Consider the following 92,906-nt stretch of genomic DNA (forward strand, 5'->3'; position numbering starts at 1 on the left):
CCGGCTTCGACATCCTGTTCTTCTGGGACGCTCGCATGATGATGCAGGGGCTGCACTTCATGCAGGACGTGCCGTTCCGCACGCTCTACCTCCACGGCCTCGTCCGCGCCGCGGACGGCGCGAAGATGTCGAAGTCGAAGGGCAACACCGTCGACCCGCTCGGCCTGATCGACCGCTACGGCGCCGACGCGCTGCGCTTCTTCATGGCGGCGATGGAAAGCCAGGGCCGCGACATCAAGATGGATGAGAAGCGGGTCGAGGGCTATCGCAACTTCGCGACGAAGTTGTGGAACGCCAGCCGCTTCGCGCAGGCGAACGGCATCGGCGGGTCCGACACGCTCGAACCGCCGCCCGCGACACTGGCCGTCAACAAATGGATCGTGGCGGAGACGGTCGCGTGCGTGCAGGCTGTCGACCTCGCGCTCGCCGACCTGCGCTTCGATGCCGCCGCGAACGCCATCTACCAGTTCGTCTGGAGCCGCTTCTGCGACTGGTATCTGGAACTCATCAAGGGCGCGATCGACGACGAGACGAAGGCGGTCGCGGGCTGGGTCCTGGACCAGATCCTCGTCCTGCTCCACCCCTTCATGCCCTTCATCACCGAGGAATTGTGGCACGCCCTCGCATCCCGCGAGCACGACCTGATCGTCGGCCGCTGGCCGCAACCCGACGCCCGCGCGCTCGATCCGGCGGCGCAGGCGGAGGTCGCGCGGCTGATCGACCTGATCGAGGCGGTCCGCACCGCGCGCGCCGAACTGAACGTGCCGCCGGGCGCGAAGATCGCGCTGCACACAGGCGCCGGCACCGTTCCCGCCACGATCGCGCCCTATGTCGAACGGCTCGCGCGCGTGACCGTCACGCCGGGCGAGGCGCAGGGCGCGCGCGCGCCGATCCTGTGGGGCGCGGAAACCTTCGCGCTGGCGCTCGACGGCGTGATCGACCTCGACGCCGAACGCACCCGCCTGTCGAAGGCGCAGGCGGCGGCGGAGAAGGAGCGCGATGCGCTGGCCGGACGCCTCAACAACGCCAGCTTCGTCGAACGCGCGAAGCCGGAAGCGGTGGAAAAGGCGCGCGCCGACCATGCGGAGAAGGCGGCGGATGCCGACCGGTTCGCCGCGGCGCTGGCACGGTTGGGGTAAGGTCGCCGAGCCGGAGCCCCGCGCTTCGTCATGCCGGGCTTGTCCCGGCATCCACGTTGCCGAGAACGGAAACCTTCCTGATCCTGCCGCACGCTGGTGGGAAACGATCCGCGCTCCCCACCAAGCCCATTTGTGCTCCCGCGAAGGCGGGAGCCCAGACTGGGTACCCGCCTTCGCGGGTACACAGGGCCGCGGTTAGGGGCTCCGCGCGACGTCCGCTTCCGAACGGAGCAAATCCGGTCGACGATTGCCCGCATCGCCAAACCCCTGTCCTACGCCCCGTCCCCTGTGGCAGAGCGAAGCCGAACCCACGAGACGGAGCCGGCGCGCATGTTGGACGAAACCACGCCGGCGCCTCAACATTCGCAACATTCGCAACATTCGCAACATTCGCGCGACACGCACGCCGGGCAGCGCGACCTGACGACCGGGCCGATCGGCGCGACGCTGATCGCCTTCGCGCTGCCGACGCTGGGGTCGAACATCCTGCAATCGCTGAACGGCTCGATCAACACGATCTGGGTCGGCCGCTTCCTGGGCGAGGATGCGCTGGCGGCGACCAGCAACGCCAATATCATCATGTTCCTGATGTTCGGCCTCGTGTTCGGCTTCGGCATGGCCGCGACGATCATGGTGGGACAGGCGTGGGGGCGGCACGACGTCGACGCGGCGAAGCGCGCGTTCGGCTCCGCGATCGGGCTGGTGCTGGTCGCCTCGGTCGTGACCGCGATCGCGGGATGGGTGTTCGCGCCAGAGATCCTGCGCGCGCTCGCTACGCCGGGGCGGGCGTATGACGAGGCGCTGGCGTATCTGCGCGTCATCTTCCTCGGCCTGCCCGCGTCGATGCTGCTGGTGCTGATGTTCATGGGGCTGCGCGGGATCGGCGATTCGCTGACGCCCTTGTGGTTCATGGGGTTGTCGGTGGTGCTCGATTCGACGCTGAACCCGGTCTTCATCCTCGGCCTCGGCCCCGCGCCCGAACTGGGCATCGCAGGGTCCGCGACCGCGACGCTCGTCGCCAACGTCGTCGCCTGCGGCGCGCTGATCCTCTACATCCGCGTCCGCGACCTGCCGCTGTCGCTGACCGGGGCGGAGGTGCGCTACATCGTCCCCTCCGCCGCGCTGGCGCGGACGATCACCGCGAAGGGGCTGCCGATCGGCGCGCAGATGCTGGTCATTTCGGGCGCGGGGCTGGCGATGGTCGGGCTGGTCAACCGCAACGGCGTCGACACCACCGCGGCGTACGGCATCACGCAGCAGATCTGGACCTATATCCAGATGCCCGCGATGGCGATCGGCGCGGCGGTCAGCGCGATGGCGGCACAGAATATCGGCGCGGGGCGTTGGGACCGCGTCGGGCGCATCACGCGCGCGGGCCTGTTCCTGAACGTCGCGATCACCGGCGCGACCGTCGCCATCGCGCTGCTGTTCGACCGCGCATTGCTGTCGCTGTTCGTGCCGGCGGACAGCGCGGTGCTGCCGATCGCGCGGCACATCAACGTCATCGCCACCTGGGGCTTCATCCTCTTCGGGGGCACGATGATCCTGTTCGGCGTCGTGCGCGCCAACGGCGCGGTGTGGGGCCCGCTGGCGATCCTGTTCCTCGCGATGTTTCCGGTGCGGCTGGGGATCGCGCTTCTGCTCCGCCCGATGCTGGGCGTCGACGCCCTGTGGTGGAGCTTTCCCGCCGGGTCGGCGGCGACGGTCGGTCTGGCCGCGCTCTATTATCGGTTCGGCGGATGGCGGAAGGGCGCGCTGCTGGCGCCCGATTCGCATTGCGAGGAGCGCAGCCATGCGGATATCGAACCGGCCGGGACGGTGAAGCCCGTGGGGTAGGGTGTTACAGCGGCGGGCGCACGGGCTCCTCGCGCGGCGCGATGACCTCGATCACCGCCGCGGCGATCTTGGCGGTGATCGGGGTGTGCGCCAGAACCTCGCCGTCGATCGAGATCGGCAGCCGCGGGATGGTGTCGACGTTGATGGAGGTGCCCGCGAAGCTGACCGTGTCGTGGTGCCGCTCGGGCCGCCCGAAGAAGCTGGCGGCCCAGTTCTTGACCAGTCCGCGCTTGTAGCGGTTCACCACCGCCTGCACGACGATCTTCCCCGAATCCACCGCCGCCTCGTCCACCAGCCAGGTGCCGCCGTGATACGGACCGTTGGAGATGCGGACCTCCACGACGCGCATCCGCTTTTCGCCCGATCCGTCGTCGACGATCAGCGTGAACGGCTCGAACGACGCGAACTGGTACGTGGCCCAGGCGAGATAGCCGACCTTGCCCAGCACCTTCTTCAGATTGTGCGGCACCGTCTCCGCGATCTGCGGGCTCAGCCCCATGGCGGCGCAATTGGCGAAATAATCCTTGTCGATCATGCCCAGGTCGATGCGCTTGGGCGCGCCGGTGCGCAGCACCTCGAACGCCCCGTCGATATCCATCGGAATGCCGAGCGTGCGGCAGAAGCTGTTGGCGGTGCCCAGCGGCAGGACGCCCAGCATCACGTCATGCCCGACCAGCAGGTCGACCAGCCCGCTGACCGTCCCGTCGCCGCCGCCCAGGATGATGAGGTCGGGCTTCTTCGCCAATGCCTGCCTCACCGTGCGATCCAGGTGCTTCGGGTCGTCGACCGCATGCGCCTCCACCTCGTACGGCAAGGTGGCGACGCGCTCGCACGCGCGCTTGAACAGCTTGCGTCCCTTGCGCGACTTGGCGTTGACGATCAGCGCGGCGGTCTTGATCCGGTCCATCCGCGCGCAACGCACGAGCGACGGTTTCGCCCCCGTAACGCTTGCGCCCCCGATGCGATTGTCGGAAAGCCCGTGGATGCACGCCGCCTTCCCCGCCCTTCGCCTGCGCCGCACGCGCGCCGCGCCGTGGAGCCGCCGGCTCCACGCCGAAACCGTCCTGACGCCCGCGGACCTGATCTGGCCGCTGTTCGTGACGTCGGGGCAGGGGGTGGAGGAGCCGATCGCGACGCTGCCGCACGTGTCGCGCTGGTCGGTCGACCTGGTCGTCGCGCGCGCGAAGGAAGCACGCGACCTCGGCATCCCGTGCCTGGCGCTGTTCCCCAACACGCCGCGGGAGAAGCGCAGCGACGACGGGATGGAGGCGCTGGATCCCGATAACCTGATGTGCCGCGCGATCCGCGCGATCAAGGACGCGGTGCCCGACATCGGCGTGCTGACCGACGTCGCGCTCGACCCCTATACCGCGCACGGCCACGACGGCCTGATCGACGCGGCGGGCTACGTCATGAACGATGCGACGGTGGACGTCCTGGTCGGGCAGGCGCTGAACCAGGCGCGCGCGGGCGCGGACGTGATCGCGCCCAGCGACATGATGGACGGCCGCGTCGGCACCATCCGCGCCGCGCTGGAGGCGGATGGGCACCATAATGTGCAGATCATGGCCTATGCCGCCAAATACGCCTCGGCCTTCTACGGCCCGTTCCGCGACGCCGTGGGGTCGCGCGGGCTGCTGAAGGGCGACAAGACGACGTACCAGATGGACCCCGCCAATGCGGAGGAGGCGCTGCGCGAGGTCGCGCTGGACCTGGCGGAGGGTGCCGACAGCGTGATGGTGAAGCCGGGCCTGCCGTATCTCGACATCGTGCGCCGGGTGAAGGACGCGTTCGCGGTGCCGGTGTTCGCGTATCAGGTGTCGGGCGAATATGCGATGGTCGAGGCGGCGGTGGCCGCGGGCGCGGCGGACCGCGACGCCATGGTGCTGGAGACGCTGCTGGCGTTCAAGCGCGCGGGCTGTTCGGGCGTGCTGACCTATCACGCGGCGCACGCGGCGCGGTTGCTGGGACGGTGATCGAGACGGCGCGACTGGTGCTGCGCCCGCCCGTCGCGGCGGATCGCCCCGCGCTGTTCGCGATGTGGGCGGACCCGGTCGCGATGGCGGATCTGGGCCCGGTGAAGACGCCCGCGGAGGGGGAGGCGGTGCTTGCGCGCCACGCGGGCTACGCCCCGCTCGGGTTCCTGGCGGTCACGCGTCGCGGCGACGGCGCCACCGTGGGGCACGTCGGGCTGAAACCCGGTGCGGCGGGCACGCCGGTCGACGGGCGGCTGGAGATCGGCTGGGCGATCGTGCGCGCATGCTGGGGGCTGGGGTACGCGCGGGAGGCGGCGGCGGCGGCGCTCGACTGGGCCTGGGCCAATCGACCCGACGATGCGGTGTACGCCATCACCGCCCGCCGCAACGCGCGCAGCCGCATGCTGATGGAACGGTTGGGGATGCGGTACCTGCCCGACCTGGATTTCCGGCACCCCGCCAACGCGGACGACGACCCGCTGGGCGACGGCGTGACGTACCGGATCGGGCGGCCGTGAGGACCATACCCACCTCGTGTCCCGGCGACGGCGGGGCTCCCGCCCTTGCGGGCGCACCAGCCCGGTGCCGCTTGCGATGATCGGGACCCGCCGCTTGATCCTGCGCCGCTGGCGCGATGCCGATGTCGCGCCGTTCCACGCCATGGGGCAGGACGTCGAGGTCATGCGCTACCTGGGCCCGCCATCGACGATCGAGCGATGCCGGGCCATCGTGGCGGAGCAGAATGCGATCGCCGACGACTACGGCCGCTGCTTCTGGGCGATCGAGCGGCGCGAGGACGGCGTGTTCCTCGGCTTTTGCGGTGTGGAGCCCGGTCCGGCGGGGACGGCGATCGCGGACCTGCCCGAGATCGGCTGGCGCCTCGCGCGCGCGGCCTGGGGGCACGGCTACGCCACCGAGGCGGCGCAGGCCGCGCTGGCGGCGGAATGGCAACGCGGCGTTAACCACGTCCACGCCATCACCGTCCCCGCCAACACGCGCAGCCGCGCGGTCATGGAGCGGCTGGGCATGGCGCACGATCCGGACGGCGACTTCGATCATCCCGCGCTGGCGCCGGGCGATCCGTTGCGCCGCCACGTCCTCTATCGCATCGCGAGGCCCGCTTGACCGTTTCCGCGCCGAAGGGCGGCCGCACCCTGTTCGCGGTCACGATCCTGACGGGGTCGTTCCTGCTGTTCCTGGTCCAGCCGATGATCGCGCGGATCGCGCTGCCCCGGCTGGGCGGGGCGCCCGCGGTGTGGAATTCCGCGATGCTGGTGTATCAGGCGCTGCTGCTCGGCGGCTACGCCTACGCCCATTTCCTGACCCGGCTGGCGCCGCGGCGGCAGGGGCGGGTGCATCTGGCGGTGCTGGCGATCGCGTGCCTGTTCCTGCCGATCGGCCTGTCCGACCGCGTCCTGCCCGCCGGGGCGGAACCCGCCTTGTGGGTGCCGTACCTGTTCGCGCTGTCGATCGGGCCGTTGTTCTTCGCCGTGTCGGCGCAGGCGCCGCTGATGCAGCGCTGGTTCGCGATCGCGCGGCCGGGGGCGGATCCCTATCCCCTGTACGCCGCGTCGAACCTGGGCAGTTTCGCGGGGCTGCTGGCCTTCCCCCTGCTGGTCGAGCCGTTGATGACGGTCACGCACCAGCGCTGGCTGTGGAGCGCCGGATATGTCGCGCTGATCGCGCTCGTCGTCGCATGCACCACGCGTCTTCCCGCCGATCATGTCGCCGCGGTGGAGACGCCGACCGATGCGGCGCCGTCGCGCGGGCGGATCGCGATGTGGATCCTCCTGGGCTTCGTCCCGTCGGGCATGATGCTGGCGACGTCGACCTTCATCAGCACGGACCTGCTGGCGATGCCGTTGATCTGGGTCCTGCCGCTCGCGCTGTACCTGCTGAGCTTCTCGGTCGCCTTCGCCGCCGATCGCGCGCTGGCGGATACGCTGACGCGTGTCGCGCCGATCACGATCCTGATGTTCGGCGGCATCATGATGGGCGGGTTCAACCCCACCCCCTGGCTCAGCGTCGTGCTGGCGCTGATCCTGCTGTTCATGCTGTCGGTGGCGCTGCACACCGCCTTGTACCGCATCCGGCCGGAGCCTGCGCGGCTGACGGGCTTCTACCTCGCCATGTCGACCGGCGGCGCCCTGGGCGGCGTGTTCGCGGGGTTGATCGCGCCGGTCGTGTTCGACTGGACGTGGGAATATCCCATCCTGATCCTCGCCGCGGGCGCGCTGGTCCCGCAGATGTTCCTGACGCAGGGGCTGCGCGACCTGTGGAGCCGTCCCGGATCGCGCATCGCGGCGCTGGCGGTCGCGGTGCTGGTGCTGCTGTCCGTCGTCGTCGTCACCGCCGCGTCGTCGGGCGGGCTGCGCGCGTCGCACTATACGGTCACGTCCTTCATCCTGATCGCGGGGATCGGCCTCGTCACGGTCGGCGCGCGCTTGCCCTACCTGCTGGTGCTGACGACCTCGCTGCTGCTGTTCGGCGGCCTGCGCTCGCTGTCGCTGACGTTCGAGGACGGGGCGCGGACCCGCAGCTATTTCGGCGTCTACACGATCCTGATCGAATCCGGACGGCGCATGCTGGTCCACGGCACGACGATCCACGGGCTGCAACTGACCGGAACGCCGGAGCGCGAACGGACGCCGACGACCTATTACACCCCCGGGTCCGGCGTCGGCCACGTCCTGCGCGACGCGCCCGCGCTGTACGGGCCGGCGGCGCGCATCGGGATCGTGGGGCTGGGGACCGGGACCCTGGCCTGCTATCGGGAGATGCGGCAGCGCTGGCGCTTCTACGAAATCGATCCCGCGATGGTCGATCTGGCGCGGAACGGGCGCTTCACCTTCCTGCGCGATTGCCAGCCCGATGCCGACGTCGTGATCGGCGACGCGCGATTGTCGCTCGAACGGCAGGGGGCCGATACGCTGGACGTGCTGGCGCTCGACGCCTTCTCGTCCGACGCGGTGCCGATGCACCTGCTGACGCGCGAGGCGTTCGCGGTGTACGGCCGCGTCCTGCAACGCCGCGGGTTGCTGGCGGTCCACATCTCGAACCGCTTCATCGACCTGGCGCCCGTCGTCGCCACCGCCGCGCGCGAGGGCGGCTGGCAGGCCATGGTCCTGAACCACACGCCCTCGATCCTGGAACGCGATACCTCGCGCTCGTCATGGATCGTGATGTCGCGCGATCCGGAGGCGTTCGCCACGGTCCAGCTGGACGGCGCCGACTGGAAACCGCTGCGCACTCCGCGCGATTTCGGCGGGTGGAGCGACGATTACGCGACGATCCTGCCGCTGCTGAAATGGTAGCCCCGCCCCTTCGGCAGCGTCAGTGCGCCGCGCCGCGCATCTTCGCCACCTGATGCACCACGGCGGCGATCGCGCTGCCGACGACCAGCCCGACCAGGCCGTTCATGGCCGCCGCCGCGATCCACGCCAATATGCCGCCCACGCCGGGCACCGCGCCGCCGATCGCCTCCGACACGTCGTGGATCACATGCGCGGGCGCGGGCCAGCCCAGCACCTCCGCACCGTGGGTGATGATGCCGCCGCCGACCCAGATCATCGCGGCGGTGCCGATCACCGCCAGCGCGCTCATCAGCACGGGCACGCCCTTCACCAGTCCGCGCCCGATCGCCTGCGCGACGCTCGACCGTCGTTCCGCCAGGTGCAGGCCGATGTCGTCCGCCTTCACGATCAGCGCCACGGTGCCGTACACGCCCGCGGTGATCGCCACCGCCACCACCAGCAGCGTCGCCGCCTGCGTCAGGATCGGCCGGTCCGCCACCTCCGCCAGCGCGATCGCCATGATCTCCGCCGACAGGATGAAATCGGTGCGGACGGCGCCCGAAACCTTCTCCTGCTCCAGCGCGACCGGATCGGTGGTGGTGACCTCCGCCTCCTTGTGCCCGTGCCCGGTCACGACCTCGATCACCTTCTCCGCGCCCTCGAAGCACAGATAGGCGCCGCCGATCATCAGCAACGGGGTGACCGCCCAGGGCGCGAACGCGCTGAGCAGCAGCGCGGCGGGAAGGAGGAAGAGGACCTTGTTCTTGATCGATCCCAGCGCGATCTTGCCGATGATCGGCAGTTCGCGCTGCGGCGACAGGCCGACGACGTAGCGCGGGGTGACCGCGGTATCGTCCACCACCACGCCCGCGGCCTTCACCCCCGCCTTCGTCGCCGCAGCCCCGACGTCGTCGAGGCTCGCCGCGGCGAGGCGGGTCAGGCCCGCGATGTCGTCAAGAAGCGCGACCAGTCCGCCTGCCATGTTGTGCGATCCCCAATATGTCCTGCCGCCCGAGCGACGTCGAAGGCCATGCCCCGAAGCATGTGTTTCGACCATGCTCGGCACGAACGGACGTCTGCGCCGTCAGTCCGCCAGCCCGATCCCGATCGACGCGCGCGCCGCCTCCGATTCGTTCGACGCCACCGGATAGGCGCAATAGTCCGCGGCGTAATAGGCGCTGGGACGATGATTGCCCGACCAACCGATGCCGCCGAACGGCAGCGACGAGGACGCGCCGTTGGTGGGTTTGTTCCAGTTGACGATGCCGGCGCGGATATTGGCCCAGAAACGGTCGTACAGGGCGGGCGTCTGGCTGACGAGCGAGGCGGACAGGCCGTAGCGGGTGTCGTTGGCATGCGCGATCGCGGCGTCGAAATCGTCGGTCCGGATCACCTGCAACAACGGCCCGAACAATTCGATGTCGGGCCGGTCGGTCAGGTCGGTGACGTCGATGATGCCCGGCGTCAGGAACGGCCGCGACGGATCGGGCCGCGCCATGTGGCGCAGCGGCCGCCCGCCCTTCATCATCAGCGCCAGAAAGCTTTCGCTGAGGCCGTCGGCGGTCTCGTTGTCGATCACCGGGCCCATGAACGGCTGCGGATCGTCGTGCGGCGCGCCGACGATCAGGCGTCCGGCCAGCTTCACGACCTCCTCCAGCAGCGGGGCGGCGATCCGTTCCTCGACGATCAGCCGCCGTGCCGCGGTGCACCGCTGCCCCGCGGTGGTGAAGGCGGACTGGATCACCAGCATCGCGGCGACGTGCAGGTCGGGGGTGTCCCACACGATGATGGGATTGTTGCCCCCCATCTCCAGCGCCAGGATCTTCTCCGGCTTCTCGGCGAAGGCGCGGTTCAGCGCGATACCCGTGCGTGCGGAGCCGGTGAACAGCAATCCGTCGATCCCGTCGTGCGCCGCCAGCGCGCGCCCTTCCGCCACGCCGCCGACGACCAGCCGCACGGCCTCCTCCGGCACGCCCGCCGCGTGATAGCAATCGACCAGGAACGCGCCCGACGCGGGCGTCTTTTCCGACGGCTTGAACACCACCGCATTGCCCGCGATCAGCGCGGGCACGATATGGCCGTTGGGCAGGTGCGCGGGAAAGTTGTAGGGGCCGAGGACCGCGAGGACGCCGTGCGGCTTGTGCCGCAACGCCATGCGGCTCTGCATCGGCGCCTCCATCCGGCGCTGGCCCGCGCGTTCGGAAAAGGCGCTGGCGGAGATGTCGACCTTCGCGATGACGGTCTCGACCTCGGTCCTGGCCTCCCACAGCGGCTTGCCGGTTTCGCGCGCGATGATGTCGGCGAAGGCATCGGTGCGCTGGCGCACCACGTTGGCGAAGCGGCGCATCGTCTCGATCCGATAGGCCTGCGCCTGCTGCGCCCACAGCGCGAAGCCGTCCCGCGCGGTCGCGACCTCCAGGTCCACGTCGCTGGTCGGTGCGCGCCACAGCTGCGCGCCGGTGGCGGGCTCGTAGGAGATCAGTTCCGACATGGCTCCTCTTAGCCTCCGCGCAGCAGAAAGCGGAAGGGGCTTAAGCGAGCGCCGCGCCCATCGCCCGGATCGCCGCGACCTTCGCATGGAGCGGCGTCCAGTCGTCGTCGCGGTCGATCGCCGCCCACAATCCCTCCACCTCCCCGATCGGCATCCCGCACGGCTCGCCCGCCCAGTGCGCATGGTCGCGCGCCTTGCGCGGGGCGTAGGGGGATAGGGCGGTGCGGACCTCCGCCCATTCCGGGCCGTAGGAGGCGGGAAGGTCCTGCGCGAAGGCGTCGTGGAAGAAGCGGTCGATCGACACCCCCGTCGTCCGCAACGCGCGCTCCACTAACTGCACCAGCGCGCGATCCGCCGCATCGTCGCGCCCCGTGCGTCCCAGCCGCCACAGGATCGCGCGCGCCACCGCGGGCTGGTAGTAGGTGGCGAAGCCGTCCAGCGCGGCGATCAATGGCTCCGCCTCCACCAGCGGGCGCAACGCCACGGCCAGTTGCATGACGTCCCAGTGGATCGCCTCGGGCTGGCGACCGAAGGCGTAGAGGCCGGCGTGATCGAAATAGGCGGCGGTGAAGCCGGGGTCCCACGCCTGCGCGAACCGCCACGGGCCGTAATCGAAGCTCTCGCCCGTGACGTTGATATTGTCGCTGTTCAGCACGCCGTGGACGAACCCCGCCGCCATGTAAGACGCCGCCAGCCGGGCGGTGCGTTCGACCACCAGGTCCAGCAGCCGCACCGGATCGTCGCTCGCCTCGCCGTACAGCCGGTCGAGGACGTAGCGGACCAAGGCGCGCAGCCCGTCCTCGTCGCGATGATAGGCCAGCCGCTGGAACGTCCCGATCCTGACGTGCGAGTGCGACAGCCGGACCAGCACCGCGGACCGCGTCGGCGACGGCTCGTCCCCCCGCTCCAGCGCCTCGCCCGTCTCCACCAGCGACAGCGTGCGCGAGGTGCGGACGCCCAGCGCCTCCAGCATCTCGGTCGCCAGTATCTCGCGCATCCCGCCCTTCAGCGTCAGGCGACCGTCGCCCGCCCGGCTCCACGGCGTCGTCCCCGACCCCTTCGTGCCCAGGTCCATCAACCGCCCTTGGCGATCGCGCATCTGCGCGAAGGTGAAGCCACGCCCGTCGCCGAGGTCCGGGTTGTAGGTGCGGAACTGATGCCCGTGATAGCGCAGCGCCAGCGGCCCCGGCAGCGTGCCGGGCAGGGGGGCGAAGCGCGCGAAATGCGCGATCCATTCGCGGTCGTCCAGCGTGTCCAGCCCCACCTCCCGCCCCGCGCGGTCGTTGCGGAAGCGCAGCCGGGTTTCGGGAAAGTCCGCCGCCGCGACGGGATCGTAGAAACCGTCCCCCAGCGAAAGAAGGTCGGTGGCGGGGCGATACGCTTGCGGGTGGACGGGCATGCGTCGATATGGGGGCGGCGACGGGCGAGGTACAAGAATGGCCGCAGAGCCGAACGAACGGCGGGCGAAGGCGTGGGACGATCTGTACTGGTGGTCGTCCGACGGCGTCCGTCTGCACGCCCGCGATCATCCCGGCACCTTGGGCGCGCTGCCCGTCCTGTGCTTCCCGGGCCTGACCCGCAACGCGCGCGATTACGCCGCGGTCGCGCAGCGGCTGTCGCCGCGCCACCGCGTCCTGTCGGTCGAATTCCGCGGCCGCGGCGACAGCGGCTATGCGAAGGACCCGATGACCTACGTCCCGCTGACCTATGCGCAGGACGTCATGAAATTGCTGGACGAGGCGGGGATCGACCGCTTCGTCGCGATCGGCACCTCGCTGGGCGGCATCGTCACGATGCTGCTCGCGGGCCTCGCGCCGGGCCGGATCGCGGGCGCGGTGCTGAACGACGTCGGGCCGGAGATCGAGCCCGCCGGGCTGGGCCGGATCCGCGGCTATGTCGGCAAGTCGAGCAGCTTCCCGACCTGGATGCACGCCGCGCACGGGATGCGGGAGGCGAACGGGGATGTGTATCCCGACTGGGGGATCGAGGACTGGCTGGCGATGGCGAAGCGGCTGTACCGTCTGAACGGCGCGGGTCGCATCGTGCTCGACTACGACCTGAAGATCGCGGAACCGTTCCGCCTGCCGGGGCAGGAGACGGGGCCGGACATGTGGGGCGCGCTGGCGCTGCTGGCGGCGGTGCCCGTGCTGGTCGTGCGCGGCGCGCGGTCCGACATCCTGTCGGGCACCACCGCGGACCGCATGGCGCAGGTGCTGCCGCACGGGGAGGTCGTGACCGTCGCGGGCGTCGGCCATGCGCCCACGCTGGACGAACCCGCGGTCCGCCCCGCGATCGATCGCCTGCTGACGCGCGCGGCGGAACCCGCAAGGTAGCGGCGCGTCTGCCTTCTTCCCGCGTACCGGCAGGAAGATATCGCATGAACGACGCATCGGACGCCCATACGAAGATCCTGTCGCTGAAGGGCCGCCGCGCGATCGTGACCGGCGGCTCGACCGGTATCGGCCGCGCGATCGCGGTGTTGCTGGCGGCCGAGGGCGCGCGCGTCTTCGTCGGCGGTACCGATCGCGCGCACCTGGACGATGCGCTGGCCCGCATCCGCGAGGTCGGGGAGGGGGACGGCGCCCTGTTCGACCTGTCGGTCGAGGACAATGTCCCGCGCTTCCTGGATGCCGCGCACGCCGCGATGGGCGGATACGACATCGCCATCGCGAATGCGGCGGAGGGCGCGCCGGGCCTGTCCGAAACCGACGAGGCAGGCCTGCGCCACACGGTGTCGCTCAATTTCACGCACTATCTTCTGGTCGCGCAGGCGGCGGCGAAGGCGCTGGGCGATGCGGGCGACATCGTCCTGATCGGGTCGATGAGCGCCTATGCGCTGGGGCCGCATTCGACCGTCTACGCCGGGATCAAGCACGGCTTGCAGGGCTTCTCGATCGCGCTGCGCCGCGAACTGGGGCCGAAGGGTATCCGCGTCGCGCTAGTCGAGCCCGGCCTGACCGGCAGCGACATGCAATTGCCCGACATCCCGCCCGAAAAGCAGCGCGCGATGATCGCGAAGGACGAGATGCTGCGCGCGGAGGATATCGCGGTGGGCGTCCATTTCCTGCTGACCCAGCCGCGCCGCGCGGTGATCCAGCGGCTGACGATCGCGCCGCGGATGCAGGACGGGGAATGACGCGATGACCACCGCCCCCGCATGGCCGCACGACTCCCTGATCCTCGATCCGCGCGACATCGACCTGTCGCGCTCGCCGCTGGCGGGAAAGGTCGACTCCGAAACCTATGTGCTGGGCGCCTTCAATCCCGGCATGACGCGGCTGCCCGACGGCAATTTGCTGCTGATGGTGCGCGTGGCGGAGGCGCTGCGTCACCCGATCCGCGACGGGACGATCGGCGCGATCCGCTGGGACGACGGGAATTACGTCCTCGACCGCTGGCCGCTGTCGCTGGTCGACACCGCCGATCCACGCAAGTTCATGATGCGCGGCGGCGGGTGGAAGGTGATGGCGCTGACCAGCCTGTCCTGGCTGCTGCCGGTCGAGCTGAACGCGGACGGCACGCGGGTGGAGGCGATCCATTACGACCGCGCCATCGCCCCTGCCGCGCCCTATCAATGCTACGGCGTGGAGGATGCGCGGATCAGCCGCATCGACGGCCGCTATTACATGACCACCTGCTCGGTCAGCCCGGAACGCCATTCGACGACATTGTACACCAGCGCCGACGCGGTCGACTGGACGCTGGAGGGCATCGTTCTCGATCACCAGAACAAGGACATGCTGCTGTTCGAGGGCAAGCCGGGCGGCAGGTTCTGGGCGCAGACTCGCCCGCTCGGCGACCTGTATTTCGCCTATCCGCCCGACAGCGAATGGCGCGCGGGGCCGTCGATCAACCTGGCGACCTCGCCCGACGCGCTGCACTGGAAACCGTACGACAGTCCCGGCATCCGCCCGCACGCCGCCACGCTGGCGACCGCGCGGATGGGCGGCGGCGCGCCACCGGTCCTGACCGATCGCGGCTGGCTGACGCTGTGGCACGGGGTCGAGCCCTCGGGCGTCGTCGGCATCTACCGCACCTATTGGACCCTGCTCGACCGCGACGACCCGAGCGTCGTCGTCGCGACGAGCGACACGCCGGTGCTGGAGCCTGCCGCATCGCTGACCGGCCCGTTGCGGGAGTTGATGTACCTGGACGACGTCGTCTTCACGACCGGCATCGCCGACGGCGGCGACCGCTGGATCGTGGCGAGCGGGGAGGCGGACCTGGCCTGCCGGATCACCCACGTCCCGAAGGAGGCGATCGGTTAGGCCGGCGCCCGGATCGGGGCGCCGGCCATCGGATCAGTTGCTGTCCGAATTGTCGTCGTCGTCGACGGCGATGTAGATGCCGCCCGCGACGATCGCGGCCGCCAGCACCAGTGCAACGATCGAACCGGGCGCGGCCAGCTCGCTTTTCTTCGCCGACGGCGTCGCCGCGCGGCTGACAGACAGCGAGGCGGCCGGGTTGGTGGACGCGGCGACCGCCGGGGCGGCCATCATCGTCAGCGACGCGGTGGCCGCGAGCAGGGAGGTGAACTTCATAGCAGGTCCTTTCGATATCTCGGCTTTCCGCGCCTTGCTCCTGCCGACGCGGTCGGTCGCGCCGCCCTTTGGGTCGGCGCACGGGCGGCACGCGCTTTTCTCGCGGACCGCCAACCGATAGGGACGCGGGAGCCATGCGTTCGGTTCCCGTCATCCTCCACCTGCACTCCACCTTCGACCTGGGCGGGAAGGAGGCGCGCGCGACGCGGCTCATGAACGCATTCGGCGACCGGGCGCGTCATGTCGTCGTCTCCTCGATGCCCGGTCGCTACGGCGCGCGCGACCGCATCGACCCCGGCATCGATTACGAGATCGCGCAGGACCCGCCGCCGCTGACCGGCAAACCCTCCGTCGCGCGGTTCGACGCGATCGCGCGCTTCATGCGTGGGTTCGACCTGGTGCTGACGTACAATTGGGGCGCGATCGACGGCGTCATGGCGCGCCGCGTCTTCCGCAACGGCGCCCCCCCGCTCGTGCATCACGAGGACGGCTTCAACGAGGACGAGGCGGGCGGCCTGAAGCGCGAACGCAACCTGTACCGCCGCTTCGCGCTCGGCGCCGCGCACGCGCTCGCCGTGCCGTCGCGAAAGCTGGAACGGATCGCGCTGGACATCTGGAAGCAGCCGCGCGTGAAGGTCCACCGCATCGCCAACGGCATCGCCACCGCGCCCTACGCGCAGGAGCCGGAGGCGGGCGCGATCCCCGGCCTAGTGCGCAAGCCGGGCGAGATCGTCATCGGCAGCGTCGCGGGGCTGCGCGCGGTGAAGGACCTGCCGCAACTGGTCCGTGCGGCGGGCGGCCTGTCCGCGCGCTTCCGCCTCGTGATCGTGGGCGAGGGGCCGGAACGCGCCGCGATCGAGGCGGCGGCGATGGCGATGGGGATCGACGATCGCGTCGTCCTGCCCGGCTTCCTCGACCGGCCGTATCGCTACATGCGCCATTTCGACCTCCTCGCGCTGTCGTCGCGGTCGGAACAATTCCCGATCAGCGTGGTGGAGGCGATGGCCGCGGGCCTGCCCGTCGTCGCCCCGCCGGTCGGCGACGTCGCCGACATGGTCGCGCCGGAAAACGCGCCCTTCGTCATGGAGCATCACGGCGAAGTCCGCCTGCGTGACGCGATGCAGGTGCTGGCGACGAACCCGGACCTGCGCATTGCGATCGGCGCGGCGAACCGGGCGAAGGCGGTGGCGGAATATGACGAGAGCGCGATGATCGCGCGCTACGCCGCGTTGTACGAAAACGCGATGGGGCGACCCGGGACGCTGATCTGATTTAATGTCGCCATCGGGCGGCATTGGTTTATACGGCCGGTGACATCCATTGGATTTGGGAAACAGCGTGTTCAAGGGCCTGAAGCCGATCGTCTATGCCGGCCGCGAAGTGTGGCCGCTGGTGGAGGGCGGCAAGGGGGTCGCGGCGACCAACCACGCCTCCGCCGGCGCCTGGGCCGCGGCGGGCGGGATCGGCACCGTCAGCGCGGTGAACGCCGACAGCTACGATCCCGACGGGAAGATCGTGCCCCAGGTCTACCGCGCGCTGACCCGGCGCGAACGGCACGAGGAACTGGTCGAATATGCGATCGAGGGCGCGGTGCAGCAGGTGCAGCGCGCGTGGGACATCGCGGGCGGCAAGGGCGCGATCAACATCAACGTCCTGTGGGAAATGGGCGGCGCGCAACGCGTGCTGGAGGGCGTGCTGGAACGCACCCGCGGCCTGGTCGCGGGTGTCACCTGCGGCGCGGGCATGCCGTACAAATTGTCCGAGATCGCGGCGTCCTACAACGTCAACTATCTGCCGATCGTCAGTTCCGGCCGCGCCTTCCGCGCGCTGTGGAAGCGCGCCTATTCGAAGGTGTCGGAACTGCTGGGCGCGGTGGTGTACGAGGATCCGTGGCTCGCGGGCGGGCACAACGGCCTGTCGAATGCGGAGGACCCGCTGAAGCCGGAGGATCCCTATCCTCGCGTGAAGGCGCTGCGCGAGACGATGCGCGACGGCGGCATCGCGGACAGCGTGCCGATCGTGATGGCGGGCGGCGTGTGGTATCTGCGCGACTGGGAAAACTGGATCGACAACCCCGAGCTTGGCCAGATCGCGTTCCAGTACGGCACCCGCCCGCTGCTGACGAAGGAAAGCCCGATCCCGGAGGCGTGGAAGGAGCGCCTGCTGACGATCGAGGAGGGCGACGTGCTGCTGCACCGCTTCTCCCCCACCGGCTTCTATTCCTCCGCGGTCCGCAACCCCTTCCTGCGCAGCCTGGAGGCGCGCAGCGAACGCCAGATCGCCTTTTCGAAGGACGAGGTGGGCGATCACGTCTTCCAGCTCGACGTGGGCGTGAAGGGCAAGAATTTCTGGGTCACGAAGGGCGACCTGCTGCGCGCGCGCGAATGGTTCGGCGCGGGCTACACCGACGCGCTGAAGACGCCCGACAATACGTTGGTGTTCGTGTCGCCGGGCGAGAAGGGCGAGATCCGCAAGGATCAGGCCGATTGCATGGGCTGCCTCAGCCAGTGCCTGTTCTCCAGCTGGGCGGATACCGAAACCAACTCCACCGGCCGCCTCGCCGATCCGCGCAGCTTCTGCATCCAGAAGACGTTGCAGGAGATCGCGCATGGCGGCGACATCGAACAGAATCTGATGTTCGCCGGCCACGCCGCCTTCAACTTCAAGCGCGATCCCTTCTATTCCAACGGCTTCCGCCCGAGCGTGAAGCAATTGGTGGATCGTATCCTGACCGGCGACTGATCGCGCAAACGACGATGGCCGCGCCTTCCGGCGCGGCCATCCTGTTCTGCTGCCCGCGATACGGTCAGTCGACGACGGTGCCGACCACCGCGCCCGCCGCGCCGCCCGCCGCCGCGCCCTTGCCGACATTGCCGCCCGTGACCGCCGACGCCGCGGCGCCCGCGCCCGCACCGATGCCCGCACCGCGCAGCGTGGAGCAGGCCGACATGCTGACGGCGGAGGCGAGGAGGACGGTGGCGAAAGCGATCTTCTTCATGGGAACGGGACTCCGTGGCTTGATGGATGCCCGGTAGAATGCGGCGCCCCGCGCACGGTTCCGGCGTGCAATGCTTCGTTACGATCGCCCGCGCGTTGGGCGCGCATGGCGCGTAAACTGAAGGTCTTCGTCACCCCCGCGGGTTTCCACGACGCCTATGTCGCGGCGCCAAGCCGCAAGGCCGCGCTCGCGGCATGGGGCAGCGACGCCGACCTGTTCGCCCGCGGCATCGCGGTGGAAGTCACCGACCCTGAACTGACGAAGGCGCCGCTGGCGCGACCGGGCGAGGTGGTGAAACGATCGCGCGGCACCGCGGCGGAGCAACTGGCGGCGGCGCCGTCACCTCGCCCACGGAAGAAGGCGGCGGTCAAGGCCGTCGCGCCGAAGAAGGCGGCACCCAGGCCGGATCGCGCCGCGCTGGACGCGGCGGAGGCAGCGCTGGAGGACATGACGCGCCGCCATCGCGCCGCGCAACGCGACCTCGCCAAGCGGCAGGCCGATCTCGATCGCGAGAAGCGTGAGGTGGGGCGGGCGCAGGACGAGGAGGCGGAGGAAGTGCGCAGCGCGGCCGAAAAGGCCCAGACGGCCTACGATGCCGCGCTGAAAGGCTGGCGAGGATAACGACGCTTTCCCGTATACTCCCGCGCAGGCGGAGACCCGAAGGGCGGATCAGGTCACAAGGGCCGGGTCAAACCACCCCATCCGCCAGCATCGCCGTCACCACCTCCAGGCACGACACGCCCAGTTTCCGCGACCGCGACGCGCTCCACGCCTCGACCGCGTCGGGATTGGGGTCATGGTCCTTGAACGGCATCTCCAGCGTGATCGACACCGCCCCGAACCGCTCGGCCAGCTGGTTCGTCGACATCGACAAATTCGCCTTCCCCGCGGCGGTCACCGGATAGCCCAGTTCGGTCTGGAAATCGGCGGTATGCGCGGCCAGCCGCCGACCGAAGTCGGCGAACCCCGCGCTCTGCGCCGGGGTCAGCGACGGAATCCCCTCGAACCCCGCGATGAAATTCGCCGCGATCGCCTCGTCGCCGTGGACGTCCAGCGCCAGGTCGACGCCGGTCTCGTCCATCCGGTCGCGCACGCACAGCACCTCCGGGCTGCGCTCCGCGGTCGGCGCATGCCATTCGCGGTTCAGGTTCACTCCCGCGGCATTGGTGCGCAGGTGCCCGCGCCGGGTGCCGTCGGGGTTCATGTTGGGCACGACATGCACGGTCGCCGCGGACAGCAGAGGTACGGCCGCCGCGCCCGTCAGCCATTCCAGCGCCCCGTCCATCCACCATTCCGCCATCGATTCGCCGGGATGCTGGCGCGCGTACAGCCACACCTGCGTCGTGCCCGTGCCGAGGCGGAAATAGTCGATCGGCTGGCCGTCGAGCGAATGGCCCAGCACGCGATGCTCCACGCCCGCCGCCGCGGCGGTGCGCGCGATCAGCCGCTGGTGCTGTTCCATGGTGTAGGGCGCGAAATAGGCGAACCACGCGACCGGCGTGTCGCCCGCCCAGTCGAACGACAGGATTCCGTCCTCGTACCGGGTGTCGGTCGTCCGCCACACGTCCAGGTCCGTCGACGCGCGGGTGCGATAGCCGGGCCAGCCGCCCGGATAGGCGGACCGTCCCGCGTTGAGGATCCGGAACGTCGCACGCCGACCGGCCAGTCCGGCGGCGCGGAAGTAGAACCATTGGAAGAAGTCGGACTCATGGTCGCGCACGATCTCCAGATCGATGCGCGCCGCGTCACCGTCTTCCGCGATTCCGACGACGCGGATGTTCCCGCCGTCGAAGGCGGCATCGATGTGGATGGTCATCGTACCTCTATCGTCCGGCCCGAATCCCCGGGAAAGCCGCTGAACAGCGCGCCGGCCAGCCGCGCGGCGATCGATGGCGTGTCCGCATCGGGGGAGGTGGTGTCGGTCAGCGATTGCGCCTGCCCCTCCCATACCGCATCCGCGCCGTGGCGCAGGCGGACCGACAATTCCGTCACCACGCCCTCGCCCGCGCCGCTGCCGCCCACGGGGAAGCTGACGCCCCCGCCCACCGACGATCCGCCGCGCCAGCCGCCGCCCCCGGTCCCGCCGCCCAGCCCGATCTGGATCGGGGAGCGGCGCGGGGGCAGCGGTTGCGGCGCGCGGGTGAAGCCGACCGTCGCGATATATTCCGCCTTCGCGCCGGGGCGTGGCGGGGTGAAGCCCAGCCGCAGCAGCTCCGCCTCGACCGCGGCGGCATAGGTCTTGTATTCGATGCTGGCGGGCGCGCCGCCGGGCAGGGGTTCGACCAGCACGCTGCCGCGTTGCGCGACCGCATCGTAATGGAAACGCGTCGCCTGCACCGGGAAACGCTGTGGCCCGGTCGCGCAGCCGGAGAGCAGCGCGGTGGCGATGAGAGCGAGCGGCGTCAGGCGCATCGGAAGACCCTTTGTCGTGTCGTTGCGGATTAGCAACGCTTCGCCCCGGCGCAAGGTCCCGCATGCGGTTGACTTCACCCGGGCCGCGCGATACCCGCCGCGCTTCCGTTTTTACGCCAGCACAAAGAACGTTTCCCATGAAGATCCGCAACAGCCTGAAGTCGCTCAAGGACCGGCATCGCGACAATCGCGTGATCCGTCGTCGCGGGCGCACGTACGTCATCAACAAGACGAACCGCCGCTTCAAGGCGCGCCAGGGCTGACCCCGGCCATGCCCGTCACGTCGGTCATCTTCGACGTCGGGCATGTCCTTTACGACTGGGACCCGCGCGTCCTGTACGAGCGCCTGTTCGACGACGAACGGGCGCTCGACGCGTTCCTGCGCGACGTGGCGACGCGCGAATGGCATTTCCAGCACGACGCCGGGCGTCCGTTCGCGGAAACGTCCGCGGAACTGAGCGCGCTTCACCCGCAGCATGCCGACATGATCGCGCTATGGGGACCGCGCTTTTCCGAGCAGATTCCGGGACCCATCCCGGGCATGGTCGACCTCGTCGCCGACCTCGACGCCGCGGGCGTGCCGCTGTTCGCGATCACCAATTTCTCGGGCGAGTTCTTCGCCCCCTTCCGCGCGCAGGAGGCGGCGGTGTTCGATCGCTTCCGCGACATCGTCGTGTCGGGTGACGAGAAGATGGTGAAGCCGGATCCGGCGATCTTCCACCTCGCGCTGCGCCGCTTCGGCGTCGCGGCGGGGGAGACGTTGTTCGTCGACGACAATGCCGCGAACGTGGCGGGCGCGGAATCGGTAGGCATCCGCGCGCATCTGTTCCGCGACGCCGCGACGCTGCGCACCGACCTGGCGACGCTGGGACTGCTCCCCTAGGCCGGATCGACATTCGGATGGCGGAGGGACACGCTTTCGCGGTGCCGCGACGATAACGCAAGGAAGTCGGGTTCGCGCGGAGACGCGGAGGACGCAGAGAGTGGCCTGTAGCGCAGGGCGGCACTCCCTTCATGGAAGCGGCGATATCGGGCCGCGGCCGGTAATCGGCGTTACGAGCAGCCCGTTGCGCGACACCTCCGCGTCCTCCGCGCCTCCGCGCGAACCAACCTCTTTCTTCACTTCGCGCCTTTGCGGCTTCGCGCGAACACCGTGCACCGGCAAATCGAATGTCGATCGACCCTAAATCCTCCCCGGAACGGGGAGGGGGACCATGCGAAGCATGGTGGAGGGGGAGCGCCACAGGCGAGGCGTCGGTAATGCTCTTCTGGCGAACCGCTCCCCGACAGCGCCGCAGAAGATCAAACCTCCGCCGGCCCGCGATATCCCTTCAGCTCGTCCCCGACGATGCGGACGACGTGCAACACGTTGGTCGATCCCGGCGTCCCGAACGGCACGCCCGCCATCACGACCACCACGTCCCCCGCCTTCGCGATATTCTGGCGCAGCGCGATCCGCTTCGCCTTCGCCACCATCTCCTCGAACGCGGCGACGTCGCGCGTATGGACGTTGTGGGTGCCCCACAGCAGGCCCAGCCGCCGCGCGGTTTCAAGCCGCGGGGTGAGGACCAGGATCGGCACCGCGGGCCGCTCGCGCGCGATGCGGCGCGCGGTGGAACCGGAACTGGTGAAGCAGATGATCGCCGCCGCCGATACGGTCGCGGCGATGTTCTTCGCCGCCTCCGCCAGCGCGTCCGCGGTGGTGGGATCGGGGCGCGTGACGGTGAAATGGATGCGGTCGCCGTGCGCGGGATCGCGCTCCACCGCGTCGCCGATCGCGTTCATCATGGCGACCGATTCGACCGGCCAGTCGCCCGCCGCGCTTTCCGCCGACAGCATGATGGCATCCGCGCCGTCGTAGATCGCGGTCGCCACGTCGCTGACCTCCGCCCGCGTGGGGGAGGGCGACTTTATCATCGATTCCAGCATCTGCGTCGCGACGACTACGGGGCGGCCCAGCCGCCGCGACGTCTCGACGATCCGCTTCTGCAACGGCGGCACCGATTGCGGCGGCAGTTCGACGCCCAGGTCGCCGCGCGCGACCATGACGCCGTCGCACGCCTCGACGATCTCCTCCAGCCGCTCGATCGCGGCGGGCTTCTCGATCTTGGCCAGCAACGCGGCCTTCCCGCCGATCAGCTTGCGCGCCTCCCACAGGTCCTCGGGCCGCTGCACGAAGCTGAGCGCGATCCAGTCGACGCCCTGATCGGTGGCGAAGGCCAGGTCGGACCGGTCCTTGTCCGTCATCGCCGCCATCGGCACGACGACGTCGGGGACGTTCAACCCCTTGTGATCGCTCAGCAGCCCGCCGACCTCGACCAGCGTCACGATGCGGTCCGAATCATGCTCGATCACGCGCAGCACCAGCTTCCCGTCATCCAGCAACAGGCGCGCGCCCGGCTCGATCGCGGCGAAGATCTCGCGGTGGGGCAGCCGCACGCGCGTCGCGTCGCCCGGCGTCTCGTCGTGGTCCAGCACGAACACGCTGCCGTTGGCCAGCATCACCGGCCCGTTCGCGAACTTGCCGACGCGCAGCTTGGGTCCCTGAAGGTCCGCGAGGATCGTGGAGGGGCGCCCCAATTCCCGTTCCAGCGCGCGGATCGCGTCGATCACCGCGATCTTCGACTGCTGGTCCCCGTGGCTCATGTTGATGCGGAAGGCGTCGGCCCCCGCCTGGAACAGCGTGCGGATCATGTCCGGCGTGCTGCTGGCCGGGCCGAGCGTGGCGAGCACCCGCACCTTGCGGGAGCGGGGTGCGATCGGGGTATCGGTCATCGGGCTTCCTGCTTTGCGCGCCCCGCCCTTAACCCCTAACGGCGGGGGATCAACCGTGGAGGCATGAATGGATCCGTTGGACGAAGTGGACGATGCGACCGCGGCGGCGGCGTTCCGGCGACTGGTGCGCCACCTGCGCCACCGCAGCGATGCGCAGAACGTCGACCTGATGGGGCTGGCGGGCTTCTGCCGCAACTGCCTGTCGGACTGGGTGGGGGAGGCCGGCGGGCTGGACCGGGACACCGCCCGGGCGGCGATCTACGGCATACCCTACGACGAATGGAAGGCGGCGCACCAGGGCGAGGCGACGCCCGAGCAACTTGCACGCATGAAGGACAGCGTGGCGAGGAACGCCCCCCCGCCGTCACCCCGGACTTGATCCGGGGTCCATCGTGCCGCACACGATCAGGCCATTGATATCGCGGCACGATGGATGCCGGATCAAGTCCGGCATGACGATAAGAAGGGGAATGGGGATGAGGACGTATCTTACGGCGCTGGCACTGGTGCTGGCGGCACCGGCGATGGCGCAAACGCCCGCGCCGAAGATCACCTACATCCACGCCGGCCAGCTCCTCGACCGCCCCGGCGAGCGTCCGCGCGGCAACAGCACGATCGTGGTGCGCGACGGCGTGGTGGCGGAGGTGCGCGACGGCTTCGTTTCCGCACCCGCGGGCGCCACGCTGGTCGACCTGAAGGACCGCTTCGTCCTTCCCGGCCTGACCGACATGCACGTCCACCTCTGGGGCATCGGCGGCGATCCGATGCGCGCGCGGCTGGGCGCGCTGACGACCGACGACGCGGACGGCATGATGCAGGCGCTGGTCAACGCGCGCACCACGCTGAACGCCGGCTTCACAACGGTCCGCGACCTGGGCGGCAACCCGCGCGGCATCCGCGCGCTGCGCGACGCGATCGAGCGCGGCGACGTGGCGGGACCCAGCATCGTCAACGCCGGCCGCATGGTGTCGATCACCGGCGGCCACGGCGACGCCTCGAACGGTCTGGCGGAGGAATGGTCCGACGCGGTCCACGCGCACCAGATCAACACCTGCGACGGCCCCGACGATTGCCGCCGCGCGGTGCGTGCGCAGATCGGCCTGGGCGCGCAGGTGGTGAAATTCGCCGCGACCGGGGGCGTCCTGTCCAACGTCGCGGGCGGCCTCGGCCGTGCCATGACGCCGGAGGAGATGCGCGCGATCATCGACACCGCGCACGGCTTCGGCCGCAAGGTCGCGGCGCACAGCCACGCGGCGGAGGGGACGAAGGCGGCGGTCGAGGCGGGCGTCGACACGATCGACCACGGCACGTTCCTGGACGACGAGGCGATCCGGATGATGAAGGCGAAGGGCACGTGGCTGGTGCCGACGATGATCGCGCCGCAGACCGCCTTGGCGCAGGCGCGCGGCGGGATGCTGCCCGCCGCCACGATCCCCAAGGCGGAGGCCGCGGCGCAGGCGGCGCTGGCCAGCCACCGCAAGGCGTTCGCCGCGGGCGTGAAGGTCGCGTTCGGCACCGACACCGGCGTGTCGAAACACGGGGATAACGCCAAGGAATTCGCGCTGATGGTCGGCGCGGGCATGACCCCGGCTCAGGCGATCCGCGCCGCCACCGTCGGCGCGGCGGAGGCGCTGGGCCGCGACGACATCGGCAGCATCGCGGCGGGCAAGCGGGCGGATATCATCGCGGTCTCAGGATCGCCGCTGGACGACGTGACGCGGCTGGAGCGTGTCGACTTCGTCATGCATCGCGGCGTGGTCGCGACGCGGTCCGTCGACTGACGCTTGAGCGCGCGCCTGCGCTGTCCTAGACGCGCCGCCGCACCCATCGGGGTCCATCTTGCCGCCGCCGGGCCGCATTCGTGCGGGCGGCGGCGGCCTTATTCATACAGGGGTACACGACATGGCGGACGAACGCGAAGAGGGCATGGGCGGTGGCCGCGTGGCAGCCGACGAACTGCGCCTGCTGATCGAGCGCGCGGAGCGGCTGGAGGAAGAGAAGAAGGGCATCGCCGACGATATCAAGGACGTAATGGGCGAGGCGAAGAGCCGCGGCTACGATCCCAAGGCGATCCGCAAGATCCTGTCGATCCGGAAGAAGAAGAAGGAGGAATATCAGGAGGAAGAAGCGATCCTGGAGACGTACATGCAGGCGTTGGGCATGATCTGAGCCCGGGCGCGGCCGGGCGCCGCGGTGGCGGACGCCCGGTTCATACTTTCGTCTGCACCCGGCGGATGCTTAACCGCTCGTTCGTAACCTGCCGGTATCGCAGGTGGCGAACGGCAGCGGGACGACAGATGCGGGCATTGCTGCAAGCCGGATTCCGGCAGCGCGAGGAACGGGTGAAGGTGCTGATACCCTCGCGCATGCGCGCCGGGGGGGCATGGACCGACGTCTGCATCCACAACGTGTCGTCGCGCGGCCTGATGGCGGGATGCGATGCGCCGCCGCCGTCGGGCGAATATGTCGAGATCCGGCGCGGCACGATCGTCATCGTCGGACGTGTCCGCTGGACCGATGGACGGTTCTTCGGCGTCCAGGCGCAGGATCGCCTGTCGGTCAGGTCGCTGATCGACGAGCCGCGGCTGACCTCCCGTCCGAAGCCCGCGAACGAGGTGCCGACCGAGGCGGAACGGCGCAGCAACCGCCGGCTGGAGGTTGAGGCGCAGATGGCGCGCCGGCTGGAACGCAGCCGTGCCTTCGCCTCAGCCTTCCAATATGCGCTCGCCGCCGCGGTGGTGCTGATCGTCGCGGGCCTCGGCGCGTCGATGGTCTACGACACCCTGTCGCGCCCTGCGCAGCAGATCACGCAGGCGATGTCGGGCGCGGCCGCGCAACCGTGACGGCTATGCCGCCTCCGCCGGCGCGGTGGTCCATCCCAGGTGCGGGATCGCGATCGACCGCCGCCCGCCCAGGTCGGTCCGCGTGACGAACAGGTCGCGGCTCTCGATATAGCCGATCAGCCGCCGCGCGCGGCCCAGCGAGCTGGTCCCGTACGTCTCCGCGATCGCGGCGTCGGAGGGGCAGGGCGCCCCCTCCCGCGCCGCCCGCGCGACCAGCAGGAACGGCCCCAGCATGTCGTCGGGCAGGGTGCCGCCCAGTGCCAGCGCCTCCTGCCACTCGCCCTCCGTCACGTCCGCGATCCCCGCGCGCGCGCAGGCTAGCCGACGGACGAAGCCGGGCAGGTCCAGCGGCGGGCGCGCTACCCCCGCCATGCGGCACCGGACCCCGAAATCCTGGAACAGGACGGGCGCCTGGCGTTGCAGGTTGTCCGCATCCGCGACGATATCGGTCAGCACCTGCTGCACGATCCCCTCGATCTCGTCCGCGTCCTTCGACGGCAGCGTCGATACCGGCACGGCGGCGGGGCGCGCGATCGCGGCCTCCAGCTCCGCGGCGGGCACCGGGCGGCGTGCCGGCGGGGAGAGCGGCAGCATGGGCGCGACCGGTTCGGGGGCGAAGATCAGGTCGGCGAGGTCCGCGGGCGGCGCGGACGGCAGCGGGACCAGCTTCGGGCTGCCCGACCGCGTCGATGTCTCCACCGCGCCGATCGCGACGGTCAGCGGCCGGCGCGAGATCGCCGGGCCCAGCGCCAGGAAGCGGCCGCGCGGCAGGTCGCGGATCACGTCCGCCTGCCGCCGCTCCATGCCCAGCAGGTCGGCGGCACGCGCCATGTCGATGTCCAGGAAGGTGCGCCCCATCAGGAAATTGGACGCTTCCGCCGCGACGTTCTTCGCCAGCTTCGCCAGCCGCTGCGTCGCGATCACGCCGGCGAGGCCGCGCTTGCGCCCGCGGCACATCAGGTTCGTCATCGCCGACAGCGACGCGCGGCGCACGTCCTCCGCCACCTCGCCCCCGGTCGTGGGCGCGAACAATTGCGCCTCGTCCACGACGACCAGGGCGGGATACCAATGTTCGCGCGGCGCATCGAACAACGCGGCCAGGAACGCGGCGGCGCAGCGCATCTGCCCCTCTGCCTCCAGCCCCTCCAGGCTCAGCACCACGCTGGCGCGATGTTCGCGCAGCCGGCCCGCGATCCGCGCGATCTCCGCCACCGCATAATCGCCCGCCTCCACCACGACATGGCCGTACGCGGGGCCGAGCGTGACGAAATCGCCTTCCGGATCGATCACGATCTGCTGCACCTTCCCCGCCGATCGTTCCAGCAGGCGGCGCAGCAGGTGCGACTTTCCCGATCCCGAATTGCCCTGGACCAGCAGGCGCGTCGCCAGCAGCTCCTCCAGGTCCATGGTGACGGGGGCGCCGGACGTGTCGCTGCCAAGGTTTACGCTGACGGTCATGGGTGACGCCCGTGTGGCCCACGCGGGGGCGGCGCGGCAAGCGATTCGCGGCCGGGCGCTGTCCTACATGGCGTCCGCGCGCTATCGGTGCACCCGTGGTCCCTCCGACGGGCGCGACCGCACCGGTCGCCCCCGGTCGATCCCGGCCGACCGTGCGACTATTGGTGACCTTTCGAGGGCGACGGCATGGACAAGACGATCGACGACTGGGCCGAACGCCTGCTGGGAAAGCCCGCCGCCGATCTGGACGAGGAGGAACGCCGCGTCCTGGCGGGGATCGAGCTGGGGCGCCCGCTGTCGCGCGACGCCGCCGACCTGTCGGACGAACGCGCCGGTTTCGGCGAGCGCCTGTCCGATCGCGTCGCCGCGGTCGGCGGCTCGTGGGGCTTCATCATCGCCTTCACGATCGTGCTGGTCGGCTGGATGCTGCTCAATTCCGACGTGCTCCAGCATTTCGGGATGGCGTTCGATCCCTATCCCTACATCTTCCTCAACCTGATGCTGTCGACCGTCGCCGCGATCCAGGCGCCCGTCATCATGATGAGCCAGAACCGGCAGTCGGCGAAGGACCGGCTGGCCGCCAGCCTCGATTACGAGACGAACCTGCGGGCGGAACTGGACATCCTGCGATTGCACCACAAGCTGGACAATGTGGTCGTCGACCGGTTGAGCGCGCTGGAGGCGAAGATCGACGCGCTGGCAGAATCCCGCACCGCGTCCTAAGGACGGTTCATCACCCGCTAGAGGCGAATATGGCAGGCCATTCCAAGTTCAAGAACATCATGCATCGCAAGGGCGCGCAGGACAAGAAGCGCTCCGGCATGTTCAGCAAGCTCAGCCGCGAGATCACCGTCGCGGCAAAGATGGGGATGCCCGATCCCGACATGAACCCGCGCCTGCGCGCCGCGGTCAACGCGGCCAAGGCGCAGTCGATGCCCAAGGACAATATCCAGCGCGCGATCGACAAGGCGACGAAGGGCGATACCGAGAATTACGAGGAGATCCGCTACGAGGGCTTCGGCCCCGGCGGCGTGTCCCTCATCATCGAGGCGCTGACCGACAACCGCAACCGCACCGCGACGAACGTGCGCACCGCGGTGGCGAAGAACGGCGGCAACCTGGGCGCCAGCGGATCGGTCAGCCACGGCTTCGACCGCCTCGGCCTCATCAGCTATCCCGCCAGCGCGGGCGACGCGGAAAAGGTGTTCGAGGCGGCGCTGGAGGCGGGCGCGGAGGACGTGACCTCGACCGAGGACGGCCACGAGGTCTGGACCGCGCAGGGCGACCTGCACGAGGTCGCGAAGGCGCTGGAACCGGTCCTGGGCGAGGCGGAGGGCGCGAAGCTCGCCTGGCGGCCGCAGACGATGGTCGAGGTGGACGAAGGCGACGCCGCGACCCTCTTCAAGCTGATCGACGCGCTCGACGACGACGACGACGTCCAGACCGTATGGGGCAATTACGAAGTGTCCGACGCGGTGATGGAAAAGCTGGGGTGATGCGCATCAAAAGCCCCTCCCCTTCAGGGGAGGGGTTGGGGTGGGGGAGTCGCGAGTCCCTATTGCAGGGGCGTGCGCATGATATGCGCCGCAATCCTACCGAGTGGGAAAAGCGTTTGTGGCGGTGCTTATCCGCATCCCAACTCGGCCACAAATTCCGCCGTCAGCACGTAATCGCGCCGTATATCTGCGACTTTTTTTGCCCGGCAAAGGGGCTGGTCGTGGAGGTCGACGGGGACACGCATGATCCTGACAGGGACGCCAAGCGCGACCGCCATTTCCAGTCACAGGGCTTCCGCGTCATCCGCTTCACGAACCTGGACGTCCGCGAGAACATGGACGCCGTCCTGGCTACGATCGCAACCGCGCTTCAAGCTCAACCCGACCGCTGGTCCGGCCCCCACCCCAACCCCTCCCCTGAAGGGGAGGGGCTAGACCAAAAAGCTCCCCTCCCCTTCAGGGGAGGGGTCGGGGGTGGGGGAGTCGAAAGCGACCCACCCCAATGATCGTCCTCGGCCTCGACCCCGGCCTCGGCACCACCGGCTGGGGCGTCATCCATGCGGAGGGAAACCGCCTCCGCCACCTCGCCAACGGACAGGTGAAGACCGCCCCCGCGGAAAGCCTCGCCCGCCGCCTGGCGCATCTCGACACCATGCTCGCCGCGATCATCGCCGATCATGCGCCCGCTGCGGCGGCGGTGGAGGAGGTGTTCGTCAATGCCAACCCGCAATCCACGCTGAAACTGGGTCAGGCGCGCGGCGTCGTCCTGCTGGCGGTCGCGCGCGCGGGAATCGAACCGGGCGAATATGCCCCGCGGCTGGTGAAGAAGGCGGTCGTGGGCACCGGCACCGCGGACAAGGCGCAAGTCCATGCCATGGTCGCGCGCCTGCTGCCGGGCATCGCGATCGCCGGACCCGACGCCGCCGACGCGCTGGCCGTCGCGATCACCCACGCGCATCATCTGGCGAGCGCGCGCCGGCTGGGCTAGGCAGGCGGGATGATCGCACGGCTGAAGGGGATAGTGGCGGAAACCGGCAGCGACCACGCGGTGGTCGAGGTCGCGGGCGTCGGTTACCTCGTCGGCGCCTCGTCGCGCACGCTCGCCGCGCTGGGCGCGGTGGGGGAGGCGTGCGTGGTGCACACCGAAATGCTGGTGGGGGAGGATTTCATCCGCCTCGTCGGCTTCGCCAATGTGGCGGAGCGCGACTGGTTCCGGCTGCTGACCGGCGTGCAGGGAGTCGGCGCCCGCGTCGCGCTGGCGATCCTGTCGGTGCTGGAACCCGTCGACCTGTCGCGCGCGGTGGGCGCGCAGGACAAGGCGATGGTCGCGCGCGCCAACGGCGTCGGCCCGAAGCTGGCCGAACGCATCGTGCGCGAGCTGAAGGACAAGGTCGGCGGCATGGCGCTCGGCCCCGCCGCCGCGGCGCAGGCGATGCCCGTCGGCGCCGCGGCAGACGCGGCGTCCGCGCTGCTGAACCTGGGCTTCCGCCCCGCGGAGGCCGCGGCCGCGGTACAGGCGGCGGAGGACGAGCTGGGCGCGGGCGCGACGCTGGACGCGCTGGTGCGGCTGGCGTTGCGGAAGGCGACGAAATGAGCGCGCGGACGGTCGCGGTCTACAGCCTGAAGGGCGGCGTCGGGAAGACCACGCTGGCGGTCAACATCGCCTGGGCCTCCGCGGCGCTGTCGTCGCGGCGGACGTTGTTGTGGGATCTGGACGCGCAGGCCGCGGCGACGTGGATCCTGGGCCACGACGTCGCGGGGCGCGAGGCGGAGGCGGCGATCCGGCGCGAGGTTGATCCGCGCAAGCTGATCCTGCCAACCGCCGTGGAGCGGCTCGACCTGCTGCCCGCCGACGCGTCGCTGCGCGGGCTGGACCTTGCCTTCCACGAACTGGACAAGAAGCGGCGGCTGGCGCGGATGGTCGAGGAACTGGCGCAGGATTACGACCGGATCGTCATCGACTGCCCGCCCGGGCTGACCGACACGTCGGACCAGGTCATGCGCGCCGCCGACCTCGTCGTCGTCCCCGTCATCCCCAGCGCGCTGTCGCGCCGCGCGCTCGACACGATCACCGCGCACGTGGCCCGGCGCAAGGGGCCGAAGGTGGTGCTCGCGCCCGTCTTCTCCATGGTCGACCGCCGCCGCGCGATCCATCGCGACGCGCTGGCGCAGCATCCCGGCTGGCCCGCGATCCCGATGGCCAGCGCGTTCGAGGCGATGACGGAACGGCGCGCCCCCCTGGGCGCCTTCGCGCCGCGCGGATCGGTTGGGGTCGAGGCGGTCGCCGCGCTATGGCAACGGCTCGAAAGCGCGCTGGCGACGGGGGAACGGGCATGACCGCGCCGAAGGCGCTCGCCTTCGACGTCTTCGGCACCGTCGTCGACTGGCGCAGCAGCATCGCGCGCGAATCCGCCGGGTTCCTGGCGCGGATCGGGCGCGACGACCTCGACCCCGCCGATTTCGCGGACGCGTGGCGGCGGCGATACCTGCCCGCGATGGCGATGGTGGGAGAGGGGCGGCGCCCGTTCGTCGTCCTCGACGTCTTGCATCGCGAGATGCTGGTCGACCTGCTCGGCGCGCGCGACGTCGATGTCGCGGCGCTCGATCCGGCGCTGATCGACGACTGGTCGCGTGCGTGGCACCGGCTCGATCCGTGGCCCGATTCGGGCGCGGGGCTGGCGCGGCTGCGGCGGCGGTTTCCGGTCGTGACGCTGTCGAACGGCAATGTCGCGCTGATGGTCGCGATGGCGCGCCGCGCGGGGCTGGAATGGGATGCGATCCTCGGCGCCGAATTCGCGCGCGCGTTCAAGCCCGCGCCCGAGGCGTATCTGCGCACGGCGGAGGCGCTGGCGGTCGCGCCCGGCGACCTGTGCCTCGTGGCGGCGCACCATGCCGATCTGGCCGCGGCGCGCGCCTGCGGGTTGCGGACCGCGTTCGTCCACCGCCCGATGGAATATGGCGGCGCCCCCGCGCCCGACGCGGACCAGGCGCAGGACTGGGACTTTCATGCCGGCTCGCTGACCGCGCTGGCGGACGTGCTCGAATGCTGAGCGCCGCACGTGACGAACGAGCGCCGCCGCCGTATATCGACGGCATGAGCGACCTGACCATCTCGATCCCGCCCGCGCTCCAGCAATGGGTGGAGGTACGCCTGTCGGATGGGGAGTATGCGGACGTCGCCGATTACGTCCGCGACCTGATGCGCCGCGATCGTGCCGCCGGGGAGGAGGTCGCGCGCATCCGTGCGCTGGTCGCCGAGGGACTGGCGTCCGGCGTCGACGAGCGCGATGCCGGTGACGTTCTCGCGGAGGTCATGGCCCGCATCCCGCGTGGCTAGGCTACGGATCAGTCGCCTGGCCGGCGGCGACCTGGACGAGATCCGCGTCGTCGGCGAGGAACGGTTCGGACCGGCGGCGACGCTTCGCCATCTGGGATCGCTCGGGCGGGCGTTCGATCTGCTGCGCGACCAGCCGCTGGCCGGACAGGCACGACCCGAATATGGCGAGGGGATCCGATCGATCACGCGGCGCCCGCATCGTATCCTCTACCGGCTGGTCCACGGTGAGGTGGAGATCGTTCGCGTGATCCATGCTGCCCGCGACGCGCGGCTCGACCTGACGGACGACGAATGACCGACACCGACCGCCTCCTCACCCCCGCCCGCCGACCCGACGACGTCGACGCCGCGCTCCGTCCGAAAAGCCTCGACGATTTCGTAGGACAGCAGGCCGCGCGCGAGAATCTGCGCGTCTTCATCCAGGCCGCGAAGGCGCGCGGCGACGCGCTCGACCATGTCCTGTTCTTCGGCCCCCCCGGCTTGGGCAAGACCACGCTGGCGCAGATCGTCGCGCGCGAGATGGGCGTCGGTTTCCGCGCCACGTCCGGCCCCGTCATCGCCAAATCGGGCGATCTCGCCGCGCTGCTCACCAATCTGGAAGACGGCGACGTCCTGTTCATCGACGAGATCCACCGGCTCCAACCCGCGGTGGAGGAGGTGCTGTACCCCGCGATGGAGGATCGCGCCCTCGACCTGATGATCGGGGAGGGGCCGTCCGCGCGCTCGGTCCGGATCGACCTGCCGCGCTTCACCTTGGTCGGTGCCACCACGCGGCAGGGCCTGCTGACGACGCCGCTGCGCGACCGGTTCGGGATCCCGGTGCGGCTGCAATTCTACACCGTGCCCGAACTGGAAAGGGTGGTGATCCGCGCGGCGGGGCTGCTCGGCCTGCACGTCGCGCCGGATGGCGCGGCGGAGATCGCGCGGCGCGCACGTGGCACGCCGCGGATCGCGGGTCGGCTGCTGCGGCGGGTGCGCGACTTCGCCAACGTCGCGGGCGTGCTGGAGGTCGACGCGACCGCCGCGGATCGCGCGCTGAACCGGCTGGAGGTCGACGCGCTGGGGCTGGACGCGATGGACCGGCGCTACCTGACGATGATCGCGGACATCTATCGCGGCGGGCCGGTGGGCGTGGAGACATTGGCCGCGGGGCTCAGCGAACCGCGCGACACGGTGGAGGAAGTGATCGAGCCGTACCTGATCCAGCTCGGACTGATCGCGCGCACCGCGCGCGGACGGTGCCTGAACGCGGGCGGGTGGAAGCACCTCGGCCTCAATCCCCCCGCGGGGTCGCAGGACGGCCTGTTCGACTGATTCACCGTCATTGCGAGCGTAGCGAAGCAATCCAGTGTTCCGCGCGACGCCCTGGATTGCTTCGCTCCGCTCGCAATGACGAGCGGTTACTTCGGATAGCGCCGGTCGAATTCGTTGTCGGACATCAACAGGTAGCGGACCGTATCGATCAGCGCCCACGGCCCCGATACCACCAGGCCGAACACCGACAGGCTGAGCAGCAGCATCACCACGCCCGATCCGTTGCGGCCGAGATAGAAGCGGTGGATGCCCAAAGTCCCGATGAAGAAGGCCAATAGCGCCGCGACGATGCGGCTCCGGTCGCCCTTGCGCGGCGCCGGCGCGACCGGAGCGGGCACCGCGGCAGCCGTCGCCGCGACGGGCAGCGGGAAGATGTTCAGCGCACGCCGGTCATCGGTCTCGAAATCGACCGTCTGGCCGACGGCGGGTTCGCCGCGCTGCGCCCAGTCGGCGGGGCCGAAGGTGTAGCGGTGCCCGTCGTCGCCCGCGACCAGCCCCGCGCCCGTCCGCGCATCCACCCCCAGCACCTGTCCCCGCATCCGCCGCGTCCCGCCGTTTCGTCTCGCGGCTATGTCACGGGCGTCGCGGCGAATTGCAATGCCGTCGTGGAGCGGACGTCCGCCGCGCACGTTGGGCGCCCGAACGAAAGGATCATCATGAGCCACGAACCGCCGGTCCCCCCGGGCAACCAGTCCCCCTATCCGATCAAGGAGCCGCCGCATCCGCCCGCGCCGCCGCCCCCGCCGCCCGTGACGGCGACCGCGCGTCGCCGCCTGCCCATCGGGCGTATCGCGGGCGCCGCCGCGGGCGCGGGCGCGCTGGCGTTCGGGATCGCGGCGCTGCTGTTTCCCCGCCGGCGCTGACGGAAAAATGGAACGTGGCACCCATGGGCCGCCTCTGGTAGCCCATGGCCATGCCGCTATCCGCCGTCGCCTCCGCCCGCGAAATCCTCGTCAACCTGCACGACGTGATGGCCGCGCGCCGTCCGGCGCAGGCGAAGCTGAACGCCGTGGTCGACATCATCGGGGAGGCGCTGGATAGCGAGGTCTGCTCGATCTACCTGCTTCGCGAAGGCGTGCTGGAATTGTTCGCGACGCGCGGGCTGGCGCTGGAGGCTGTCCACGTCACGAAGCTGGCGCTGGGCGAGGGCCTCGTCGGCACGATCGCGCAGCATGGCGAGATCCTGAATCTGGACGAGGCCGCGTCGCATCCCGATTTCGCGTACAAGCCGGAAACGGGCGAGGATCGCTATCACAGCTTCGCGGGCGTCCCGATCATCCGCCGCGAACGGTCGGTGGGCGTGCTGGCGGTCCAGCATGCGGACCCGCGCAAATATGCCGATGTCGAGATCGAGGCGTTGCAGACCGTCGCGATGGTGCTGTCCGAACTGATCGCCAATGCCGGCCTGATCGACGCGGGCGGGCCGAAGGACCGGGTCCAGTCGACCGCGTCGATCCGCATCTCGGGGCAGAAGCTGGTCGACGGCATGGCGGCGGGCTGCGCCGTGTTCCACCAGCCGCGCATCGTCATCGAACATACCGTGGCGGAGGATATCGAGGCCGAACGCCACCGCGTCTACGCCGCGTTCGACAAGATGCGCGAGCAGATCGACCGCATCGCGCGCGAGGCCGAATTCGGCGTGGGCGACGAGCATCAGGAGGTCATCGCCACCTACAAGATGTTCGCCTACGACGAGGGCTGGGCGCGCCGCATCAACGAGGCGATCGACAGCGGCCTGACCGCGGAGGCCGCGATCGAGCGCGTGCAGCAGCGGACGCGCCAGCGGATGCGGCAGATCGACGATCCGCTGCTGGCGGACCGGATGCACGACCTGGAGGATCTGGCCAACCGCCTGCTGCGCATCGTCAGCGGCCAGATGGGCACCGCGGCGCAGATGGGGCTGCGGCAGGATACGATCCTGGTCGCGCGGAACCTGGGCCCGGCCGAATTGCTCGAATACGACCGCCGCCGGTTGAAGGGCGTGATCCTGGAGGAAGGGTCGCTCACCGCGCACGTCACGATCGTGGCGCGGGCGATGGGCGTGCCCGTGCTGGGCCGCGTGCGCGACGTGCGACGCCTGATCGGGGAGGGCGACCTGCTGCTGCTGGACGTGACGGAAGGGTCGGTGCTGGTCCGCCCGTCGGCGTCGATGGAGGAGGCGTTCGACGCCAACCTGATCGCGCGGCAGAAGCGCAAGGCCGCCTATGCCGCGCTGCGCGACGTGGCGCCGGAAACGAAGGACGGCCACCGCGTGACCGTGATGGTCAACGCCGGCCTGCGCGACGACGTCGCCGCGCTCGACCTGACCGGCGCGGACGGGATCGGGCTGTTCCGCACCGAATTCCAGTTCCTGGTGTCGGCGACCCTGCCGCAGCGCGAGCGGCAGCAGCGGTTGTACAAGGAGGTGCTGGACGCCGCGGGCGATCGCCCCGTCGTCTTCCGCACCGTCGACATCGGCGGGGACAAGGCGTTGCCGTACCTCGACCACGGGGTGGAGGAGGAGAATCCCGCGATGGGCTGGCGCGCGCTGCGCCTCGCGCTCGAACGCGACGGATTGATGAAGGCGCAGGCGCGCGCGCTGCTGGAGGCCGGCGCGGGGCGGACGCTGAACGTCATGTTCCCGATGGTCAGCGAGGCGTGGGAGTTCGACGAGGCCAAGGCCCTGTTCGAGAAGCAGCGCGCCTGGCTGGCGGGGCGGGGCAAGCGATTGCCCGCGGAGGTGCGCTACGGCGCGATGCTGGAGGTGCCGAGCCTGGCGTACCAGCTCGACCTGCTGCTCCCCAACGTGCAGTTCCTGTCGGTGGGGACCAACGACCTGACGCAATTCCTGTTCGCCGCGGACCGCGCCAATCCGAAGCTGGCGGAGCGGTACGACTGGCTGTCCTGTTCGATCCTGCGCTTCCTGCACGGCGTGGTCGGCCCGGCGCGCGACGCGGGCGTGCCGATCGCGGTGTGCGGGGAGATGGGCGGCCGCCCGCTGGAGGCGATGGCGCTGATCGGGATCGGGATCGACCGCCTGTCGATCACCCCCGCCGCGGTCGGTCCGATCAAGGCGATGCTGCGGACGCTGGACCGCGCGGCGCTGACCGCGTTCATGACGGACCTGTTGCGGGCGCCGCCGCGCGACATGCGTGGGGCGCTGGCGACATGGGCGGCGGATCACGGCGTCGAACTGGCGTAGCGGCCGTGTCGCCAAGGCGGCGCGACGATGCGTCGGGCCGCGAACGGGTTCGGTTGACACGAGTGCGGCGCTTTGAAAGACCGGGCATCTACCGGGGCGCGCGGAGAATGGAATGAACGACGGTGAGCACGGCGACGGCGTTCCCGAGGACGTGCGGAATGCTCCGCGATCCGTGGGTGCGCGTCTGCGCGCCGCGCGGGAGGCGCAGGGCATGTCGATGGCCGACCTGGCGCAGCGTACCCGGGTGACGCAGCGCTTTCTGGAGGCGATCGAGGCCGACCGCCTGGATCTGCTTCCCTCCTCCACCTACGCCTCCGGTTTCGCCCGTGCGCACGCGCGCGCCGTGGGGCTGGACCAGGCGGAGATCGGGCACGACATCCGCGCGATGGTCGCCGCGGGCAGCGGCCCGGTCCGCCAGCACCGGATCGAGGAGATCGCGGACCCCGCGCGCGCGCCGTCGCGCGGCATGGTGATCGTCGCGCTGGGAGTCGCGCTGGCCGTGCTGGTGCTGGGCGGGCTGTACTTCGCGACCGGCGTGTTCCGCGGGACCGGCATGGGGGCGCCCGAAACGACGCAGGCGGTCGCCGCGGCGACGCCTGCCGCGGCCCCCGCCGCCGTGCCGAGCCCCGCCGCCGCGACGAACCAGGTCGTGCTGACCGCGACCGACGAGGTGTGGATGCGGATCTACGACGGTGCGGACCAGACCCTGTACCTGGGCACGATGAAGCCGGGCGAGCGGTTCGCGATTCCGGCGGGCGCGCAATCGCCGCAGATCAACGTCGGGCGGCCGGACAAATTGACGATCACGGTCGGCGGGCAGGCGGTGGCCGCGCTGGGCGACGGGCGCCGCGCGATCAAGGACGTCAGCCTGACGCCCGACGCGCTGCGCGCCCGCGGCCCGGCCCGGGCCGAGCCGCTGGTCGCCCCTGGTGCGACGCCGGGTGCATCGCCGTCGGCGGCGGCGTCGCCGGCGCGTTGATCGTACATCGTGGCGACAGGCGGCGCCGGTAACGAGGGACGGGCACGATCGATGATGCTCGGGGGTGGGTGACGTGATGCAGAAATGGATGCTTGCCGCTGGTGCGGCGATGGTGCTGGCCGCACCGGTCGAGGCGCAATCGGGGCTCGACGGGCGCGTGGGGAAGCTGGAAAGCGAGATGCGCGCGGTGCAGCGCAAGGTGTTTCCCGGCGGCGCGGGCGCGACCGTCTCGCCCGATATCTCGCCCGTGCCCGACGTCGCCACCCCGGCGGGTACGCCCGCGACCACGCCGATCGCGGATCTGACCGCGCGCGTCTCGTCGCTGGAACAGCAGATGGCGGGGATGACCGGGCAGATCGAACAGGCGCAATATCGCCTGCGGCAGCTGGAGGAGCAGTTCGTCGCGTACAAGACCGCGACCGATGCGCGCTTCCAGTCCGCGCCGCCCGCCGCGACCGCGGTCGAAAGCGACGTGACGGTCCCGACCGCCCCGCGCCCCGCCGGCGCCACGACGCCCGTCGCCACGACCCCGATCGCGGGCGGCGGGGTCGAACGGCCGTCGACGGGCGACGCGGCGGAGGACGACTATACCTTCGGATACCGCCTGTGGGCGGCGAAGCGCTACGCGGATGCGGCGACGCAGCTGAAGAAGGTCGTCGCCGACCATCCCAAACATCGCCGCGCCAGCTTCGCGCAGAACCTGCTGGGCCGCACCTATCTGGACGACAACAAGCCCAGCCTCGCCTCGATTGCCTTCTACGACAATTACAAGAAATATCCCGATGGGGAGCGCGCGCCCGAGAGCCTGTATTATCTCGGCAGCGCATTGCTGAAGCTCGACAAGCCTGCGGACGCCTGCAAGGTCTACGGCGAATTGATCGACGTATACGGCGACAAGATCAGCCCCGCGATGAAGACCAATGTCGCGCGCGCGCGGACCGGGGCGAAGTGTTCGTAGGGCAGGATGCGGGGACTCGAGGAGACGGGTGACCATTTCCTCGCAGTCCGATCGTTTCCGCGCCGGGACGATGGCCATCGTCTCGCGCGCCCTCGACGGCTCGAGCGCCACCGACGACACCGGCTATGCCCTCGCCGTGTCGGGCGGCCCGGACAGCATGGCGATGCTCGCGCTCGCGCACGCCGCCTTCCCCGGCCGCATCGCCGCCGCGACGTTCGATCACCGCCTGCGCGACGGATCGGCGGGCGAGGCGGCGATGGTCGCCGCCGCCTGCGCCACGCTTGGCATCCCGCACGCCACGCTGGTCCCCGACAAGCCCATCGCCGGCGCCAGCCTCCAGCGGCAGGCGCGGGAGGCGCGCTATGCCGCGCTGGTCGCCTGGGCCGCGGGTCGCCCGCTGCTGACCGCACACCACGCCGACGATCAGGCGGAGACGCTCCTGATGCGGCTCAACCGCGCCTCCGGTCTCGCCGGGCTGGCGGGCATTCGCGCCGTCCGCTGGGCGGGCGGCACGCCGATCCTGCGCCCGCTGCTCGATTGGCGGCGGGAAGAATTGCGCGTCATCGCGGAGGGAAGCGGCCTCGGCTTCGTCGACGATCCGTCGAACACGGACGTCCGCCACGACCGCACCCGCATCCGCGCGTCGCTAATTGCGACGCCCACGCTCGATCCGGCCGCGCTCGCGGCGTCGGCGGCGTTCCTCGGCGATGCGGAGGAAGCCTTGCGGTACCACGCGGACATCCTGTGGTCCGACCGCTGGCACGGCCCGGACCGCGGGATGGACGTGGCCGACCTGCCGCGCGAGATGCGCCGCCGCCTGCTGCGCCGCGCGCTGATCGAATCGCGGCGGTCCCTGGCGATCGTGCTTCCCCCTTTTTCCGAAGCGAGCAACGTCGAACCGCTGCTCGATGCGCTCGCGCGCGGCGTCGGCGCCGTTCAGGGCGGGGTAAAGGTGACCCCGCTACCGACGGGATGGACGTTCCGCGCGGCGCCACCGCGTCGATCACACTGAACGACGCGCGTTGGATTGCCATTAACCGATCCGCGCCTACATTGGCCCCGACGAAAGGACCTTCATGAGCGACAAGGATCGGCCCGGTAATTCCGGCCCAAATTCCGGCGGGGACAATAACGGCGGCGGCGGGGGCAACCCGTGGCTGAAAAGCCTGCTGATCTGGGTCGGCATCCTCTTCGCGCTGGCGCTGGTCGTCACCGTCTTCGACGGCAAGTCGACGACCGCGACGGGCAACACGATCGCCTATTCCGCCTTCCTCGACAAGGTGGACGAGGGCACGGTCAAGGACGTCAACGTCAGCCGCGACATGATTTCGGGGACGTTGTCCAGCGGCGACAAGTTCCGCACCTATCCGGTGCAGGATTCGGGCCTGATGGACCGCCTGCGCAAGGCGAACGTGGAAGTCGCCGGCAAGCCGGAGGAAAGCCCGTCGATCTGGATGGTCCTGCTCTACCAGTCGCTGCCGTTCCTGCTGTTCCTCGGCATCGCGTTCTTCGTCCTGCGCCAGATGCAGAAGGGCGGCGGTGCGGGCGGGGCGATGGGCTTCGGCAAATCGCGGGCGAAGATGCTGACGCAGAAGGAAGGCAAGGTCACCTTCGCCGACGTCGCGGGCATCGACGAGGCGCGCGAGGAGCTGGAGGAAGTCGTCGAGTTCCTGAAGGACCCGTCGAAGTTCGCGCGCCTGGGCGGCAAGATTCCGAAGGGCGCTTTGCTCGTCGGTTCGCCCGGCACCGGCAAGACCCTGCTCGCCCGCGCGATCGCGGGTGAGGCGGGCGTGCCGTTCTTCACCATTTCGGGCTCCGACTTCGTCGAGATGTTCGTCGGCGTCGGCGCCAGCCGCGTGCGCGACATGTTCGAACAGGCGAAGAAGAGCGCGCCGTGCATCGTCTTCATCGACGAAATCGACGCGGTCGGCCGCCATCGCGGCGCGGGCTTGGGCAATGGCAACGACGAGCGCGAGCAGACGCTGAACCAGTTGCTGGTCGAAATGGACGGGTTCGAGGCGAATGAGGGGATCATCATCGTCGCGGCGACCAACCGCCCCGACGTGCTCGATCCCGCATTGCTGCGTCCCGGCCGCTTCGACCGCCAGGTCGTCGTGCCGCGTCCCGACATCGACGGGCGCGTGAAGATCCTGGAAGTGCACATGAAGAAGGTGCCTTTGGCGCCCGACGTCGACGCCCGAGTCATCGCGCGCGGCACGCCGGGCTTCTCCGGCGCGGACCTCGCCAATCTGGTGAACGAGGCGGCGCTGACCGCGGCGCGCAAGGGCAAGCGTCTGGTCGCCAGCGCGGAGTTCGAGGAAGCCAAGGACAAGGTCATGATGGGCGCGGAACGCCGCTCGATGGTAATGACCGAGGACGAGAAGCGCATGACCGCCTATCACGAGGCCGGTCACGCCGTCGTCGCGATGCACGAGCCTGCGTCGGACCCGATCCATAAGGCGACGATCATTCCGCGCGGCCGTGCGCTGGGCATGGTGATGCGCCTGCCCGAGCGTGACAGCTATAGCTACCACCGCGACAAGATGTACGCGAACCTCGCGGTCGCGATGGGTGGCCGCGTGGCTGAGGAGATCATCTTCGGCTACGACAAGGTGTCGAGCGGCGCGTCGGGCGACATCCAGTACGCCACCGGCCTTGCCCGCGACATGGTCACCAAATGGGGCATGTCGGACAAGGTCGGCCCGGTCGACTATGCGCAGCCGGAGGGGGAGAGCTTCCTCGGCTATTCGTCGTCGCAGCCGACGCACATGTCGAACGAAACCGCGAAGCTGATCGATGCGGAGATCAAGGATATCGTCGAGGGCGGCCTGCGTCGCGCGAAGCATGTCCTGACCGAGCATATCGACCAGCTCCACGGCTTGGCCGGCGCGCTGCTGGAGTTCGAGACGCTGTCGGGCGACGAGATCAAGAAGCTGATCGCGGGCGAGGAGATCGACCGGCTCGAGCGGGGCCCGAAGCCCAGCACCGTGCCGGCGGCGGGAACCTCGATCCCGAAGACGAAGCGGCCCAGCGGGCCGTTCGGCAATCCCTCCCCCGCGGGGGCGTGAGGCGACAGGCCCCGGCAGCGATGCCGGGGCCTTTTCGTTTCAGCGCGGCAGTGGCGTGTCGCTGCCCTGCGCCGCCTTCGCGCGCAGGAATCCCGGCCGTGCCGACACCCGCTCCCAATAGCCGCGCACGCCGTCGCCCCAGCGCTCGTCCAGCTTCAGCGACCGCGCCAGCAGCAGCGCATAGCCGACCGATATGTCGGCCCCGGTAAACCGCCCCGCGCACAGCCACTCGCGACCGTCCGCCAGCGTGCGCTCCACGGCCTTCAGCCGCGATCCGAACCATTGCGCATAATCGTCCGCCGCCTGCGGCAGGCGCCGGTCCCTCGCTTCGAGATGCCGGTATCGCAGCACGATCGTCTGCGGAAAGGTCAGCGTCGCCTCGCCCCGGTGCAACCAGTCGAGCCACGCGCCATAATCCGCCTCGTCCACCGACACCGCCAGCGGTGTCGGCCCGTGGCGACCGGCGAGATATTCCACGATCGCCGCCGATTCGGTCATCCTCGTCGCCCCGTCGACCAGCAGCGGGATCGTGCCGAGCGGGTTCTCCTCCAGATATTCCGGCGCCCGGATGCGCGGCGGGAAGGGCAGGAGGTGGAGGCGATAGGAAAGTCCCATCTCCTCCAGCATCCACAGCGCCCGGAAACTTCGCGCGTCCGCGCAATGCCACAGTTCGATCATGTCACCACGCATCCACGAAACGGCCCGAGGGCCTGGGTTCGGCCGAGGCGAGGCCCCGGCGCAGCCATGCACGCGTGTCGGCGGGATCGATCACCGCGTCGATCTCCAGCACGCGCGCGACCGATATCGCCTTGCCCCGGTCGTAGCTCGCGGCGACCAGCTCCCCGAACCGCGCCTCCCGCGCCGCGGGGTCCGCGATCGCCTCCAGCTCGCGCCGGTATCCCAGCCTGACCGCGCCCTCCAGCCCCATGCCCCCGAACTCGCCCGTCGGCCACGAGACGGTGAAGGCGTTCGCCTGCAACGATCCCCCCGCCATCGCCTGCGCGCCGAGGCCATAGGCCTTGCGCACCACCACCGCGAACAGCGGCACCGACAATTGCGCTGCGACCAGGAACATGCGCGATCCGTGACGCACCGGCGCGGTCGCCTCCGCCTCCGGCCCCACCATGAAGCCCGGCGTGTCGATCAGCGACACGATCGGCAGGCCGAACGCGTCGCACAATTGCATGAAGCGCGCCGCCTTGTCCGCCCCGTCGCTGTCGATCGCGCCCGACAGGTGGCGGCAATCGTTGGCGAGGATGCCCACCGGTCGCCCGTCGATCCGCGCCAGTCCCGTGACCATCCCGGCCGCGAACCCGCCGCGCAATTCCACGAACGTATCCGCATCGACCAGCCCGGCGACGGCGCGGCGCATGTCGAACACGCGCAATCGATTCTCGGGCACCGCATGGCGCAGCAGGCGCTGGTCGGGCACGTCCCCCGCGGGCAGCCTGCCCTGGAAGAAGCCCAGCAGGCGTTTCGCCGCCGCGGTCGCCGCGACCTCGTCCGCCACCAGCAGGTCGACGACGCCATTGGCATGCTGCACCGCCACCGGCCCGATCTCGGTCGGCCGGAACACGCCCAGCCCGCCGCCCTCGATCATCGCGGGCCCGCCCATGCCGATATGCGCGTCCGCGGTGGCGATCGTGATATCGGCGCAGCCGTAGAGGACCGCATTGCCCGCGAAGCAGAAGCCGGTCGTGATCCCGATCCGCACGGCCTTCCCCGACAATGCGGCGAAGCTGCGGAACGTCGGCGTGTCGAGTCCCGACACCCCAAGTGCATCGACATCGCCCGGCCGCCCGCCGCCGCCCTCGGTGTAGAAGACGACCGGCAACCGCTGCGTTTCCGCCACCGCCAGCAGCCGGTCGGTCTTGCGGTGGTTCCACATCCCCTGCGTCCCCGCCAGGACGGTATAGTCGTAGGCGAGGCCGAGGCATTTCGCGCGCTCCTCGCCGACGTCCGCGGCATTGACCGTGCCGACCCCGCCGACCAGCCCGTCGTGTGGGGTATGGGCGATCAGGTCCGCCAGATCGCGCCGCCGCCGCTGCGCCGCGATGGTCAGTGCGCCATATTCGACGAAGCTGCCGGGATCGAACAGGTCCGCGACATTCTCGCGCGCGGTGCGCTGACCCTTGGCATGTCGTCGTGCGACGGCCTCGCCGCGGTTCGCGTCGAGGCCGGGCGCGCGCGCCGCGATCGCCTCCGCCAAATCGGGGCGGATCAGGTCGGGATCGGCCGCCGCCGCAGCGGCCACGACCGCGCCGTCGCCATCGACCGGGTCGAGCAGCACCACGGGCGCGCCCTGCGCCACGCCCGCACCGGGTGCGACCGCGACGGCGCGCACGATCCCCGCAACGGGGGCCGCGACCGCATGCTGCATCTTCAGCGCCTCGACCGTCGCCACCTCGGCGCCCGCGGCCACCGTGTCGCCGATCGCGACCGTGATGGCCACCACGACGCCGGACAGCGGCGCGGTCGCGGCGAGGGGGTCGGCGTCCGCCATGTCCACGACGGTCGCGAAGTCGCCCGCAACCGAATCGAACCACCCCGTCTCGACCACCCCGTCGATCGCCGCCCGGTCGAGCAGCGCGCGCAGCAGCGGCAGATTGGTCGCCACGCCCTCGATCGCGCATTCCGCCGCCGCCGCCTTCGCGCGCGCCAGCGCCTCGGGCCAGTCCGCCCCGCGCACGACCAGCTTCGCCAGCAGCGGATCGAAGCGCGGATTGACCGTCATCCCCGCAACCACCGCGGCGTCGACGCGCACCCCCGGCCCGCCCGGCGCACGCCACGCCGCGACCGTTCCGACCTCGGCCCGGACGCTACCGTCCGGCGCCAGCGTCTCCGCCCCGACGCGCAATTCGATCGCGACCCCACGCGTCTCCGGCGCCGCGGGCACCGCGCCACCCGCCGACAGCCGCAATTGCAGCGCGACGAGGTCGAGGCCCGTCACCTCCTCCGTCACGGTATGCTCCACCTGCAACCGCGGATTGACCTCGAGGAAGGCGAAATCCCCGCGGTCCAGGTCGACCAGGAACTCCGCGGTCGCCAGCCCGACATAGCGGCGCGCCGACAGCAACCGGACCGCCGCCGCCACGATGTCGCGCTCCATCGCGGGATCGAGCCATTGCGCGGGCGCGACCTCGACGAACTTCTGGTGCCGCCGTTGGATCGAACAGTCGCGCGTACCCAGCGCCACCACCGCGCCCGCGGCGTCGCCCGCCAGCTGCACCTCGATATGCCGTGCGCGCGCGACATGGCGTTCGACGATCGTCGCGCCGTCGCCGAACGCCGCCTCGGCCTCCGCCCGCGCGGCGGCGATCGCGGCGGGCAGGGCGGCGGCGTCGCGGACGATCCGGATGCCGCGCCCGCCGCCGCCCGCGACCGCCTTCACCATCACCGCGCCCTCCGCCAGCGCGGCCTCGCCCTCCGCCAGCACCGGGACACCGACCTCGCGCGCCAGCGCCTTGGCCGCGGCCTTGTTCCCGAACAGCGCCAGCGCCTCCGCGGACGGCCCGACGAAGGTAAGCCCCGCCGCATCGCACGCGCGGGCGAAGGCGGCGCTCTCGCTCAGGAAGCCGTAGCCGGGATGGATCGCGTCGCATCCCGCCGCGCGCGCCGCGGCGATGATCGCGTCGATGGCCAGATAGGCCGCCGGCCCCTCGCCGGGCAGCGCCGCCGTCCGGTCGCCCGCGGCGACGTGCGGGGCGTCGGCATCGTCCGCGGAATGGGCGGTCACGACCCCATATCCCGTCGCGCGCGCGGTCCGCGCGATCCGGATCGCGATCTCGCCGCGGTTGGCGATCAGCATCGTCGGCATGCGCTCTCCCTTTCCCGCGACTGTCGGCGGCGGGGCGCGCGCCATCAACCCCCTTTCGGAAATCCGCGCCTGCGATAGGATCGCGCGTATGACGACGACAGCGACGAAGCGGGACCGCCTGCGCAACATCCTCGGCGGGTCCGCGGGCAATCTGGTCGAATGGTACGACTGGTACGCCTATTCCGCCTTCACGCTGTATTTCGCGAAGCACTTCTTCCCCTCGGGCGACCGGACGACGGAATTGCTCAGTGCCGCTCTGGTGTTCGCGGTCGGCTTCGTCATGCGGCCGGTCGGCGGCTGGATCATGGGCATCTACGCGGACCGCAAGGGGCGGAAGGCGGGGCTGACCCTGTCGGTCACGCTGATGTGTGCCGGATCGCTGCTGATCGCGGTCACGCCGACGCGCGAGACGATCGGCCTCGCCGCGCCCGCGCTGCTGATCGTCGCGCGGCTGATGCAGGGCCTGTCGGTCGGCGGCGAATATGGCGCCAGCGCGACCTACCTTTCCGAAATGGCGGGGAAGAACAACCGCGGCTTCTTCTCCTCCTTCCAGTACGTGACGCTCATCGCAGGCCAGTTGACCGCCTTGTGCGTGCTGCTGGTGCTACAGGCGACGATGAGCGAGGCGGCGCTGGACGCGTGGGGCTGGCGCATCCCGTTCTTCATCGGCGGCGTGCTGGCGGTCGGCGTCTTCTGGCTGCGGCGGCGACTGGCGGAGACCGAGAGCTTCGAAAACGCCCACAAGGAGGGTCAGGCGAAATCCAGCCTGACCGCATTGTGGCGCGAACATCCGCGCGAATTCATGACCGTGCTGCTGCTCACCGCGGGCGGCACGCTCGCCTTCTACGCCTATTCCATCTACATGCAGAAATTCCTCGCCAACACCTCGGGGTTCAGCCGCGGGACGGCCAGCTGGATCAGCGCGGGGACATTGTTCGTGTTCATGTGCATCCAGCCGCTGGCGGGCGCGCTCAGCGACCGGATCGGGCGGAAGCCGTTGATGGTCGGGTTCGGCATCGCGGGCGTGCTGGCGACCTATCCCATCTTCGCCACGCTGGAGACGGTGGGCAGTCCGGTCGCGGCATTCTTCATCGTGCTGGGCGCGCTGGTGATCGTCACCGGCTACACCTCGATCAACGCGGTGGTGAAGGCGGAACTGTTCCCCGCGCACGTCCGCGCGCTGGGCGTCGCCTTCCCTTATGCGCTGGCGAACGCATTGTTCGGCGGGACCGCGGAGGCGGTGGCGTTGCAGTTCAAGAAATCGGGCTGGGAGCAGGGCTTCTACTGGTACGTCAGCGCGATGATCGGCGTGTCGCTAATGGTCTACCTGCGCATGAAGGACACGCGCACGCACAGCCGGATATTGGAGGACTAGCCGCCCCCTCCGTTCGCCCCGAGCGAAGTCGAAGGGCATGCGCCCCGGATCGTGCAAAGGCTTCGACTACGCTCAGCCCGAACGGAGGTAGGGTGGCGGGCCGCGCCCTGTCCCGTCACTTCGGCGACAGCGCCGGCACCCGCGTCGCCGCATCCTTCGGATCGATCCCCGGCCGCGCGCCCGCGGTGATCGTTTCGTCCCCGCGCATCGCGCGACCCGCGCGCAGGATCGATTCGGTCAGGCGGGGGTAGATGCCGCAGCGGCACAGGTTCCCGATCGCGCCCCGCACCGCGTCCTCGCTGGGGCCCGGATTGCGCTTCAGCAACGCCGCCGCCGCCATGACGATGCCGGGAATGCAGAAGCCGCATTGCGGCACATTGTCCGCGATCAGCGCCAGCTGCACCGGATGCGCGCGCTCGCGCGACAGGCCCTCGATCGTCGTGACGAACGCGCCCTCCGCCTGCGCCAGCGTCACCTGGCACGATCGCACCGCGCGCCCGTCGACGTCGACAGTGCAGGCGCCGCAACTGCCCGTGCCGCATCCGTATTTCGTCCCCGTCAGGTTCGACGCGTCGCGCAATGCGAACAGCAACGGCGTCGCGGGGTCGAGCAGATATTCGACGGCCTCGTTGTTGACGGTCATCCGGGTCATGGCCTGCGATCGTTACGCGTGCCCGCGCGTCAGAACAATTCCCCCTGCGGCCCCGCGGGCGGACGGAACAGGTCGCACCGCAGGTCCAGCCGCCGCCGCTCGTCCGAAAACCCCGCGCGCGCCCGCGCGATGCGGAACCGCGTGCGCAGCAGGTCCGCCCACGGCCCCTGTCCCTTCATGCGGGTGTGGAAGCCGGGGTCGTTGTCGCGCCCGCCGCGCAGCGACCGGATCGTCGCCATGACCTTGCCCGCGCGATCCGGGAAATGTTCGTCCAGCCACGCGCGGAACAGCGGCGCGACCTCCCACGGCAGGCGCACGGGAATGTAGCTGACCCCCCGCGCGCCCGCGGCGGCGGCGGCGGCGACGACCGCCTCCACCTCCGGATCGGTGATCGCGGGGATGACCGGCGCCATGTTGACATAGGTCGGCACGCCCGCCTCCGACAGCGCGCGCACCGCCGCCAGCCGTCGCATCGGCGAGGGCGCGCGCGGCTCCACCGTCATCGCGATGCGCGGGTCCAGCGACGTGACCGACACCGCCACCGCCGCCAGCCCCTTCGCCGCCATCGCCGCCAGCAGGTCGATGTCGCGCACGACGCGATCGGACTTGGTCGTGACGACGACGGGGTGGTCGCACTCGTGCAATACCTGGAGCAGGTCGCGCGTCACGCGCCAGTCGCGCTCGATCGGCTGGTACGGATCGGTATTCGTCCCCATCGCGATCGGCGCGCAAACATAGCCCTTCTTCGCCAGCTCGCGCTTCAGCAGCGCCGCCGCGTCGGGCTTGGCGAACAGCTTCGTCTCGAAATCCAGCCCCGGGGACAGGTCGTGATACGCATGGCTCGGCCGCGCGAAGCAATAGATGCAGCCATGCTCGCACCCACGATAGGCGTTGATCGAGCGATCGAAAGGCACGTCGGGGGAGGTGTTGCGCGTGATGATCGTGCGCGGATGCTCGACTGTCACGGTCGTGCGCAGCGGCGGCGGCGCGCCGTCGATATCCTCTTGCGCATCGAGCCAGTCGCCGTCCGCCTCCCGCGCGGGCAGGTTGAAGCGCGCGCTGTCGCGGTTCAGCGTGGCGCCGCGAACGGCGCGGGTCTTGCCAGCGGCCATTCGGCAGGTGTACGCGTAGAACATTAAGGGAACAAGGGGTTTCGGCGATGGGATATGACGGCAGCTGCCATTGCGGCGCGGTGACGTTCACGGTGGCTGGAGACGTGCCGACGGAGGCGATCGCATGCAACTGCTCGCACTGCCGTCGCAAGGGGTTCCTGCTGGCCTTCGTCCCCGCCGATTCCTTTACGCTGACCGCGGGGGAGGGGGCGCTGACCGACTATCGCTTCAACCGCCACACGATCGCGCACCGCTTCTGCGCCACCTGCGGCACCCAGCCCTATGGCGCCGGAACGGGGCCGGACGGATCGGCGATGGCGGCGGTGAACCTGCGCTGCGTGCCGTCGATCGACCTCGATACGCTGACCGTCCAGAAGGTCGACGGGGCGAGTTTCTAGCCAGGATCCACCCCCCGCCGTTCGGCCTGAGCGAAGTCGAAGGCTATGCGCTACATGTACTTCGACGTCGCTCGGCACGAACGGGAGTGGGGTATTCAGCGAGCCGCCGGCCGCTCCCCCACGCCCCGGCACCGATCCGAGCAATAGCGCACGTTATTCCAGTCGCGCGCCCATTTCTTCCGCCACGCGAACGGGCGATGGCACGACGCGCAGACCTTCGTCGGCAGGTTGGGCTTCTTGTGCGCCACTATCGCTCGCGCAATCGCGGCATCAGCTCGACGAAGTTGCAGGGGCGGTGGCGGCTGTCGAGCTGATCCTTCAGGATGCCGTCCCACGCATCCTTCACCGCCCCCGTCGACCCCGGCAGCGCGAAGATATACGTTCCCCGCGTCACGCAGGCGCATGCGCGGCTCTGCACCGTGCTGGTGCCGATGGTCTGGTACGACAGCCAGCGGAACAGTTCGCCGAACCCCGGGATCATCTTCTTCGCCACGCGCTCCACCGCCTCGGGCGTCACGTCGCGTCCGGTAACCCCGGTGCCCCCGGTGGTGATGATGCAATCCACCTCCGCATCATCGATCCAGCGATGCAGCTGCGCGACGATATCGTCCGCATCGTCCCGCAAAATCGTCCGGTCCGCCAGCACATGCCCCGCCTCCGTCAATCGCGCGACGAGCGTGTCGCCGGACCGATCCTCCGCCAGCCCGCGGGTGTCGGAGACGGTCAGCACCGCGATGCGGACGGGGAGGACGGGGAGCGTGGCGTCGATCGGCATCGTCGTCATGTAGGAACATTGGCCGCAACGATCCAGTCAGCCGATCCGCAGACGTGTTGCGCGACCCTCGTCGCGACTATTGAGAAAGGGCGTGCGAACGATCAATGTCGATGATGGTGTTCGCTTCATCGTCCACGCGGGTCCGGCTCACGATCGCCGCCCTTCTGGGCGTCGTTGCGTTGATTGTGTTGCTGGTCACGCCGGCGGGGCTGGCATTTGTGCGGTCTGCTCGGGCTTGGGCGGTACCGATTGCGGGCCTTGGGGTCTTCGCGTTGTCCACGGTCCTTCGGGGGCTTCGTTCGGGGCGGGTAACGCTGCTCGATCGCGGCCTTGGCAACAAATACGATCGTGAAGTCCAGCCGATCCGCTTCTGGGCCGCGATGTGCTGGAACACCGTCATGGGGACGATGCTGTCGTTGACTGCCGTCGCCGTGGCAATGGCATCGGGCACCGACGATTGTGTGAGCCCCGACTATGATACCGCTCCACGCGATCGGTTCGCTTTATGCGATCGGGCGATCGCCGAACGGCCACCGGGGAAGCCTGCGGCCGCGCTGTATGCGGCGCGCGGGACGGCGCTTCACGAGATGGGTGAGGACGACAGGGCAATCGCGGATTATGACAGGGCGGTCGACCTCAATCCGTCCGATTCCTATTCCTTATATAATCGCGCGCTACTCTATCACAAAGGCGAGCAGTTTCACTTCGCGATCGAGGATTACACGCGTTCGCTCAAACTGCGCGGCGACAATATCGACGCATACATAAATCGCGGCGATGCCCACTTTCAGAGACATGAAGTCGACGACGCACTCCGCGACTTTTCGCACGCGGATCGTCTGGATTCTGCGAAGCCCGAGGCGCTTGCGCGTCGCGGACTTGCTTATGCCGCGATCGGCGATCGGCGCCACGCCGAAGACGATTTTCGGGTCGTGCGGATGAGAGATGCCGCCAATGCGACGATGTTCAGGGGCGAGGCGCTGCTATGTCTGCAAAGCGGAGATCATAACGGTGCATTGTTCTACCTCAACGCGCTGCTCGACCGCAAACCCGGTGACACCTGGGCCATCGCCGCACTCGCGGATACATACGCGAGGTTGGGACAGGCCGAAAAAGCGCAGCAGGTCATGACGCAGTTCGGCCAGACTACGCGCAAGCGATAGCGCGGCGCCGACCGGCCTTCCCCTCAATCCACCCGCGTTCCCGATGCCGCCACCGTCGCGTTCGTCGCGATCGCGGTCGTCGACGGCGTGGCGTTCATCCGCACCGCGCTTGCGCCCGGCAGGCCGGGGAAGCGCGGCCACATGCCCTGTGCCAGTGCGCTGCGGCTGGGCGAGGCGATCTTGCCGCCTTGCGCCTCGTACATCCAGTAATTGCGCATGACCGTCACGACGTATCCGCGCGTTTCCCAATAGGGGATCGATTCGATGTACAGCAGCGGGTCGCCGCCGTCCCGGACGATCCCGTTCCACTCCCCCACCGGCTTCGGCCCGGCGTTATACGCGGCGATCACCTTGGGCAGCAGCCCGCCGGTCAGGCCCATGTCGCGCAATTTCTCGATATGCCGCTGCCCGATGTCGATGTTGGTCGACGGGCGGGTCAGCGCGGCCTGGTCCACCGTCACGCCGCGCTCGCGCATGTAATCGGTCGCCGCGGCGGGCATGATCTGCATCAGGCCGTAGGCACCCGCCGGGCTCTTCACCTTCGTGCGGAACCCCGACTCCTGCAACGCATGCGCGTACACCAGCGCCCGATCGACGCGCCATCCGGTGTCGGGCACCCAATTGGGCGAGGGGTAGCGCGCGTCGGCCGTCGCGACCACGCCCTGCGGCATATTGTGCGCCAGCCACACGGTGGTGGCGGGCAGGTCCAGCTGTTCCGCCAGCCGCGTCAGGCTGCCGAACTCGCCGGGACTGCCGATCCGCGCCTGCTGCCGGATCACGCCCTCGGCCGCATCGCCCTCGCCGATCTCGACCAGTGCCGCCGCGACGCGCACGTTGGGGCGGCGTTCCAGCGCCAGCCAGTCGCCCGATCCCGTCATCGACAGCATGTCCGCGGCCTTTCGCGCCGCCGCGCGCGGCTCGGCGAGGGCGAGCGCCTGTCGCGCCAGCAGGCCGTAGAAGGTCTCGCGATACTGCGCGGCCTGCTTCATCCGCGCCTCGACGCGATCGGGGCGGCCGCAGCGCATGTCGGCGCGCCCGGCCCAATAGGTCGCGGTCGCGCGCAGGTCGGTGTCCGCCGCGCGCGCCGCCACGCCCTCGAACGCGGGGGTCATCGCGGCGCAATCGCCCTGCCGCCACGCCGCCAGCGCCCCTGTCCAGCGTGCGTGCACCGCCCACTCGCCCGCGCCGTCCTGCGCTACCGCGGCAAGCCGGCGCGCATCGGCGTCGCGCCCGGTCAGGAAATGGATCCACGCGATGCGCGATTGCCATTCGGTCGTCGCCTCGGGCGTCAGCCCCGACGTGGCGTTCAGCAGCGCCTCCGCCGCCGCGCCCTGGTCCGCCTTTACGAACGGCTGCATCCGCGCGGCGAGATCGGCGGCGATCAGGTCGCTTTTCGTCGCCTTCGCCCGGACCCGCGCGGGCGCGCCGTCCTGCCAGATAAGCCGCTGCGCCACGGGCAGGGGCGGGAGGTCCGTCACCCCACGCGATCGCGCCAGCCGCTCGATATCGGCCGCGCGGGGAAGCTCCGGCGCCTCCGCCAGCAATCGCGCAAGCGCATCGGCCTCGACCCGCGGCGATCCCTTCGCCGTGTACAATTCCGCGCGCATCCACGCGTGGAGCGGCCCCGGCGCCATCCCGTCCAGCGCGATCTGCGCATCGGTCCAGCGCGCGTCGCGGATCGCGGACAAAGCGGTGCGATACCCGCTGCGTTGCTCGGGCGTCAGTTGCGCGGGCACGCGCGGCGAGGCGGACAGCGCCGTCGCGGGCGCGTCGGCGGGCGCATCGGTCGCCCCGGCCGCGCCGGGAAGTGCGACCAGCGCCGCGGCGCCCATCAGCCAGGTCTTCACGTGTCCGTCTCCCCGGTCAGCAGCAACAGGTCGCGCCACGCCTCCATCTTCATCGCGGGCCGTTCGATCAGGACGCGGGGATGGTGGGTGGCGACGACCTGCGTCATGCTGCCACTTTTATGCTGAAGCGTATGTAAACGCCCGCGTGCTTCCGTCGCGTTCATCGTCAGCAGGGCACGGGTCGCCGCATCCCCCATCGCCAGCAGCCGTTTCGGCGCCGCCAGGCCCGCATGATGCCGCGCGATCTCGCCCAGCCGCGCCTCGGTATCGCGGGGCACGCGCCCGGTCGGGGGGCGACGCGAACAGACCGCCGCGAGCGCCACCGTGTCGCGCGACTGCCCGATCGCGGCGAGCATGCGGTCGAACAGAGCGCCGGTCGGCCCCTCCATCAACTGCGTGCGGTCGCCACGTTCGGGGCAGTCGACGATTATCATCAGCGTGGCGTCTGCGGGGCCGCTCCCCGCGATGGCGGTGCCGCCCCAGTCCGCCTCGGGCGCCGCCGCGCCCGCGCGCCACGTCAGGAATGCGGGCAGGGTATCGGGCATCGCCGCCGTCGCGGGTACGGGCGCGGAGGCGACGACCGGTGCGACCGGGGCGGGCGCGTCCAGCCACGGAAACGCCTCGTCCTCGACGATCGTGTCGACCCCGGCGTCGCGCCACCATTCCAGCGCGCTCGCCGCCAGGCCATGCCAATCGAGATTCTGGTCCGCCCCCATTACTGCGGCCTTTACCATCTTCCGCCCCCTCCGTCATGCCGGACTTGATCCGGCATCCATCGTGCCGCGATAGCATCAGGCGTTGTACGCGTGGCACGATGGACCCCGGATCAAGTCCGGGGTGACGGTAAGAAGGCTTGCAGCATACCATCCCCGGTTGACGCGAGGGTCAATTCGCTGGCACCGCGAAAGCGGACAGGGCGGGCCGATACGCGACCGGCGGCATACCCGACCTTCGAAGGAGTGACGACCGTGAGCGACCGCGAATCCATGCCCTATGACGTCGTGATCGTCGGCGCCGGCCCTGCCGGCCTGTCCGCGGCGATCCGGCTGAAACAGGTCGCTGCGGAACGCGACGCGGATATCTCGGTCTGCGTCCTCGAAAAGGGGTCGGAGGTCGGCGCCCACATCCTGTCGGGCGCGACGATCGATCCGCAGGCGCTGGACGAATTGCTGCCGACGTGGCGCGAGGACGGCTGCCCGCTGGCGGAAGTGCCCGTCACGTCCAACCTGCACTGGGTGCTGACGAAGAAGGGCAAGCTGAACCTGCCCCACATCCTGACCCCGCCGTTCCTGCACAACAAGGGGACGTATACCGGGTCGCTGGGCAATCTGTGCCGCTGGCTGGCGGGCAAGGCGGAGGAACTGGGGGTCGAGATCTTCCCCGGCTTCGCCGCCGCCGAAATCCTGTTCAACGACGATGGCAGCGTGAAGGGTGTCGCGACCGGCGACATGGGCGTGGCGCGCGACGGCACGCACAAGGGCGACTGGCAGCCCGGCCTCGAACTCCACGCGAAATATACGTTCTTCTCGGAAGGATGCCGCGGCCACCTGACCAAGGAACTGATGCGGCTGTTCGACCTGACGAAGGACAGCGACCCGCAGGTCTATGGCCTCGGCGTCAAGGAATTGTGGGACATCGCCCCCGACCTGCACGCGCAGGGCACGGTGGTGCACACGCAGGGCTGGCCGCTGAGCGAGAGCGGCGCGAACGGCGGCGGCTGGATCTATCACCAGGCCAACGGGCAGGTGTCGATCGGCTTCGTCACCTGGCTGAACTACAGCAACCCCTATGTCTCCCCGTTCCAGGAGATGCAGAAGTGGAAGACGCATCCGCAGGTCGCGGCGCTGCTGAAGGGCGGAAAGCGCGTCAGCTACGGCGCGCGCGCGATCAGCGATGGCGGGTTGCAGTCGATCCCGAAGTTGGTCTTCCCCGGCGGCGCGCTGATCGGCGACAGCGCGGGCTTCCTGAACGTGCCGCGGATCAAGGGCACGCATACCGCGATGAAGAGCGGGATGCTGGCTGCGGAGGCCGCGGTCGAGGCGATCGTGTCGCAGCGCGCGCATGACGAACTGGCCGCCTATCCGCAGGCGTTCGAGGCGTCGTGGGTGCACAAGGAATTGTCGATCGTCCGCAACGTCGTGCCGCTGGTGAAGCGCTTCGGCGACCTCCTGGGCTCCGCCTTCGCCGGGGTGGCGATGTGGATGGAATATCTCGGCCTGAAATGGCCGTTCACGCTGCATCACCATCCGGATCACGAGGCGCTGTGGCGCAAGGACCTGGTGAAGAAGATCGACTATCCCAAGCCCGACGGCGTCCTGACCTTCGACCGCCTGTCGAGCGTGTTCCTGTCGAACACCAACCACGAGGAGGACCAGCCGGTCCACCTGACGCTGAAGGACCCCGCGACCCCGATCGCGTACAACCTGCCGTTGTACGACGAACCCGCGCAGCGTTACTGCCCCGCGGGCGTATACGAGGTGGTGGGCGAGGAGACGGGCGATCCGAAGTTCGTCATCAACGCGCAGAATTGCGTCCACTGCAAGACGTGCGACATCAAGGACCCGACGCAGAACATCAACTGGGTCGTGCCCGAGGGCGGCGGCGGACCGAACTATCCCAACATGTGACGGCACGGGATGTGACGGGGCGGGGCGGCGCTGTTAGGGTCGCGGGATGACATCGCGCCACTCCCGTCATGCCGGGCCCGTCCCGGCATCCACCCCTCCGCGAGCGCAGCCGACGCCGTGTCCGCGGCCCGGTGGATACCGGGACCAGCCCGGCATGACGCCCGGTGGGAGGCCTGCCAGAAACGACGCCGTCACCCCGGGCTCGATCCGGAGTCCATCAGGCGGCTTGGCGAACGCACCGCGATCATCGTCGCGCTCGCCGGCGGATGGATGGACCCCGGCTCAAGGCCGGGGTGACGGTGGCAAATGGTCGCTCGTCCTCGCCGCCTTGCTCCTCGCCACGCCCGCCGCCGCGACCCCCGGCGACCTCGCCGCCTACATGCGCGCCCGCGCCGCCGATGCCGATGGCCGGACCGTCGCCGCGGCGCAGGATTACGCCCGCGCCTTCGCCGCCGACGCCGGCAACCCCGTCGTCGCGATCCGCACCTATCGCGAGGCGGTGCGCGCCGGCGACATCGCGCTCGCCGATCGCGCCGCGACCGCGCTGGGCGCGAAGGCACCGCCGGACGCCGCGCTGCTGGCGATGGGGGAGGCGGCGCGGACGCCCGCCACCGCCGCGCCCGCGATCGACCGCCTCGCCGCGGGCCAGTTCGCGCTCTTCGCCGCGCCGCTGCGGATGTGGCTGGCATTGGACGAGGGCAGGCAGCAGCCGTCCGCGGACAGCATCGCCCGCCGCCTGGGCGAGGAGACGCGCGCGCTGGTGCGGATCGCGCGCGGCGACACCGATCGCGGCGTCGCGGCCCTGCGCGTCGTGCTGGGCAACGATCAGGCGGCGCAGGACAACCGCCTGTTCGCCGCCCGCCTGCTGATCGCGCAGGACAAGGCGGACGACGCGCGCGCGCTGCTGATCGGCGACGCGCCCGCGATCGTGGCGCTGCGCGCGCGCGCGGACGACAGGAGTGCGGGCGTCGCGCCGTCGCTGGCGGCGGGGACGGCGCACCTGTTCGCGCGCATCGCCTCCGACCTCGCGCTCGGTGCGCCGACCCCGGTGACCTATGCGTTGTTGCGCGGCGCATTGCGCGCCGATCCCGGCAACGATCGCGCGCGGCTGTTGCTGGCCGGTGCGCTCGCGCGCGACGGCGCCGTCGATCAGGCGGTCGCGACGCTCGCCGCCGTTCCCGCCGACAGCATCCACGCCGGTGCCGCGACGACCGGGCGGGTTCAGATCCTGGCCGCCGCGGGCAGGGACCAGGACGCGCTCGCCGCCGCCCGCGCGGACGCGGCGCAGGACCCCGCGGATCGCCGCCGCCTCGCCGACCTGTACCTGCGGCTCGACCGGCCGGGGGAGGCCGCCCCGATCTACCGCCGCCTGATCGCGGACGCGGGTGACGCGGCGGACTGGGCCGACTGGCTCCAGCTGGGCGCCGCGCTGGATCTGGCGGGCGACTGGAAGGCCGCGCGCCCCGCGCTCGAACGCGCCGTCGCGCTGGGGCCGGAACAACCGCTGGCGCTCAACCACTTGGGCTATTCGCTGATCGAGCATGGGGAACGTGCGACGGAGGCGCAGGCGATGCTGGAAAAGGCCGCGCGGCTCCAGCCCGACGATGCCGCGATCACCGATTCGCTCGGCTGGTCGCTGTACCGCCGCGGCGACGTCGCGCGCGCGTTGCCGCTGATCGAGCGCGCCGCCGCCGCCGATCCCGTCAATGCGGAGATCGCGGAGCATCTGGGCGACGTCTATTGGTCCGCCGGTCGCCGGTTCGAGGCGCGCTACGCCTGGACCGCGGCACGCCAGCTGGTCGAGGCGGACGACGCATCGCGCCTGACCGCGAAGATCGCGAACGGCCTGTGATCCGCGAACCCGCGCCCGCGAAGCTGAACCTCGCGCTCCATGTCCGCCGCCGCCGCGACGACGGCTATCACGAGCTGGAGACATTGTTCGCCTTCGCCCGCGACGGCGACGGCGTGACGGTCGCGACCGCCGACACCGCCGCGTTCACCGTCACCGGTCCGTTCGCCGCGGCCTTGGGGCAGGGGGCCGACAACCTCGTCGTCCACGCCGAACGCGCCTTCGCCGGCGCCTTCGACATCGCGCAGCCGCATGCGATCGTGCTCGACAAGCACCTGCCCATCGCCTCCGGCATCGGCGGCGGCTCCGCGGACGCCGCCGCGACGCTGCGCGCGCTCGCCCGGCTGCACGGTATCGCCGCCGACGACGCGCGGCTGTTCGCCATCGCGGCGACGCTGGGCGCGGATGTGCCCGCCTGCCTCGACGGCCGTGCGACCCTCGGCACCGGGCGCGGCGACGCGCTGGTCCCGATCGCGGGGCTCGGCGACATGCCCGCGCTGCTCGTCAATCCCGGCGTCGCGGTATCGACCGCGCAGGTCTTCGCCCGCTGGGACGGCGTCGATCGCGGCGCGATCCCCGGCGGCGCGACGCTGCCGCGCGCGCGGGCGTCGCGCAACGACCTGCAACCGCCAGCGGAGGGTGTCGCGCCCGTCATCGCGCAGGTCGTCCTCATGCTGGCCGCGCAACCCGGCGTCGTGCTGGCGCGCATGTCCGGTTCGGGCGCCACCTGTTTCGCGCTGTTCGGGGACGCGGCACGCCGCGACGCCGCCGCCGCGACCATCGCCGCGGCGCATCCCGCCTGGTGGCAGCTCGCGACGACCGTCGCGTGAGCCGTGGATAGCGATGCGATGATCCACCTCGCCCACGCCGACCGCATCGCCACCGTCACGCTCGACCGTCTCGCCGCGCGCAATGCGTTCCGTATCGGCGCATGGCACGACCTGGCCGCCGCGGTCGCGCGCATCCCCGCCGACACCGCGGTCGTGGTCGTCGCGAGCGCGACCCCGGGCATCTTCTCCGCCGGCGCCGACCTCGTGGATCTCGCGAAGCTGGCCGACGACGTGCCCGCCCGCGCGACGTTCCGGTCGGCGATGCGCGCGGGCATCGACGCCGTCGCCGCCTTGCCGATGCCGACGGTCGCCGCGGTCGACGGCGGATGTTTCGGTGCCGCCGTCGCGCTCGCGCTCGCCTGCGACCTGATCGTCGCCACGCCGCGGGCGCGCTTCGCGATCCCGCCCGCGCGGCTCGGCATCGCCTATCCCGCCGCGGACATCGCCCGGCTGGTGGCGCGTGTCGGCACGGGCGCGGCGCGTCGCCTGCTCCTCACCGCCGACACGATCGACGCGGGCGAGGCCGTGCGCATCGGCCTGGCCGACCTGGGCGACGATCCGGTCGCGGTCGCGCGACGCATCGCCGACAACGACGCGTCCGCGCTCGCGACGCTCAAGCGCATGCTCGCCGACCCGGCGGACCCCGCGCACGATGCGGCCTTCGAGCGGTCGTTCGGCAATCCCGCCTTCGCCGCCGCGACCGCCCGCTATCGATAGTTCGCCTCTTGTTCCACGTGAACAAATGCGGTACGTCCCGAACATCGCGTTGCGTGACCGACGCAAGCGCTCTAGCGAGGGACGAGGCAGATGGCCGCCAAACTTCAGGTGATCGACACGGGCATGGCAACCGCAACCACGGACCGGCAGAAGGCGCTCGACGCCGCACTGGCGCAGATCGACCGCGCCTTCGGAAAGGGCTCGGCGATGAAGCTGGGCTCGAAACAGTCGATGGAGGTGGAGGTGATCTCCACCGGCTCGCTCGGCCTCGACATCGCATTGGGCGTCGGCGGCCTGCCGCGCGGCCGCGTGATCGAGGTGTACGGTCCCGAATCGTCGGGCAAGACCACGCTCGCGCTCCACGTCATCGCGCAGGCGCAGAAGAACGGCGGCACCGCCGCCTTCGTCGACGCCGAACACGCGCTCGATCCCGTCTATGCCAAGAAGCTGGGCGTCGACATCGACGAGCTGATCGTGTCGCAGCCCGATACGGGTGAGCAGGCGCTGGAGATCGTCGACACGCTCGTCCGCTCGAACGCGATCGACGTGCTGGTGGTCGATTCGGTCGCAGCATTGGTCCCGCGCGCGGAGATCGAGGGCGAGATGGGCGACAGCCACGTCGGCCTCCAGGCGCGCCTGATGAGCCAGTCGCTGCGCAAGCTGACCGGCTCGATCAGCCGCTCGCGCTGCATGGTGATCTTCATCAACCAGCTGCGCATGAAGATCGGCGTGATGTACGGCAATCCGGAGACGACGACGGGCGGCAACGCGCTGAAATTCTACGCTTCGGTCCGCCTCGACATCCGCCGCACCGGCGCGATCAAGGATCGTGACGAGGTCGTCGGCAACGCGACCCGCGTGAAGGTGGTGAAGAACAAGGTCGCACCGCCGTTCAAGCAGGTCGAGTTCGACATCATGTACGGCGAGGGCATATCGAAGATCGGCGAGATCCTCGACCTGGGCGTAAAGGCCGGGCTGGTCGAGAAGTCGGGCGCGTGGTTCAGCTACGACAGCGTGCGAATCGGGCAGGGGCGCGAAAATTCGAAGACCTTCCTGAAGGAAAATCCGGAAATGGCCGATCGCCTGGAAAAGGCGATCCGCGCGCGGACGGAAAAGGTCGCCGAGGAGATGATGGTCGGTGCCGGGCCGGACGACGACGCCTGACCCGTGCGGGCCGGGCAGAGCGACGGGCGGACTCGGTCGGCGGTCTCTCGACGTGCCGACCCTGCGCATGGCGCGAGCCGCCCCCGTCGGGATAACGCCGGTGGGACGATCGTGACCGACGGTCGCCTATGCGCGGTGGCCGGAGCGGCATCGGGCGCATCGCGGCGACGCCAGATGCGATCGTGACGACCGCGTCGGACTGGGGCGGACGGGTCGGCGCCGCTTGGGCGATCGAGCATCGCCGCACCGAACGCGCGTTCGCCGGGATCGCCGCGGTGCTCGACGCCGCGATCGCGCAGGTCGCGCCTGTTGCGGGCGTCGCGCTCGACATCGGATGCGGCGTGGGCAGCACGGCCCTGTCGCTCGCGCGGTCGCGGCCCGGGCTGTCGGTCGTCGGGGCCGACCTGTCCGGCGATCTCGTCGCGGTCGCGCGGTCGCGCGCGGACGGCGTGCCCAATGCCGCCTTCGTCCATGGCGATGCGGGATCGGTCGCAACCGCCCGCGCGCCGATCGACCTGGCCGTATCGCGCCATGGCGTGATGTTCGTCGCCGATCCCGTCGCGGCCTTCTCCACGCTGCGAGCCGCGATGCGCCCCGGCGCGCCGCTGCTGTTCTCCACCTTTCGCGCGCGCGCCGAAAACGACTGGTCGACCGCGGTCGAACGCGTGCTCGGCCTGCCGACGGCATCGGACACGGGCTATGTCCCCGGCCCCTACGGCCTGTCCGACGCGAACGTCGCCACCGCGATCCTGGCCCGTGCGGGCTGGCAGCATGTACGCGCCGACCCGTACGACGTCCGCTACGTCGTCGGGGCGGGGGACGATGCGGCGGCGGACGCGCTCGCCTTCTACCGCCGGATCGGCCCCGCCGCCGGCCTGCTCGCCGCCGCGGCACCGGACGAAAGACGGGCGATGGAACGACGCCTCCTCGACATGCTGCGCGAACGGACGCACGATGGCGTCGTCGCGTTCACGGCGGCCATCCGGATCTGGCACGCCGACGCAGCAGGGGAAGCCGCATGACCATCATCGTCCATCATCTGGAGAATTCCCGGTCGCAGCGCGTGCTGTGGATGCTGGAGGAACTGGGGCTGCCGTACGAGGTCCGCCGCTACGAGCGCGACAAGAAGACGATGCTGGCCCCGCCCGAACTGCGCGCGGTCCATCCGCTCGGCAAGTCCCCGGTGGTGGAGGACAGCGACGAGCAGCACGACGGCCGCAACCGCGTCGTCGCCGAAACCGGGGCGATCGCGGAATATCTCGTCGACAAGGCCGATGGGCGCCTCGGCCCGCCCTCGCGCCGCGACGATGCGCTGGCGTGGCGGTTCTGGCTGCATTACGCCGAAGGATCGCTGATGCCACCGCTGCTATTGTTGCTGGTGCTGGGACGCATCCCGCTCGTCGGGAAGCGCGCGGCGAAGCGTATTCGGCCGATGCTGGACCGCCACCTCGATTTCGTGGAGGCGACCTTGGCGAAACAGCCTTGGTTCGCGGGCGACGCGATGACCGCCGCCGACGTGATGATGAGCTTCCCTCTGGAAGCCGCGGTCAGTCGCGGCGGGCTCGGCGCCTCGCGTCCCGCGACGATGGCCTGGCTGGAGAAGATCCATGCCCGACCGGCCTATCGCAAGGCGCTCGCGATCGGCGGCCCCTACGCCTACGCCTGAGCGCCCGCTCGCGTTCATGATCGAGGGTCGGCGGGCGCCCGGTTCCGCCCGTCGACCGGACCGAACATAACGGCGCCATGTTCGGCCACCCGGCTACCGGGTGGCCCAAAGGATCAGCTGCGGCGGTGCTTGCCGCCGTACTGGCGCCCGATATAGCCGCCGATCTGCGCCATCTGCGTCGCGGCGGAGGTCGCGGCAGCGGGGCAGCAGGGCAGGGGATCGCGTTCCGCCTGCGCCGCGCGCATCGCCACGCGATCGCACAATTCCTCGATATCGGCGCGACTCAGCAGGTTCTTCTCCCGCATCAGGCACAGCAGCGTCTGAAGGATCACCATCGCCTCGTCCGACCGTGCCGGTGCCACACCATCCAGATACACACGCGCTCTCCCGATCGCCGTTCGCCGTGTTCATACCTGAATTTCAACTCGTCGCCTAGCGGGTTTCGTCCAGCCCCCCGCCCAACGCGCGATACAGCTCCACCAGGTTCGACGCGCGCGCCAATCGCGCGGTCACCAGCTGCTGCTGCGCGGCATAGGCGGTACGCTGCGCATCGAGCGACACCAGGAAGGAATCGACCCCGGCGCGATACCGCGCATCCGACAGTCGCGCGGCGACCTGCGCGGCGTTCGCGCGCGCGCTCTGCGCGGATACCTGTTCTTCGATCGTGCCGCGCTGCGCCAGGGCGTCGGCGACCTCACGGAACGCGGTCTGGATCGCCTTTTCATAGGTCGATACCGCGACCTGCTGCGACGCGCGGGCGTAATCGAGGTTGCCCTTGTTCCGTCCCCCGTCGAACAGCGGCAGCGAGACGCCGGGGTTCCCCGTGTAGGTGAACGTGCCGCCGCCGAACAATCCGCTGAGCGCGGTGGACAACGTCCCCAGCGTCGCGGTGAGCGATATCCGCGGGAAGAACGCCGCCCGCGCCGCACCGATGTTGGCATTCTCCGCGATCAGCAGATGTTCCGCACGCAGCACGTCCGGCCGGCGCAGCAGCACCTCCGACGACAGCGACGGCGGCAGCGCGTCGCGCGTCACCGCCGCGGCGCCGAGCCCGGTCGGCAACTGCTCGGCCGGCACGGTCGTGCCCACCAGCAGGTTCAGCGCGTTCTGATCCTGCGCCACGCGGGTCTTCGCGGCCGCGATGTCGTTGCGCGCGGCCTGATAGTTCGTTTCGGCCTGCCGCGCCTCCAGCTCGCTGGCGACTCCGATGCGGAACTGCGCCCGCGTCAGCCGCAGCGTCTCCTCGAACGCCGTCAGCGTATCCTGCGCCAGCCGCAACTGCTCCTGGTCCGACGCCATCGTCGCCCAGGCGGTCGCGACTTCCGCGATCAGGCTGATGCGCGCGGTCCGCTGCGCCTCCTCGCTGGCGAAATATTGCTCCAGCGCGGCGCGGTTCTGGTTGCGGATCCGGCCGAACAGGTCGAGTTCGAAGGCCGAGAAGCCGACGTTGGCGGTATAGATTTCGATGTTCGACGACGCCGCTCCCGCGGCCCCCGCCCCGGCCCCGGCGCCCGCACCGGCTCCCGCACCAGCACCCGCGCCTGCACCGGCCCCGCCGCCCGCGCCGAAGATGTTGTTCGTGAACGTGGCGCCGCCCGATGCGGTCGTCGTCGGCACGATGTCCGCGCGCGACACGCGATATTGCGCCCGCGCCTGCAACACGTTGCCCGCGGCGATGCGCAGGTCGCGGTTGTTGGCCAGTGCGGTGTCGATCACCTGCACCAGCCGGGGTTCGACGAAGAAGTCGCGCCAGCCGATCTTCGTGATGTCCGGCGCGTCGGTCGCGGCGCGCGGGTAGACGCCGCCGTCGGGCAGCGCGACCGGCACCGCGCCGGTCGGCCGCTCGTACTTCGGGGCCAGGTTGCACGCCGACAGCGCGGTCGCGGCCAGCAGGAGGGGGAGGAAAGCGCGGGTCACGTCAGGCTCCTTCGCGCGCGGGCGTCTCGCCGTCGCGCAACTGGTCGTCGTCATGGCGATCGTGGTCCGCCGTCTTCTTCGCCGCCGCATCGCCGCCGAACAGGCGGACGATGACGACGAAGAACATGGGCACCAAGAAGATCGCGAGGATCGTCGCGGTCAGCATCCCGCCGACGACCGCGCGGCCGATCGCATTCTGCCCGCCCGCGCCCGCGCCGGTCGACAACGCCAGCGGCAGCACGCCGAAGATGAAGGCGAGGCTGGTCATGATGATCGGGCGCAGGCGCAGGCGCGCGGCCTCCACCGCCGCGTCGAAGGCGTTCATCCCTTCCGCGATGCGTTCCTCCGCGAATTCCACGATCAGGATCGCGTTCTTCGCCGCCACGCCCATCGTGGTGATGAGGCCGACCTGAAGGTAGATGTCGTTATTCAGCCCCGTGATCGCCGCGGCCAGCAGCGCACCGACGACGCCCAGCGGCACGACCAGCAGGACCGATATCGGCACCGACCAGCTTTCGTACAGCGCCGCGAGACAGAGGAACACGATCAGCAGCGACAGGCCGTACAGCATCGGCGCCTGCCCCCCCGACAACCGTTCCTCATACGACAGGCCGGTCCATTCCAGCGCGGTGCCCGGCGGCAGCTTGGCATGCATCTCCTCCAGCGCGGTCATCGCCGCGCCGGTCGATTCGCCCGGTCCGGCCGCGCCCTGGATCTGCATCGCGGGCTGCCCGTCGTATCGCGTCAGCTGAACGGGCGCGAGCGACCATTCCAGCGTGGAGAAGGCGGTGTACGGCACCATCTGGCCGGTGGCGTTGCGGACGAAGAAGGCGCCGATATCCTCCGGCCGCAACCGGAACGGCTGGTCCGCCTGGATGTAGACGCGCTTCACGCGGCCGCGGTCGATGAAGTCGTTGACATAGGCGCCGCCCCAGGCGGTCGCGATGGTCGAATTGACTAGGCCCAGATCGAGACCCAGCGACCCCGCCTTGTCCTCGTCGATGTTCACTTTCAGCTGCGGCGCGTCGTCCAGGCTCAGCGGGCGCACCTGCGCCACCCGCGGGTCCTGCGCCGCCATGCCCAGCAGCATGTTGCGTGCCTGCGTCAGCTTCTCGTGCCCCAGCCCGCCGGTATCGACCAGCTGCACGTCGAAGCCCGTGGCGTTGCCCAGTTCCTGCACCGCCGGGGGCACGATCGCGAAGATCATGCCGTCGGTATACTGGCTGAACGCGCCCATTGCGCGGCCCGCGATCGCCTGCGCCTTGTTCTGCGCGCCGCCGCGATCCGCCCAGTCCTTCAGGCTGATGAAGGCGAGGCCCGCGTTCTGGCCCTGTCCGGCGAAGCTGAAGCCGTTGATGGTGAAGACCGACGCGACGTTCGCCTTCTCGCTGCCGAGGAAGTGGCTGCGGATGAGTTCTAGGCCCTTTTCGGTCCGCGCGGTGGTGGCGCCGGACGGCCCCTGCACCAGCGCGATGACGGTGCCCTGATCCTCGTCGGGGAGGAAGCCGGTGGGCAGGCGCACGAACAGCAGCCCGACGCCGACGACCACCAGCAGGTAGACGATGCCCGACCTGATCCAGTTGCGCGCACCGTATTTCACCCCGCGGGTGTACGATTCGCGGCCGCGGTCGAAGCGGTCGTTGAACCAGCGGAAGAAGCGCGCGAGCGGACCGTTGCCCTTGTTCTTGTCCGGATCGTGCGGCTTCAGGATCGTGGCGCACAAAGCGGGCGTCAGGATCAGCGCGACCAGCACCGACAGCACCATCGCGGACACGATCGTGATCGAGAACTGGCGATAGATGACGCCGGTCGATCCGCCGAAGAACGCCATCGGCAGGAAGACGGCCGACAGGACCAGGCCGATGCCGACCAGCGCGGACGAGATTTCGTCCATCGACTTGCGCGCCGCCTGCTTGGGCGACAGGTTCTCCTCCTGGATCAGGCGCTCGACGTTCTCGACCACCACGATCGCGTCGTCGACCAGCAGGCCGATCGCCAGCACCATGCCGAACAGGGTGAGGGTGTTGATGCTGTACCCCGCCACCGCCATCACGCCGAACGTGCCGAGCAGGACGACGGGTACCGCGATCGTCGGGATGATCGTCGCGCGCCAGTTCTGGAGGAACAGGAACATGACGAGGAAGACCAGGACCACCGCCTCGATCAGCGTGTGGACGACCTGCTCGACCGACAGGCGGACGAACGGCGTGGTGTCGTAGGGGTAGACGACCTTCACGTCCGCCGGCAGGCCGCGGGCCAGTTGCTGCACCCGCGTCTTGACCAGCTCGACCGTATTGAGCGCGTTGGCGCCCGCGGCCAGTTTCACGCCGAATCCCGACGCCGGCTGGCCGTTGTAGCGGCTGTCGAACCCGTAATTCTCCGCGCCCAGCTCGATCCGGGCGACGTCGCCCAGCCGCACGACCGCGCCGTCGGCGGCGGTCTTCAGGCGGATCTGGCCGAACTGCTCGGGCGTCTGCAACCGCGACTGGACCGACACGGTCGCGTTCAGCATCTGCTCCTTGGGCGCGGGCTGCGCACCGATCTGCCCGGCGGATACCTGCGCGTTCTGCGCCTGCACCGCCTGCGTCACGTCCGCCATCGTCAGCTGGAAGTTGTTCAGCTTCAGCGGATCGACCCAGATGCGCATCGCATATTGGGCGCCGAACAATTGCAGTTCGCCGACCCCGTCGACCCGGCTGACCGGGTCCTGGAGGCGGGAGACGACCATGTCGGCAAGGTCGGTGGCGCTATGGCTGCCGTCGGTGGAATACAGGCCCACGATCAGCAGGAAGTTGGCCGCCGACTTCTGGACCTGAAGGCCCTGCTGCTGCACTTCCTGCGGCAGCAACGGGGTCGCCGCCTGCAACTTGTTCTGGACCTGCACCTGCGCGATGTCGGGGTCGGTGCCCTGCTCGAACGTCAGCGTGATGCTGACCGTCCCCGCGGACGACGACGAGGACGAGAAGTAGCGGAGGTTGTCGATGCCCTTCAGCTGCTGCTCGATGATCTGCGTCGTGGTGCGTTCCAGCGTCTCCGCGTCGGCGCCGGGATAGACCGCGTTGACGGTGACCGTCGGCGGCGCGATCGCCGGGAACTGGCTGATCGGCAGGGTGCGGATCGCTATGACGCCCGCAAGCATCAGGACGATGGCGATGACCCATGCGAAGATGGGCCGGTCGATGAAAAAGCGCGACATGGGTGCCTACTTCGCCTGTGCCTGCGCGGGGGCGCCGCCCTGCGGCGGCTGCCCGCCCGCGGGCTTCGCATTCGGGTTCCACGGCGCGGTCTTCACCGCCATGCCCGGGCGCAGCATCATCGCGCCCTCCATGACGATCCGGTCGCCGGGATTCAGGCCACCGGTCACGACCCAGTCGTCCCCGATCGTGCGCGACGTGGTCAGCTTGCGCGGTTGCAGCTTGCCGTCCTTGCCGACGACCATGACGGAGGCGTCGCCCTTCTCGTCGCGGGTCACCGCGCGTTGCGGGACCAGCAGGGCGTCGGCCTGCGTCCCCTCGATCAGCTCGGCCTTCACCGACATGCCGGGCAGCAACAGGCCGCGCGGATTGGCGAAGCGCGCACGGATCACCTGCGATCCGGTGGCCGGATCGACGCTGACGTCGGCGAACTGCAACTGGCCCGCGACGGGATAGACGCTGCCGTCCTCCAGCCGCAGCCGCACCTGCGCCGCCTGTCCGCCACGCGTCAGCTCGCCCGACATCAGCTGTTGGCGCAGCCGGAGCAGATCGGCGCTCGATTGCGGCACGTCGACGTAGATCGGATCGAGCCGCTGGATCGTGGTCAGCGGATCGGTCTGCTGCGCGGTGACCAGCGCCCCGGTGGTGGCGACCGAGCGCCCGATGCGGCCGGAGATCGGCGCGCGGATGGTGGTGCGTGCCAGATCGATCTGCGCCGAGCGGAGCGCCGCCTGCTGGACCGCGACATCGGCGGTCGCCTGTTGCGCGCTGGTGATCGAGTTTTCGTATTCCTGCCGCGCGATGGCGTTGATCTTCACCAGCTCGCCGTACCGCCGCGTCAGTGCGCGGCTGGATGCGATGGCGGCGCGCGCGCGGGCCAGCGCGGCGCGCGCACTGGCCACCTGCGTCAGGTACGGCTGCGGATCGATGCGGTACAGCGCCTGGCCCTTCCGCACGGCATCGCCCTCCTGGAACAATCGCTCCAGCACCAGGCCGTTGACCTGCGGACGCACGTCGGACGTCTCGAACGCGGTGGTGCGGCCGGGCAGGGTGGTGGTCAGCGTCACCGCCTGAGGCCGGAGCGTCATCACCTGTACCGTCGGCGGACCTTGCGGCGCCTGCTGCTGCTGCGAGTCGGCGCCCCCGCCGCACGCGGCCAGCGGCAGGAGCAGCGCGGGAAGGGCCAGGCGCAAAAATGTCATGACAAGCTCGCAGGGTGTGAGTAGTGTGAGTGAACGATCACTCACTTTGCTGCTACTGCGAACAGAATGCGGGGTCAATGACCGATTTGGTGCGAAATCCGGAAACGCGAACGATGGGGGAGGGCATGTGTTCCGGCCCGTCGCGCGCAATGGAACGGCGCGAACGCGTCCTGTGTGCGGCGCGGCGCCTGTTCGCCGACAATGGCTTCCACAACACCGGGATCGCCCGGATCGCGCGCGAATCCGACGTGCAAGTGGGTCAATTGTATCGCGATTTCGCCAGCAAGGAGGATATCGTGATCGCGATCGTCGAGCGCGACATGAACGACTTCCTGCCCGACCTGGAACTCGCCGCCGCGCTGACCGCGGACGATCGCGCCGGGATCCGCAGCTGGATCGCGCGCTTCATCGCATGCAGGGAGACGCGAACCGACCGGCGCGTGATCGCGGAGATTTTCGCGGAGGCGTCGCGCAGCCCGCGCGTCGCGGGCATCGTCACGCATATCCACGACGGCTTCCGCGCCTGCCTGATCGAGGCGCTGGAACGCCTCGCGCCCGGCGACGCGATCGCCGCGCGGCGCGAGATGCTGGTGGAACTGGTCATGACGATTTCCGCCGGGGTATTTCAGCGGCGGCTGACCAATCCGTCGCAACTGGGCGACGATGTCGTCGACATGCTGGTCGACGGGGTGCAGCGCCGCATCGACGCCCTGATCGAGGACTGACGCGCTGATCGATGACGGGGGCGGGGCGGAACCATCCGCCCCGCCGCGTCCTTGGCCCTTCATGCCGATCGCCGATCCCGCCAGCCCGTCCGACTCGATCCCGTGGTGGCGGCGCGGCGTCGTGTATCAGGTGTATCCGCGCTCGTTTCAGGACAGCGACGGCGACGGGATCGGCGATCTGGCCGGGATCGCCGCACGGCTCGATCATATCGCGGCGCTCGGCGTCGATGCGATCTGGCTGTCCCCGATCTTTCCCTCACCGATGTGCGATTTCGGCTATGACGTCGCGGACTATTGCGGGGTCGACCCGATGTTCGGCGACCTCGCCGCGTTCGACCGCCTGCTCGCCGCGGTCCACACCCGCGGCCTGAAGCTGCTGCTCGATTTCGTCCCGAACCACAGCTCCACCGCACACCCGTGGTTCGTCGCCAGCCGCTCGTCGCGCGACGATCCGAAGCGCGACTGGTACATCTGGCGCGACCCCGCGCCCGGCGGCGGACCGCCCAACAACTGGGTCAGCGACATGGGCGGGCCGGCGTGGGAATATGACACCGCGACCGGGCAATATTACCTGCACACCTTCCTGAAGGAGCAGGCCGACCTGAACTGGCGCAACCCCGCCGTCGTGGCGGCGATGCGCGACGTCATGCGCTTCTGGCTCGACCGCGGCGTCGACGGCTTCCGCATCGACGTGCTGTGGCACATCGTGAAGGCGGACGGCCTGCCCGACAATCCCGCCAATCCGGACTGGCGATCGGGCATGGCGGAGAAGCTGTCGTTGCTCCAGCATCACTCGACCGACCAGCCCGAGGCGCACGACCACACCGCGGACATGCGCGTGCTGGCGGACGGTTACGGCGATCGCGTGCTGGTGGGGGAGATCTTCCTGCCGCGCGACCGGCTGATGCGCTGGTACGGCACGCCCGCGCGACCCGGCGTCCATCTGCCGTTCAATTTCGAACTGATCGAGAACCCGTGGGATCGCGACACGCTCGCCGCGCTGATCGCGGGCTACGACGCCGCGATCCCCGCGCACGGATGGCCAAACTGGGTGGTCGGCAGCCACGACGCCCCGCGCATCGCCGCGCGGATCGGGGAGGCGCAGGCCCGCGTCGCGGCGATGCTGCTGCTGACGCTGCGCGGCACGCCCACGCTGTATCAGGGCGACGAACTGGGCATCGGCCGCGTCGATATCCCCGCGGACCGCATCCGCGACCCGCAGGATCTGCGCCAGCCTGGGCAGGGCCTGGGCCGCGACCGCTCGCGCACGCCGATGGCGTGGGGCGACGGCCCCCATGCGGGTTTCTCGACCACCGAACCGTGGCTGCCGCTCCACCCCGACTGGCGCACGCGCAACGTCGCGGCGCAGGCGGCGGATGCGGAGTCGATGCTGCACCTGTATCGCCGCATATTGGCATTGCGCCGTGCCGAACCCGCGCTGTCGATCGGCACGATGCGCGTCGTCGACGCACCGGCCGGCGTGCTGGCCTATGAACGCATCCATGAGGAACGAACGCTGACCATCCTGCTGAACATGACCGCCGCACCCGTCGCCTGCGACTGGCGCGGCGTCGCGCGCCTCTCCACCCTGTCCGGCACGCCCCAACAGGGGATGCTGCGCGCCGACGAAGGGCTCGTCGTCGTATGAGGATCGCGATGCTCGCCCCGATCGCCTGGCGCACCCCGCCGCGCGCCTACGGTCCGTGGGAGTTGGTGACGTCGATGCTGACCGAGGCGCTGGTCGCGCGCGGCGTGGACGTGACGCTGTTCGCGACGCAGGACAGCGTCACCGCCGCGACGCTGGATGGCGTGGTGCCCGCGGGTTACGAGGAGGATCCGTCGGTCGATGCGAAGGTGTGGGAATACCGCCACCTGTCGCACCTGTTCGCGCAGGCGGACCGCTTCGACCTGATCCACAACCAGGCCGATTTTCCCGCCCACGCCTTCGCGCCGCTGGTCGACACGCCGATGGTGACGACGATCCACGGCTTCGGATCGGACCGCATCCTGCCGATGTACGTGCCGTACCAGGATCGCGTGCATTACGTCGCGATCAGCGACGCGGACCGTCATTCTGCGCTACGCTACGCCGCGACGATCCACCACGGCATCCCGGTCGCCGACTTCGCCTTCGACGCGACGGGCAGCGAGGACCTGCTGTTCTTCGGCCGCATCCATCCCGACAAGGGCGCCGACGCCGCCATCCGCGCCGCGCAGGCGACCGGTCGCGCGCTCGACTTGTACGGCGTGGTACAGGATGCGGGCTATCACGACGCTCACGTGAAGCCCGCGCTGGACGACCGCATCCGCTACCACGGCACCGTGGGCGGCGCGGCGCGGGTCCGGGCGCTGGGCGGCGCGCGCGCGCTGCTGCACCTGATCGGGTTCGACGAGCCGTTCGGGCTTTCGGTGGTGGAGGCGATGGCATGCGGCACCCCCGTCATCGCCAACCGCCGCGGCTCGATGCCCGAACTGATCGACCACGGCGTCACGGGCTTCCTGGTCGACACCCCGGAAGAGGCGATCGCCGCGATCGACCGCGCGGGAGAGATCGATCGCGCCGCGTGCCGCCGCGCGGTGGAAGAACGCTTCTCCGTCGCGCGCATGGCGGACGATTATATTGCGCTGTACCGGCGGATATTGGGCGCGTAGCAAGACCGCCACTAGCATTATGTGTCCCCGCGAAGGCGGGGACCCAGACTGGGCTCCCGTCTTCACGGGAGCACAAAGGTAGAAGGCGGGACGCCTCTACCCCTGCCGCGCCAGCCATTCCTCCAGCCACTTGATCGTATAGTCGCCGCGCTGGAACTCCGGATCGTCCAGCAGCGCCTGGTGCATCGGGATCGTGGTCTTCATCCCCTCGATCACATATTCCTCCAGCGCGCGCCGCAACCGCCGCAGCGCGCCCGCGCGCGTGGTGCCGTACACGATCAGCTTCGCGATCATGCTGTCGTAATAGGGCGGCACCTTGTACCCGGTATACAGGCCGCTATCGACGCGCACGTTCATGCCGCCGGGCGTGTGGTACATCGCCACCGTGCCGGGCGAGGGCGTGAAGGTCTTCCAGTCCTCGGCATTGATGCGGCATTCGATCGCATGGCCGCGGAACTGGATCTCCTCCTGCCGGAACGTCAGCGGATGCCCCTCCGCGATGCGGATTTGCTCGCGCACGAGGTCGAGGCCCGTGATCGCCTCGGTCACCGGATGCTCGACCTGCAACCGGGTGTTCATTTCGATGAAATAGAACTCCCCGTCCTCCCACAGGAACTCGATCGTGCCCGCGCCGCGATAGCCCATGTCGGCCATCGCCTTCGCCACGATCCCGCCCATGCGGTCGCGCTCCTCCGGCGTGATGACGGGGGAGGGCGCTTCCTCCAGCACCTTCTGGTGCCGCCGCTGGAGCGAACAGTCGCGCTCGCCCAGATGGATGGCGTTGCCGTTGCCGTCGCCGAACACCTGGAATTCGATGTGCCGCGGATTGCCAAGGTATTTTTCCATGTACACGGTCGCGTCGCCGAACGCCGCCTTCGCCTCGCTTCCCGCCTGCTGCATCAATGTTTCGAGATGCTCGGGACCGGTGCACACCTTCATGCCCCGCCCGCCGCCGCCGCTCGCCGCCTTGATGATGACCGGATAGCCGATGTCGAGCGCCAGCTTCTGCGCCTCGCCCACGTCGCTGATCGCGCCGTCGGACCCCGGCACCAACGGCAGGCCCAGTGCGCCCGCGGTGCGCTTGGCCTCCACCTTGTCGCCCATCGTGCGGATATGCTCGGGCTTCGGCCCGACGAAGATGAGGTTGTGCAGCTCCACGATCTCCGCGAACTTGGCGTTCTCGGACAGGAAGCCGTAGCCGGGGTGGATCGCGTCCGCGCCGCTGATCTCCGCCGCGCTGATGATGTTGGGGATGTTCAGGTAGCTGTCGGTCGCCGCCGGCGGCCCGATGCAGATCGCCTCGTCCGCCAACCGCACGTGCATCGCGTCGCTGTCCGCGGTGGAATGCACCGCGACGGTCTTGATCCCCATTTCATGGCACGCGCGGTGGATGCGCAGCGCGATCTCGCCGCGATTGGCGATGAGGAGTTTCTTGATCTGTGGCATATTCTCAGGTGTCCAGCCGCCGTTCGCCCTGAGCGCAGTCGAAGGGCACGCGCGACGCATGGGCTTCGACTCCGCTCGGCCCGAACGGGGAGAGGGAAAGCATCGTTATTCGACGACGACCAGCGGCTGGTCGAACTCCACCGGCTGCCCGTTCTCGACCAGCACCGCCTTCACGACCCCGGCGTTGGGGGCGGTGATCGGGTTCATGACCTTCATCGCCTCCACGATCACCAGCGTGTCGCCCGCCGCCACGGTCTGCCCGACGCTGGCGAAGGGCTTGGCCGAAGGATCGGCGGCGAGATAGACGGTGCCGACCATCGGCGAGCGAACCGCATTCGCGCCGACCGCGGCGGACGGCCCCCCGACCTCCACCACCGGCGGCGTGGGCGTGGGCGCGGGCGCCGCGAACGCGGGCGGCGGCGGCGCATAGGCCGCGGGCGCGGCGGTCACGGCCGCGGCCTTGCGCGCGACGCGGATCTTGCGATCGCCGTCCTCGACCTCGATCTCGGTCAAATGGGTGGTGTCCAGCAGCTCGGCGAGCTGGCGCACCAGCTCGACGTCCACCTTCATATGATTGTCATCGGCCATTCGGCTCTCGTCCCCTGAAACAGGGGAAAGGTCCTGTCAGATACGCGCCGCCGCTTCAAGCGCGAGCATGTAGGACAGCGCGCCGAACCCCGCGATCGACCCCTTCGCCGCGCGCCCGACGAAGCTGACATGGCGGAATTCCTCGCGCGCGTGCGGATTGGACAGGTGCACCTCGATCACCGGCGTCGCGATCGATTTGATCGCGTCGTGGATCGCCACCGACGTATGCGTGAACCCGCCCGCATTCAGCAGCACCGCCTTCGCTTGCCGGGCCTGCGCCTCGTGCAGCCAGTCGACCAGATGCCCCTCGTGGTTCGACTGGCGCAGGTCGATGTCCAGCCCCAGCTCCTTCGCCCGATCCTCCAGCGCGCCCGCGATATCGTCCAGCGTGTCGTGGCCGTAGATATCGGGCTCGCGCAGGCCCAAAAGGTTCAGGTTCGGGCCGTTCAGGACGAAGATCGTGTCGGTCATCCGCGCTGCATGACACGCGGCGGCGGGCGCGCGCAATGTTGCCGCGCCGTCGCCCGGTCCCTAGATGCCGCGCATGGCACATTCCGACGGCACCATCTCGATCACGGTCAACGGCGAGCACAAGCGCGTCACCGCCGGCCTGACCATCGCCGCGCTGGCCGAATCGCTCGGCCTCGTGCCCGAGAAGCTGGCGGTGGAGCGCAACCTTGAGGTCGTCCCGCGCTCGACGCTGGGCAGCGTCATGGTCGAGGACGGCGACGAGCTGGAGATCGTCCACTTCGTCGGCGGCGGCGACCATCCGGTCGCGGGGGGCGGCGGCGATCATGCGGCGGCGGTCGATGCCGATACGTGGACCGTCGCGGGCCGCACGTTCCGCTCGCGCCTGATCGTCGGCACGGGCAAGTACCGGGACTTCGCGCAGAACGCCGCCGCGGTCGCGGCGTCGGGGGCGGAGATCGTGACCGTCGCGGTCCGCCGCGTGAACGTCAGCGATCCGAACGCGCCGATGCTGACCGACTATATCGATCCGAAGAAGGTGACGTACCTGCCTAACACCGCGGGTTGCTTCACCGCCGACGACGCGATCCGCACGCTGCGGCTGGCGCGCGAGGCGGGGGGATGGGACCTGGTGAAGCTGGAAGTGCTGGGCGAAGCGCGGACGCTCTATCCCAACATGCGCGAAACGCTGACCGCGACCGAGGTGCTGGTGCGCGAGGGGTTCAAGCCGATGGTCTATTGCGTCGACGATCCTATCGCCGCGAAGCAGCTGGAGGAGGCGGGCGCGGTCGCGATCATGCCGCTGGGCGCGCCGATCGGATCGGGGCTGGGGATCCAGAACCAGGTGACGATCCGCCTGATCGTGGAGGGCGCCAAAGTACCCGTTCTGGTCGACGCGGGCGTGGGGCAGGCGAGCGACGCCGCGGTGGCGATGGAACTGGGCTGCGACGGCGTCCTGATGAATACCGCCATTGCGGAAGCCAGGGATCCCATATTGATGGCCGCCGCGATGCGCGCCGCGGTGGAGGCCGGGCGGATGAGCTATCGCGCCGGGCGCATGGGCAAGCGGCGCTACGCCGACCCGTCCAGCCCCTTGTCGGGCCTGATCTGACCGCGAAAGACGGGAACCAGCACGTCCGCCCTCCGTTGTTTGCGCATCGCACCGTTCAACAAGGAGAACTTCGATGGGTGAGCTGACCGACAAGATCAAGGGCAACGTCAACGAAGCGATCGGCAAGGTCAAGGAAGCCATCGGCGAGCACAAGAACGATTCCGATCTTCAGGCCGAGGGCAAGGCCCAGCAGGCCGAAGGCAAGGGCGAACAGTTCAAGGGCAAGGTGAAGGGCGCGCTGGGCGACGACATCTGATCCGAACCGACTTCTGATCGACGGCCGTCGCGGATCATCCGCGGCGGCCGTTTCGCTATGGGCGCCGTCCCGGATCGGGACGATGGTTAACGATATTGTAACGATATGTTTCTGCGCGCCCGGTGGCCTCATCCGTTTCCGTTTCCCGGACGTAGCATGTCCGGAAGCCTGCCGAACGGCAGGTCTTCAGCGACAAGAAACAGGGGAAATCCGATGAAGGCACTGACACTTGCGGCCGCGACCCTCGCGCTCGCGGCGACGACGACCTCGGCTTCGGCGGAACGATTGTTCGGCCTCACGTCCGCCAACACGATCGTCACGTTCGATTCCACCAACCCGGGCGTCGTCGCGACCTCCGGCACGATCAGCGGACTTCAGGCGGGAGAGGTGCTGACGGGCATCGATCTGCGGCCGTCGAACAAGCTGCTGTACACCGTGTCGACCGCGGGCCGCATCTATTCGCTGACCAAGGATGCGGTCGGCGCGGGCTATACCGCCAACCTCACCGGCACGCTGGTCACCGCCGCAGGCGCGCCGGTGAACCTGTCGGGCGCGCGCTTCGGCGTCGATTTCAACCCGGTTCCGGATCGCCTGCGCATCCTGACCGATTTCGACCAGAACCTGCGCATCAACGTCGACGGCGGCACGACGATCGTCGACGGTACGCTGACCGGTCCGGGTGCGGAGGCCTATGTCGGCGCGGCCTATACCAACAACCGCGCGGGCGCGACGAGCACGATGCTCTACGCGATCGACGCGAGCGGAAACCAGCTGTCGCTGTCGTCCAGCCCGAATGCGGGCACGTACAACGACGTCGGCGTCGTGACCGGCATCGACTTCGGCGCTTTGAACAACGTCGGCTTCGACATTTCGGGCCGCAGCGGCACCGCGTTCTTCAACAACGGGGCGCAGCTGTACACGATCAACCTGGGCACCGCCGCGGCGACCTCGCTCGGCGCGATCGGCGCGGGTTCGCTCATCGGCCTGACGGCGGCGGGCGGCATTCCCGAGCCGGCGACGTGGGCGCTGATGATCCTGGGCATGGGCGCGGTCGGCGGCGCGATGCGTCGTCGCTCGACGAAGCTCGCCACCGCCTGATCCGTCCGCGGTGACGGAATGGGGAGGTCGCGCCGACGGGCGCGGCCTCCCTTTCTTCATCGCTTCGCCACCGCGCTCAGCGTCGTGCCCGCGGTGATCTGCTCCACGTCGGTCACGACATGCAGCAGCCGCACGCCCGGCGCCGCCATCGCGCGCGACAGCGCGGGTGCGAAATCGGCGGTCGCCGCCACCCGCTCCGCCCAGCAGCCAAAGGCGCGCGCCAGCGCCGCGAAGTCCGGGTTCGCGAGCCGCGTCGCGCTCGGCCGTCCCGGGAACTCGCGCTCCTGGTGCATCCGGATCGTGCCGTAGGCGCCGTTGTCGACCACGATCACCAGCATCCGCGCATCGTGCTGTATCGCGGTCGCCAGTTCCTGCCCGTTCATCAGGAAGCATCCGTCGCCCGCCAGCGCGACGACCTGCCGCCCGGGATGCCGCAACGCCGCCGCCACCGCCGCGGGCACGCCGTACCCCATCGCCCCCGCGGTCGGCGCCAGCTGCGTCCCCGGCCCGGCGTAATGCCAGTAACGGTGCCACCAGCCGGAATAATTGCCCGCCCCGTTGCAGATGATCGTATCCGCGGGCAGCGCATCGCGCATCGTCGCGACGCACGGACCCAGGTCCATCGCCACGCCGTCGCGCGCCTTGGGCGTCGACCAGTCGCGCCACGACGCATGCGCCGCCGCGGCATGATCGTGCGCCGGCCCGTCGATCGCCGACAGGGCTTCCGCGAATTCCGCCATCGTGGCGCAGATCGACAGGTCGGTGCGATAGGTCATGCCCAGCTCGGTCGCGTCGGGATGCACATGGACCAGCCGCTGCCCCGGATGCTCCGGCGTGACGAGCGTGTAGCCGTCCGTCGTCGCCTCCCCCAGCCGCGGTCCCGCGACCAGCAGCAGGTCCGCGTCCCTCACCCGCGCGACCAGTGCGGGGTTGGGGCCATAGCCCAGATTCCCCGCCCATGCCGGGCAATCGTTCGGGATCGCATCCTGCCGCCGGAACGCCGACGCCACCGGCACGCCCGCGCGATCCGCCCAGACCGCGAAATCCTGCGCCGCGACCCCATCCCATCCCGCGCCGCCGACGATCGCCAGCGGGCGTTCGGCGGTGGCGAGCAGGTCCGCCAGCCGCTCCATCGCATCCGGATCGGGCGCCTGCGCGAAATGCTCCACGCGCGGCCGGTCGACCGCCTCGACCGTGTCCAGCAACATGTCCTCGGGCAGCGCCAGCACCACCGGCCCCGGCCGCCCGTTGATCGCGACGGCATAGGCGCGCGCGACATATTCGGGGATGCGCGCCGCATCGTCGATCCGCGCCGCCCATTTCGCGAGGGGGCCGAACATCGCGGCGAAATCGACCTCCTGGAACGCCTCCCGGTCGCGCGTGCCGCGGTCGACGTCGCCGATGAACAGGATCATCGGCTGGCTGTCCTGCATCGCCACGTGCACGCCGATCGAGGCGTTGGTCGCCCCCGGTCCGCGCGTGACGAAGGCGACGCCCGGCCGATGCGTCAGCGCGCCGTCCGCGCACGCCATGAACGCCACGCCCCCCTCCTGCCGGCACGTCACGACGTCGATCGAGGGCGTGTCGTGCAGCGCGTCGAGCACCGCCAGGAAGCTCTCGCCCGGCACGGTGAAGATGCGGTCGCACCCCTGCGCGACGAGCTGGTCGACGAGGATTCGTCCTCCGGTCCTGATGGTCATGCGCTCTCCGATTTTCTGTTGGCGCCTCGTAACCCCCCGGGCCGGATCGCGAAAGACGCGCCTTCTTCCCTGTGTTCCCGCGAACGCGGGAACCCAGAGCCGAGTAGAACTGCGGTCTGCGTTGCGTCATCCTGGGCTCCCGCCTTCGCGGGAGCACGGCGAGGGGGCGACGACGGGTGTCTTGCCCCGCATCGCAGCTTCGTGGATCATGCCCGCAAAAGAACGACGACGGAGAGGAACAGCATGACCGACTTCACCCTGGTCGCGGACGGATTGCGCTTCCCCGAAGGCCCCGTCGTGATGCCAGACGGCAGCGTCATCTTGGTCGAGATCGAGCCCGGCCGCATCACCCGCGTCCACCCCGACGGCCGCAAGGAGACGGTGGCCGAACCCGGCGGCGGTCCCAACGGTCTCGCCATCGGCCCCGACGGGATGCTGTATTGCTGCAACAACGGCGGCTTCGAATATATCGAATCGAACGGCATGCTGGCCCCGCACGGCATCGCGAAGGATTATTCGGGCGGCCGCATCGAACGCATCGACCTCGCCACCGGCGCGGTGGAGGTGCTCTACAAATCGGGCGATCACGGCGTCGTCCTGCGCGGCCCCAACGACATCGTGTTCGACACGCACGGCGGCTTCTGGTTCACCGACCACGGCAAGGTCGATTACGCCGCCCGCGTCCACGACGTCGTCGGCATCTTCTACGCGAAAGCGGACGGCAGCTTCATCGAAGAGGTGGTGTTCCCCTCGAACAACCCCAACGGCATCGGCCTGTCGCCCGACGGCCGCGCGCTCTACGCCGCCGAAACCTACACCTGCCGCCTGATGAAGTTCAATGTCACCGCCCCCGGGAAGGTCGCGCCCGACGCCGGCCCCGGCGGTCCGGGCATCCCGCTGTACCGTCCCGCGGGCTACAAGTTCTTCGATTCGCTGGGGATGGAGGAAAACGGAAACATCTGCATCGCGACGATCGGGGAAAGCGGGATCAGCGTCATCTCCCCGGCGGGCGAGCTGGTCGAATTCGTCGCCACGCCCGACATCTTCACCACCAACATCGCCTTCGGCGGCGCGGACATGCGCGATGCGTACATCACGCTGTCGGGCACGGGAAAGCTGGTGAAGACGCGCTGGGCGCGGCCGGGCCTGAAACTGAACCACTGACGGGAGGGCATGGGATGCAGCGCTGGGACATCCAAATCGATCGCGGCGACATCGCGCAGGCGCGGGTCGTCGACGCCCCCGCCGCCGATCTGGCCGCCGGGGAGATCGAACTGGCGATCGACCTGATCGCGATCACCGCCAACAACGTCACCTATGCGGTGTTCGGGGAGCCGGCGGGCATCCTGGGCCCCGACGCGGGCTATTGGGACTTCTTCTCGCGCCGCGACGGCCCGGGTCGCCTGCCCGTCTGGGGCTTCGCCACCGTCGCGCGTTCGACGGTCGACGGGATCGCGGCGGGGGAGCAATTCTACGGCTACTGGCCGCTCGCCAGCCACGTGGTGATGCGGCCGGAGCGGATCGGCCGCGTCGGCTTCACCGATGGCGCGGGCCGGCGCGCCGGATTGCCGGCCTTCTACAACAATTACCAGCGCCTCGCCGCGCTGGACGACCATGCGGCGGTGGACCACGATCTGTGGCCGGTGTGGCGCCCGCTGTTCGTCACCGGCTGGCTGATCGCGGACCAGCTGGCGGACGAGGGCGATCATGGCGCGGCGCAGGTGCTGGTCACCGCCGCGTCGAGCAAGACCGCGCTCGGCTTCGCGCACGCCTTCCGTGGGCGGACGCCGCGCCCGACGCTGATCGGCCTGACCTCGGCGCGCAGCGCGGATTTCGTCCGCGGCACCGGTCTGTACGACGACGTGGTGACCTATGACGCACTCGATACGCTGCCCGTGGCGCCCGTCGCCATCGTCGATCTGGCGGGCGACGCCGCGGTCAACGCGCGGCTGCGCGACCGGCTGGGCGACGCGTTGCGCTTCGATCTGGTGGTCGGCGCGACGCATTGGGATGCGGCGCGCGGGGAAGGCGACCCCGCGGGCGTGGCGCGCAGCTTCTTCTTCGCACCCGCGCGGATCGAGAAGCGCGCGGGCGACTGGGGCGGGGCGGTGCTGCGGCAACGGATGGGGGAGGCGTGGGGAGGTTTCATGCCCGTCGCCCGGTCGCTGACCGCGCTCGACACGCGCGACGGGGCGGCGGCCGCGCTGGCGGCGTATCGCGACGCGGTGTCGGGGAAGGCGGATCCCGCGGTGGCGGTGCTGGTGCGGCCGTAGTCGACCCCGGCCCCGTCCGTCCGGGGGAGGGGAGCGGGGGACCCCCACCACCGCATTGCCTTTGCCCGCGCCCGCGCTACACAACCGCCCCATGCGTGATACCGTAATCTTCGACTTCGGCGGCGTCGTCACGTCGTCGCCCTTCGAGGCCTTCGCCCGGCTGGAACGCGAAAGGGGCCTGCCCGCGGACTTCATCCGCCGCATCAATGCGTCGGACCCGCACGACAACGCCTGGGCGCGGTTCGAGCGGGCGGAGATCGGCGCCGCCGCCTTCGACCAGGAATTCGCGGCGGAGGCGCACGCGCTGGGCCACGAATTGCGCGGCGAGGACGTGCTGGCGGTGCTGGCGGGCGACATCCGGCCGCGCATGGTCCACGCGCTCGACTGGCTGAAGCGCAACGGCTACCATTTGGGCTGCATCACCAACAACGTGCCTGCGGGCGAGGGTGCCGGCATGGCGCGTACCGCGGAAAAGGCGCGTGCCGTGGGCGAGGTGCTGGCGCGCTTCGACCATGTGATCGAATCGAGCAAGGTGGGCATCCGCAAACCCGACCCCGCGATCTACCGCATGATGTGCGACCATCTGGGCAAGGCGCCCGACCGGTGCGTGTACCTCGACGACCTCGGCATCAACTGCAAACCCGCCGCCGAACTGGGGATGCACGCGATCAAGGTGGTGGGGGAGGATCAGGCGCTGGCCGATCTCGCCGCCGCGCTGGGCGTCGCGCCCGACCTGTTCTGAAGGAGTGACCGTGAAGAAGCTCTATCCCGACGCCGCCGCCGCGCTCGACGGCCTGCTGTTCGACGGCATGACGATCTGCGCCGGCGGCTTCGGCCTGTGCGGCATTCCCGAACGCCTGATCGACGCGATTCAGCAGGCGGGGACGAAGGACCTGACGATCGCCAGCAACAATGCGGGTATCGACGGGGAGGGGCTGGGGAAGCTGCTGCGCACGCGGCAGGTGAAGAAGATGATCTCCAGCTACGTCGGCGAGAACAAGGAGTTCGAGCGCCAGTATCTGTCCGGCGAGCTGGAGGTGGAATTCTGCCCGCAGGGGACGCTGGCCGAACGCTGCCGTGCGGGCGGCGCGGGTGTCCCCGGCTTCTACACCAAGACCGGCGTCGGCACGCAGGTGGCGGAGGGGAAGGAAGTGAAGGAGTTCGACGGCGAGGAATTCATCCTCGAACGCGGCATCCGCTCCGACATCAGCATCATCAAGGGCTGGAGGGCGGACGAGAGCGGCAACCTCATCTTCCGCAAGACCGCGCGCAACTTCAACCAGCCGATGGCGACCGCGGGCCGCGTGTGCATCGCGGAGGTGGAGGAAGTGGTCCCCGTCGGCAGCCTCGACCCCGATCACATCCATCTGCCCGGCATCTACGTAAAGCGCATGATCGTCGGCGCGCCGTACGACAAGAAGATCGAATTCCGCCTGACGCGCCCGCGGGAGGCGGCATGAAGGTCAAGCCTTCGGACGCAGCGCCCGCGATGGCGTCCGGCGAGTTCCTGCGCGCGGTGAACGTGCCGGGCGGATCGACCAGCTACATCATCGATCCCGGCGCGCTCGCCGCCGATCCGCTGGCGTTCGGCATGGCGCTGGTCGATTGCGTCCGCCACGGCGCGCGCGCCTGGTCGCAGGCGACCGGGGTGGACGAGGAAACGGTACGCGACCGCATCTGGGAAGGCCTGGATGCCGAGCGCGCCCGCAACACGACGGAGTTGAACTGATGCCTGACGGCAAGACGGGCTGGGACCGCAACGGCATGGCCGCGCGCGCCGCGAAGGAATTGCGCGACGGTTACTACGTGAACCTGGGCATCGGCATCCCGACGCTGGTGGCGAACAATATCCCCGACGGCATGACCGTGACCCTCCAGTCGGAGAACGGGATGCTCGGCATCGGCCCGTTCCCGTATGAGGGCGAGGAGGACGCCGACCTCATCAACGCGGGGAAACAGACGATCAGCGAACTGCCCCAATCCGCCTATTTCGGCAGCGAGCAGAGCTTCGCGATGATCCGCGGCGGCCACATCGACCTGACCGTGCTGGGCGCGATGGAGGTGGCGCAGAACGGCGACATCGCCAACTGGATGATCCCGGGCAAGATGATAAAGGGCATGGGCGGCGCCATGGACCTCGTCGCCGGGGTGAAGAAGATCATCGTCGTCATGGAACATGTGTCGAAGGACGGCAGCGCGAAGTTCATCCCCGCCTGCACCCTGCCGCTGACCGGCAGGAACGTCGTCGACATGATCGTGACCGACCTGGCGGTGTTCCAGCGCCCCGATCACGACAGCGCGTTCCGCCTGGTCGAACTGGCCCCCGGCGTCACCGCGGACGAGGTGGCGGCGAAGACCACGGCACGATATCAGGTCTGAATGGAACAGCCGCGCTGGCACCTCCGGCACGATAACCTGAAAAGTGCGCTCAACAAGCTGTTGACCGAGGCGATCGACGGCCTGCGGGCCGGTCGCCTGTCGATGCTGGAACGTGAGGGTCTGATCCAGCGGTTCGAATATAGCTGGGAGCTCGGCTGGAAAACGATGCGCGACTATCTGCGCGCGACCGGCGCCGGGGTTGCGGTGCCGGTGCCGACGAACGTCATCCGCGCCGCGTTCGCCGTCGGCCTGATCGCGGATGGCGACGCGTGGATCGAGGCGAAGAACGCGCGAAACGCGATGGCGCACGAATATGATCGCCTTCGCGCCGACGAGGTCGCAGCGGCGATCCGCGACCGCTTTCATCCGCTGCTGCTCGCACTGGATGCGGCGCTGGACCGGGAACGGTCGATTGGCAATTGACCTCACCCCGCCGCAGCGGTCCGTACTGCGCGGGGTTTTCGCGCGCCATGCCGCGCGGCTGGACGCGGTGGGTGTCTACGGTTCCCGCGTGCAGGGATGTGCCATGCCGGGCTCGGACGTGGACCTGGTCGTCTATGGCGGATTTTCCGATGCGGACGCGGCGACGGTGCGTGCCGAACTGGAGGACAGCGACCTCAGCATCTTCGCCGATGTGCTCGCCTATGACGCCATCGGCAACGATCGCCTGCGGGCCGAGATCGACCGCTGGGCGGAAATCCTGTTCACGCGCGAGGATCTTCTCGCCGCGGCGTAGAACGATTATTCTTCGCCGCGACCGCCCATTTGGGTTAACGCCGTCGCCGTCATGACCAACCGCCCGCGCACATTGTACGAAAAGGTCTGGGACGCGCACGTCGTCGAACGGCGCGACGACGGATCGTGCCTGATCTATATCGACCGCCACCTGGTGCACGAGGTCACCAGCCCGCAGGCGTTCGAGGGGCTGCGCGTCGCGGGCCGCCGCGTCCGCCGGCCCGACCTGACGCTGGCTGTGCCCGACCACAATCTGCCCACCACCGCGCGCGTCGATGCCGCGGGTAACGAATTGCCGATCGCGGATCGCGAGAGCGCGGCGCAGCTGGGCGCGCTGCGCGAGAATGTCGCCGAATTCGGCGTGCCCTATATCGATGCGCTGTCGGAACGGCAGGGGATCGTCCATGTCGTCGGGCCGGAACAGGGCTTCACCTTGCCCGGGACCACCATGGTCTGCGGTGACAGCCACACGTCGGCGCACGGCGCGCTCGGTGCGCTGGCGTTCGGGATCGGGACCAGTGAGGTCGAGCATGTCCTGGCGACTCAGACGCTGATCCTGTCGCCGTCGAAGACGATGGAGGTCCGCGTCGACGGGACGCTCGGCTATGGCGTCAGCGCGAAGGACGTGGTGCTCGCGATCATCGGCCGCATCGGCGCGGCCGGCGGGACCGGCCATGTCATCGAATTCACCGGTGAGGTAATCCGCGCGCTGTCCGTCGAGGGGCGGCTGACGATCGCGAACATGTCGATAGAGGGCGGCGCGCGCGCGGGCATGATCGCGCCCGACGAGACGACCTTCGCGTATCTGAAGGGGCGCCCGATGGCGCCGCAGGGGTCGGACTGGGACAAGGCCGTGGCTTGGTGGCGCACCCTGCCGAGCGACGTGGGCGCGCGCTACGACCGGAGCGTCGTCCTGCACGCGAGCGACATCGCGCCTGCGCTGACCTGGGGCACCAGCCCGGAGGACGTCGTGCCGATCACCGGCGTCGTCCCCGAACCCGACAGCTTCGCCGACCCGTCGAAGCGGGACGCCGCGCGCAAGTCGCTGGCCTATATGGGCCTGACGCCGGGGATGCGGATGCAGGACGTGCCGGTGCAGCACGTCTTCATCGGCAGCTGCACGAACAGCCGGATCGAGGACCTGCGCGCCGCCGCTTCCGTCGCGAACGGCCGCCGCGTCGCCGACGGCGTGCGCGCGATGGTCGTGCCCGGATCGGGGCTGGTGAAGCTTCAGGCGGAGGCCGAGGGGCTGGACCGCATCTTCACGACCGCGGGCTTCGAATGGCGCGAGCCGGGCTGTTCGATGTGCCTGGCGATGAATCCTGATAAGGTGCCGCCGGGCGAGCGTTGCGCGTCGACGTCAAACCGCAATTTCGTCGGTCGGCAGGGGCCGGGCGCGCGCACGCACCTGCTGTCGCCCGCGATGGCGGCGGCGGCGGCGGTGACGGGGCGGCTGGCCGACGTACGCGAACTGATGACGCAAGGGGATGCGCGATGAAGAAGATGCTGGTGCTGCTGATCGCCGGATCGCTGCTCAGCGGCTATGCCGCCTATGCCGCGATCGCGAAGACGAGCGCGGGAAGCACGTCGCGCGCGCGTTGACGACGCGGACGACGGCGCGCATATTCTGACCAGATTTGCAAAGGAACTGGTCATGGATATGCGCGTCAGCGAATTCCCCCTCGCCGAGGCGAAGGCGCGCTTCTCCGAACTCGTCGGCCGCGCCGAGGCGGGGGAGGAGATCGTCATCAAGCGCCACGGCGCCCCCGTCGCGAAGCTGGTGGCGCTGACGCCGAAGCTGAGCGTCGAGGAGCGGCGGCGGCGGCGGCTGGAATATGAGGCGTGGTTGATGGCGCACGGGCCAACGCTCGGACCCGATCTGACGACGAAGGACCTCATCAACGAGGGGCGTCGGTGAGCGCCTTCATCCTCGACGCGTCGATGGCGCTTTCATGGTATTTCCGCGACGAGTTCACCGACCACACGCGCGCGGTCTCGGTGCTCAGCGACGAGCAGACGGTCGTGGTGCCGCAGCATTGGTTCGCGGAGATCGCGAACGGCATGCTGGTCGGCGAACGGAGGAAGCGCACGACGACCGGCGACTCGGCGGCGTTCGCCGGACGCATCGCGCTCCTGAATCTCGAAGTCGACGCGATCGACCCGGCCGCGATGTTCGATCGCATCCTCCCCCTCGCGCGCGCGCATCGCCTCACCGTCTACGACACCCTCTATCTCGAACTCGCCGAGCGGCGCGGCCTGCCGCTCGCCAGCCTCGACGACGATCTCAACAACGCCGCACGGCGCGTCGGCATCGCGCTGGTCGAGGAGCCCGCATGAACCCCGTCACCCGCGTATCCGGCACCGCCTATCCCTGGGGCCAGAAGAACGTCGACACCGACGTCATCATCCCCGCGCACTGGCTGAAGACGATTCTGCGCTCCGGGCTGGGGCAGGGCGCGTTCGAGACCGTGCGCGCGCAACCGGGCAATGTGTTCAACGATCCGCGCTACGCCGGCGCGCCGATCCTGATCGCGGGCGACAATTTCGGCTGCGGGTCCAGCCGCGAACATGCCGCCTGGGCGCTCGCCGACATGGGCATCGCCGCGGTGATCGCGCCCAGCTTCTCCGACATCTTCTCGGGCAATGCGTTCAAGAACGGCATCGTCACCGTCGTCCTGCCGCAGGAGCAGGTCGACCGCCTGCTGGAGGTCGCGCGCGACCAGCCGGTCACGATCGACCTCGAAACGATGACCGTCACCACCCCGTATCAGGACCGCTTCGCCTTCGACCTCGACCCCTTCCGCCGCCGATGCCTGATGGAAGGGCTGGACGAAGTCGGCCTGACACTGGCAAAGGATACCGCGATTTCAAATTTCGAGGCGGCGATGTTCAACGATCGCCCCTGGATCAAGGGAGAGAGCGGACATGCGGGCATTGCTGTCGAGGGCGCCGGGCGGACCTGAAACTCTGGAGATCGGCGAACTGCCCGATCCCGTCCCGGCCGCGGGCGAGGTGCTGGTCGCGGTGAAGGCCTGCGCGATCAACTATCCCGACGTCCTGGTCATCGAGGACAGATACCAGTTCAAGCCGCCGCGGCCCTTCGCGCCGGGCGGCGAGGTGTCCGGCGTGGTCGAGGCGGTGGGCGAGGGCGTCACCGCCTTCAGGCCCGGCGACCGCGTCATGGGCAACACCGGCATGGGCGGGCTGGTCGAGAAGCTCGTGATGAAGGCCGACAACATCTATCCCATCCCCGACGAACGCTCGTTCGAGGAAGGCGCCTCGATGCTCCTGACCTACGGCACGACGATCCACGCGCTCGTCGACCGCGGTCATATCGCCGAGGGCGACACGATGCTGGTCCTCGGCGCGGCGGGCGGCGTCGGCCTCGCCGCGGTCGAGCTGGGCAAGGCGTTCGGCGCGCGCGTCGTGGGCGCGGTGTCGAGCGAGGAGAAGGCGCAGGCGGTGCGCGATGCGGGCGCGGACGACGTCATCGTCTACGGCCGCGCCCCGTTCTCAAAGGATGAATCGAAGGCGCTGGCGGAGACGTTCAAGGAAAAGGGCGGGAAGGCCGGCTATCAGCTGATCTACGACGCGGTCGGCGGCGATTATGCCGAGCCGGCCCTGCGCGCGATCGGCTGGGAAGGGCGCTACCTCGTCATCGGCTTTCCCGCCGGGATCCCGAAGCTGCCGCTGAACCTGACGCTGCTGAAGAGCTGCGACGTGTGCGGCGTGTTCTGGGGCGCCTATGCCGCGCGCGAACCGGAAAAGAACCGCACCAACATCCGCCAGCTGTTCGACCTGTGGAAAGCCGGCAAGATCGCCCCGCGCGTGACCGAGGTGTTCGCCTTCGAAAATGGCGGCGACGCGATCGCGAAAATGGCGAACCGCGGCGCGATCGGGAAGCTGGTGGTGCGGGTGGCGGACTGACACCTGTCCGTTACCCCGGACGTGTTCCGGGGTCCATCGTGCCGCGGGTCCAACGCTATCCGTTCTCGCGGCACGATGGATGCCGGATCAAGTCCGGCACGACCGAGTAAACGACGGTGGCGCGATATCGTGCCAGCATACGCCAATCCGGCAATTGCGCCATGCCTCTCGAATGTCTGGTGATCGTGGAAAGCGGACTTTCAACGCTCTATGGCATTAGCGGCGGGTCAGCCCCGCCCACACTCGGTTGCTTCGTTGACGTCACGTAAATGCGCCTAAATCCGTCTTTCACGAGAATTGCGTAGGCTCTCGTTACGCAGTCCTTGTCGACTGGTGGGAAGCGGATCAGCACGGCCACGTCTTTCGAGCTTTTCCACGGTCTGCGACGATCCGGGTGATCGATTGAAAAAGCGGAACTGTTCCAGTCATAGCCGCACTCTCCACTATACATGCCGACCGCGATGTAGGGCAGAACTGGTGGCTTCGCTTCACAAGCTGAAAGCAGCGGTAGAATGGACAGCACTGTGAACATTCGTCGGTTCGGAGCCATGCCTCTGTCTGGCGTAGTTAGCTTATGTCTGCAACTGGGCGTACGCGGGCGCTCGGCGCTGATGACGCCGCACGCCGCTATCGCCCCGTTTTCAATTCGCGTTCGCACCCGGCCCTCGCGCAGAAGGCAGCCAGCCTCAGAACCCCAGCGCCGCCACCTCATCCGCCGCGAACCCCAATTCCCGCAGCACCTCCGCATCGCGCCGCGCGCCCGACATCACCGGCGCCACCGTGTCGCTGACCGAATAGCGCGGCGCCGGGGCCGGCTGCGCCACCCCGCCCGCGGTCACGAACGTGCCCCGCGCCACGTTGTGCGGGTCGACCAGCGCCTCGTCGAACCCCAGCACCGGCGCGAAACACACGTCGTGCCCCTTGAACCGCGCCACCCATTCGTCACGCGTCTCGGCCAGGAACAGCCGCGTCACCTCCTCCTTCAACGCCCCCCATTGGCGCGCATCCATCTGCGCGTCCCACTTCGCGTCGGACAATCCCATCACGGCGCGGAACTCGGCATAGAATTGCGGTTCGATCGCGCCCAGCGAGACGAACTTCCCGTCGCTGGTTTCATACGTGTCGTAGAAATGCGCCGCGGTATCGAGCAGGTTCGTGCCGCGCTCGTCCTTCCACCGCCCCATCGCGCGGAACCCCCACATCATCGACATCAGCACCGCGGACCCGTCGGTCATCGCGGCATCCACGACCTGTCCCTCGCCCGTGCGCTGCGCATGCAGCAGCGCGGCGAGCATCCCGAACGCCAGCACCATGCCCCCGCCGCCGAAATCGCCCGCCAGGTTGATCGGCGGCGTCGGCTTCTCGCCCGCGCGGCCCAGCGCGTTCAGCACCCCCGATATCGCGATGTAATTGATGTCGTGCCCCGGCTCGTTCGCCATCGGCCCGGTCTGGCCCCAGCCGGTCATGCGACCGTACACCAGCTTCGGGTTGTCGCCGATCAGCACGTCGGGGCCGAGGCCCAGCCGCTCCATCACGCCGGGTCGGAACCCCTCGATGATCGCATCCGCGCCCGCGACGATGCGGCGGACCGCCGCGATCGATTCGGGCTTCTTCAGGTCCAGCGCGATCGACTGGCGGTTGCGCAGCAGCGGGTCCCTGTCCGCCACGCCGATGCCGTCGCCGCGCGTGCCGCGGTCGATGCGGATCACCTCCGCGCCATGATCGGCCAGCATCATGCCCGCGAAGGGGCCGGGGCCGATGCCCGCGAATTCGACCACGCGGATGCCGTCGAGGGGTGGGGTGCTCACGCGTCGCTCTCCTGCTTCGTTCGGCGCAGGACTAGAGCGCGATCCGCGCGGGCACAACAAATGTTATGGCCGCCCGCGCTCAGGCGGACCGGCGATAGGCGTCGCCCAGATTGCCGATCCATCCCGCCTGTGCCGCCACGACGGTCTTGCTGCGGGGGCGCCGTGCCGCGGCCAGGTCGACCGCGCCGTCGAACCGCAGCCCGGCGAAGCCGCGCTCGACCCACATCACGTCCGCGCCCATCGGACGCAGCGCGCCCATCTGGACGGTGGCCCGCTGGCCGGGTCGCAACGCGGCGGCATCGTCGATGCAGGCGCCGGTGGACGACAGGTTGCGGACGCGGCAATCGACGGCGGCGCCGCCCTCGCGGGTGACGGCGGCGTACAGGATCACGGAATTGCGCGGTGCGCGGGACGATGGTTCCGACATGCGCCCGTCTTTAGCGGCGCGGGATAAACGGTCGGTTAGCGCGTCGCCAGTTCATGGGCGTAGCGTGGCTGGTCGATCGCCAGCGCATCCAGCGCACTCGCCGCCAGATGCGCGACCAGCGCGGGATCGTCGGGGGCGATCCGTCCCGCCCGGATCGCGGCGACCAGCGCGGCGTCCAGCGAGTCGCGATCGCCCTCCATCCCCATAATTGCGCGCATCCGCGCCACCGCGCGCGCATCCGCCGCCGGACCCATCGCCATGTCGCGCGCGGCGATCTCCAGCGCGTTGCGCGCGACGCGCAGCGTGAAGCCCGACGCGCTGCCGTCGACGGGCAGCCACCGCGCCACGCCCTCGACCAGCGCCTGTGCGGTGGGATGGGTCAGCATGGGGCGCCCCCTTCCGACGTCCTGCGCGCGATGATCGCCACGATATCCGCCTCCGTCTCGCTCAGCCGCCGGCCGATGACGCCGCGTTCCGGCCCCGCGGTCGGATCGGCGGCGAAGCGCGCGTGCATCATCGTCGTCATGACCCCCCATTTCAGGCTGCCGACCATCTGCCAGAAATCGACCCGCTCCGGCGCGATGGCCGCGCCCCCGGCATCGCGATAGCCCGCCAGCAGGTCGTCGAGGTCGCCGAACCCGCCGACGCGCTTCCCCGGCTGTCCGAACCGCCAGCTGTTGGTGCAGATCCAGCCCAGGTCTTCCGCCGGATCGCCGACATGCGCCAGTTCCCAGTCCAGCACCGCCGCCAGCCCCCGGTCGGGATCGACCATCAGGTTCCCGTTCCGGAAATCGCCATGCACCAGCCGCGGCGCGACCGGTTCGTCCGGCAATCGCCGTTCCAGCCAGCGGAACGCCGCCTCGATCGCCGGCCGCACCGCGCCCGATGCACGCCACGTCGCCTCGTAATTCGCCAGCGTCGTTGCGGCATCCAGCGTGTCCAGCCCCGCCGGCGGGGCGGTCGCATGGATTCGCGCCAGCGCCGCGCCGCACTGCCGCGCCAGCACATCGCGCGCGGGCGCGAACAGCGGGTCGGTCGCGATCTTCTTCCCCAGCGTCTCACCGTCGACCCGCGCCATGACATAGGCTTCGCCCAGCCCGTCGCCGGGGGTGCACACGTGGACGACCCGCGGCACCGGCACGCCCGCCGCCTCCGCCGCCGCGATCACCTGCGCCTCGCGTTCCAGCGGCGGCTTCTTCCCCGGATGATCCTCCACGTCCGCGCCCCGCCGGCGCAGGATCAGCGCCCGCCCACCGGCATCGAACGCCCATGTCTCCATGCTCGCCCCGCCGGTCAGCAACGCCACGCCGCTCGCCGGGCCCAGGCCCAGCGCGCCCAACCGCTCCTGAATCGCGTCCTTCGACAGCCGCTGCGTCATTCGCGGTGGTACATCACACCTGCCCGCGCTACGCCAGTTAAAAGACTCGACTTAATCGGGAGAGAGAGATGGATTTCGCACTGCCGCAGGACCTGCGCGACTATCTGGCCGAACTGGACCGCTTCATCGAGGCGGAGATCAAGCCATTGGAGGACAGGGACGACAACGTCCGCTTCTTCGACCACCGCCGCGAATATGCGCGCACCGATTTCGAGGGCGGCGGCCTGCCGCGCCACGAATGGGAGGAATTGATGCGCGAGGCGAAACGCCGCGCGGACAAGGCGGGGCATTTGCGCTTCGCGATGGATCCCAAGTTCGGCGGCAAGGGCGGTTCGAACCTGTGGATGTGCGTCATCCGCGAATATCTCGCCGCCAAGGGGCTGGGCCTCCACAACGATCTCCAGACCGAACATTCGATCGTTGCGAACAATCCCTTCGCGAAGATGTTCGACGATTTCGGGACCGAGGCGCAGCGCGCCGAATTCATCGCTGGCACGATGGACGGCACCCGGCGCGTCACCTTCGGCCTGACCGAACCGCGCCACGGATCGGACGCGACGCACATGGAAACCCGCGGCGTGGCGGAGGAGCGCGACGGCGTCCCCGGCTATCTGCTGAACGGGGAGAAGATGTGGACGACGGGCATGCACGTCGCGACGCATTGCGCCCTGTTCGCGCGGACCAGCGGCGATGACGGCGCGGCGAAGGGGATCACCTGCTTCCTCGTCCCCTGCGACGATCCCGGCGTGGTGATCGAGGAATATCTGTGGACCTTCAACATGCCGTCGGACCATCCGCGCGTCAGCTTCACGAACGTATGGGTGCCCGACACCGCGATCTTCGGCGCGAAGGAGAACGGCCTGCCCGTGGCGCAGGCGTTCGTGCACGAAAACCGCATCCGCCAGGCCGCCTCGTCGCTCGGCGCCGCGAGTTACTGTATCGAGGAATCGATCCGCTACGCGCGGCAGCGCAAGCCGTTCGGCGAGGACCTCGCCCGCAACCAGGGGATCCAGTTCCCGCTGGTCGAACTGGCGACGCAGGTGGAGATGCTGCGCCTGCTGATCCGAAAGACCGCGTGGGAAATGGACCAGATGCCGCACCACGAGGTGGAAAAGCGCCTCAGCGACCGCGTCAGCATGTGCAATTACTGGGCGAACCGCCTGTGCTGCGAGGCGGCGGATCGCGCGATGCAGGTGCATGGCGGCATCGGCTATTCGCGGCACAAGCCGTTCGAGCACATCTACCGCCACCACCGCCGCTACCGCATCACCGAGGGTGCGGAGGAGATCCAGATGCGCAAGGTCGCCGCCTTCCTGTTCGGCTACCTCGGCCCGCGCCGCGGCGAATTGGGCGACCTGGACTGGAGCGACGTCGACTATCGGCAGGAACCGCAGATCCGCCCGCGATCAGGCGAACAGGCGCTGCGATAAACAAATCCTCCCCGGAACGGGGAGGGGGACCATGCGAAGCATGGTGGAGGGGGAACGCCGCAAGCGCTGCGCCCGTGGAGAACCCCCCCCCCCCCCCCCCCCCCC

The 92,906-nt window shown here is 69.6% G+C and carries 95 protein-coding genes; 64 read left to right on the forward strand and 31 right to left on the reverse strand.

All coding sequences use genetic code 11. The annotated features are described in order from the left end of the window. Together ASG29_RS17060 and ASG29_RS11010 are read left to right on the forward strand one after the other, a co-directional pair. Positions 1-1,139 (forward strand): class I tRNA ligase family protein (locus ASG29_RS17060; protein ID WP_162242962.1); only part of this gene is annotated, 1,139 nt, incomplete at its 5' end. Positions 1,140-1,469: 330 nt separating this feature from the next. Continuing rightward, positions 1,470-2,975: an MATE family efflux transporter gene (locus ASG29_RS11010; RefSeq protein WP_082516073.1), complete on the forward strand. Its 1,506-nt coding sequence runs from the start codon at positions 1,470-1,472 to the stop codon at positions 2,973-2,975. Between the two features lie 4 nt (positions 2,976-2,979). On the opposite strand, the gene ASG29_RS11015 is transcribed toward ASG29_RS11010, so the two are convergent. Next, positions 2,980-3,882 carry a diacylglycerol/lipid kinase family protein gene (locus ASG29_RS11015; protein ID WP_055983669.1) on the reverse strand — a complete coding sequence of 301 codons (903 nt, stop codon included), beginning with the start codon at positions 3,880-3,882 and terminating at the stop codon, positions 2,980-2,982. A gap of 76 nt (positions 3,883-3,958) precedes the next feature. Here ASG29_RS11015 and hemB point away from each other — a divergent pair, with 76 nt between their 5' ends. The 4 genes from hemB (at position 3,959) to ASG29_RS11035 (ending at position 8,265) form a co-directional block, all read left to right on the forward strand. Further along, the gene (gene hemB, locus ASG29_RS11020; protein WP_055985471.1) at positions 3,959-4,951 is read left to right on the forward strand and encodes a porphobilinogen synthase; all 993 of its coding nucleotides are present in this window, start codon (positions 3,959-3,961) and stop codon (positions 4,949-4,951) included. Next, positions 4,948-5,469, forward strand: coding sequence for a GNAT family N-acetyltransferase (locus ASG29_RS11025; protein WP_055983671.1), 522 nt, complete (start codon positions 4,948-4,950; stop codon positions 5,467-5,469). The genes hemB and ASG29_RS11025 overlap by 4 nt, the downstream gene beginning before the upstream one ends. A 76-nt stretch (positions 5,470-5,545) precedes the next feature. Further along, positions 5,546-6,076 carry a GNAT family N-acetyltransferase gene (locus ASG29_RS11030; RefSeq protein ID WP_055983673.1) on the forward strand — a complete coding sequence of 177 codons (531 nt, stop codon included), beginning with the start codon at positions 5,546-5,548 and terminating at the stop codon, positions 6,074-6,076. Next, entirely contained in the window at positions 6,073-8,265 is a 2,193-nt protein-coding gene (locus ASG29_RS11035) for a fused MFS/spermidine synthase (protein ID WP_055983675.1), read from the forward strand. The genes ASG29_RS11030 and ASG29_RS11035 overlap by 4 nt, the downstream gene beginning before the upstream one ends. Before the next feature lie 19 nt (positions 8,266-8,284). Here the strand turns inward: ASG29_RS11035 and ASG29_RS11040 are convergent, their stop codons facing one another. From ASG29_RS11040 to ASG29_RS11050, 3 genes are all read right to left on the reverse strand, one after another. Then, positions 8,285-9,226: a DUF808 domain-containing protein gene (locus ASG29_RS11040; RefSeq protein ID WP_055983677.1), complete on the reverse strand. Its 942-nt coding sequence runs from the start codon at positions 9,224-9,226 to the stop codon at positions 8,285-8,287. A 102-nt stretch (positions 9,227-9,328) separates the two neighbouring features. Further along, complete coding sequence (gene astD, locus ASG29_RS11045) at positions 9,329-10,735, reverse strand: succinylglutamate-semialdehyde dehydrogenase (protein ID WP_055983678.1); 1,407 nt, start codon at positions 10,733-10,735, stop codon at positions 9,329-9,331. Between the two features lie 40 nt (positions 10,736-10,775). Then, entirely contained in the window at positions 10,776-12,134 is a 1,359-nt protein-coding gene (locus ASG29_RS11050; RefSeq protein ID WP_055983680.1) for a protein adenylyltransferase SelO family protein, read from the reverse strand. A 37-nt stretch (positions 12,135-12,171) separates the two neighbouring features. Here ASG29_RS11050 and ASG29_RS11055 point away from each other — a divergent pair, with 37 nt between their 5' ends. From ASG29_RS11055 to ASG29_RS11065, 3 genes are read left to right on the forward strand one after another with little or no spacing between them, the layout of a single operon-like run. Then, positions 12,172-13,068 carry an alpha/beta fold hydrolase gene (locus ASG29_RS11055; protein ID WP_055983682.1) on the forward strand — a complete coding sequence of 299 codons (897 nt, stop codon included), beginning with the start codon at positions 12,172-12,174 and terminating at the stop codon, positions 13,066-13,068. A gap of 44 nt (positions 13,069-13,112) precedes the next feature. Beyond that, positions 13,113-13,871 carry an SDR family oxidoreductase gene (locus ASG29_RS11060; protein ID WP_055983685.1) on the forward strand — a complete coding sequence of 253 codons (759 nt, stop codon included), beginning with the start codon at positions 13,113-13,115 and terminating at the stop codon, positions 13,869-13,871. Between the two features lie 4 nt (positions 13,872-13,875). Next, positions 13,876-15,003: a glycosidase gene (locus tag ASG29_RS11065; protein WP_055983688.1), complete on the forward strand. Its 1,128-nt coding sequence runs from the start codon at positions 13,876-13,878 to the stop codon at positions 15,001-15,003. 33 nt (positions 15,004-15,036) lie between these two features. On the opposite strand, the gene ASG29_RS11070 is transcribed toward ASG29_RS11065, so the two are convergent. After that, the gene (locus ASG29_RS11070; protein ID WP_055983690.1) at positions 15,037-15,276 is read right to left on the reverse strand and encodes a hypothetical protein; all 240 of its coding nucleotides are present in this window, start codon (positions 15,274-15,276) and stop codon (positions 15,037-15,039) included. A 134-nt stretch (positions 15,277-15,410) separates the two neighbouring features. Between ASG29_RS11070 and ASG29_RS11075 the strand changes: the two genes are divergently transcribed. Both ASG29_RS11075 and ASG29_RS11080 read left to right on the forward strand, forming a co-directional pair. Then, the gene (locus ASG29_RS11075; RefSeq protein ID WP_055983692.1) at positions 15,411-16,547 is read left to right on the forward strand and encodes a glycosyltransferase; all 1,137 of its coding nucleotides are present in this window, start codon (positions 15,411-15,413) and stop codon (positions 16,545-16,547) included. A 67-nt stretch (positions 16,548-16,614) separates the two neighbouring features. Beyond that, entirely contained in the window at positions 16,615-18,018 is a 1,404-nt protein-coding gene (locus tag ASG29_RS11080; protein WP_055985474.1) for an NAD(P)H-dependent flavin oxidoreductase, read from the forward strand. A gap of 64 nt (positions 18,019-18,082) precedes the next feature. Here the strand turns inward: ASG29_RS11080 and ASG29_RS11085 are convergent, their stop codons facing one another. Beyond that, entirely contained in the window at positions 18,083-18,274 is a 192-nt protein-coding gene (locus tag ASG29_RS11085; RefSeq protein WP_055983693.1) for a YMGG-like glycine zipper-containing protein, read from the reverse strand. Positions 18,275-18,379: 105 nt separating this feature from the next. Between ASG29_RS11085 and ASG29_RS11090 the strand changes: the two genes are divergently transcribed. Next, positions 18,380-18,895: a hypothetical protein gene (locus tag ASG29_RS11090; protein ID WP_055983696.1), complete on the forward strand. Its 516-nt coding sequence runs from the start codon at positions 18,380-18,382 to the stop codon at positions 18,893-18,895. Between the two features lie 67 nt (positions 18,896-18,962). Here ASG29_RS11090 and ASG29_RS11095 read toward each other — a convergent pair whose 3' ends face one another. After that, the gene (locus tag ASG29_RS11095) at positions 18,963-20,090 is read right to left on the reverse strand and encodes a M14-type cytosolic carboxypeptidase (protein WP_055983699.1); all 1,128 of its coding nucleotides are present in this window, start codon (positions 20,088-20,090) and stop codon (positions 18,963-18,965) included. After that, positions 20,087-20,686, reverse strand: a complete 600-nt coding sequence (locus ASG29_RS11100) for a hypothetical protein (protein ID WP_055983702.1) — start codon at positions 20,684-20,686, stop codon at positions 20,087-20,089. Before ASG29_RS11100 ends, ASG29_RS11095 begins: the two co-directional genes overlap by 4 nt. Before the next feature lie 137 nt (positions 20,687-20,823). On the opposite strand from ASG29_RS11100, the gene ykgO reads away from it, so the two are divergent. Together ykgO and ASG29_RS11110 are read left to right on the forward strand one after the other, a co-directional pair. Further along, positions 20,824-20,949 carry a type B 50S ribosomal protein L36 gene (gene ykgO / locus ASG29_RS11105; protein ID WP_003046794.1) on the forward strand — a complete coding sequence of 42 codons (126 nt, stop codon included), beginning with the start codon at positions 20,824-20,826 and terminating at the stop codon, positions 20,947-20,949. Between the two features lie 8 nt (positions 20,950-20,957). After that, positions 20,958-21,569 carry an HAD family hydrolase gene (locus tag ASG29_RS11110; protein WP_055983706.1) on the forward strand — a complete coding sequence of 204 codons (612 nt, stop codon included), beginning with the start codon at positions 20,958-20,960 and terminating at the stop codon, positions 21,567-21,569. A gap of 419 nt (positions 21,570-21,988) precedes the next feature. Here the strand turns inward: ASG29_RS11110 and pyk are convergent, their stop codons facing one another. Then, positions 21,989-23,461, reverse strand: a complete 1,473-nt coding sequence (gene pyk / locus ASG29_RS11115) for a pyruvate kinase (RefSeq protein WP_055983710.1) — start codon at positions 23,459-23,461, stop codon at positions 21,989-21,991. A gap of 67 nt (positions 23,462-23,528) precedes the next feature. On the opposite strand from pyk, the gene ASG29_RS11120 reads away from it, so the two are divergent. The 4 genes from ASG29_RS11120 to ASG29_RS11135 all read left to right on the forward strand — a co-directional run bounded on the left by ASG29_RS11120 (position 23,529) and on the right by ASG29_RS11135 (position 26,304). After that, the gene (locus ASG29_RS11120) at positions 23,529-23,840 is read left to right on the forward strand and encodes a DUF1244 domain-containing protein (protein ID WP_055983714.1); all 312 of its coding nucleotides are present in this window, start codon (positions 23,529-23,531) and stop codon (positions 23,838-23,840) included. Positions 23,841-23,937: 97 nt separating this feature from the next. After that, the gene (locus ASG29_RS11125; protein WP_055983716.1) at positions 23,938-25,242 is read left to right on the forward strand and encodes a metal-dependent hydrolase family protein; all 1,305 of its coding nucleotides are present in this window, start codon (positions 23,938-23,940) and stop codon (positions 25,240-25,242) included. Positions 25,243-25,363: 121 nt separating this feature from the next. Further along, complete coding sequence (locus ASG29_RS11130) at positions 25,364-25,630, forward strand: DUF2312 domain-containing protein (protein WP_055983719.1); 267 nt, start codon at positions 25,364-25,366, stop codon at positions 25,628-25,630. A gap of 128 nt (positions 25,631-25,758) precedes the next feature. Next, positions 25,759-26,304, forward strand: coding sequence for a PilZ domain-containing protein (locus ASG29_RS11135; RefSeq protein ID WP_055983723.1), 546 nt, complete (start codon positions 25,759-25,761; stop codon positions 26,302-26,304). Between the two features lie 3 nt (positions 26,305-26,307). Here ASG29_RS11135 and ASG29_RS11140 read toward each other — a convergent pair whose 3' ends face one another. Continuing rightward, positions 26,308-27,762 carry an ATP-binding protein gene (locus ASG29_RS11140; RefSeq protein WP_055983725.1) on the reverse strand — a complete coding sequence of 485 codons (1,455 nt, stop codon included), beginning with the start codon at positions 27,760-27,762 and terminating at the stop codon, positions 26,308-26,310. 186 nt (positions 27,763-27,948) lie between these two features. Here ASG29_RS11140 and ASG29_RS11145 point away from each other — a divergent pair, with 186 nt between their 5' ends. The 10 genes from ASG29_RS11145 (at position 27,949) to ruvB (ending at position 33,909) form a co-directional block, all read left to right on the forward strand. After that, a complete protein-coding gene (locus tag ASG29_RS11145; RefSeq protein ID WP_055983728.1) occupies positions 27,949-28,485 on the forward strand; it encodes a DUF1003 domain-containing protein in 537 nt (178 codons plus the stop codon). Between the two features lie 29 nt (positions 28,486-28,514). Beyond that, positions 28,515-29,258 carry a YebC/PmpR family DNA-binding transcriptional regulator gene (locus tag ASG29_RS11150; RefSeq protein WP_055983731.1) on the forward strand — a complete coding sequence of 248 codons (744 nt, stop codon included), beginning with the start codon at positions 28,515-28,517 and terminating at the stop codon, positions 29,256-29,258. An 83-nt stretch (positions 29,259-29,341) separates the two neighbouring features. Next, the gene (locus ASG29_RS11155; RefSeq protein WP_055983734.1) at positions 29,342-29,764 is read left to right on the forward strand and encodes an endonuclease domain-containing protein; all 423 of its coding nucleotides are present in this window, start codon (positions 29,342-29,344) and stop codon (positions 29,762-29,764) included. Then, entirely contained in the window at positions 29,761-30,246 is a 486-nt protein-coding gene (gene ruvC, locus ASG29_RS11160; RefSeq protein ID WP_055983737.1) for a crossover junction endodeoxyribonuclease RuvC, read from the forward strand. Before ASG29_RS11155 ends, ruvC begins: the two co-directional genes overlap by 4 nt. A 9-nt stretch (positions 30,247-30,255) precedes the next feature. Further along, on the forward strand, positions 30,256-30,852 hold the full coding sequence (gene ruvA / locus ASG29_RS11165; protein ID WP_055983740.1) for a Holliday junction branch migration protein RuvA: 597 nt from the start codon (positions 30,256-30,258) through the stop codon (positions 30,850-30,852). Beyond that, positions 30,849-31,595, forward strand: a complete 747-nt coding sequence (locus ASG29_RS11170) for a ParA family protein (RefSeq protein WP_055983743.1) — start codon at positions 30,849-30,851, stop codon at positions 31,593-31,595. Before ruvA ends, ASG29_RS11170 begins: the two co-directional genes overlap by 4 nt. Continuing rightward, positions 31,592-32,308 (forward strand): haloacid dehalogenase type II, encoded by a 717-nt coding sequence (locus tag ASG29_RS11175; RefSeq protein ID WP_055983746.1) that lies wholly within the window; start codon positions 31,592-31,594, stop codon positions 32,306-32,308. The genes ASG29_RS11170 and ASG29_RS11175 overlap by 4 nt, the downstream gene beginning before the upstream one ends. A gap of 44 nt (positions 32,309-32,352) precedes the next feature. Then, positions 32,353-32,595 (forward strand): type II toxin-antitoxin system ParD family antitoxin, encoded by a 243-nt coding sequence (locus ASG29_RS16750; protein WP_156457982.1) that lies wholly within the window; start codon positions 32,353-32,355, stop codon positions 32,593-32,595. Continuing rightward, complete coding sequence (locus ASG29_RS11185) at positions 32,588-32,890, forward strand: type II toxin-antitoxin system RelE/ParE family toxin (RefSeq protein WP_055983751.1); 303 nt, start codon at positions 32,588-32,590, stop codon at positions 32,888-32,890. Before ASG29_RS16750 ends, ASG29_RS11185 begins: the two co-directional genes overlap by 8 nt. Further along, on the forward strand, positions 32,887-33,909 hold the full coding sequence (ruvB, locus tag ASG29_RS11190; protein ID WP_055983754.1) for a Holliday junction branch migration DNA helicase RuvB: 1,023 nt from the start codon (positions 32,887-32,889) through the stop codon (positions 33,907-33,909). The genes ASG29_RS11185 and ruvB overlap by 4 nt, the downstream gene beginning before the upstream one ends. A gap of 86 nt (positions 33,910-33,995) precedes the next feature. Here ruvB and ASG29_RS11195 read toward each other — a convergent pair whose 3' ends face one another. Continuing rightward, positions 33,996-34,448: a TM2 domain-containing protein gene (locus ASG29_RS11195; RefSeq protein WP_055983757.1), complete on the reverse strand. Its 453-nt coding sequence runs from the start codon at positions 34,446-34,448 to the stop codon at positions 33,996-33,998. Between the two features lie 117 nt (positions 34,449-34,565). Between ASG29_RS11195 and ASG29_RS11200 the strand changes: the two genes are divergently transcribed. The 6 genes from ASG29_RS11200 (at position 34,566) to ftsH (ending at position 42,095) form a co-directional block, all read left to right on the forward strand. Beyond that, entirely contained in the window at positions 34,566-34,772 is a 207-nt protein-coding gene (locus tag ASG29_RS11200) for a hypothetical protein (protein ID WP_055983761.1), read from the forward strand. Positions 34,773-34,822: 50 nt separating this feature from the next. Further along, positions 34,823-37,090: a phosphoenolpyruvate--protein phosphotransferase gene (gene ptsP, locus ASG29_RS11205; RefSeq protein WP_055985478.1), complete on the forward strand. Its 2,268-nt coding sequence runs from the start codon at positions 34,823-34,825 to the stop codon at positions 37,088-37,090. Between the two features lie 172 nt (positions 37,091-37,262). Then, a complete protein-coding gene (locus ASG29_RS11210) occupies positions 37,263-38,069 on the forward strand; it encodes a helix-turn-helix domain-containing protein (protein WP_162242964.1) in 807 nt (268 codons plus the stop codon). A gap of 76 nt (positions 38,070-38,145) precedes the next feature. Next, entirely contained in the window at positions 38,146-39,027 is an 882-nt protein-coding gene (locus tag ASG29_RS11215) for a tetratricopeptide repeat protein (protein ID WP_055983764.1), read from the forward strand. Positions 39,028-39,055: 28 nt separating this feature from the next. Further along, positions 39,056-40,039 (forward strand): tRNA lysidine(34) synthetase TilS, encoded by a 984-nt coding sequence (gene tilS / locus ASG29_RS11220; RefSeq protein WP_235532878.1) that lies wholly within the window; start codon positions 39,056-39,058, stop codon positions 40,037-40,039. Positions 40,040-40,103: 64 nt separating this feature from the next. Further along, on the forward strand, positions 40,104-42,095 hold the full coding sequence (gene ftsH, locus ASG29_RS11225) for an ATP-dependent zinc metalloprotease FtsH (RefSeq protein WP_235532879.1): 1,992 nt from the start codon (positions 40,104-40,106) through the stop codon (positions 42,093-42,095). A gap of 39 nt (positions 42,096-42,134) precedes the next feature. On the opposite strand, the gene ASG29_RS11230 is transcribed toward ftsH, so the two are convergent. Beyond that, positions 42,135-42,773 carry a glutathione S-transferase family protein gene (locus tag ASG29_RS11230; RefSeq protein WP_055983770.1) on the reverse strand — a complete coding sequence of 213 codons (639 nt, stop codon included), beginning with the start codon at positions 42,771-42,773 and terminating at the stop codon, positions 42,135-42,137. Between the two features lies 1 nt (position 42,774). Then, on the reverse strand, positions 42,775-45,912 hold the full coding sequence (locus tag ASG29_RS11235; RefSeq protein WP_055983772.1) for an acetyl-CoA carboxylase family protein: 3,138 nt from the start codon (positions 45,910-45,912) through the stop codon (positions 42,775-42,777). An 88-nt stretch (positions 45,913-46,000) separates the two neighbouring features. Between ASG29_RS11235 and ASG29_RS11240 the strand changes: the two genes are divergently transcribed. Continuing rightward, positions 46,001-47,287: an MFS transporter gene (locus ASG29_RS11240; RefSeq protein ID WP_055983776.1), complete on the forward strand. Its 1,287-nt coding sequence runs from the start codon at positions 46,001-46,003 to the stop codon at positions 47,285-47,287. A gap of 115 nt (positions 47,288-47,402) precedes the next feature. Here the strand turns inward: ASG29_RS11240 and ASG29_RS11245 are convergent, their stop codons facing one another. Then, positions 47,403-47,939, reverse strand: a complete 537-nt coding sequence (locus ASG29_RS11245) for a (2Fe-2S)-binding protein (RefSeq protein ID WP_055983778.1) — start codon at positions 47,937-47,939, stop codon at positions 47,403-47,405. Positions 47,940-47,968: 29 nt separating this feature from the next. Beyond that, positions 47,969-49,051 carry a PA0069 family radical SAM protein gene (locus tag ASG29_RS11250; protein WP_055985484.1) on the reverse strand — a complete coding sequence of 361 codons (1,083 nt, stop codon included), beginning with the start codon at positions 49,049-49,051 and terminating at the stop codon, positions 47,969-47,971. Between the two features lie 47 nt (positions 49,052-49,098). On the opposite strand from ASG29_RS11250, the gene ASG29_RS11255 reads away from it, so the two are divergent. Then, positions 49,099-49,449 (forward strand): GFA family protein, encoded by a 351-nt coding sequence (locus ASG29_RS11255; protein ID WP_055983781.1) that lies wholly within the window; start codon positions 49,099-49,101, stop codon positions 49,447-49,449. 95 nt (positions 49,450-49,544) lie between these two features. Here ASG29_RS11255 and ASG29_RS16450 read toward each other — a convergent pair whose 3' ends face one another. Then, positions 49,545-49,697, reverse strand: a complete 153-nt coding sequence (locus ASG29_RS16450) for a DUF2256 domain-containing protein (RefSeq protein ID WP_082515940.1) — start codon at positions 49,695-49,697, stop codon at positions 49,545-49,547. Beyond that, the gene (gene moaB, locus ASG29_RS11260; protein ID WP_055985488.1) at positions 49,697-50,224 is read right to left on the reverse strand and encodes a molybdenum cofactor biosynthesis protein B; all 528 of its coding nucleotides are present in this window, start codon (positions 50,222-50,224) and stop codon (positions 49,697-49,699) included. Before moaB ends, ASG29_RS16450 begins: the two co-directional genes overlap by 1 nt. A gap of 110 nt (positions 50,225-50,334) precedes the next feature. Here moaB and ASG29_RS11265 point away from each other — a divergent pair, with 110 nt between their 5' ends. Continuing rightward, a complete protein-coding gene (locus ASG29_RS11265; protein ID WP_162242965.1) occupies positions 50,335-51,387 on the forward strand; it encodes a tetratricopeptide repeat protein in 1,053 nt (350 codons plus the stop codon). A gap of 23 nt (positions 51,388-51,410) precedes the next feature. On the opposite strand, the gene ASG29_RS11270 is transcribed toward ASG29_RS11265, so the two are convergent. Beyond that, positions 51,411-53,219: a lytic transglycosylase domain-containing protein gene (locus ASG29_RS11270; protein ID WP_055985491.1), complete on the reverse strand. Its 1,809-nt coding sequence runs from the start codon at positions 53,217-53,219 to the stop codon at positions 51,411-51,413. 11 nt (positions 53,220-53,230) lie between these two features. After that, on the reverse strand, positions 53,231-53,968 hold the full coding sequence (locus ASG29_RS11275; RefSeq protein ID WP_235532881.1) for a uracil-DNA glycosylase: 738 nt from the start codon (positions 53,966-53,968) through the stop codon (positions 53,231-53,233). 234 nt (positions 53,969-54,202) lie between these two features. On the opposite strand from ASG29_RS11275, the gene ASG29_RS11280 reads away from it, so the two are divergent. From ASG29_RS11280 to ASG29_RS11310, 7 genes are all read left to right on the forward strand, one after another. After that, on the forward strand, positions 54,203-55,861 hold the full coding sequence (locus ASG29_RS11280; protein WP_055985494.1) for an electron transfer flavoprotein-ubiquinone oxidoreductase: 1,659 nt from the start codon (positions 54,203-54,205) through the stop codon (positions 55,859-55,861). A gap of 328 nt (positions 55,862-56,189) precedes the next feature. Further along, entirely contained in the window at positions 56,190-57,713 is a 1,524-nt protein-coding gene (locus tag ASG29_RS11285) for a tetratricopeptide repeat protein (RefSeq protein ID WP_235532883.1), read from the forward strand. Continuing rightward, positions 57,710-58,540, forward strand: coding sequence for a 4-(cytidine 5'-diphospho)-2-C-methyl-D-erythritol kinase (locus ASG29_RS11290; protein ID WP_055983789.1), 831 nt, complete (start codon positions 57,710-57,712; stop codon positions 58,538-58,540). Before ASG29_RS11285 ends, ASG29_RS11290 begins: the two co-directional genes overlap by 4 nt. A gap of 18 nt (positions 58,541-58,558) precedes the next feature. After that, positions 58,559-59,257, forward strand: coding sequence for an enoyl-CoA hydratase/isomerase family protein (locus tag ASG29_RS11295; RefSeq protein ID WP_055983792.1), 699 nt, complete (start codon positions 58,559-58,561; stop codon positions 59,255-59,257). A gap of 90 nt (positions 59,258-59,347) precedes the next feature. Further along, positions 59,348-60,421 carry a recombinase RecA gene (recA, locus tag ASG29_RS11300; protein ID WP_055983795.1) on the forward strand — a complete coding sequence of 358 codons (1,074 nt, stop codon included), beginning with the start codon at positions 59,348-59,350 and terminating at the stop codon, positions 60,419-60,421. 128 nt (positions 60,422-60,549) lie between these two features. Next, positions 60,550-61,443 (forward strand): class I SAM-dependent methyltransferase, encoded by an 894-nt coding sequence (locus tag ASG29_RS11305; protein ID WP_055983798.1) that lies wholly within the window; start codon positions 60,550-60,552, stop codon positions 61,441-61,443. After that, a complete protein-coding gene (locus tag ASG29_RS11310) occupies positions 61,440-62,087 on the forward strand; it encodes a glutathione S-transferase family protein (protein ID WP_055983802.1) in 648 nt (215 codons plus the stop codon). Before ASG29_RS11305 ends, ASG29_RS11310 begins: the two co-directional genes overlap by 4 nt. A gap of 113 nt (positions 62,088-62,200) precedes the next feature. On the opposite strand, the gene ASG29_RS11315 is transcribed toward ASG29_RS11310, so the two are convergent. The 4 genes from ASG29_RS11315 to ASG29_RS11330 all read right to left on the reverse strand — a co-directional run bounded on the left by ASG29_RS11315 (position 62,201) and on the right by ASG29_RS11330 (position 68,400). Then, on the reverse strand, positions 62,201-62,422 hold the full coding sequence (locus ASG29_RS11315) for a hypothetical protein (RefSeq protein WP_055983805.1): 222 nt from the start codon (positions 62,420-62,422) through the stop codon (positions 62,201-62,203). 97 nt (positions 62,423-62,519) lie between these two features. Then, the gene (locus ASG29_RS11320) at positions 62,520-64,004 is read right to left on the reverse strand and encodes an efflux transporter outer membrane subunit (RefSeq protein ID WP_200932434.1); all 1,485 of its coding nucleotides are present in this window, start codon (positions 64,002-64,004) and stop codon (positions 62,520-62,522) included. 1 nt (position 64,005) lies between these two features. Then, entirely contained in the window at positions 64,006-67,200 is a 3,195-nt protein-coding gene (locus ASG29_RS11325; RefSeq protein ID WP_055983810.1) for an efflux RND transporter permease subunit, read from the reverse strand. 6 nt (positions 67,201-67,206) lie between these two features. Beyond that, on the reverse strand, positions 67,207-68,400 hold the full coding sequence (locus ASG29_RS11330) for an efflux RND transporter periplasmic adaptor subunit (RefSeq protein ID WP_055983813.1): 1,194 nt from the start codon (positions 68,398-68,400) through the stop codon (positions 67,207-67,209). A gap of 77 nt (positions 68,401-68,477) precedes the next feature. On the opposite strand from ASG29_RS11330, the gene ASG29_RS11335 reads away from it, so the two are divergent. The 3 genes from ASG29_RS11335 to ASG29_RS11345 all read left to right on the forward strand — a co-directional run bounded on the left by ASG29_RS11335 (position 68,478) and on the right by ASG29_RS11345 (position 71,777). After that, on the forward strand, positions 68,478-69,125 hold the full coding sequence (locus ASG29_RS11335; protein ID WP_082515942.1) for a TetR/AcrR family transcriptional regulator: 648 nt from the start codon (positions 68,478-68,480) through the stop codon (positions 69,123-69,125). Between the two features lie 61 nt (positions 69,126-69,186). Beyond that, positions 69,187-70,773, forward strand: coding sequence for an alpha-amylase family glycosyl hydrolase (locus ASG29_RS11340; RefSeq protein ID WP_200932436.1), 1,587 nt, complete (start codon positions 69,187-69,189; stop codon positions 70,771-70,773). Next, a complete protein-coding gene (locus tag ASG29_RS11345; RefSeq protein ID WP_055983819.1) occupies positions 70,770-71,777 on the forward strand; it encodes a glycosyltransferase family 4 protein in 1,008 nt (335 codons plus the stop codon). The genes ASG29_RS11340 and ASG29_RS11345 overlap by 4 nt, the downstream gene beginning before the upstream one ends. Positions 71,778-71,873: 96 nt before the next feature. Here ASG29_RS11345 and accC read toward each other — a convergent pair whose 3' ends face one another. The 3 genes from accC to aroQ form a co-directional block, all read right to left on the reverse strand. After that, the gene (gene accC / locus ASG29_RS11350) at positions 71,874-73,223 is read right to left on the reverse strand and encodes an acetyl-CoA carboxylase biotin carboxylase subunit (protein WP_055983822.1); all 1,350 of its coding nucleotides are present in this window, start codon (positions 73,221-73,223) and stop codon (positions 71,874-71,876) included. 105 nt (positions 73,224-73,328) lie between these two features. Further along, entirely contained in the window at positions 73,329-73,811 is a 483-nt protein-coding gene (accB, locus tag ASG29_RS11355) for an acetyl-CoA carboxylase biotin carboxyl carrier protein (RefSeq protein WP_055983825.1), read from the reverse strand. 36 nt (positions 73,812-73,847) lie between these two features. Beyond that, entirely contained in the window at positions 73,848-74,282 is a 435-nt protein-coding gene (gene aroQ / locus ASG29_RS11360; RefSeq protein WP_055983828.1) for a type II 3-dehydroquinate dehydratase, read from the reverse strand. Between the two features lie 73 nt (positions 74,283-74,355). On the opposite strand from aroQ, the gene thiS reads away from it, so the two are divergent. The 3 genes from thiS to ASG29_RS11375 all read left to right on the forward strand — a co-directional run bounded on the left by thiS (position 74,356) and on the right by ASG29_RS11375 (position 76,744). Further along, positions 74,356-75,390, forward strand: a complete 1,035-nt coding sequence (gene thiS / locus ASG29_RS11365) for a sulfur carrier protein ThiS (protein ID WP_082515944.1) — start codon at positions 74,356-74,358, stop codon at positions 75,388-75,390. Between the two features lie 73 nt (positions 75,391-75,463). Then, a complete protein-coding gene (locus ASG29_RS11370) occupies positions 75,464-75,646 on the forward strand; it encodes a CsbD family protein (RefSeq protein WP_055983831.1) in 183 nt (60 codons plus the stop codon). A gap of 213 nt (positions 75,647-75,859) precedes the next feature. Then, on the forward strand, positions 75,860-76,744 hold the full coding sequence (locus ASG29_RS11375; protein WP_055983834.1) for a DUF4394 domain-containing protein: 885 nt from the start codon (positions 75,860-75,862) through the stop codon (positions 76,742-76,744). Positions 76,745-76,800: 56 nt separating this feature from the next. Here ASG29_RS11375 and ASG29_RS11380 read toward each other — a convergent pair whose 3' ends face one another. After that, complete coding sequence (locus ASG29_RS11380; protein WP_055983837.1) at positions 76,801-78,444, reverse strand: thiamine pyrophosphate-binding protein; 1,644 nt, start codon at positions 78,442-78,444, stop codon at positions 76,801-76,803. Between the two features lie 243 nt (positions 78,445-78,687). Here ASG29_RS11380 and ASG29_RS11385 point away from each other — a divergent pair, with 243 nt between their 5' ends. The 13 genes from ASG29_RS11385 to ASG29_RS11445 all read left to right on the forward strand — a co-directional run bounded on the left by ASG29_RS11385 (position 78,688) and on the right by ASG29_RS11445 (position 87,758). Then, positions 78,688-79,608, forward strand: coding sequence for an SMP-30/gluconolactonase/LRE family protein (locus ASG29_RS11385; protein WP_055983840.1), 921 nt, complete (start codon positions 78,688-78,690; stop codon positions 79,606-79,608). Positions 79,609-79,622: 14 nt separating this feature from the next. After that, positions 79,623-80,717 carry a DUF2855 family protein gene (locus ASG29_RS11390; protein WP_055983843.1) on the forward strand — a complete coding sequence of 365 codons (1,095 nt, stop codon included), beginning with the start codon at positions 79,623-79,625 and terminating at the stop codon, positions 80,715-80,717. A gap of 91 nt (positions 80,718-80,808) precedes the next feature. After that, positions 80,809-81,459 (forward strand): HAD-IA family hydrolase, encoded by a 651-nt coding sequence (locus ASG29_RS11395; protein WP_055983846.1) that lies wholly within the window; start codon positions 80,809-80,811, stop codon positions 81,457-81,459. A gap of 10 nt (positions 81,460-81,469) precedes the next feature. Next, positions 81,470-82,177 (forward strand): CoA transferase subunit A, encoded by a 708-nt coding sequence (locus tag ASG29_RS11400; RefSeq protein ID WP_055985507.1) that lies wholly within the window; start codon positions 81,470-81,472, stop codon positions 82,175-82,177. Beyond that, the gene (locus tag ASG29_RS11405) at positions 82,174-82,446 is read left to right on the forward strand and encodes a DUF5076 domain-containing protein (protein WP_055983849.1); all 273 of its coding nucleotides are present in this window, start codon (positions 82,174-82,176) and stop codon (positions 82,444-82,446) included. Before ASG29_RS11400 ends, ASG29_RS11405 begins: the two co-directional genes overlap by 4 nt. Further along, positions 82,446-83,096, forward strand: coding sequence for a 3-oxoacid CoA-transferase subunit B (locus tag ASG29_RS11410; RefSeq protein ID WP_055983851.1), 651 nt, complete (start codon positions 82,446-82,448; stop codon positions 83,094-83,096). The genes ASG29_RS11405 and ASG29_RS11410 overlap by 1 nt, the downstream gene beginning before the upstream one ends. Next, a complete protein-coding gene (locus ASG29_RS11415; RefSeq protein WP_055983855.1) occupies positions 83,097-83,519 on the forward strand; it encodes an HI0074 family nucleotidyltransferase substrate-binding subunit in 423 nt (140 codons plus the stop codon). Continuing rightward, positions 83,482-83,832, forward strand: a complete 351-nt coding sequence (locus tag ASG29_RS17745) for a nucleotidyltransferase domain-containing protein (protein WP_162242966.1) — start codon at positions 83,482-83,484, stop codon at positions 83,830-83,832. Before ASG29_RS11415 ends, ASG29_RS17745 begins: the two co-directional genes overlap by 38 nt. Before the next feature lie 51 nt (positions 83,833-83,883). Then, a complete protein-coding gene (gene leuC / locus ASG29_RS11425) occupies positions 83,884-85,329 on the forward strand; it encodes a 3-isopropylmalate dehydratase large subunit (protein WP_055983860.1) in 1,446 nt (481 codons plus the stop codon). A 156-nt stretch (positions 85,330-85,485) separates the two neighbouring features. Beyond that, complete coding sequence (locus ASG29_RS11430; RefSeq protein WP_055983863.1) at positions 85,486-85,749, forward strand: type II toxin-antitoxin system Phd/YefM family antitoxin; 264 nt, start codon at positions 85,486-85,488, stop codon at positions 85,747-85,749. Continuing rightward, a complete protein-coding gene (locus ASG29_RS11435; protein ID WP_055983866.1) occupies positions 85,746-86,168 on the forward strand; it encodes a type II toxin-antitoxin system VapC family toxin in 423 nt (140 codons plus the stop codon). Before ASG29_RS11430 ends, ASG29_RS11435 begins: the two co-directional genes overlap by 4 nt. After that, complete coding sequence (gene leuD, locus ASG29_RS11440; protein ID WP_055983869.1) at positions 86,165-86,794, forward strand: 3-isopropylmalate dehydratase small subunit; 630 nt, start codon at positions 86,165-86,167, stop codon at positions 86,792-86,794. The genes ASG29_RS11435 and leuD overlap by 4 nt, the downstream gene beginning before the upstream one ends. Continuing rightward, positions 86,757-87,758, forward strand: coding sequence for an NADPH:quinone oxidoreductase family protein (locus tag ASG29_RS11445; RefSeq protein WP_156457984.1), 1,002 nt, complete (start codon positions 86,757-86,759; stop codon positions 87,756-87,758). The genes leuD and ASG29_RS11445 overlap by 38 nt, the downstream gene beginning before the upstream one ends. A gap of 686 nt (positions 87,759-88,444) precedes the next feature. Here the strand turns inward: ASG29_RS11445 and ASG29_RS11450 are convergent. The 4 genes from ASG29_RS11450 to ASG29_RS11465 form a co-directional block, all read right to left on the reverse strand. Next, positions 88,445-89,566, reverse strand: coding sequence for a CaiB/BaiF CoA transferase family protein (locus ASG29_RS11450; RefSeq protein ID WP_055983872.1), 1,122 nt, complete (start codon positions 89,564-89,566; stop codon positions 88,445-88,447). Between the two features lie 79 nt (positions 89,567-89,645). Then, complete coding sequence (locus ASG29_RS11455; RefSeq protein WP_162242967.1) at positions 89,646-89,957, reverse strand: PilZ domain-containing protein; 312 nt, start codon at positions 89,955-89,957, stop codon at positions 89,646-89,648. Positions 89,958-90,028: 71 nt separating this feature from the next. Next, a complete protein-coding gene (locus ASG29_RS11460; protein ID WP_055983878.1) occupies positions 90,029-90,379 on the reverse strand; it encodes a DUF6285 domain-containing protein in 351 nt (116 codons plus the stop codon). Beyond that, positions 90,373-91,371: a phosphotransferase family protein gene (locus ASG29_RS11465; RefSeq protein WP_055983881.1), complete on the reverse strand. Its 999-nt coding sequence runs from the start codon at positions 91,369-91,371 to the stop codon at positions 90,373-90,375. Before ASG29_RS11465 ends, ASG29_RS11460 begins: the two co-directional genes overlap by 7 nt. 68 nt (positions 91,372-91,439) lie before the next feature. On the opposite strand from ASG29_RS11465, the gene ASG29_RS11470 reads away from it, so the two are divergent. Further along, entirely contained in the window at positions 91,440-92,801 is a 1,362-nt protein-coding gene (locus tag ASG29_RS11470; protein WP_055983884.1) for an acyl-CoA dehydrogenase family protein, read from the forward strand. The last annotated feature ends 105 nt before the right edge of the window (positions 92,802-92,906 follow it).

Source organism: Sphingomonas sp. Leaf412 (assembly GCF_001425405.1).
Taxonomy (GTDB): Bacteria; Pseudomonadota; Alphaproteobacteria; order Sphingomonadales; family Sphingomonadaceae; genus Sphingomonas.

Excerpts from the sequence above, each read along its gene's own strand:
- ASG29_RS11010 (WP_082516073.1), top strand. The coding sequence starts at position 1,470 with ATGTTGGACGAAACCACGCCGGCGCCTCAACATTCGCAACATTCGCAA.
- ASG29_RS11015 (WP_055983669.1), bottom strand. The coding sequence starts at position 3,882 with ATGGACCGGATCAAGACCGCCGCGCTGATCGTCAACGCCAAGTCGCGC.
- hemB (WP_055985471.1), top strand. The coding sequence starts at position 3,959 with ATGCACGCCGCCTTCCCCGCCCTTCGCCTGCGCCGCACGCGCGCCGCG.
- ASG29_RS11030 (WP_055983673.1), top strand. The coding sequence starts at position 5,546 with ATGATCGGGACCCGCCGCTTGATCCTGCGCCGCTGGCGCGATGCCGAT.
- ASG29_RS11040 (WP_055983677.1), bottom strand. The coding sequence starts at position 9,226 with ATGGCAGGCGGACTGGTCGCGCTTCTTGACGACATCGCGGGCCTGACC.
- astD (WP_055983678.1), bottom strand. The coding sequence starts at position 10,735 with ATGTCGGAACTGATCTCCTACGAGCCCGCCACCGGCGCGCAGCTGTGG.
- ASG29_RS11050 (WP_055983680.1), bottom strand. The coding sequence starts at position 12,134 with ATGCCCGTCCACCCGCAAGCGTATCGCCCCGCCACCGACCTTCTTTCG.
- ASG29_RS11055 (WP_055983682.1), top strand. The coding sequence starts at position 12,172 with ATGGCCGCAGAGCCGAACGAACGGCGGGCGAAGGCGTGGGACGATCTG.
- ASG29_RS11060 (WP_055983685.1), top strand. The coding sequence starts at position 13,113 with ATGAACGACGCATCGGACGCCCATACGAAGATCCTGTCGCTGAAGGGC.
- ASG29_RS11065 (WP_055983688.1), top strand. The coding sequence starts at position 13,876 with ATGACCACCGCCCCCGCATGGCCGCACGACTCCCTGATCCTCGATCCG.
- ASG29_RS11070 (WP_055983690.1), bottom strand. The coding sequence starts at position 15,276 with ATGAAGTTCACCTCCCTGCTCGCGGCCACCGCGTCGCTGACGATGATG.
- ASG29_RS11075 (WP_055983692.1), top strand. The coding sequence starts at position 15,411 with ATGCGTTCGGTTCCCGTCATCCTCCACCTGCACTCCACCTTCGACCTG.
- ASG29_RS11085 (WP_055983693.1), bottom strand. The coding sequence starts at position 18,274 with ATGAAGAAGATCGCTTTCGCCACCGTCCTCCTCGCCTCCGCCGTCAGC.
- ASG29_RS11090 (WP_055983696.1), top strand. The coding sequence starts at position 18,380 with ATGGCGCGTAAACTGAAGGTCTTCGTCACCCCCGCGGGTTTCCACGAC.
- ASG29_RS11095 (WP_055983699.1), bottom strand. The coding sequence starts at position 20,090 with ATGACCATCCACATCGATGCCGCCTTCGACGGCGGGAACATCCGCGTC.
- ASG29_RS11100 (WP_055983702.1), bottom strand. The coding sequence starts at position 20,686 with ATGCGCCTGACGCCGCTCGCTCTCATCGCCACCGCGCTGCTCTCCGGC.
- ykgO (WP_003046794.1), top strand. The coding sequence starts at position 20,824 with ATGAAGATCCGCAACAGCCTGAAGTCGCTCAAGGACCGGCATCGCGAC.
- ASG29_RS11110 (WP_055983706.1), top strand. The coding sequence starts at position 20,958 with ATGCCCGTCACGTCGGTCATCTTCGACGTCGGGCATGTCCTTTACGAC.
- pyk (WP_055983710.1), bottom strand. The coding sequence starts at position 23,461 with ATGACCGATACCCCGATCGCACCCCGCTCCCGCAAGGTGCGGGTGCTC.
- ASG29_RS11120 (WP_055983714.1), top strand. The coding sequence starts at position 23,529 with ATGGATCCGTTGGACGAAGTGGACGATGCGACCGCGGCGGCGGCGTTC.
- ASG29_RS11125 (WP_055983716.1), top strand. The coding sequence starts at position 23,938 with ATGAGGACGTATCTTACGGCGCTGGCACTGGTGCTGGCGGCACCGGCG.
- ASG29_RS11130 (WP_055983719.1), top strand. The coding sequence starts at position 25,364 with ATGGCGGACGAACGCGAAGAGGGCATGGGCGGTGGCCGCGTGGCAGCC.
- ASG29_RS11135 (WP_055983723.1), top strand. The coding sequence starts at position 25,759 with ATGCGGGCATTGCTGCAAGCCGGATTCCGGCAGCGCGAGGAACGGGTG.
- ASG29_RS11140 (WP_055983725.1), bottom strand. The coding sequence starts at position 27,762 with ATGACCGTCAGCGTAAACCTTGGCAGCGACACGTCCGGCGCCCCCGTC.
- ASG29_RS11145 (WP_055983728.1), top strand. The coding sequence starts at position 27,949 with ATGGACAAGACGATCGACGACTGGGCCGAACGCCTGCTGGGAAAGCCC.
- ASG29_RS11150 (WP_055983731.1), top strand. The coding sequence starts at position 28,515 with ATGGCAGGCCATTCCAAGTTCAAGAACATCATGCATCGCAAGGGCGCG.
- ASG29_RS11155 (WP_055983734.1), top strand. The coding sequence starts at position 29,342 with ATGCGCCGCAATCCTACCGAGTGGGAAAAGCGTTTGTGGCGGTGCTTA.
- ruvC (WP_055983737.1), top strand. The coding sequence starts at position 29,761 with ATGATCGTCCTCGGCCTCGACCCCGGCCTCGGCACCACCGGCTGGGGC.
- ruvA (WP_055983740.1), top strand. The coding sequence starts at position 30,256 with ATGATCGCACGGCTGAAGGGGATAGTGGCGGAAACCGGCAGCGACCAC.
- ASG29_RS11170 (WP_055983743.1), top strand. The coding sequence starts at position 30,849 with ATGAGCGCGCGGACGGTCGCGGTCTACAGCCTGAAGGGCGGCGTCGGG.
- ASG29_RS11175 (WP_055983746.1), top strand. The coding sequence starts at position 31,592 with ATGACCGCGCCGAAGGCGCTCGCCTTCGACGTCTTCGGCACCGTCGTC.
- ASG29_RS16750 (WP_156457982.1), top strand. The coding sequence starts at position 32,353 with ATGAGCGACCTGACCATCTCGATCCCGCCCGCGCTCCAGCAATGGGTG.
- ruvB (WP_055983754.1), top strand. The coding sequence starts at position 32,887 with ATGACCGACACCGACCGCCTCCTCACCCCCGCCCGCCGACCCGACGAC.
- ASG29_RS11195 (WP_055983757.1), bottom strand. The coding sequence starts at position 34,448 with ATGCGGGGACAGGTGCTGGGGGTGGATGCGCGGACGGGCGCGGGGCTG.
- ASG29_RS11200 (WP_055983761.1), top strand. The coding sequence starts at position 34,566 with ATGAGCCACGAACCGCCGGTCCCCCCGGGCAACCAGTCCCCCTATCCG.
- ptsP (WP_055985478.1), top strand. The coding sequence starts at position 34,823 with ATGCCGCTATCCGCCGTCGCCTCCGCCCGCGAAATCCTCGTCAACCTG.
- ASG29_RS11215 (WP_055983764.1), top strand. The coding sequence starts at position 38,146 with ATGCAGAAATGGATGCTTGCCGCTGGTGCGGCGATGGTGCTGGCCGCA.
- ftsH (WP_235532879.1), top strand. The coding sequence starts at position 40,104 with ATGAGCGACAAGGATCGGCCCGGTAATTCCGGCCCAAATTCCGGCGGG.
- ASG29_RS11230 (WP_055983770.1), bottom strand. The coding sequence starts at position 42,773 with ATGATCGAACTGTGGCATTGCGCGGACGCGCGAAGTTTCCGGGCGCTG.
- ASG29_RS11235 (WP_055983772.1), bottom strand. The coding sequence starts at position 45,912 with ATGCCGACGATGCTGATCGCCAACCGCGGCGAGATCGCGATCCGGATC.
- ASG29_RS11240 (WP_055983776.1), top strand. The coding sequence starts at position 46,001 with ATGACGACGACAGCGACGAAGCGGGACCGCCTGCGCAACATCCTCGGC.
- ASG29_RS11245 (WP_055983778.1), bottom strand. The coding sequence starts at position 47,939 with ATGACCCGGATGACCGTCAACAACGAGGCCGTCGAATATCTGCTCGAC.
- ASG29_RS11250 (WP_055985484.1), bottom strand. The coding sequence starts at position 49,051 with ATGGCCGCTGGCAAGACCCGCGCCGTTCGCGGCGCCACGCTGAACCGC.
- ASG29_RS11255 (WP_055983781.1), top strand. The coding sequence starts at position 49,099 with ATGGGATATGACGGCAGCTGCCATTGCGGCGCGGTGACGTTCACGGTG.
- moaB (WP_055985488.1), bottom strand. The coding sequence starts at position 50,224 with ATGCCGATCGACGCCACGCTCCCCGTCCTCCCCGTCCGCATCGCGGTG.
- ASG29_RS11265 (WP_162242965.1), top strand. The coding sequence starts at position 50,335 with ATGATGGTGTTCGCTTCATCGTCCACGCGGGTCCGGCTCACGATCGCC.
- ASG29_RS11270 (WP_055985491.1), bottom strand. The coding sequence starts at position 53,219 with ATGGGCGCCGCGGCGCTGGTCGCACTTCCCGGCGCGGCCGGGGCGACC.
- ASG29_RS11275 (WP_235532881.1), bottom strand. The coding sequence starts at position 53,968 with ATGGTAAAGGCCGCAGTAATGGGGGCGGACCAGAATCTCGATTGGCAT.
- ASG29_RS11295 (WP_055983792.1), top strand. The coding sequence starts at position 58,559 with ATGATCCACCTCGCCCACGCCGACCGCATCGCCACCGTCACGCTCGAC.
- recA (WP_055983795.1), top strand. The coding sequence starts at position 59,348 with ATGGCCGCCAAACTTCAGGTGATCGACACGGGCATGGCAACCGCAACC.
- ASG29_RS11305 (WP_055983798.1), top strand. The coding sequence starts at position 60,550 with ATGCGCGGTGGCCGGAGCGGCATCGGGCGCATCGCGGCGACGCCAGAT.
- ASG29_RS11310 (WP_055983802.1), top strand. The coding sequence starts at position 61,440 with ATGACCATCATCGTCCATCATCTGGAGAATTCCCGGTCGCAGCGCGTG.
- ASG29_RS11315 (WP_055983805.1), bottom strand. The coding sequence starts at position 62,422 with ATGGTGATCCTTCAGACGCTGCTGTGCCTGATGCGGGAGAAGAACCTG.
- ASG29_RS11325 (WP_055983810.1), bottom strand. The coding sequence starts at position 67,200 with ATGTCGCGCTTTTTCATCGACCGGCCCATCTTCGCATGGGTCATCGCC.
- ASG29_RS11330 (WP_055983813.1), bottom strand. The coding sequence starts at position 68,400 with ATGACATTTTTGCGCCTGGCCCTTCCCGCGCTGCTCCTGCCGCTGGCC.
- ASG29_RS11335 (WP_082515942.1), top strand. The coding sequence starts at position 68,478 with ATGACCGATTTGGTGCGAAATCCGGAAACGCGAACGATGGGGGAGGGC.
- ASG29_RS11340 (WP_200932436.1), top strand. The coding sequence starts at position 69,187 with ATGCCGATCGCCGATCCCGCCAGCCCGTCCGACTCGATCCCGTGGTGG.
- ASG29_RS11345 (WP_055983819.1), top strand. The coding sequence starts at position 70,770 with ATGAGGATCGCGATGCTCGCCCCGATCGCCTGGCGCACCCCGCCGCGC.
- accC (WP_055983822.1), bottom strand. The coding sequence starts at position 73,223 with ATGCCACAGATCAAGAAACTCCTCATCGCCAATCGCGGCGAGATCGCG.
- accB (WP_055983825.1), bottom strand. The coding sequence starts at position 73,811 with ATGGCCGATGACAATCATATGAAGGTGGACGTCGAGCTGGTGCGCCAG.
- aroQ (WP_055983828.1), bottom strand. The coding sequence starts at position 74,282 with ATGACCGACACGATCTTCGTCCTGAACGGCCCGAACCTGAACCTTTTG.
- thiS (WP_082515944.1), top strand. The coding sequence starts at position 74,356 with ATGGCACATTCCGACGGCACCATCTCGATCACGGTCAACGGCGAGCAC.
- ASG29_RS11370 (WP_055983831.1), top strand. The coding sequence starts at position 75,464 with ATGGGTGAGCTGACCGACAAGATCAAGGGCAACGTCAACGAAGCGATC.
- ASG29_RS11375 (WP_055983834.1), top strand. The coding sequence starts at position 75,860 with ATGAAGGCACTGACACTTGCGGCCGCGACCCTCGCGCTCGCGGCGACG.
- ASG29_RS11380 (WP_055983837.1), bottom strand. The coding sequence starts at position 78,444 with ATGACCATCAGGACCGGAGGACGAATCCTCGTCGACCAGCTCGTCGCG.
- ASG29_RS11385 (WP_055983840.1), top strand. The coding sequence starts at position 78,688 with ATGACCGACTTCACCCTGGTCGCGGACGGATTGCGCTTCCCCGAAGGC.
- ASG29_RS11390 (WP_055983843.1), top strand. The coding sequence starts at position 79,623 with ATGCAGCGCTGGGACATCCAAATCGATCGCGGCGACATCGCGCAGGCG.
- ASG29_RS11395 (WP_055983846.1), top strand. The coding sequence starts at position 80,809 with ATGCGTGATACCGTAATCTTCGACTTCGGCGGCGTCGTCACGTCGTCG.
- ASG29_RS11405 (WP_055983849.1), top strand. The coding sequence starts at position 82,174 with ATGAAGGTCAAGCCTTCGGACGCAGCGCCCGCGATGGCGTCCGGCGAG.
- ASG29_RS11410 (WP_055983851.1), top strand. The coding sequence starts at position 82,446 with ATGCCTGACGGCAAGACGGGCTGGGACCGCAACGGCATGGCCGCGCGC.
- ASG29_RS11415 (WP_055983855.1), top strand. The coding sequence starts at position 83,097 with ATGGAACAGCCGCGCTGGCACCTCCGGCACGATAACCTGAAAAGTGCG.
- ASG29_RS17745 (WP_162242966.1), top strand. The coding sequence starts at position 83,482 with ATGCGGCGCTGGACCGGGAACGGTCGATTGGCAATTGACCTCACCCCG.
- leuC (WP_055983860.1), top strand. The coding sequence starts at position 83,884 with ATGACCAACCGCCCGCGCACATTGTACGAAAAGGTCTGGGACGCGCAC.
- ASG29_RS11430 (WP_055983863.1), top strand. The coding sequence starts at position 85,486 with ATGGATATGCGCGTCAGCGAATTCCCCCTCGCCGAGGCGAAGGCGCGC.
- leuD (WP_055983869.1), top strand. The coding sequence starts at position 86,165 with ATGAACCCCGTCACCCGCGTATCCGGCACCGCCTATCCCTGGGGCCAG.
- ASG29_RS11445 (WP_156457984.1), top strand. The coding sequence starts at position 86,757 with ATGCGGGCATTGCTGTCGAGGGCGCCGGGCGGACCTGAAACTCTGGAG.
- ASG29_RS11460 (WP_055983878.1), bottom strand. The coding sequence starts at position 90,379 with ATGCTGACCCATCCCACCGCACAGGCGCTGGTCGAGGGCGTGGCGCGG.
- ASG29_RS11465 (WP_055983881.1), bottom strand. The coding sequence starts at position 91,371 with ATGACGCAGCGGCTGTCGAAGGACGCGATTCAGGAGCGGTTGGGCGCG.
- ASG29_RS11470 (WP_055983884.1), top strand. The coding sequence starts at position 91,440 with ATGGATTTCGCACTGCCGCAGGACCTGCGCGACTATCTGGCCGAACTG.